Below are 115343 nucleotides of genomic sequence, written 5' to 3'. Positions count from 1 at the left end.
TTCTGAAGACGAAACTGTACGATTAAGAACTTCAAATGCTATGAAACGAATTTGTAAGGCTCAAAAAATGATTGTAGTCCCTTACATTGATTTATTTTTAAATAAAATATCATCTATCAATCAAGCCTCTACTCAATGGACTTTAGCACAACTTTTTAATTCATTAGAGAAAGAAATGAGTCCTATTCAAATTAAAAAAGCAAAGAAAATTTTAAAAAACAATCTTATTAACTCCAATGACTGGATTGTTCTGAGTCAAACAATAGAAACATTGACTAAATGGTCATCAACAGATTTAGAACTTCAAAGTTGGTTAAAACCTGAATTAGAAAGATTAACGTTAGATAAAAGAAAATCTGTTTCCAATAAAGCTCTTAAATCAATAAAAAAACTAAAGTTGTAAACTTTCAACATACCTCATCTTAAAGTTAGCTTTCCTATATTTTTATATTAATTTACTTTGACACACCACATGTTTTTGTTACTTTCGTAGCAGTAGTAGTTTGGTATTTTTAATACGAAATAACATTGTGTTAATATATATCATGTAAGCCTCCTTAAGAAGGAGGCTTTTTTTATGCTAAAACTCTTATAGTGTTGTAACAAACTATTAAAAAAACTACTTATTCTATGAGATGATCATTTTAAAAAGAGCTTAAAAATGAAAAAAATAGAATATTAATTATAGCTGTAGTAATAATCTTTTTTGGATATTTTGTTGTAGATAATTTACTTTTTAATGGTATTAAACCTCAACTTATCAATGTAAATAACTTTCAAGCCAATTACTTTTCTAAAAAAAATATTCAAAATAAAACTACTGTTATATTAATTGGTGTAGGACAATGGGGTGATTATTGGGGACAAAAATTTGCTAGCAAAAATATGGTCGGATTGTCAATTCCTTACACTGGCAAAATAGGACTTCCAAAACTTCCAGAAGAAATTGAGTTATCTTATTTTAAAAATGTTATTGATTGGCTACAACAACAACCCCAAGTAAATCCTAATAAAATAGTTGTAATGGGAGCATCAAGAAATGCAGAACTATCATTAATTCTTGCTTCTATCTTCCCAAATTCTATTAGTGGTGTTATAGCTTACGCACCAAGTTCTGTTTCTTGGTCAAATACTGTACTGCCTTACAATTCGGATACCATTAAGGCTAGTTGGACATATAATGGAAATGATATTCCATATATTCCTATGTCTAAGTTAGCTGCAGACGATTCAGAAACTATTGATATGTTAGCTTATTGGCAAAAAGGATTGGGCAAATCTAATGCTGTTAAAAAAGCTACTATAAAAGTAGAAAATATAAAAGGTTCAATTCTTCTTTTCTCTGGAATGAATGATAAAGTATGGCCTTCTTCTACAATGGCAGATATGATTGAAAAAAGGTTAAAACATAAAGACTTTGATTACACTTTTGAAAATATAAAATATCAAAACGCCGGACATTTAATTTCAACAAACCCCGATAGTAAAACTGGAATTAGAACAGGGAATATTCATATCAATGGTATAAATTATAAATATGATTTTGGTGGAAATGACGAAGGTGACTTTAAAGCTAAACAAGATGCAAACATTAAAGTTTTCGATTTTTTAAATAAACTTTAAACTAAAAAAACTCTTATTTACCTCATAATCAAACAAAAAAAAAGACATTTTATTAAACCTTTTCATAAAATGAAAGTCAAAATTATAATAATAACGTAAAACTTATTTTTATGAAAAACTTTCTTTTAGCAATGTTAATGGTTTTAGTATTCTTTTCTTGTAGTACTAAAAATGAAGATGAATATGTACCAGTTGATGAAAACCCATTATCTGAACTAAATTTACCCGAAACATATTTCAATTACACAGATTTAAATTTACCTACACATTATACAAACAATCAATTTCCTGATCAATTTCCATTTCAAAAAGCTGCTACAACCTTTGATAATACACCTGCAAACAATCCTGTTACAAATGAAGGTGCAACTTTAGGAAGAGTACTATTTTACGATAAAAAACTAAGTGCAAACGGTACAGTTGCCTGCGCTTCTTGCCATAAAGCTGAGCATGGTTTTTCTGATCCAGATGTTTTAAGTAAAGGGTTTAACGGAGGATTAACAAGAAGACACTCTATGGGAATAGTAAATGCAAGGTTTTATGCTAGTGGAAAATTCTTTTGGGATGAACGTGCAGCAACTTTAGAAGATCAGGTATTAATGCCTTTTCAAGATGAAGTAGAAATGGGATTAACTTTACAAGAATTAGAAGATATTATAAGCTCTCAAACCTACTACCCTACTTTGTTTGAAGATGCTTTTGGTGATGAAACTGTTACAAGTGACAGAATATCTAAAGCATTGGCACAATTTATAAGAAGTCTGGTTAGTACAACCTCTAAGTATGATTATGCTAGAAATGAAGTAAGCTCTCCAACTGAAGATTTCCCTAATTTTACTACTCAAGAAAATTTAGGAAAAGACTTATTTTATTTACCTAGAGTACTTACCAATGGTAATAATGCTAATTGTGCTGCTTGTCATGTTTCTGAAGCTTTTGTTGGTCCAATTCCTAATAGAGGAAATGGTGCTTCAAACGCTACAAATAATGGATTAGATGCCATGTCAACTACAGATTTTGGTGTTAATGAAACCACAGGTGTGCCTAATGATACTGGCAAGTTTAAAGTACCTTCTTTAAAAAACATTGCCATTAGACCTCCTTATATGCATGATGGAAGATTTGCTACTTTAGAAGAAGTGATAGAACATTACAGTTCAGGAATACAAAATCACCCTAATTTAGCTCCTCCTTTTGTAAATGATAATGGTATTGTGGGGCAATTTAACTTTACTCAAACCGAAAAAGATGCACTGATAGCCTTTTTAAAAACGCTCACTGATGAAGAAATGTTAAATGACGAAAAATTCAGCAACCCTTTTAACTAACTAAAAAAGAATAAAATAACACTTAAAAGACAAATATTTTAATTATCTTATGCTATAATTTTGGGAATATTAGTTGGTTTTTAACAAAAAAAACACAATTTTTACCTCGTCTAAATAAAAATAACAAACCCTTAAATTTTATGAAATACCCTTTACTATTTCAAGCTTTCAAAAAACATATAGACTTACCTATTGAAACTTATCTTGATTTAGAAAAAGAATTAGAAGTGAAAACGCTTAAAAAAAAAGAATTTGTAATACAAGAAGGAGAAGTTATCAAGTTTCTTCCGTTTATTAATAAAGGTTTAATGGTAAACTACCGCTTTGACAACAGTGGTAACAGACATGTTCTACAAATTAGATCAGAAGGATCATGGCTAGGTGACTTGTACAGTTTTTTTTCTGGTAATCCTACACAATTTAATATTCAAACATACAGTAAAACAGAGTTGTTATTGATATCTCATGAAACTTTTGATAGGCTAACAGAAAAGTATCCAATATTTGAACGCTTTTTCAGAATTAGTATTCAAAATGCTTATGTAAGCACTTTAAATCAAGTTTTTAACTTACATAGTCTAAGTGCTGAAGAAAGGTATCTTAAACTAATTAAGGATGTACCTAAATTAGTTCAAGATGTACCTGACTATTTAATTGCTTCTTACTTAAACATTACACCTCAATCTTTAAGCAGAATTCGTAAACACTTATAGTGTTACTCTAATACCGTAAATTCAATTTGCGAATCAGAAAAAACAGAATGCGTTTGCGTTTTAAAATCTTTTGCTTCTGCTTTATAAATATTATCAACATAAGTTTGTGGATTCAAGTCTATTAAAGGAAACCAAGTACTTTGGACTTGAATCTGTAATTTATGCCCCTTTTTAAAGGTATGAAACACATCTTGTAATTTAACATTTACAGCTGTCTTTTGATTTGGTTTAAAAGGCTCTGGATTTGAAAAACTATTTCTAAAACGTCCTCTCATTACCTCGCTACGTACCATCATATGATAATTACTCAATTTTAAATGCGTTTGCATTTCTTCATTATCATTTTCTAAATCTGCCGGATGCACATCAATAACCTTTACAATCCAATCGGCAGCTGTACCTGTAGTAGCTACTTTTAATTTTGCTAAAATATCACCAGCTAACGTAAAATCTTCAGTAAGTACATCAGTTTCAAACACTAAAACATCTGGTCTTCTAGCAGCAAAACGTTGATCATCGGTCATGTATTTTCTAGGAGTAAATACTGTTTTAATATCTTCTGAATAAGGAACAGGACGCTTAACATCACTTATATAATCAATCTTTACACGCTCACTTTTCTGTGTTGCTGTTAACTCTTGATTACTTGATAAATAAAATGATTGTTTTTTAATTCCTTTAGGAGGCCAAGCATCATATGATTTCCAACCTTTTTTTCCTGTATCATATACATACGCTTCTGGCAATCCTGATTTTTTACTTCCGTCTCCTTTTAAGAAATGATTGAAGAATTTAGTTTCAATTTCTTTCTGAAATTTTAATGAAATAGAATCTCCAAAATAATAGTTCCCTACTTTATTAGCTACTTTATCTCTTGACCATCCTCCGTGATCCCAAGGACCAAAAACCATTGTATTATAATTATTTGGTTGGTGCTTTTCTATTCCTTTATAAGTTTCTAAAGGACCGTATAAATCTTCTGCATCAAACCATCCACCCACAATCATTGTTGCTACTGTTGATGGTACTTTATTTAAATGTTGAATAATCCCTTTACTTTGCCAAGTACTATCGTAATTTGGATGCTCAACTATTTCCTTCCAAAAGAAATCATCAATTCTATTATTATCAACTACTTTGGTATCTAATTTTTCATATTGAAAGTATGAATTTAAGTTTTTAAGAGGTCCTTTATCTAAAAAGAATTGATACTGATCTTCTGTCTGCATATCTGGAAATGAATACCATGCTGAATCAGTTGGCTGATCTTTGTAAGTTCCAAATAATGAAACCGCTCTAAAATAACTTAATAAAAATGCTCCATTATGATGAAAATCATCAAAAAAGAAATCTCCAATACATGCTTGAGGTGACGCAGCTTTTAATGCAGGATGCGCATCTATTGTAGATACTGTAGTATAATGTCCTGGATAAGAAATTCCCCAAGTTCCTACTTTTCCATTCGAATGCTTTACATTTTTAACTAACCAATCTATAGTGTCATATGTATCAGTTGTTTCATCTGCTTCATTCTCTTTTTTATTCGGAATATAAGCTCTCATATTATCATATACACCTTCGCTCATCCATCTACCTCTAACATCTTCATACACGATGATGTTTCCTTCTTTCATTAAATGTATGTTCGGACCAATTTTTTCTTTAAACTCTCCTTCTCCATATGGTTTACAACTATAAGGTGTTCTTTGTAATAAAATAGGATAGGTTTTAGTAGTATCTTTTGGAGTGTATATAGTTGCGTGTAACTTTACTCCATCACGCATGGCTATTTTAACTTCTTTCTTTGTGTAGTTGTCTTTTACATACGTATTTGTAGCTACTGCTTCTTTTTCTATTTTTTTTTCTTTTTTACAACTTACTGAAACAATAAGAAAAACTAAGACATATAAATATAATTTCATTGGTTTATAACTTGGATTATTTGATTTCATTTAACAAAAAAGGTTGTATAAATAATAAATAGAAGAATCTAAATTAAAATACAACCTTAAAATTTAGTTGTTTGTTTATTTGCTTATACTACAATTACTAAACTTATACTATGTTAATTATAATTAAGCATGTAAATATCATTCACTTGAAATAAAAAACTTCTTAATAAAATGTTAAAGAACCATTTTATCTTCTGTATGTTGATAAAACTGATGACATTTGAACTTTTAAGTACTTTAATTATTCAAAATGAGATCTTTTTTATATTTATTTTTAGTTGCTATTGTAATTAGTTGTAACACTTCTAAAGTAGAAACAAAAACTGTAAAAGAAACTAAAAAAGAATTTCCTGAATTAGTTTCGGGAAGATATAATGTTGCCTTCTTGATAATGGATGGTACTTTTAATACTGAATTAACCGCTCCTTTTGATATTTTTCAGCATACTATTTTTAGAGAAGGAATCAAAGCCATGAATGTTTTTACTGTAGCAAACACTGATAAACCAGTAACCACATTTGAAGGAATGAAAATTATACCTGATTTTAACTATTTAAAAGATTCATTACCTAAAATAGATATTCTAGTAGTTCCTAGTGCTGAACATCATTTAGATACAGATTTAGAGGATACTAAAATGATTGATTTTGTAAAACAAGTTGATAAAGAAGCTTTATATGTTACTTCTCATTGCGATGGTGCTTTTGTATTAGCTAAAGCTGATTTATTAAACGGAAAGGTTTCTACTACCTTCCCTTCTGACATTGATAAAATGCGCACTATGTTTCCTGAATTAGATGTGCGTAAAGAAGTTTTATTTGTACATGATGGCAAGTACATAACTTCTGCAGGAGGAGCTAAATCATTTGAAGCTGCTCTATATTTATGTGAATTCTTGTATGGTAAAGAAATAGCGCAATCTTTAGCTGGAGGATTAGTGATTGATTGGGATTTAAATAAAGTTCCTCATACTATAATCAACAAATAATTTAAGTTTTTACTGACTTTCAAGTACTTTACAACTTAACTCAAAAGTTAATTTAATGTAAATTTACATCTCAAAAACTCACTACAAACGTTAAGTTAACGTAAGGAAAATCACTATTTCTTTTAACAATCCATTAAAAACAAATGATTTTCAATAACTTAAACTTTATTTTTATCTAAATTTATTCATTATTAACCACAAATTAAAAAATAATGAATCATTTAAAACTATTAATTAAAAGTTTAATCATCTCCCTAATTATTGTTGGTTGCGCTAACAATGAATCAATTATTGACAATGAAGCTATAGACAATTCATCTGACCTAAAACTGAGTAAAAAAGAAATTGCTTTTAATCTTATCGATTTAATGCAAGATAACAACTTTAAAAACACTCTTTTTACGCAACTAAAAAATCAAACACCTAGTATTGCATTGAGTACGGTTCTTAACCAAAATACGAATCAAACCAATACAAAAGCCTTCAAAAATTTAGAAAAGCAAGTAGCTTATTTAAATGAACTGAATAGTACAAAAAGTAAATCTGTTGAAGTTTTAGAGCTTTGGTTACAAAACGAAATTAATGAGAATGATTTTGAAAATGTATTGATTTCTTTTACTCCTGAAGGAAATGAAAATACTTGGACTAAAGTAGAGGCATATACTTTAACAAAAGAATTAGTATACTTAGATCCTAAAGAGGCTCCAAAACAACCTGTAATTGTAATAGAAAATAGTGGTTTTGAAGCTTTGAAACTTGAAGTGGAAAAAATGAATGAAATTTTAAGAAAAGAAGGTCTTCAAAATGAACGTTTTACTAAAACTAAATTAGATAAAGGATACACTCCAGCAAACAAAGCGAATTTAGAAACTACTAAACTTGAGCGTATTGTTTTAGATGACGATCAAGAGCCTTGGATTAGTGGTGCTGCTGAAATTTATGCTATTACTTCTGGAATTAAAGACAATAATAATACTCCTGAAATAAAAATTATTCCAATGTATTATTTAGATTATAAGGATGAAGTGTACTACCCTAATCAAATTTTATTATTCTGGGACGATTATCAATATCAAGCTGCAAACATTCAATTATTTGAAAAAGATAGCGGTGAAAACTATCAAGAATTAACACAAGCTATTGTATCTGGAGTATTCCAAATTATCGGAATCTTTACTGCTCAACCATGGGTAAATGTTTTAGGACAAGTGGCTGGTGCTATTATTCAAGCAATGCCTAGTGGTACTTTTACAAACGATGACGATTATGTAGACTCTTTTTATACTATTGAAAAGAATAAGACATATACAAACTACAAAGGAGCTGCAAGAAATGCTACAGTAACATTAAAACCTTTCACGGTTTTAGCGAATTAATATAATTTTAGCTTTTAATAACCCTTTTTCAAAAGTGATCAACTTTTGAAAAAGGGTTTTATTTTGTTTATGTCAATACTTTAGTGGCTATCATTACTATCGCAATTATAATACCTAACAACAACATGAATACGAGCATTGTTAGTAAAAACAATAGTAAAAAACGTAATAGTTTTAATATTGCTTTGCCAAAAGAATGTTTATATATTTTACTGAATACCAACAAGTAGTAAATCATAAAAATAAAAGTTGTAGAATAATAAATTTTAGGATGAATTAATACTGCTAAAATTAAAACTGTTATTGAAAAGTACATTGAAGTTCCATATAAGTACGCGTTCATAACAATATGCTCTCCATAATTATAGGGTTTCTTATAAGTTAATTTACTAATAAATGCAAAGAGTGGTATAAAAAGAAGTACAATTATATTAAAATATTTAAGCATAAAGTCATTGTACTTTAATACCATTACTGCTGTTTCTTTTCGTCTTGTTAAATCTTTAAATTCAGCATCAGAAATTGTCCCCTTTATTTTGGTTAAATCCTTTTTAGACAATTCTACTTGTTCTTTATTTATTGCGTATAAAATATTATCAAAATCTTTTTTAAAAATATTAATCACAGCTAAAAACAAAGCGGTTCCAATAAGTAAATGAGAAAAAGGATTGATGTATTTTTTTCTAGTACCACCAACATATTCAGTTAACACTTCTTGAGGTTTTGTAAACATTTTCTTCAATGTTCTCCAATATAAGCTATCCCACCCCAAGCTTGCTAAAAGTTCTCTTAATAAAAACTTAGTTGTAATTCTCTCTTTAATAACTTTAGCTCCACAATTTTCACAGAAAAGATCATCATCTTCTAATGCATGATCACAATTTTTACAATTCATTTTTAATATTTTATGTTAGTTTGATTGTGGTAAATATAAAAAAATGAATATTTCTATTAAATTTATAAACTAAAAAATCAAAAAAGCCTTGTAATTCATAATAAATCACAAGGCTTTTTACGATAAAGATAACTATATCTTAAATTTTTATTTTAATTATCTGAGACTTCTTTTTTCTTTTACCCAAAAGAGTTACTTCATTGTTATTAGCATCAACGTTTCCATTGTTAACCTTGTAATAAACTTCAGAGTCTTTTTTATCTATTAGTTTCTTGTAGTCAAACTTTCCATTTCCTGAAATAGAAACCACATAAAGGTTTGATTTTTTTGCAGATGTTTGCTTAAAAGAAATTCTATCATCTCTTAATTTCTTAATCTTATCAGAACAATTGATAAACAAATATGTAGTCTCTCCAACAGTTATTGGAGTAAACGAACTATTATCTACTCCTGTTTGTTTTTTCATAATGTTTCTAGCCCACTTTAAACTTCCTTCGCTATCAATTCTTAAAGATATCAAATCATCAAAATGATGAACTGTTGTTGTCACCATTCCTCCATTTCCACTCATATAAGTATGTGTAGAAATGTAATCTTCTTCAGCATTTATTACAATATCTCCATTTGCTAAAGCTTGCACACTTTTAAAAACAATATTTGTAATTCCTTTTTTGCTTTTTCTCTTTTTCTTTCTTTCATTACTTCCATATTTATCAAATAAAAACTCCTCAGAAAAAGGATTCAGTTTTTTATTGTTTATTTCTAAAGAACTTGGATTCAATTTGTAAACAATTACTCCATTGTATTTATGTTCTTTTTTATTTCCATAAAACCCAACGCATGACAACTGATCGTTAGTTCTTATTAACGATAATGAACCTATTGATTTTTCTGGTTCTTTAAAACTGAAACTTTTCTCTTCATTTTTATTAATTTTAGTCAATTCAAAATGGTAATTCGCTTTTCCTTTTTTACGCTCTTTTCTTGAACTATTTTCATATGACTTCCCTAAAAAATAAACAGATCCATCATTATCATCTACTTCAATTGTATGATAATCGAAATACTTATCTTTTATATCCTTTTTAATGAATTTATCGTACACAAGTTCAAAATCATCATTAAAAACAAAAACTTTATGAGTCTCTTGTTTTTTATCTTTAAAGTCAAAATTAATTGCAAAAAACTTTTGATTTCCAGACATTACAACTTCTCCTAAATGATTTCTATCCATTTGATTGAATCCATTATCAAAGTAAAGAGGAAAAATCATAAATCCGAAATAGTTTTTTACATTGTCTTCTGAAACTGACAACAACTCTTTAGATGTAAAGTTAAATTCATCTAATCCACTCTTTTTTACAGTATAGATTAAACTTTTTTCTTTAGATGATTGTTCAAATTCTATTAAATTTAACTGACCATCTTTTACAAAAGCCTCCTCTATTCTGTTCTTTTTAACTTCATAGTTAAACTCATTTTTCAGCTTTAAATCTTTATCGAAATGTTGAATGTAATATCCTTTTATCTTTTTAAAAGGAAAACCTCCTAAATACTTCCTAATTGTTATTACTCCTCCCGCTCCGTCATCTAAAGAATATGCTAAAAAACTATGCTTCTTTTTGTCTTTAAAAATCTCACTCTTAGTTATTTTAAATTCCTGGGCATAAATAAGTGAAGTTAACAATAGCAACAGCAATGTTATTTTTTTCATAATAATTGATTTTTTGTTTAGTAGCCGACAAAAATACGAAATTGAAAGAAAATAGCTTAACTTTGCAAAATATGAGATTAAGACGACTTTCTGATTGGTTACCAACAACTAAAAAAGAAGTAAAATTGAGAGGTTGGGATGAGCTAGATGTAATTTTATTTAGTGGTGATGCATATGTTGATCACCCTTCTTTTGGACCTGCGGTAATTGGTCGTATTTTAGAAAGTTACGGCTTAAAAGTAGCCATTGTACCGCAACCTAGTGTACATGATAATTTACAAGATTTTACAAAGTTAGGTACCCCTAGATTATTTTTTGCTGTAACTGGTGGATGTATGGATCCAATGGTGAGTAATTATACTGCTAGTAAAAAGAGACGTGATAAAGATGCTTATACTCCTAATGGTGATATTGGTTTCCGTCCAGATTATGCTACTTCAGTTTATTCAAAAATTTTAAAAGAAAAGTTTCCTGATGTTCCAGTACTTATCGGTGGTATTGAAGCTTCTTTAAGAAGAGTTACGCATTATGATTATTGGTCTGATAAACTAATGCCTTCTATTTTAGAGACTTCTAAAGCTGATATGTTAGTGTATGGAATGGGAGAACAGCCACTAAGAGAAATTGTTGAATTGTTACAAAAAGGAGTTCCTTTTGCGAGTTTACGTACTATTAAACAAACCGCTTTTTTAGTTCAACCTGATGAAAAGACTCCAAAAAACAAAAATTGGGAAGATGTTGAAATTGCTTCTCATCAAGCTTGTTTAAAAGACAAAAAAACATTTGCTTCTAATTTTAAAATTATTGAGCAAGAGTCTAATAAATTAATGGCTCGTAGAATATTTCAGAAAATTGATGATCAATTATTAGTCATCAATCCGCCTTTTCCAACCATGACAGAAAAGGAAATTGATGCTTCTTTTGATTTGCCATACACAAGATTACCACATCCAAAATACAACAAAAGAGGACCAATTCCTGCTTTTGAAATGATTAAGTTTTCTATAAACATTCATAGAGGTTGTTTTGGTGGATGTAGTTTTTGTACGATTTCTGCGCACCAAGGAAAATTTATTGCAAGTCGTAGCCAAGAATCTGTATTGAAAGAAGTAGATAAGGTTACCAAAATGGATGACTTCAAAGGTTATTTATCTGATATTGGAGGACCTTCTGCTAATATGTATAAAATGAAAGGAAAAATACAATCGATTTGTGACAAATGCGTTGCTCCTTCTTGTATTTCTCCTGTTATTTGTAGTAATTTAGATACTTCTCACAAACCTTTAACAGAGCTTTATAAGGCTGTTGATTCACATCCGAAAGTAAAAAAATCATTTATTGGTAGTGGTATTCGACACGATATGTTGGTTCCTGAATTTAATAAAAATGCTGATCCTAAAGAACTAGATGCATATACTGAAGAAGTAATGACGAATCATGTTTCTGGGCGATTAAAAGTAGCACCTGAACATACTTCTGATCCTGTTTTAAAATTAATGCGTAAACCTTCTTTTAAGTATTTTCATATGTTTAAAGATCGTTTTGATCGTATTAACATCAAGAAAAGACTGAACCTTCAGTTAATTCCTTATTTCATTTCTAGTCACCCAGCTTGTGAAGCTGAAGACATGGCTAATTTAGCAGCCGAAACAAAAGATATGGGATTTCAACTAGAACAAGTTCAAGGGTTCACTCCTACTCCTATGACAGTAGCCACAGTAATTTATTACAGTGGGTATCATCCATATACTTTAAAACCTACTAAAACTCCTAAAACCAAACAAGAAAAGTTAGATCAACATAAATTTTTCTTTTGGTACAAGAAAGAAAACAGAAAATGGATTAAAGATAAGTTGACTTCTGTAGGACGTACTGATTTACTTAAAAAATTATTGCCAGAAGATAAATCTTGGCGAAAAAATAAACCTGGAAAAACTCGAAATACTTTTGATGATGCTATTGCAAATCCGAAGAAAAAAGAATCCAGAAGAAAAAACAAAGGGTTTAAGGGAAAAAGAAGACGCTAAGAACCTCTTCAAAAAACCCATTATAAATATCTAATTCAAAAGATCGTATATACTTTTTTTAAGCATTATATATTCATTTCAGTGCAAATGATGAATATATAATGCTTTTTTAATTATCTCTCTATATTTTAGTAAAGTAAACAAAAAGCACAACATCTTTTTTAACTGATCTTAAAATAATCCCTTAAAATTAATATCTGCAAAACAAAAAGGTGTTGTCTTGTTTTTATATAGTTGAAGATCATGATGAAAAACCTATTCCTTTTATCATTAGTTTAAATGGCAGGTATTTCCAGCCCCAAAAAGAAATCAATTTGTCATTAGGAAAACATTCTTTTTACTATTCTTCTTTCTGAAATTAGTCATAACTGTAAAGGATTATCATTTGTTAAAATCAGTACCTAAAAACAAAGTAGGACTTTCAAAGTTTTCTCTATTTAAATCTGATTTACTTATTTTTATTGACTGAAAGTTTCTACTCTAAAATAAAAAACAGTAGGAAATCATAACGGAAATCACCAAAACTTTTAGTCATGCTGTGGCAAATCTTGAAAAGAAATAAGAAAGAAACAAAAGCTATAACTATAAAAAAAGAAAGAGGGAATAGCATTAAAAGTACTATCAAGCCTTTTTTAATCTTTTTCATTCTTTTTATGCTGTCTGTTCTAGCATTTTTAAGTATCAATCTTTTTCGCCATGAAGAAATAGCTATTTTTTTAAGAGGTTTTATGGTGTTTGTTATTTTTGGAATTTACAAGTTTATTTCTTCAGCAAGCTTTTTTGAAGTGAACGAGGAAGGCATAAAAAAGGGACGATTGTTTTATACTTACGATGAAATTTTACGTGTAGACTTGTATGCTATGATAAAAGGAAGATTCTTTTTGCTATCAATGCCCGAAGAAGGGATCATCATATATTTAAAGAATGGAAAAACAATTTCTTTTAAAGAAAATTATAATACCAATTTTTGGAAAATTCGTTGGTTTTTAGATCAAAAATTTCATCAAGGCAAAGATGTTTCAGATTTTTCGCTACAAACAGACTATCAACATATTGAAGCTACACATAAAAGTCTTCCAATACCTATTTCAGCTAAAATAATACGTGTTTTATTAATAATTTCAATAACTGTTTTTGTTATTTCTTTAATTGACCTAGCGTTTTTCGGCTTTTTAAAGGTACCAGAATTCATTTTACTATCTCTACTAAGTTCTTTTTTACTACTTATTACTTCATCAAATAGTGCTTATTTTGAAAGAACTGATGAACATTTAATTATCAAAAGTGTATATCTTCCTTTTAAAAAAGTTATCCCTATAAATCATATAAATAGTATCACTAAAAAGTACGAAAACAAAACTATTCTTTTTGAAATTCACACTATATATCACAAGAAAATTAAAGTTAGTATGATGAATTCTAAGATGAAAAGAGAAGAAGATTCTATTAATAAAATCAAAGAGTTAAATATTGCTTTTCATAATTTTACTTAAAAATTAGTGTAACAAAAAGCGACTTTAATTTTTAAAACTAAAGTCGCTTTTTGATAATTTATAAATTTGCTGATATAATTTATTATTTACTTTAACTGTAAATCAACTACTAAATCAAATTCATCATAAATAGCTTTGTCTTTTAATCCGTCAAAAAAACTAGCTGAACCATATTTGATATCATACTTAGTTCTATCTACCTTTAAATTTGCAGTTGCTTTACTTCCGTATACAGAAATAGTAAAAGCTACTTCATGAGTTTTTCCTTTAATTGTTAAATCTCCTTTAACCTTGTATGCATTTTTTCCTGTTGATTTTACTTTTGTAAATACAATCTTTGAGGTATTGTGTTTATCAACTCCAAAAAAATCACCCGACTTTAAATGTCCATCTAACTTATTTTTATATTCTCCAGATAAGTCTAAAGTTCCAATTGAAGTCATATCAATAGTTACAGAACCTCCTGTCAATTTATCTCCATCAAAAAGTAGATCTCCTGATTTAATTTTCACTTCTCCGAAATGAGAACCTGCAACTTTGTATGCTTTCCAAGTTACTTTGCTATTAGCAGCATCTATTTCTCTTTTAATTTCTTTAATAGAAGTAAAAGAAAATGCTGTAAATGCTACTAATAAAATACCTATACTATTTCTGATTATTTTTTTCATCTTGTTAAATTAAAAATTAGTGATACAAATTTCTATAACTTAACAATTGTAAAAAATGAACTAGTTTACAAAAGGAAGTTAAACTAGTTTAACTTTTCTTTTGTACTGATGAAACAATCAAAAACTACTCTTTAGCTATTTGCCTTTTTATCTTACTTAAAAATTCTTTAGTAATTCCTAAATATGAAGCAACCATATATTGTGGTACTCTTTTTTCTAATTCCGGATAACTTTGTTTAAAGATCAAATATCTTTCTTTTGCTGTTTTACTGAAACCTCTTACAATTCTTTTTCTTGAAGATACTAAAGCTCTCTGTGTAATGATTCTAAAAAAACGCTCTAACTTCGGAATTTCAGTATACAAATCTTCTATAATGGATTTTTCTATCTGAATTACATCTGTATTCTCTACACATTGCACACTATAATCAGCTGGTGTTTCTGTAATAAAACTTCCCATATCTGCGCTCCACCAATCTTCTATAGAGAATAAAATAATGTGCTCTTGCCCATCATTCGTTAAATGAAAAGTTTTTGTACATCCTTTTATGATAAAGTTTATATGCTTACACACATCTCCTTGCTGAACAATATATTGGTCTTTTAGATATTTTCTATATTTTGTTTTTTCTAAAAGTATTTCTTCCTCTTTTGAAGTTAATGATACAATATTATTTATGTGTGAAATAAACGGATGTATTTCCATGAAATTTGTTAGTTCTTGTTGGACACAATATATTTAAATTTCAATATACAATTTATCTATTTATATAAGTTTTTTTCACCAACTCACCCTCATAAAAAAAGAGCAAACATAAAGTTCACTCTTAATTATTTTTTCTAATATTTCAATCTAAATTATAACATCTTTAATAAATGTTCAGCTACAAGTTCAGATGAAGCCGGATTTTGCCCTGTAATTAAGTTTCCATCTTCTACAGCGTACGGATGCCAATCTTCCGACTTTGAATAAGTCCCTCCATTTTCTTGTAACATATTTTCAACTAAAAAAGGAACAATTTCTGTAAGCTGTACAGCATCTTCTTCTGTGTTACTAAACCCTGTTACATTTTTTCCTTTTACAATGTATTCTCCTTCAACCTTTGTGTTTTTCAGTACTGCTGGTGCATGACAAACTGCTGCTACTGGCTTATTGTTTGTATAAAAACGCTCTATTAAATTAATTGAATTTTTATCTTCAGCTAAATCCCATAAAGGACCATGTCCTCCTGGATAAAAAACAGCATCATAATCAGCTTCATTTACACTTTCTAATGTATGTGTATTGGCTAACTTCTCTTGAAGTGCTTTATCTTCATTAAATCTTTCTGTAGCTGGAGTTTGAAAATCTGGTAATTCACTACTAGGATCAATTGGAGGCTGACCTCCTTTTGGAGATGCTAATGTTACATCTACATTATTATCAGCTAAATAATAGTATGGAGAAGCAAATTCTTCAACCCAAAAACCTGTTTTCTTATCAGTGTTTCCTAATTTATCGTGACTTGTTAATACAAATAAAACTTTTTTCATAATTATTAAGGTATGTTATTATAATTCGAAATTACTTCGAGTTCTATTTATAAAAAATGATGTATGATAAGAAAATTAATTAACTGCTATTTCTTTACGTATTCTACTTAAACTCTCCGTAGTAATACCTAAATAAGAAGCTATATGATAGTTTTTTATATTCTTTTCTATAAGCGGGTAGGTTTCTAAAAAAAGTAAATAACGTTCTTTTGCTGTTTGCGTTAAATTTCCAAGGATTCTTAACTCTTGTCTCACAAATGCTTTTTCTATTTTTTTTCTGAAAAAACGCTCTATTTGCGGAACTTTATTGTAAATTTCTTCTAAGTCATCTTTCTTTATTCTAAGCAATAATGCTTCTTTTATACACTCTATATTAAAAACTGTTTTTCTATTTCCAAAATAAGCAATGTAGTCACTAATCCACCAATCTTCAATAGCAAACTGAATGGTGTGTTCTTTTCCTGATTCGTCAATAAAATAAGTTCTTAAACAACCTTTAACCACATAATACTGGTATTGAATTGTTTCGTTATGCCTTACTAGTAAATCATTTTTTTGAACTGTTATTTCTTGAAATTTTTGAAGAATCAATCCTTCTTCTACATTAGACAGCTCTACTCCATTAAATAAAGCTGTTATCTTATTAATATCGGTGATATTTGTTTTAATTATTTCTACTTTTTAATTACAGACCCTACAATCTTTTCGGTCTTTCAATTCACCTACTAATTTACCTTTTTTATTAAAAGTATACCCACAACAATCTATAAAACCTTGAGCAATCATTTTTCGTGCTCTTTGTATTTGTGATTTTACTGTTGACAATGGTAAATTTAACTGTTCTGCAATGTCTTGTTGTTTAACACCTCTTATATCTGACAAAAACAACGGAGTTCTATATTTTAATGGTAAGTTTTTTATAATTCCTCCCAAACAATCTTTTTCTGTGTGTACTGGAATTTCTTCTACTTCTCCTTCTGTTTTAAATTCTAAAATTTCAACAGTCTTTTTATTTTTTTTGAAAGAATCTATAATCTTATTTCTAGCAATAGCATACACCCAAGATTTTAACTTTGCAGTATCTTTTAAATCTTCAAGTTTTGTGTGTATTGTAATAAAAACATCCTGTAACAAGTCATCAGTAGTCATTTCGTCTTTAACTTTACTAAAAATGAATTGTTTTAAATCTTTATGATAAGTAACCCAAACTTCTTTTGTGGTCATAACTATTTATGTGAATCTATACTTTACAAATTAGTCAATCAAGACTTTTCAAACAGTATTTATTTCAAACTACCATTTGAAAAGCGCTTGTTGACCTTTTTCATTTTAAAAGTTACTGAAAATTATTCAGTTTAATAACCTATAAAATTGTTTTGTTAACAATTACAGTTGTTGCAAGTACAGTTTTCACAAGTGCAATTAGCACAACTTCCTGTTTTGCATCCTTCACATGTACATGTGCATTCTCCTTTATAGTTCATATTACTTTATTTTAATATTCTATAAGTAGACTTTAGAAGAATAAAAAAGATGCATTTTTATTTAAATTTATTTTTTAGAAGCTTTAGGTTGCAAAATATCTTCAAAATATTTTTTCCATTTTCCGTCTACAAGCTTCTCTCCATACTCATGAAACTCTCCTTTAGCTGTTCTTGTAAAAGTTAATCGTCCTGATGCGTTAAAATAAACTAAAAAACGATCTCCTTCTATCCTGCCCTCATATCCTTTTTTGTTTCCTTCTTTTGAAAACGGATAATAATAATACTTTTTATCCTTAGTACTGTAACTAATTATAGTATGCAAAGCAATCCAAGGAGATTTAACATCTAATGATATTAAATTTCCATCCATTATATACTGAACGTTTTCAACTACAGCAACTTCTTTAGTTTCATTGTTATCATTGTAAGAAATAGATTTACCTTCCCAATTTCCTATGATAAATGATAACTTTTTTAAAGCTTCTTTCTCGGTAGTTTGACTGTATAAATTTGTAAAAGCAAACAATAGAACAAGGTGTATTCTTAAAAATTTCATGAGCTTGGACTATTTATTTTACTTCTAGTAATTTAATATCAAAAACTAAAACAGCTCCTCCAGGTATAGAACCTCTTCCATTATTTCCGTATCCTAATCTCGATGGAACTAATAACACTCCGCTACCACCTTCTTTAAAGTAAGTGATTCCTTCTGTCCAACCCGCAATCACTTGCTGCAAATTAAACTCAATACCACTTGCACTTTCATCAAATACTTTTCCGTCTAAAAAATATCCTTTGTAAGCTACTTTTACATTTGAATTAACCGAAGGATTGGCACCTGTTCCTTCAGTATTTACTATATAGTATAAACCTGAACTACTCTTTTTTGCATTCAAGTTATTATCTGCTAAATATTTAACAATGTCTGCTTCATTTTGAGCATCAAAATTTACGTCATCTTCTGAACTACATGAAAAAAATAACGCTAGACAAAATAAATACACATACGTTTTCATTGAAATGATTTTAATTATTATTACTTGATTTAATTTACTTTTTCACCATTACTAAAAGTTTCTAATACTTTTGTTGATGGTACTTTATCAATATCAATTTGCATGATATCTTGATTCAAAATTACAAAATCTGCTGCTTTTCCAACTTCAATACTTCCTTTATCATTTTCTTCAAAATTTGCATAAGCATTCCAAATGGTCATTCCTTTAATTGTTTCTTCTCTAGTTAAAGCGTTTTCCATTTGATAACCTTCTTTCGGATAGTTATTTAAGTCTTTACGTGCAACAGCTGCATAAAATGTTAAAAAAGGATTTACTTTTTCTACTGGATAATCGGTACCCAAAGCTACTTTTCCGTACACGTTTAGTAGTTTTTTAAAAGCATATCCACCTTTTATTCTTTTTTCACCTACTCTATCTGTAGCCCAATACATATCTGAAGTAGCATGTGTTGGCTGAATAGATGGTACAATATTTTCGAACATATTAAAATCTTGTTCATCTACAATTTGTGCATGCTCTATTCTCCAACGTCTATCTTTTTGACCTTTTAAAACTTTATGATAGGTTTTTAACATTAAATAATTTGTAGAATCTCCAATTGCATGAGTATTCATTTGATACGTTGAACTTGCTATTTGCGCTGCAATTTCTTCATAACGTTTAGGAGGATAAATTAAGGCTCCAAAATGATTATGACGATCACTGTATGGTTCTTTAAGGGCTGCTCCTCTAGATCCTAAAGCACCATCTCCATAAACTTTGAAAGAGCGTACATGTAATCTATCTGTTTTAATAATTCCCTTTTTAATGTAATAATCTAAATTTTCTTGAGTTGCAGAAACCATTGCATAAATTTTCATTTTTAGCTCTCCTGTTTTTTGTAAACTATCTATCAACTCAATTACTGGTTTGTCTAATCCTGCATCAGAAACAGTTGTTAATCCATATGAGAAATTAATCTTTTCAGCATCTTTTAAAGCCTGTATTTGTTCTCTTTTGGTAGGCGCAGGAATTTTCACAAAATCCATGGCGTTATCAATTAATACACCCGTTAATTTTCCATCTTTTTTAATAAACTCTCCTCCTTCAGTTTCAGAAGCATCTGTAATTCCTGAAATATCCATTGCTTTTTGATTTACTAAAGCAGCGTGCCCATCTACTCTTGTTATTGACACTGGTGTATTCGGAAAAATACTATCTAATTTTTCTTTCGTAGGAAATTCTTTGACTTCCCAATCGTTTTGATCCCAACCTCTACCTGTAATAAAAGTGGTGCTTTTTTCTTTCTGAAAATCGATTAATTTTTGCAACACTTCTTCATAACTCTTTGTACCCATTAAGTCTACTTTTTGTTGCTGAATTCCTAAGTTAAAAAAATGACAATGTCCATCAATTAATCCCGGATATACCGATTGTCCTTTTACATCAATAATTTTTTCTGATGTATATTTCTCTAGAATTTCTTGATTATTTCCTATGGCAATAAACTTTCCGTCTTTTACAGCAAAACTCTCTGCCATATCAAAAGCATCATTTACTGTATATACTTTTCCGTTTATTACTAATGCATCTACTTTTTCTTTTGTTTGACAAGCATATGTCAAGAATCCTAATACAGATAATAGAATTATATTTTTCATTTAAGTTAATTTAGTTTTTTAAATAAGAAGTATCCCCATGCAATTAAAACAAACTGAATAACAAGCCTGATGTAGGCTCCTTTTGTTGTTTTCATTGCTGGTTTTTCTCTCGTAATATCCCAAATATGTAATGGTAAAAATGCAACCATAAGCAAAGCCATTCCTAAAGCTGCGTATTTCTGATAACTTGGAATACACAATCCTATTCCTATAATTATTTCTATTACCCCAGAAACATAAGTCACAAAAAGCTTTGGAAAAAAAGCTGGTATGATTGGATAATAAAATTTTGGCTTATAAAAATGATGAAATCCAATAGCTACAAACATAGCAGCCATAAGAAACCTTGAATACAAAAATATTGTTTCCATGTTATGGTTTTACCTCTTCGTTTGTATATAAGTAACGATCCATTAGATATACTAAACTTGCCATAGAAGCACTTCCTAACTCTAATTCTCTTTTATTTACTTTATCAAACGTATCTGTTGATGTGTGGTGATAATCAAAATAACGTTGACTATCTGGTCTGTATCCTACTAAAGTTACATGATCATCTTTTAAAGGTGAAATGTCTGCTCCACTTCCTCCTTTGATTAAATCATGTAATCCATAAGGCGCTAACAATTTCTTCCAACTTTTTACCAACTTGGTGTTTTTACCATTCGCATCAATAGAAAAACCTCTAGGTGTGTGTCCACCAGCATCGCTTTCTAAACCTGCAACATGAATTTCGTTATTTAATTTTGCTAACTCAGCATATTTTTTAGCTCCGCGAGTCCCATTTTCTTCATTCATAAAAAATACAATACGAATAGTATTTTTAGGTTTTATATTGTTCTTTTTGAATAAATATGCTACTTCTAAAGATTGTACCACACCTGTTCCATCGTCATGTGCTCCTTCCCCTAAATCCCAAGAATCTAAATGACCTCCAACTACGATAATCTTTTCTGGATTTTTAGTACCTTTTATCTCTCCTACTACATTGTGTGATGGTGCATCTGGTAATGTTTTGCAACTTTGCTTAAAGTAAAATTGTAAATTCGGATTTACTTTTAAATCGGCACTTAAATTTTCCGCAGCTTTACTACTTATTGCCGCTGCAGGTATGTATTGTTCTTTTGGAATATCTCCATATCCCATAGAACCTGTATGTGGATAATCATTAATTCCGTTGGTCATAGAACGAACAATTACTCCTTTTGCTCCAAACTGACCAGAAACTCTTGCTCCTGAAAAACGTTGTCCAACACAACCTCCGTAGGCTTGGAATGTATTGATTAATGTTTCATCAAAAGCCCCATTAAAAAACACTATTTTGTCTTTAAGTTTATCTCCTAAAGCTTCTGCTTCTTTTATACTTTTCACTTCTATTACTTCACCCGTAATTCCGTTTTCTGGCGTAGCTACAGAAAAACCTAAAGCACAAATTGCTACTTGCTTTTGTTCTCCATTAACTGTATAATACGCTTCTTCTTTTTCTCCACGTACCCAATGTGGAACCATTACAGGTTGCAGCCACACAGAATCTAGTCCTACATCTTTCATTAACTTTTCTCCCCAAATAACAGCTTTAGCCGCTTCTGGTGATCCAGATAAACGACCTCCAATATTTTGCGTTAAATCTCTTAACCATTCGTAAGATTTTCCTTCTGTTAAAGCAGCATTAAATAAATGTTTTATATTGGTACTGTCTTTCCTTTCTTCGGATGATAATCCGTTATTAATAGACTTTGGTTCTTTTTTATTTCCGCAAGAAAATAAAACTATAGAACAGCTTAAAAGTGCTAGTAGTTTATTCATTTTAAAGTTTAATGGTTTAATTGAGTTAAAATTACAATTTTTTATTTTGCTGTAATGAACTTTGAAATTTTCACACAGTTTTCTTTTTAATGTTTTATTTAAAATAACATTCTAACAAATTTAACTTTGGAACATTTAAAAAGGCATAGAGATTTGAAATCTCTATGCCTTTTTAATAATGACTATTTTTATATTTTAAGATATGCTACACATCAACTACAGATAAGTTTTGTGGCATCAGTTTTTCAAAATATTGTAAATACATTTCAGCTATTTCTGACATTGGTAAAGACGCTGCCGCTTTATAATTTGCTTTTGCCAATGATAATCGATACACATCATCTGTAATTATTTTCTCTATTGCTTTTGCTAATGAACTCACATCATCTGGCATAAAAAACTCACCTCTGTATCCTTCATCTTGAATTAAATCTGTTAAATCTCCTAAATTAGGCATCACTACCGCTTTACCATAACTCCCTGCCTGATGTAAAACTCCTGAACTTCCTGTTGTAGAAGTGTACGGAAAAACAACAACTGTACTTTCTCCGAAAATTACAGGTACATCCTCTTCTTCTACATACCCAGTAAAACGAAGACCTTTTACATGTTTGTACTTTTCTTTCATTTCATCTAAATAACCTGGAGTATTAGGACTATCAGTTCCTGCAATAACTATTGCTAAATCCTCTGAAGAAGTTTTTCTAATTTCTTCTACTGCTTCAATCATTACTTCTACTCTTTTGTAAGTACCAAACTTACCAAAAGCCATTATTTGTTTTGGTCCTGCTGGTAATGAAAAATCAGGCTCTGGTGGCATTTCGAAAGTTCCATGAGGAATTAAAACAACTTTATCTGTTTTATATTTTTCACGAAGTGTATTCACAAATTTCTGAATGGTAACAGCAACATAATCTGCTTTCAGTAAAAAACGAGTTAACACCGTCCCTATAAATCCGTAAGTTTTTTGTAGTAATTTATTTTTTGTAAATCCAGCACTATTTAAATCTACCTGCTCTAAAATATTATGCAATAAAACAATTGTAGGTATTTTTTTTAGTTTGCATAAATAAGGTAACATTAATCCTAAAGCAGCCGGAACTTTTTTATCTCCAAATTTTAAAAACTGTAAATTAAATAATACAGCATCTGGCTTCGTTGCATTTAAGGCTTTGTTTAAAGTAATTATATTTTTATAGCTGTTGAACTTCCAACAGTTTTTAACAGTAATCTTGCACCCATCCTCTTCAAAATGTACATCTTCTGCTGAAGTATTTTCATCTACTAATAGAATAATTTCTTCAACTGCTTGTTTCATTCTGAATTGTTTCACTAAATGATATCCATATTCATTTAATGTTACTTTACTTGGGGGAAATGCGGTAACAATTGCTAATTTCATAAGGTCTATTTTGTATTTAACCTTAAATATAAGCTTATTCAACTAAAAATCAAAAACTTAAACTACCATAAATCAAAAAACTAATGATAAAATACAAGTATCTGTAGATCACCCTCTTTTTTGTGTCGAGTAAAAGAAGAAAAATAATTGAACTATTAATAATATAGACATTGCTATTATTTGCATAATAACTATTTGTTGTAAACTATCATGAAAAAAAACAATTAATAACACCTGCGTTAGTCCTAATACACCTGTTATAACCACTGGTATGTATTCATCTATTGATAAATAATAGTATGCGAATACATTAGATATAGCAAAGATTGAGGTTGCTAAAGCATATTGCCATAAAAGCGGTGCAATTTCTAAATATGCTTCTCCAAATAAAATACGTACTACTAACTCTGGAAATAAATAACTTGTTAAAACAATAGTTACTGATAATAAACTAATATATCCAACATATTTAAGTAGGACGTTTCCATGAGGAAGTCCTTCTTTTTCTTTATTCACTACAGCCGGTAATAATAACATTACAAACATCCATGCTATGAAATACACAACTCTACCTATTAGTGCTAATGATGCATATAAACCTGCTTGATAATTATCAAAATAATGTTTTACTAAAAGAATATCACTGTTATTGATAATAATTTGGGTACACTCATAAAATGCAGTTAGCAAGAAAAACTTAAACAAAAGTCCTCTGTGATAATCATTTAATGGCTGAATAACGGACTCATTTTTTAAGTTAAAAGGATATAAACTACACAAAAGAGAAATAAAGATTCCTGTAGCTATCAGCACTGAAGATTCGATCTTCAAGAAATAAAGTAACAGTAAGGTTATAATTAACCTACTAATCATTTCTGCTTGATAGGTTATTGACAGCTTTACAAATTGTTTTTTTCCTTGAAATGCTCCTCTATTCACACTCATCAAAAAATAAATAGGAACTCCAATACCAAAAATCACAAACATACTGGAGGTACTGGTATTAAATACACTTTGGAAAAAACCTGCGGATATTATTATGATGATTCCTAATAATATTCCGAAAAACAGAGATCTTTTAACAATAAAATTTAAAAGTGACTGAATTACGGAATCTTCAAAAAACACTACATATTTAGCGGTAACAAGCTGAAATGTCATCGCTAAAAAAGACAATACCAATAAAAAGGTGATTAAAATTGCAGCATCTGCAAACTCTTTGGGACCTAACAACCTACCAACTATTAAATTGTATAGGTAGTTACCTGCATTTACTATAAGCGCGCTTAACATAAATACTTGTTCGGAGGATAATTTTTTTCGTTTAAATAAATTCAATTTATTTACTATTTATACATTTTTAAAAGTCTGTATTCTTCACTACGTAATTTACACATTTTTTAAAAGCATCTGAAAATATTTTTAAAATAACTTATTTTAATTCAGTTTATAAAGGTATATTTAGGGTAATTGTTCTTTTATTAAATTTCATTTTTATATGAATAACCTCCGATATCATCTTTTTGTTTTTTTCACCTTTCTTTTTTCAACTATTGCCATTGCTCAAATTAAAATGGATAAAGGTTTTAAATTATTAGAAAACGGAAACTTTAAAAGTGCTCGTTCTTTCTTTAAAGATGTGCTTTCTAAAGAACCAAACAATAAAACCGCTAAAATATGTTATGGAAGAGCATTGGGTTTAACTGATAGTACTAAAGAAGCTACCGCTCTTTTTATAGAGCTTTTATCTGAGTATCCAAATGATTTTGAAATAAAATTAAATTATGCTGAATCTTTACTTTGGGGAAAGAACTTTAAGATTGCTAAAGAATACTACCAAAAACTTCTTAAAGAGAATCCAACAAGTTTTAATGCTCTTTTAGGATATGCCAACACACTATCTAACTTAAAAGAATATAAAGATGCTTTAGTGTATGTTAATAAAGCTCTTGAAGTATCTCCTGGAAATGGTAGTGCTTTAATTTCTAGGAAATACATTAGACTTGGGTATGCTAATCAACTTTCTAAAGAAAAACAAATAGAAAAAGCGCTAGCGCTATTAGAAGACAATTTAAAAGACTTTCCTTTAGACAAAGAAACTTTGCAACTTAAAGCCAATATTTTCCTTGCTGAAAAGGAATATGAAAAAGTGAAAGAAGTATATTCAGAAATGAATAATGCAAAAGATTCAAAAATCTATTCTTTAATAGGACTTTCGTTGGTATCGCATTTACAGAAAAAAGATAAGGATGCATTAAAAATAGCTAATAAAGCTTTAATAGAAATTGACTCAACAGGCAATGCTCCTTTAAAAGTTTTAGCCACAGAAAGATACGTTCAAGCTTTAATTTGGAATAAGAAATATGCTAAAGCTGAAAAAATAATAAAACAATTACATAATGAATACGATAATGAAAACTGGGTTCATTCTTTAGAAGCTACATTGAATACTTATAAAGGGGGCTTTAAAAAAAGTACCGTTTCTTATAATAAAATACTCGACAATGATAAAAAGTCATTTGATGGAAACTTAGGTATTACCAATGCTTATTTTGCTAACAATGATTTTGATAAAGCTTTTGATGCTTTAGAAACAACCTTAAAAGTATTTCCTACGCAGCCTGATGTATTAGCTACTCGAAAAAAGTTTCAACGTTATTTTTTCCCTTTTTTAGAGGAAAAAGCTAGTTATAGTTTTGATAATGGAAATAACACTTCATTTACTAGTAATACAAGTGTTAAATATCCTTTAAATAAAAAACTTACTATAAAAGGTAATTTTACTTATAGAAAAACGGAAAATACAGCAGCAAACACAGAAGCTTCTTTAAAAGGTTTTCAATTTGGAATTAATTATCAATTAATTCCAAATCTTAATTTTGAATCTAATCTGGGCTTCAATGCTGTTTCATCTATTGATCGAGATTATAATCAGTTTTCAATTTTAGCAAAATTAATCACCAAACCTTTTAGACTTCAAAATTTAGAGTTTGGTTTTCAAAGAAAATTAGAAGATTTTAATGTTGACCTTTTAGATAGAAAGCTTGTGAATGATCATTATTTTGTGAATTACAACATTAGTACTACTTTTAATTTAGGATGGTATAATCAATACTTTTTAACCAATTTAAGTGATGGAAATCAAAGAAACTTATTTTTCTCTTCACTGTATTATAACTTCCTTTCGGAACCTACTTTAAAAGGAGGTATAAATTATCAATACATAACATTCTCTATTCAAAACCCAACTATTTACTTTAGTCCAAGTTCTTTCAATAATTTTGAAATATTTTTAGAATTATTAAAAAACGAACAAACTACCAAAGTCAAAAACTGGTTTTATAGTGCCAATGCAGCTACAGGTATTCAAAAAATTGAAACTAATGATGGTCAATTTACTTATAGGTTAAATGCTAAATTAGGCTATAAATTTTCGGAAGACTTTTTAATGAACATCTTCGGCAATCATACGAATATTGCTTCTGCAACTGTGGCAGGTTTTACATTTACAGAAATTGGTATTAGGCTTAAATGGTACTTTAGTAATAGGTGTATTAAATAATCAAATTTAAATTTAGCGCATAAAAAAACCTTTTACGAATTGGGGTTGTAAAAGGCTTTCCAACATTTACTTAGATAAATCTAAAAACTCAATTCTTAAAATTGGGGAATTAAGAATGAATATATTATTGCATGTGTACAATGTACTTTTATGTGCTTATTTAACTCGCTGTTAAGCGGGGTACAAATATAGAATCATTTCTCGATTTTCAATCATAAATTTAGATATTATTAAACAGGTCTATCGATTAACTGCATTTAACTGTAGACGAATGCTTTACATAAATAAAAAAACTTTTAATTCATATAAAATAAAAACCCTTTTGCAATTGGGGTACAAAAGGGTTCCATTAATCAACCAAATAAATCTAAAAAAATTTCCTTTGTAGAAGTGGAAATTTCAAAAAATGAAAATTATTCGAGAGTACAATTAAGTACTCTCTTTATTTATAAAAAACTATATACTTAATCTCGTCTACATTTTAAAATTACAACTTACTCCTCAAGTATTCCTTAGTAAATCGATATTCGTTATTGTTTATATCGATTAACGACCTCAAATGTTAGATTAATGATATGATTGGTATTTAACTTAAAAAACTGACGTAAAAAAGAGAACCCTTTTACGAGCGTAAAAGGGTCCTTAATCAACCAAATAAATTTAAAAAACCTTCAATTATAAATAATTTCGGATTTAATAATGAAAAAACAAAAATCTTATAAATTGAATTGAATCAATTTAAAATCATTATGTGGTGTAAAAGTACGTATATATATGACTGATACTATTCTTTTTTCGACGTGAAACTAGTAAGTATTAGATAGAATGAATGATTCCTTCGATAAAACAATAGCATATCGATTAGCAAAAACACTAAATAACAACCTATTAACTACCTCTACAGGGTAATTAAATTTAACTGCTACGAAAAAAGTTTTAACAAAAAATTGACAGAAGCAAGAGTAGATTTCATAGCATTTTATACAATAAACATAAAATGTCTTGTAAAAAATTGTTTCTTTTTTCTTTTAAATGCAAATAAACACGGTCTGTAGCTGTAATATCAACTACTTTTAAAGTCTTCTATAAAGCTTTGTACTTCTTGTATTCTATATACAGCAGGAAATAAATCTTTTATTACATAATGAGATTCATAATCAATTTGAAGTCCTTTGCTTAAGTGTTGAAACCCATAATCTCTTTTATTGTGCACTATAAAAATACCACACAAACGATACTCTATTTCAGCAAACTCTCTGTAAGTTCTTCTTGCTTTCAATAAAATCTCTAAAGATTCTTCATAATCACCTAAAAATAACAATACATCAACTAATCCTAAATATACTTCGAGTTCATTATCTCCAATATTAATACACGTTTTGAAAGCTTTTATAGCTTCATCGTAAAAATTTAGGTGTATATTAATTTCAGCGTATTTTCTCCAATACAAAGGATTTGTATCATCAATTTGTAGCGCTTTATTAATGTAATAAATTGCTTTATGATAATTTTCAGCTTCACAATACAAGTTTGTCAGTAACAACCACCCTCTGTCTAATAAAGGATCCTCATATACTGCTTTTTTATAATATTCAATAGCTGTTCCTCTAGATTCTAATTTTTCATAACACTCACCTACTCTTATATAAACATAAGCTGTAGGATCATCTAATTCTAAAGTTATAAGGTAATTCTTTATCGCTTCTTCATAAGACGACAATTTCTCTAAGGTTTTAGCCTTTTCTAAATATCCACCTATAAAAGTTTCATCAATTAGTACAGCATATTCAAAAGCTTTTAGAGCTTCCTCGTAATTTTCTAATTCAAAATGTTGTTTTCCTAATTGATGCCAAGCAACTTCACTGTATGGATTTCTATCAATGTACTTGTTTAAAAAACTTATTGAAGCCTCATAATCTTCTTGCATTTCAAAACAATAAATAACGTTGTATAATGAAGAGTAATCTTCACAATCAACATCAATACATTTTGCAAAATTAAGTCTAGCGTTGTCGTAATCATTTAAGTATAAATACTCCATACCAATCATAGCCCATACATCCACAGGGTCTTCAACAAATTCTAACGATTTCGTTAAGATACCTATAGCTTCTGTATGCTTCTTATGTTTTGATAAAATAGTAGCCTTTTGTATAAAAACCTCGTCATTATTTGGTTCTATAGCCTCAATTTTATTTATCAAACTTATTGCCGACTCATACTTACCTTCAAAAATATATATTTCAACCCTAAGCAAGGTTAAAGCAATATTATTTGGGTGTTGTTCTAAGCCTAATTGAATAGCTTTTTTTGCCAAAGAATGCTTCCCTATATTTAAATAATGCTGTATAATACTTTCAAATTCAGTAGCATCAAAAAAATAAACATTATTTGTTTTTAACATTGACTCAAATTTTCCTAAAGACATATACTTGAAATTTGAATTACCATATAAATCTACTACATCAACGTTGTTATTACGCAGATTTATTTTTTATTTTTCAACAAAATAATTAACAAAAGTATTCCTAGTAAGACTGATTCTTTTTATTAATCTGATTTACATAATTATTTTTTATATTTGATGAAACGTCATTTAAGACACAAGTTAACTAATATTAAAAAATTATGAGCAAATTCGACGAAAAAGTAGAACTGTACAAAAACTTTATGAATAATAAAGGTATAAGTTTTGATGCAGATTTATTGACAGCCGTTACTAAAGGATTAGGTCCTTCTATTTACAAAAGAGACGCTGAAACTGTTTCAGGAACTGATGCAAAGGAACTTGAAACTGTTAAGAAGAACTTTTTAATTAAAAAATTAGGATTAGAGGATGGTCCTAAATTAGATGAGGCTATCTCTGAAGTTTTAGAGCAAATTGGTACTTCTGAAAGAAGTAAGTATCGTGCGGCAGTTTACTATCTTTTAACTAAAAAGTTTGGTAAAGAATCTGTTTACGGACTATAATTCGTAGTATATAAGAAAAAAGAAACCTCTTTTCATTGTGAAAAGAGGTTTTATATTTTTAAGAATCAATTTACTTTTTTATTTAAAAAAAGAATCTACAAATTCGTATTTATTAAATACCTGAAGATCATCTATTCCTTCTCCTACTCCAATATACTTTACAGGAATTTTAAATTGATCAGAAATACCAATTACCACTCCTCCTTTTGCTGTTCCGTCTAATTTAGTTACTGCTAATGAGGTTACTTCAGTAGCTTTTGTAAACTGTTTTGCTTGCTCAAAAGCATTTTGACCTGTTGAACCATCTAAAACTAATAATACGTCATGAGGAGCATCCCCTACAACTTTTTGCATCACTCTTTTTATTTTAGTTAACTCATTCATTAAGTTAACTTTGTTATGCAAACGTCCAGCAGTATCAACAATAATTACATCAGCTCCCTGATTTACACCAGACTGTAATGTATCAAAAGCAACAGAAGCAGGATCAGATCCCATTTCCTGTCTTACTATTGGCACATCAACTCTATCAGCCCAAACTTGTAATTGATCAATTGCAGCCGCTCTAAATGTGTCTGCTGCACCTAATACAACCTTCAATCCTTTCTTTTTAAACTGAGAAGCTAATTTACCTATTGTAGTTGTTTTTCCTACTCCATTCACTCCTACAACCATTAAAACATAAGGTTTTTTATTCTCAGGTATTACAAAATCTGTTTCGTTACCAACATTGGTTTCCGATAAAAGATTCGCAATCTCTTCTCTAAGTATAGCGTTTAACTCTTCAGTACCTAAATATTTATCTCTAGCAACTCTTTCTTCAATCCTATCAATAATTTTTAAAGTAGTATCAACTCCAACATCAGATGACACTAACACCTCTTCTAAATTATCTAAAACATCATCATCTACCTTTGATTTACCTGCAACAGCTTTTGAAAGCTTAGAAAAAAAGCTTTGCTTAGATTTCTCTAATCCTTTATCTAAGGTTTCTTTTTTCTCTTTTGAAAATATGTTTTTGAAAAAACTCATAGTTATTATTATGTTCGATTAGTTGAGTGTTAAAAATTATACCAGTTTTAAAATACGGTCAAATTGTCACTAAAACACCAATTTCAAATATATTTTCTGGTAATTTTTACTCAAAAATGGAGTTTTTTGAAAAAATTACATGAAATAAAAACACATTTAAAAACAGGTTTAACCCAATTTAAAATATATAACACTCAAAAATACAGTTTTAAATATAAAAAAAGCTACTTTCAAAAAAATGAAAGTAGCTTTCTTTTAAACTGTATACAAGAATTACTTTTTAGCTAAAAAGTCTTTTACTTGTGTAGGATCCATAATAGACTCAACAAATGTATAAGCACCACTCTTAGGAGACTTTACCATTTTGATAGCCTTAGTTAATCTTTTTGAACCTGTTTGTAACGTTGCTACTGATTTCTTTGCCATGACCTACTTATTTTATTTCTTTATGAACTGTCATCTTCTTTAAGATTGGATTAAATTTCTTTAATTCCATTCTATCAGGAGTATTCTTTTTATTCTTTGTTGTGATGTAACGAGAAGTTCCAGGCTGCCCAGAAGCTTTATGCTCAGTACACTCTAATATAACTTGAACTCTGTTCCCTTTTTTTGCCATCTCTAAAAATTTTTATGCGGTAAAATTACTTTGTTAAGAAACCTTTTTCTCTAGCCTCTTTGATAACGGCAGTAATTCCTTTTTTATTAATATTTTTTAATGCAGAAGCAGATACTTTTAACTTTACCCATTTATCTTCTTCTGGAATATAGAAACGCTTAGTCATTAAATTAGCGTTGAATTTTCTTTTAGTCCTGTTTAAAGCGTGAGATACATTGTTACCTACCATCGCTTTTTTTCCTGTTAATTCACAAACTCTAGACATCTTCTTGACAGTTTTAAGTGTTATTTCTAAACGAGGTGCAAATATACGCATTTTTAAAGATATAAAACAAAATATATTAGCTTTTATTTTATGTATTATTTTTCAACAATAGAGATAATGCTTTATTTACGGTCTTATTTATCACTTTTTCTCTAGGGCTTCCAAAATTAAACTCATGTACCTCAACCCCAGTGTTTGTAGCTATTCCAATGTAAACTAAGCCTACTTCTTTATCATTATTATCTTTAGTTGGACCTGCATTTCCAGTTACAGATACAGCAAAATCAGTTTGCATTTTTTTTCTGGCATTTATAGCCATCAATTCAGCAACTTCTTTACTTACTACAGATTTTTCTTCAATTAGCTCTTTAGGAATATCTAATAATGATTGTTTTAAAAGTGCCGAATACACAACCATTCCTCCTTTAAAATAACCCGATGCTCCAGGAACACTAACTAATGCTGAAGCTATTTTACCTCCAGTTAAGCTTTCTGCTGTTGCTAATGTTTTATTTTCTGATTTAAATTTCTCTCCAACTTGCTTTTCTAGAGTATCTGCATCGAATCCTACTATAATATCTGGTAATAATTCTTTTAGTTTTTCTAACTCCAATGCTAAGGTTTCTTCCAACAACACCTTATCAATTCCTTTTGCAGATAATCTCAAACGTACTCTTCCAAAAGAAGGAAGATAAGCCAGTTTTATAAAAGAAGGTAAATTATTCTCAAAATCTACTATCCTATTTGCTATTGCTGTTTCTCCTTGTCCTACTGTGTGTATTGTTTTATGATATATAAAAGGTAATTCAAATGTTGTTTGCAATTTTGGTAAAACTTCATTTGTCATCAGCCCTTTCATTTCATAAGGAACCCCTGGTAATGAAACAAACACAGTATTATTCTCATAAAACCACATTCCTGCTGCAGTACCTAATCTATTTTTTAATAATGTTGCTTTAGACGGCAATAATGCTTGTCCTTTTTGAGATTCATGAACATAAGGCACGTCAAATCTTTTAAATAATTCTTTGATATGCTGAGTAATCTCAGGGTAATTTACAAGTTCAGTATCATTAAAATATTCTGCTATTGTTATTTTAGTGATATCGTCGTTTGTAGGACCTAAACCTCCAGTTATTATCACTATATCTACTCTATTTTCTGCTTCTTTTAAAGCATTCAATATATGTTGCTTTTCATCTTGAATAGATGATATTTGGTAGACAGAAACTCCTATTTTATTTAATTCTTGACCTATCCACTGTGAATTCGTATCTACTATTTGTCCTATGAGAATTTCATCTCCAATAGTTATTATTTCTGCATTCATAATAATGACAGTATCTATTTATTTTTATTATTTGTGATAGAAAATCGTTTTAAAAGAAAGAAAAATAAAGCTGAAAAAAGTAATCCTAATAATACAGAATACAACTCGTGTATATATCTATTAATTCTAAATAGATAATCAGTAAAACAAATATAAATTAACACATACGTTAAAACTCCAACTATTGGCATTATACCCCCAGTAATTGTGTATATAATTTTATTCTTTCCATATTTTTTTGCTAACCTATAAAACAGGTAACCTGTAAATACAATCTGAATAAGGAGAAAAATTGTGATTATCATTATATCAATACTATTACAAATTCATTTCGTCTTTCTTTCCAATATCTTCTACTGAAACTATATTTTGATTGTTTTTGAAATTGCTTTCCATCAACTTATATGCTATACCAGAAATCATTACTGAAACAGGAATTGTAAAACAAGCCGTAATGGTTTCATTAAAAGCATGTACTCTAATCCATACATTTGTAAGAGTAACAATGATAAAGCTGGATAAAAAATAAGTGATTAAGAAAATAAAAACACCTAACAACGTATTCAAAAAAACACTTCTCTCATACTTGCGAGATAACCTGTAGAAGAAAAAACTGATAAATATTAGTCCTAAAAAAAGAAAAAACACCATGTTAATTATTTAAAAATTAACTTCATCATCTTTTCTACCAATTTCATCTATTAAATTACCACCCAATGCTGGTTGTTCTTTTTTCCATTTCTTTTCTAGTATAACATATAATATGTAGCAACTTAATAAACCTATCGGTATTGAAATAATCGATAATAAAAGTTCATTACCAGTATCTAAAAAATCTGATTCTAAAACGACCATAAAAAGTCCTAAAAGCACTCCAAATGAAAGTATACCTGCATAATAAATAGCCACACCCAATATGGCATATCCCCACATACTTTTATCATAATCTTCAGCTAAAGTATAAAACTTTTTTCCTATGAAGTAAATTAATAGTAATCCTAACATATCTTTTTCTTATTTTATTTTTATTTCAAACGCTTGTTTTCCTTGAATAATGCCTGTTAACACATCATTTTCTTGAACCTTACCAACTCCAGCAGGTGTACCTGTAAAAATAATATCTCCTTTTTTTAAAGTAAAATATTGAGATACATAACTTACTAGTTCATCTATTTTCCAAAGCATTGTTTTAGTGTTTCCATCTTGAACAACCTCTCCATTCTTTTTTAACTGAAAAGATATATTTTCCATATCGAACTCTTCTTTCGGATAAAACTCTCCTACCACTGCACTTCCGTCAAAAGCTTTAGCTTTTTCCCAAGGCAATCCTTTCTCTTTACATTTTGCCTGTACATCTCTTGCAGTTAAATCAATACCTAAACCAACAGTATCATAATATTTATGAGCAAACTTAGTCGCAATATGTTTTCCAACCTTATTTATTTTAACCAATACTTCTACTTCGTAATGAACATTATCTGAAAAAGTAGGAATAAAAAAAGGCATCTTTTTAGGTAATATTGCCGAATCTGGTTTTAAAAACACTACGGGATGTTCTGGCTTTTCATTAGCTAACTCTTCTATGTGTTTTGCATAATTACGACCGATGCATATTATTTTCATACTTTTTATTTTCTATGTTAATCTATTTTATTTTTTTATCATTTGATTATTCTCCTGATTCAGGAAATACAATAGCTCTGTTATCTGAAACTATCACTCTATGCTCTAAATGACACTTTACAGCTCTTGCTAGCACCAATCTTTCTATGTCTGCTCCTATTTGTTTTAATGTTTTTGGAGTACTTTCATGAGTAATCCTTTCTACATCTTGCTCTATAATTGGACCTTCATCCAAATCTACTGTTGCATAATGGGCTGTAGCTCCAATAAGTTTCACTCCTCTTTCATAAGCCCTTCTGTATGGATTTGCTCCTTGAAAAGCAGGTAAAAACGAATGATGAATATTAATTATTTTTTCTGCATACTGATTTATAAAACCTTCTGATAAAATTTGCATGTAACGAGCCATGACTACTAAATCTATATTATGTTCTTCTAATAAACCTATAACTTGAGCTTCTTGCTGTTGTTTAGTTTCTTTGGTAATTGGTAAATGAAAATAAGGAATACCAAACATTTCTGCTATATACCTTAATTTATCGTGATTACTTATAATTAAACCAATATTACAATCTAATACACCTTCTCTATGTCGTTCTAACAAGTCATATAAACAATGCGTGGTGTGAGAAACCATTATTGCTACGTTTTGCTGTTCACTTTCATAATGAACCGACCATTTACACTGTAAAGGCACCGCCAACTCGTCAAACTTCTTCTCTAATTCTTCTTTTAAAATAGTAGTTCCTTCTGCATCTACTCTAATACGCATATAATATCTATCTGCTTCAGCATTTACATACTGCTGGCAACTAACAATATTGAATCTTTCAGAATAAAAAAGATTGGTAACTTTTGCTAAAATTCCTTTTTGGTCAGGGCATTTGATAAGAAATGTTACAATTTGAGATTTCATAGGTTAATTAGAAATTAGTGATTACAATTTATTATTTTGATTCAGTTGAATATTTTAAACTTGAACCAAAAATACAAATTGGCAGTTAATCTTCGAAAAACTGCCAACTTTATATACATTTTAATTATTGATCTCTATGGAATCCATTTTTTATCAAAATTAGGCTTACGTTTTTCTAAAAACGCATCTCTACCTTCTTTAGCTTCATCTGTCATATAAGCTAAACGAGTTGCTTCTCCTGCAAATACTTGCTGACCAACCATTCCATCGTCAGTTAAATTCATTGCAAACTTTAACATTTTGATAGATGTTGGTGATTTTGCTAAAATTTCTTGTGCCCACTCATAAGCTGTTGTTTCTAACTCATCATGAGGAATTACAGCATTTACCATTCCCATTTCATAAGCTTCTTGAGCCGAATAGTTTCTACCTAAGAAAAAGATTTCACGGGCTTTTTTCTGACCTACCATTTTTGCTAAATATGCAGAACCATATCCTCCATCAAAAGAAGTTACATCAGCATCAGTTTGCTTAAAAATAGCGTGTTCTTTACTAGCTAATGTTAAATCGCAAGTAACATGTAAACTATGACCACCACCAACTGCCCAACCTGGAACTACCGCAATTACTGCTTTAGGCATAAAACGAATTAAACGCTGAACTTCTAAAATATTTAAACGATGGTAGCCATCTTGTCCAACATATCCTTGATGACCTCTAGCTTTTTGATCTCCTCCAGAACAAAAACTCCATATACCATCTTTAGTTGAAGGACCTTCCGCAGATAATAACACAACTCCTATTGAAGTATCTTCATGTGCATCGTGAAAAGCATCTAATAATTCAGCCGTCGTATGCGGACGAAAAGCATTTCTTACATTAGGTCTGTTAAAAGCAATTCTAGCTACACCATTACACTTTTTGTAGGTAATATCTGAATACTCTTTAACAGTTTTCCAGTCTATCTGTATCATAATTTGAAAAAAAAATCGTTATTTAGAAAAACAAAAATACTATAATATAGTTTAGTATCTTTATTCTTAATAAGAAACACATACAGTACATGAAAAATTTTGTTTTAATAAGCTTTATTTGTTTGAGTTATTCCCTATTTGCTCAAAAAATTATTACTAAAAAAATAGTCTCACAAGAATTTAATAGAGATCGTATTGCTAAAATTTATGTTCCTGAAGAACATGAGACTGATACCATTCGTAAATATCCTGTGGCTATTGTGTTGGATGATGACTATTTATTTGATATTTATGTGGGGAATTCTAAAATTTATGCAAACGCTGATTTAACTCCAAAACAAATTGTAGTTGGATTAGATGTGGATTCTAGATTTAATCAAGATGTTTCTATTGTTAAAAAGAGTGGAAACTTAACTACCGTTTCTAAAAAGTTTTACAATTACATAAAAAAAGAACTAATTCCATACTTAGAAGCAAACTATAAAACTTCTCCATATTTTACAATCGTTGGAGATAGAGATGCTGGTAACTTTTTACTTCACTTTTTAAAAGAACAAAATCCTATTTTTAATTCGTACGTTTCTATTTCGCCTAAATTATCGCCTCAAACACTGCGTTTGGTCAGTAATTTTGATTTAAAAAGACTGGATGAGATAGACAACCAATTTTATTTATATGTAAGTTCTAATCCTTATGAAAAACAGGAAAGAAAGGAATTACATCAACAGTTAAAAAAAGGATTAGAAGAACTTGGTACCGAAAAACTTCATATTGCTTTTAATGATTTTAAAGGAGAAGCTAACAAACCAACAGCCTTAGTAAAAGCATTACCAGATGCCTTTACCAATATTTTTGAATTATATCCTAGAATTTCTAAGGAAGAATATGATGAAAAAATCAAAGATTTAGATCCGTTAGAAGCTATCAAATATTTAGAATCTAAATACTTAGAAATTGAATATTTATATGGAACTAATTTAAATGTTCGTTTTCAAGATATTTATGCAATTGAAGGAATTGTTATTGACAAGTTAGATGGAGATTATTTAAGAGTTTTAGGTGATTTTGTAATGATTAAACACCCTAAATCTCATCTTGGAGAATATTACGTAGGTAAATACCATGAGCTTGGTAAAGATTATGAAAAAGCTTTATTCTATTACAAAGAAGCTTATGGAAAAATGGAGTTATCTGATAAAAACACCGAGGCTTTTTATGAAAACATTATTAGAGTTGAGGAAGCTTTAAAAAGCATGCCTAAAGAACAACCTTTAGATGAACTTCCATTAGAAGATGAAGAGGAAAACAATGATGAGGAAGAGGAAGAAAACTCTGATGATAATGAAGATGATGACAAATAATCAATTAGGAATTTTGATATAAAACTAAAAAGAGCAATGATTTTTAAAAATCATTGCTCTTTTTAATTATTGAAGATTTATTTATTATTAGTTAATCCTCCAAGATATTCCAGTACTTAAAGTAAGATACTCATTAGTATTAACTCCGTGTCCTGCTAGAAAATCTAACTGAAAATCTTTATTAACTAAGTACGAAAAACCTGCATTCATACTCACCGCTATTTTTGGAAACACATATCTATTAAAACCTCCGTAAGCTTCTAAAAATGTAGACCATTTATCATTAATAGCATATGATAAATTGAAAGTGTATATACCTTCAAAATAGGTAATCTCACTCTCTTCTTCGTTACCTTCAGAATCTGTTTCGGTTATAATGCTTTTTTCTAAATCGACATTAACACCAAAATTTAAAGTATAACTTAACCTTTCATTTAATGAATAATTCAATATAAATAAGAATGTAGAAAAAGCCTTATCGGTTTCAAACTTATCACTTGGTACAGTTACACTAGCCAAAAAAGCTGTAGAAGGCATCATATTATCTCCTTCAAAAATATTAAACTTGGCTCCTAAGTTAAAACTTGTTACACCTGGAGTATAAAGATCTGTTTCGTTAAACAAGTATGATCCTCCTCCATTTATTTCTATTCTTTCCGTAATTCCAAAACGTAAAAAAGTACTAGAGGTATAACTCTGATCGTTATTTGAAAAACTTAAACCTGTTTCTATTTGCCCTATATTTTTACCCACAGTAAATACACTAATTGCATTACCTGGTCTTCCTGAATCTATATTTTCTTGATATTGAGCATAGGAGTTTAGGCATAGAGCCATTAAGACAATAAGAAAAAAACTTTTCTTTTTCATTTGAGGTATTTATTTTTTGATTAATTCTATTCTATCGTCAAAAATCTGAATCTTTCTTTGCTTATACAAATTTCCGACAGCTCTTTTAAAAGCTTTTTTACTCATTTGTAAATGAAATTTTATAGACTCTGGTGAACTCTTATCTGTTAACAATAAAACGCCCTTATCTTCTAACTTTTTCAATAACGTATCTACATCGTTGTCAATTACGTTTCTAAATCCTTGTGGAGTTAATGAAACATCAATTTTTTCATCTTCTCTGATCTTTTTTATGTAACCAACGGTTTTCATTCCTTCCTCCAAATCAGAAAAAACTTCATTCTCATAAATCAAACCTTCATAAGATTCATTAATTAAAACACTATATCCTAAGGCCGATCTCACTCCTATTATTAAGTCTACCTTATCTCCTTCTTGTAATTCCATTATAAACTTTTAAAATATTGTTGCAAAGCTACATCGTTTTTATCTGATGGAGTAAAGATTTCTAAAATCTTTGGCTTTGCTGATGTTTTATAAAAATGATTTAAATTATCTTTTAATTCACTTAAACTTTCGGTTGCACAATAATCAAACCCATACATTTCTGCTAAATGTACTGCTGTTAAATTATGTGGAGTTTCAAAATACGATAACGCATTTGTCTTTTTAGGACCTGGTATAATTTTAAAAATTCCTCCGCCTGAATTATTAATCAGAATAATTCTAAAATCAGCAGGAATATTTGCATTCCACAATGCATTACTATCATAAAAGAAACTTAAATCACCTGTAATTAACGTTGTTCTTAATTTGCTTGCAAATGCAGCTCCTATTGCTGTTGAAGTACTTCCATCAATTCCACTTGTTCCTCTATTACAAAAAACCTCAATAGTTGGATTCACCTTAAACAATTGCATGTACCTTATAATAGAACTATTACTTACCTGCACTTGTGAATTATCTGGAATTGAAAGTAACACACTTTCAAACACTTTTAAATCACAATACTCTGCATTCTTTAAAAACTCTGTGTGATGCTGAACTCTTAAAGCTTTTTCTTTCAACCAAACTGACTGATAATCGCTTGATATTTTTCTAATATGCGTTGATAAGTTATTTAAAAACACAGATCCTTTCTCTTGAATGAATGATGTCAAACAGAAATAAGTATCCATTTTAGTTAACTCATCAATATGCCAATGTTTCTTAGGTTGATACTTTCTTAAAAACTGTTTTATTCGTTTAGAAACCACCATTCCGCCCAACGTAATTAATAAATCAGGTTGTAAGTTTTTAAATTCTTCTTCATCTAACTTTGAAATTAGATTATCTATTGAATTGATAAACTTATCATCTTTTACATTTGAGGTAGTCTCTGTCAATATTAAAACAGATGGATCTTCTTTATAAAAATCCAGTACTTGCTGTAATTTTTTAGAAGGATAATGAACTCCTATTAAAATTAATTTTCTTTCAGAGTTATTCCAAACATCAGAAAAGTGCTTATAATCGATATCATTATCTACAGTTAAAACTTGTTCATTAAAAACAAATTCTTTTAGATTATCAACAGTCTCATATATTGGCTCATTAAAAGGCACATTGATATGTACTGGTCCTTTTTTAAGTATTGAAGTATGAATAGCTTGAGTTACTAATTCAGAATTCTCTTGCAACAACTCTTCGTTTTCAATTAAATTGGCTGTGTATAAAATATGATTTTCAAACACATTCTCCTGACGAATTGTTTGTCCATCTCCAATATCTATTAAATGTTTTGGTCTATCCGCAGAAATAACTATCAAAGGAATTTTACTGTAAAAAGCCTCTGCAATAGCTGGATAATAATTTAATAACGCAGAACCAGAAGTACAAACTATTGCTACTGGTTGCTGTTTTTGTTGTGCAATTCCCATGGCAAAAAAAGCGGCACAGCGTTCGTCAACTACACTCAACGTTTCTATACCTTCAACATTAGAGAAACCAATTGTCAAAGGAGCATTTCTAGACCCTGGTGAAATTACTACAGTATCAATATTAAAATTTTGACACGCAGAAATCACCAATTGTGCTAATTGTTTTTTTGGATACATTTAAGATAATTACTTAATAGCAAATTTACGAAGTAGTATGTTCTTTTCAATAGCAAAGTATAAAGTTACTCTTTTTTATAATGATTAAAAAAAAGCCAGAAAGAAAGTTAACTTCGTAGTAACTTTTAACTTTCTGACTCTAAAACTCTATTACTTAGTTTTTATTAGTTTCCTTTTTTGTAATCTGCTAAAAACTTTTCTAAACCAATATCAGTTAAAGGGTGCTTTAACAATCCTTCAATAGCTTTTAACGGACCAGTCATTACATCTGCACCAATCTTAGCACAATCTATAACGTGCATTGTATGGCGAACAGACGCAGCTAAAATTTCTGTTTCAAACATATAGTTATCATATATCTGACGAATTTCTTGGATTAAATTTAATCCGTCAGTAGAAATATCATCTAAACGACCAATAAATGGAGAAACATAAGTTGCTCCTGCTTTAGCAGCTAATAAAGCTTGTCCTGCAGAAAAAACTAAAGTTACATTAGTTTTTATTCCTTTATCAGAAAAATACTTACATGCTTTTACTCCATCAGCAATCATTGGTAACTTAACTACAATTTGAGGATCTAATGCAGCTAACGCTTCTCCTTCTTTTACCATTCCTTCAAAATCTGTAGAAATTACTTCAGCAGAAACATCTCCATCAACTATATCACAAATTGCCTTGTAATGGTTTATAATATTCTCTTCTCCTGTAATCCCTTCCTTAGCCATTAACGAAGGATTTGTAGTTACTCCATCTAAAATACCTAAAGCTTGTGCTTCACGAATTTGATCTAAGTTTGCTGTATCTATAAAAAATTTCATCTAATTGTATAATTAATGAGTTGTGTTATTTTGGGCAAAATTACAATTTTAAAAGTTTCTTTTTGATGTTAAACTAATTAGATTTTAAAATGACTTTTTAACAATACCAATTGCGTTATAAATTGCTGTTTTTTATCAATTAATTAATACACAATTCATCTTCAATTGAATTTTAATCGAGTATTTTTGAATTCAAAATCAAAACGCTTAGCAATGAATTTATCTGATGTAAAACTTGTGGTTACTGATATGGACGGAACTTTACTAAACTCTAAACACGAGGTTAGTAATGATTTTTTTGAATTATTTAAAAAACTAACCGATCATGAAATTTTATTTGTTGCAGCAAGCGGAAGACCTTTATATGGTATTACTGATAAATTAAACAGTATTAAGGATGATATTGTTATAGTTGCAGAAAATGGAGGTTTAGTAATGAAAGAAGACAAACTTTTACTTTCAAATCCACTAGAAAAAGAGAATCTTCAGCTCATAACTAATATTATCAACTCTATTGAGGGTGCAAATACCGTTTTTTGTACTAAAGACAAGGCTTACACCAATAGTTCCTCTAAAAAACTACTTGATTTACTAGCTGAATATTACGCTAATTTTGAAATTATTGATAGCATTAATCAAATCAAAGAACCTGTATACAAAACAGCTATATACCATGAAGTAAGTGCTGAAAAATATTTGTATCCACACTTTAAACATTTGGAAGACAATTTTAAAGTTAAAGTTTCTGCTAATCATTGGGTAGACATTTCAGAAAACAATGCAAATAAAGGACATGCAATTCAATTAATACAAAAACTCCACGATATTACACCTGAGCAAACTGTTGTTTTTGGCGATTACTTTAATGACATAGAAATGCTTAAAAGTGCTCATTTTAGTTATGCCATGGAAAATGCACATCCAACGGTAAAAGAAACAGCAAATTACGCCACAAAAACCAATGACGAAAATGGTGTAGAGTTTATTTTAAATCAAATAATTACAGAAAAAGAAAAATTATAGTTTATAGTGATTCATAATTAGTTTTTCATACACTCTGTCTGGTAAAATCCTTTTTAAAACAATAGAAAAACGTTCCATAAAAGCTGCTATCTTATAGTGAATTTTAGGATTTTTTGATTCTATTATTTTGTGAATAGAGGTTGCCATTACTTGAGGATCCAAACCTTTGTCAACATATTCATCCGCAACTTTTAAACTCAAACTATACGTTTCTTTGTAAGCTGAATCGTCTTTAACAGGAGTATAATATCTTCCTGAAGCAATATTAGTTGCAAAACTTCCTGGGGCTACATTAATAACGTTTATCCCAAACTTCTTCACCTCCATACTTATAGATTCTGTTAAAATCTCTAAAGCACATTTACTAGAAGAGTAGATACCTCTAAAAGGCAAACCTGAATAACCTGCTATGGAAGTAATATTTATTATCAAGCCTGATTTTTGCTTTCGCATCACTGGTAATACTTTTTTTATTACTGAAATTACACCAAAAAAATTAGTATCAAAAGCCTTTTTAATCTCTTCCATAGGAGTATCTTCTAATGCTCCCATAATACCTTTTCCAGCATTATTAATAAGCACATCCAATTTTCCCTCTTTTTTTACAACAGTATCAATTGCTTTTTCTATGGAAACATCATCTAAAACATCTAATTGAACCATTTCAAAAGAAACACCAGTTACTTTATCAGGATTTCTACTAGTACCATATACTTTGTAATTCTTTTCTTGAAGATAATTAGCTACTGATTTTCCTAATCCAGAAGAAGCTCCTGTTATTAAAACAACTTTAGACATTTTTACATTTTTTGGTTACACAAATTTATAAAACCAAGTATATATATTTATTACTTTTTTAAAACTATTTTACACCAAAAAACAAGCATCATAATAACACAGTATTAAACATTGAAACAAACTACTGCAAACAAAACAATTTGCGTTTTACACACAATCTTTTAATTTTTATCCTTTTAAATGACAAAAAAAGTATAATTCTTACCCTTTTTTGTGTTTTTTTCATCAAAAGATTTTGAGGTTTTTTAAAAAAAAGTTACTTTCGGATTTGAAAACATAATTTATACATTCCCATAAAACATTTGAATCATGAATAAATTGTTTGTGCTAGCTTTATCTTTTACGTTCTTAGTATCTTGTGGAGATAAAGAAGAACCCAAAGACGAGTATTTAGTTCTTTCTGGTAAAGTAGAGAACTTTAGAAAGCGAAAAATAGAAATTACGAACGACTATAACGGTTTTAAAAAAGATATTAGTTTCGACAGAAAGAGTAAAACTTTCTCTGACACATTAAGAAATTTTGAAGCTGGACATTACAGTATTAAAGTAGGTAGAAGAAATGTAAATTTATATTTAAGTACTGCTAAAGACTTACAAGAAAGTCTTGAAATAATTGTTGATGCAAAAAAACGTACAGAAGACCCTGTGTTTAAAGGTAAAAATGCTGCAATCAATGCTTATTTAGCTGAACGTGAAAAGAAAGCTGCTTTATTATTAGGTAACATCCGTAAACTTTATGCTTTAAATGAAGATGAGTTTTTATCTAAAATGGATGAATTTAAATCTAATTTAGAAGATTTAGCTGCTTCATCTAATTTACCTGCTGATTATTTAGCAAATGAGAAAAACAATATTCATTACCAATTTGCATTAGGTATCAAAAACTACCAAAACTTCCATAGAATTGTTTATGGTGATGATGATTTTGTAGTTTCTGATAACTTCCCAAATGACATTCCTAACAAAGTTAGTTTTGACTCTAATTCAGACTATGCTTTTTCTAATTGGTACAGAGATTTAATCAAAAGACGTTTAGACGATAAAACGAATGCAAAAAAGAAAGAAAATGAAGATTTTGATTTCGATTTAGCATATTTAGAAACTGTTCAAACTGAGGTAAATGATACTTTGGTAAAAAATCATTTAATTCATAGTGCTGCTACAGAGAGTATCACTTATACTTCAAACTTAAATGAGTATTTCAAAAAGTACATGAATTACTCTACAAATAAGGAGAATAAAAAAGAAATCCAAGATCTTTACAACAAGTTAAAATTAACTGCAAAAGGTCAACCGTCTCCTAAATTTGAGAAACTAGATAATTACAAAGGAGGAAAAACTTCTTTAGATGATTTAACTGGTAAAGGTAAATACATATACATTGATGTTTGGGCTACTTGGTGTGGTTTCTGTAAAAAAGAAATCCCATTATTAAAGAGATTCGAACAACAATTCCATGATAAAAACATTGAATTTGTGAGTTTAAGTGTAGACAAGCCTGTTAATAAAGAAAAATGGAAAAAAACTATCGTTGACAGAGAGATGGGTGGTGTTCAACTTTTTGCGGGTAAAACTGAAAAAGATTTCCAGTTTACAAAAGACTACTTAATTAAAGGTTTACCTAGATTCATTTTAATTGATCCTGATGGCAACATTGTTTCTGCAAATGCTCCAAGACCTAGTGATGGTGACAAATTAGTAACTCTGCTAGAAGAGCTTTTAGAAGAAGGAGAGCATAGTATGTAATAAGATACACAAACAAAAAATATATAAAGCGACAAAGTTTTACTTTGTCGCTTTTTTTTGTAAAAAAGATAAATTTTCTACACATCATTTAACATAAAAATTTTCGCTAAAAAGAAAAAAAATCAGTAATTGGCCCCTCAATCAATAAATCCTAAAAACAAGTTCATGAAAAAACTATTCCCCATTGTTTTACTATTATTATTAATCACTTCTTGTGGTGGTAAAAAACAAATTAAAGAAGATCGATTTTTAATTCTTTCTGGTAAAATCACAAACTTTAGAAAAAGCAAAATCAAAATCACCAATGACTATGGCTTTGAAAAAGAAATTCGCTTTAATAGAAAAAAGAAAACATTTAAAGACACTTTACGCAAGTTAGACCCTGGACATTACACCATCGAAATTGGCAAAAGAAAAGTTAAAATATATTTAGATTCTTTAAAAAACTTAAACGAGAATATAAATATAGTTGTCAATGCCAAAAGAAAAACTGTTGATCCTGTTTTTACAGGTAGCAATGCTAATATTAACAACTTCTTAATTGAGCGAGAAAAAAAATCGAAACTTTTATTAGGTGATGTAAGAAAGTTATTTAAGCTTAAAGAAGATCAATTCTTATCTAAAATGGATAAATTCAAATCTGAATTAATCGATTTAGCTGAAACCTCTAATTTACCAACAGATTACTTAACTAAGGAAAAAAACAACATTCATTATGAATTCGCTCTAGGTATTAAAAACTATCAACCTGCTCATAGAATTTTATTTGGAGATGACAACTTTGTTGTTTCTGATAATTTTCCAAAAGACGTGTATGAAAGCATCGATTTAAATGCTAGTCAAGATTATTTATTTTCTAAATCTTACAGAGATATTATCAAAAAACACATTGACGATACCATTAACGCAAACAGACCTAATGATGCTCCTTTTGACTTTGAGTTAGCTTATTTAAAAACGGTTAATTCAGAATTTAATAATCCAATTATTAAAAACCATTTATTATTTGATTTCTCGTATAGATACATAAGTATTGTAGACGATTTAAATGAATTTTATAATAGTTATAAAAGTTTCTCTACAAACGAAGCTAATAACAAAAAAATAGATCTCTTATACGATAAATTAAAACTAACTGCGAAAGGACAACCTTCCCCTATTTTTGAAAATATTGAAAATTATGATGGTAGTAAAACTTCTTTAACAGACATAACTGGAAAAGGAAAGTACGTATACATTGATATTTGGGCTACTTGGTGTAGTTTTTGTAAAAGAGAGATTCCTTTATTAAAAAGATTCGAACAACAATTTCACGACAAAAACATAGAATTTGTTAGTATTAGTGTTGACAAAGCTTCTGACAAAAATAAATGGAAGAAAACAATTGTAGACAGAGAAATGGGAGGTATTCAGCTTTTCTCTGGAAAAACTCAAGACGAATTTCAATTCACTAAAGATTATTTGGTAAAAGCATTACCTAGATTTATTTTAATAGATCCTGATGGTAATATTGTTAGTCCAAATGCTCCTAGACCTAGTGATGGCGATAAATTAATTACGTTAATTGAAGATTTAATTGACGATACTGAAAACAGTATTTAACAAAATAAAAAAAGCTAGAATTTGTAAAATTCTAGCTTTTTTTATTTTGTTATCTATCTTAAAAACTATTATCTCCATCTAACAAATCTCCAATACCACCTAAAATACTACCTTCACCTCTACTTCCTCCGCTTCTTGGAGCCATTGACAGTACTCTACCTGCCAACCTGCTAAATGGTAATGATTGAATAAAAACAGTTCCCGGTCCTCTTAAAGAAGCAAAAAATAATCCTTCTCCTCCAAAAATTGTATTCTTAATCCCGCCAACAAATTCAATATCATAATCTACATCTTTTGTAAAACCAACAATACAACCAGTATCTACTCGTAAAACCTCACCTGGTTGCAATACTTTTTTAGCCATTGTTCCACCTGCATGAATAAAACCTAAACCGTCACCTTCCATCTTTTGCATAATAAAACCTTCTCCTCCAAAAATACCTCTACCTAATTTCCTCGAAAACTCAATACCAATAGACACACCTTTAGCTGCGCATAAAAAAGCATCTTTCTGACAAATAAACTTACCTCCAAACTCTGTTAAATCAATTGGTATAATTTTACCTGGATACGGAGATGCAAAAGAAACTTGCTTTTTACCATGACCAATATTTGTAAAAACTGTCATAAATAAATTCTCTCCAGTTAGAATTCGCTTTCCTGCAGAAAAAATCTTTCCAAGGATACCTTTTTCTTGGTTTGATCCATCTCCTAAAATTGTATTCATTTGAATATCTGAATCCATCATCATAAAACTACCACTCTCCGCTACTACTCCTTCCTCTGGATCTAATTCGATTTCTACATATTGCATTTCTTCACCGTAAATACGGTAATCTATTTCGTGTGCTTCTTTTTGGTAAAACATAAATTGTATTTTTTTTGATTAGACTAAGTTTTAATGATTTCGTTACGATTTAACTTTTACGCTCCATTCAAAATTAAACTTTGAAACAGAAATTCCTTCCTCATTAAATCCTTCTGAAGTTAATACAACCGTTTGCCCTTCTTTAGTATCAATAGCTTTTTGAATTGTTTCTCTTATCAAACCGGCTTGATTACACTCAAAGCGTATTATACCTGTTGCTTTTTTAGTAAAAGTAGCATCCATATTTGTAACCAACATAGAAATTTTCTTTCCTGAATTTTGTATTTCTCTTACCATTAAAATTCCTGTAGCAAACTCTGCCGCCATACCTTGCACTGCCCAAAACATCGATTTAAAAGGATTTTGATTCATCCATCTATGTTTTACTTTTATCACTGACTTCTCCTCATCTAACAACACTACCCTTACACCAGTAATAAAAGCAGATGGTAGTTTAAACAATAAGAACAAATTGACTTTTGAGGGTGTAAACTTCATATACATTAATTATTTAACTGCAATGTAAAGCTTTTTTGAACACAATTTTCTATGTAATAAGCTTTTAAAAATGTTAAAATTTGTTAAATTTTAGTACTATGCATTGCATAATACCTTTTTTTAACCATATATTTGCAATGTACAGTATTATATACATTATAATTATGAAAGAAAATAAAGAAAACACAAATGCTTTTTTAATGCACATATCCTCTTTTGCAGGTTATTTATTTCCTTTTGGAAGTATTATTACACCTCTAATATTATGGCAAACACAAAAAGATAAAAGCACATTTTTAGACCAACATGGTAAAGAAGCTGTAAATTTTAATATTAGTTTTTCTCTATACATTTTTATTTTAAGTGCTTCTTTCTTTACTTTTTTTCTAAGAAATTTTTTCAATTTTTTAGATAGAATAGATCCTTACAACTATGATCACCATTTTACTTTTAATGGCATAGGTTTTGACTTTTTTGGCATTTTTTCAATAGTTGGTATTATATCAATTATTAAAATAGCCTTAATAATTATAGCAGCAATGAAAGCTAATAATGGAGAATATTACAAATATCCTTTCATTATAAAATTTATAAAATAACACCACTTTTTAATGAAGATAGAAAACACAAAAGCACAAATGCGAAAAGGAGTTTTAGAGTATTGCATCCTTTCTATTTTACAAAAAGGAGATGCATATACTTCTGAAATTTTAAAAGCATTGAAAAGTGCAGAAATGATTGTGGTTGAAGGTACAATTTACCCATTGTTAACACGACTTAAAAACGCAGGTTTATTATCGTACAGATGGGAAGAATCAACTTCTGGACCACCAAGAAAGTATTACGTTTTAACAGAAAACGGAAACATGTTTTTAAAAGAATTAGATAAAACATGGAATAATTTAGTAAACGCAGTAAATCAAGTAACAAGTACAAAATCAACGTCAGATGAATAAGACTATCAACATAAATTTAGGGGGATTCTTCTTTCATATAGATGAAAACGCCTATCAAAAATTAAAACGCTATTTAGATGCCATTTCGCGTTCTTTAAGCGATGATCCTCAAGGTAAAAATGAAATTATTTCAGATATAGAAGCTAGAATTAGCGAGTTGCTATCTGAAAGAATTACAGATGCTAGACAAGTTGTTAATGAAGGTGATATTGATGAAATTATTGCTATCATGGGACAGCCAGAAGATTATTCTGAAGCTGAAGAGAGCTATAGTGATGACTATACTTACAAAAGAAGAAAAACTGCAAGTAAAAAACTTTTCAGAGATACAAACGATAAGTTTTTAGGAGGTGTTGCTTCTGGTTTAGCCTATTACTCTAATATAGATACAATTTGGGTACGTTTAGCTTTTATTGTTTTAGTTGCAAGTGGTTTCTCTCCTTTAGTATACATTTTATTATGGGTTTTACTACCTGAAGCCAAAACAACCTCTGAAAAATTACAGATGCAAGGTGAACCTGTTAACATTGACAGCATAGAAAAAAAAATTCGTGACGAGATTGAATTCGTCTCAACGAAGCTAAAAAATGGAGCAAATGAGCTAACAGACAAGATTTCTAGTGCTGATTATGATAAATTAAAGAATCAGACAAAATCTGGATTACAAGATTTTTTAGATACTTTAGGCAAAATACTAGCCACTTTATTTAAAGTTTTTGGTAAATTCATAGGAGCACTACTGATCTTTGTTGCAGGAATTGTACTTATATCTTTTGTAATAGCCCTATTTTCTATGGGAAGTATAGAAATATTAGGGTTTGATGAAGGCTTTATTGAGTATCCTCCATTTTTTTACGACTCATTATTACCTAATTGGTTACTATCTCTTTTTGTGTTTTTAGCTATTGGGATTCCTTTTTTAGCTTTATTAATTTTAGGATTACGAATTTTATCTCCTAACATTAAAAAATTAAGTACAGCTACCTCACTATCATTGTTTGGTGTATGGTTAGTATCTATCTTCTTTATCTCTTTTGCGGGTATTGAATTTGCAACCTCAAAAGCACTTAATGGAGTTAATGTAAGCAAAGAAAACATTTCTATAAATAAAGGAACTCCTTTAAAGATAGCTGTTCAAAATAATGATAACATCTTTTATTTACATAATTTAGAAAGAAGAGATAACGCTGAAGAAGTGTATGTAGACGATAGCGAAGCTAAATATTCAAACAATGTAAAAATTAGTATTAAAAAAAGCGATTCTGATGAAGCTTATATAGAAATAAGAAAAGAATCTGAAGGGAGAAAAAGAAACATTGCTAACAAAAATGCTGAGAAAATAAGATACAACTTCAAGCAAGTTGAAAACAAACTTGTCTTTGATGCTTATTTTTTAAGTAATGTTAAAAACATATGGAAAGATGAAGAAGTTTACATTACAATTAACATTCCAGAAGGAACACCTGTATTTTTTGAAAACTCTTCTAAATACTTTTTATATCGTATAAATAATATTGACGATATATATGAATCAAAAATGGCAAATCATAATTTTGAAATGACATCAAAAGGATTTAAATGCATCGACTGTAAAAACAATAACGATTCAGATAATTCCAATAATGAAAGTTCTTACGATGATAACGAAACAGATAACGACAAGGACATTACATTTTTATTCGATAGTACTATTAACGATTTTAAAGCTGAATTTCACATCGACAAAAACACTACAAAAAACGAACTAGAAAAATTAATTCGTTGGTTTAAAAATAAACAAAACATAGATATCGAAATTGTTAGCTCTAAATTCAATAAAAATAAAAGCATTAATAAAATTCATTTAAATATAGATTGTAACGACGGGTACAACGGTGAAATTAAAATTACAAACGGCACTTTAGATGGAATTCCTGTTGGATTTAGAAGACTTTATAACACAGAAGATGAAAATTTAGCCTTTAAAATTTGGGGGAGTAAATAAAACTGCAAAAATAATCAACTATGAAACAACTATTCGACTTCTTTTTTAAAGGTAACTTTTTTGTAAAACTAGCACTTTTACTATGGTCTTTATTTACCTCTCTTTTTTCTTCAGCACAAGTAGCAAAAAACTCTGAGTTATATAAAACACTAAAAGCAAAAGATAGTATTCTATTTGAACGTACTTTCAATTTATGCGAGTTAGAAAAACTTCCACCATTAATTAATGACGATTTTGAATTTTATCATGATGTAGCCGGTGAAGAAGGAAGGGAAGCTTTTTTAAACTCAGTTAAAAATAATATATGCAGTAATAAAGAAGAAAAAATTATTCGCAAGCTAGATGAAAAAAGCCTAACTGTTTTTCCTTTAAAAAAGAACAACAAACTATACGGAGCTATTCAATCTGGAAAACATTACTTTTTAATCAGAAAAGACAACAATGAAACTCCAACAGGTAGTGCTTTATTCACTCATCTATGGATTTTAAAAGATAATAAATGGAAGTTGAAACGTGTACTGAGTTTCAATCATATTCCTGTACAAAATTAGTTTTTTAGTGAGCTAACTCTTAAACTAATACTTGGTTTACTTGGCCAAAGCTGCTAACAGCTTTGGCTTTTTTTATTTGTACCTAACTTAATTTCACTGAATTCAGGGGGGGGACAAATATTTTTTTTTATAGAATATTGTCAATCAAACATAAAACACAAATAAAATGTCTTTTAAACACATAGTCAAAAATACGTTAATAGCTCTTTTTTACTTCATCAATTTACATTTATCCGCAAGTACTTATTACTTAGATGCTGTTAATGGTAATGACAGTTCTGGAGACGGATCTGAAAATTCACCGTACAAAACACTTTCATTTATATCAGATAAAATTGTAGGAGGAGACGTAGTAATACTCGCAGAAGGAGAATACGAAGGTTGGGATGATTTAAACAAAGTAAAACCTTATTCTGACTGGATCACTATTAAAGGTGCTAACAATAAGGCATCAATTATAAATTTTTTAAAATTTGGACATTGGGATTTAACAAAAAAACATTCAAAATTCTTACGCTTTGAAAACATTACTATTAAAAATACTGTTATTTTACTCCATGCAAATCACACTATCTTTTCCAATGTTCATTTCAAAGATGGTGTAAATATCAATGCTTGCAATAATATAACAATTAGTAATTCAATAATTGAAAGAATTGGACCTTGGATTGGTAACGAGGAAAACATCAGTAAAGACGCTTGTAAAATTGAAAGAGGAAAATTTATTACTCTTGAAAATAATGAAATTACAAGAACTGCTAATGCTATTTCAATTACAGCTGAAAACTCAATTATAAAAAACAATCATATTCATGATATTACACACGATGGTATCAGAATTATAAGTTGTCGAAAAACTCTTGTAGAAGGAAATCTTATACATGGTTTAGATGATGGAGTAACCGATCAAGAAGCTTCTTGGAGTAAACATTGTGATGCAATTCATATATTTATAAAAGGTGGTCCATGTGAAAATATAATTCCTAACTACGATATAACATTTAGAGGAAATGTTGTTTATGATGTAGAGTCTCAATTAGTTCAATTTAACAACATACTTTCTTGTGTAAATGAAGGGATATTTAACGAAAAATTTCTTTTTGAAAATAACATTTTTGGTCCGACTAAAAAAAACATTAATGTTTTTAATTCTGCAGACAAAACAAATGATATTATTTTTAGGAATAACGCTATGATGTACTTTCCTGAAGGTAGAATATACAAATCTCCATATAGAGAATTTTTTCTTGACAGTTATGTATTCAGGCTTTCAGAACAATGTGAAGATGTTTATGTTTATAATAATATTTTTCATGATGTTGGTAAGTCTAATGGCTTTAAATATTATGATCATAATTTATTCTTAACTAACACTCAAAATAGACCTTTAAAAAGGTTTTCCATTCTAGATGAAAATTTTAAATTTATAAGTCCTGAAAAGTTTGATGGTATACCTGTTTCAAATAATTCTATTCTTAACAAAGGATCAGCCGTCATTAACAATACCAAAACAGAGTATGATTTATATAATATAATTAGAGATATTAGACCAGATATAGGTGTAATAGAGCTCCCTAACCAAACACCTGATCCTGAAACAAACCATCCTGAAAAAGGAGATGAAGCTAAACTTATATTTATTGATGATTTTACCGATGGTGATTTAGATTTGGATCCTTGGCTATATGATTATGAAACTCAAGGAATTTCGTGGTCTAAACTAATCGGAAATAAATACACTGTATCATTTTACAAAGATCTAAAAACAAACACCTTAACACCTCCAATAAATAACAGTCAATACATAACTGTAACAGATCAAGGTAAAAATTGGAAAAACTATAAATTAAATTTCGACGCTTTCAATAAATTTCAAAAAAACGGTGGCGGTCCCGTAATGTTATTTATTGATCTCGAAAACTATTATTTTCTTGATATTGGAAGTGAAAAAGGGGAATTATGGAGAATCATGAATGGTAAAGAAGACCTCATTTTTAAAAATGAAGCAATCAGTCTACCTCATAAAGGAGTAAATGATTATACTATAAAAATCACTCAATCTGAAACTGGTATCAATTTTACAATTAACACAAATTACAAATACACTGACTCTAACCCTAATGCTATAAAAAAATTTAAAGCAGGAAAAATTGGCATTAAAAAAAATTATAATACTAAACATCATAACATATTGTACGACAATTTCCGAATTGAAGTTCAAGATATTGATCAAACACTTAGCTCTGAAGATATTTTCAAAAAAAGTAATCTTTTTTACCCTAATCCAACGAAAGAAATTTTGAATTTACCATGGCATACTAATTGGAGACTTTACAGCTTATCAGGAAAGTTTTTAAAACAAGGAAACAGTAAAGAAATTAACATGCTTAACCTGTCAAAAGGAATATATATTCTTAAAACAGAAAAGAAGAATGTAAAGATTATTAAGATGTAATTATTCTTATAAAAAATATCTAAAAATCAAATTTTCAATCACATTCCTGTACAACATTAGTTTTTTAGTGAGCTAACTCTTAAACTAATACTTGGTTTACTTGGCCAAAGCTGCTAACAGCTTTGGCTTTTTATTTTGATTTTTTTTGAATATCATATTCATTTCCTCTAATTTAGTAAACGATGAATACAAATTTAAACATAGCCGTTTTAATAGACGCCGATAATATTCCTTCTGCAAATATTAAAGAAATGATGGAAGAAATTGCCAAATATGGAAATCCGACCATTAAAAGAATTTACGGTGACTGGACCAAGCCTGATTTAGCAAAATGGAAAAAGCTTTTATTAGAAAACGCCATCACTCCTATTCAACAATATGCATATACTTCGGGTAAAAATGCAACAGATTCTGCCATGATTATTGATGCCATGGACATTCTTTACAGTGGAAAAGTAGATGGATTTTGTCTTGTTTCTAGTGATAGTGATTTCACCAAACTAGCTACAAGACTTAGAGAAGCTGGAAAATTAGTCATTGGTATTGGAGAAAAGAAAACTCCAAATCCTTTTATTGTTGCTTGTGATAAGTTTGTTTACATTGAAATTTTAAAAAATTCTTCAGAAGAAAAAACAGAAAATAAAGACGCTAATGAAACTGTTGATAAAATCACTAAAAAAGAAATAAAGTTAATTTCTACCACTATCAATGACCTTTCTGATGAAGATGGTTGGGCATATCTTGGTGATGTTGGAAGTTTATTACAAAAGAAACAACCAAATTTCGATTCCAGAAACTATGGTTTTGGCAAACTAACATTATTAATAAAATCTACTGGATATTTCGATATTGAACAAAGAGAAAACAATAAAAACAGACATAAATTAATATTTGTAAAAAATAAAGAAAAACGTACAACAAGAAAAAGAAAGAGGTAATACGATAAAGTTGTAAAAACACTATCTATAAATAAACTATTTGCTATTTTTACCTACATGAAATGGATACTTACAATTTCTTGTATTTTTAGTTTTTTACTTATTAGTAGCCAAGAATTACCTGAAGGGTTTTCTTATGTAAAAGACATAGCACCAACAATTCAAAAAGAATTACGCTATTGTTACACTAATAATTTTACAGGAGTATCTGTAGATGGTTACGAAAGCCCTGTCTTAATAACCTCTACAAGAACAGCTAAAGCCTTAAAAAAAGTTCAAGATGAACTATTAAAAAAAGATCTTAGTTTAAAAGTATTTGATGCATACAGACCTCAACGTGCCGTAAATCATTTTGTAAGATGGGCTAGAGTTCCAAATGATACACTCACAAAACAACAATTTTATCCAGAACTTAATAAACGTAATCTTTTTAAACTAGGTTTTATAGCTACCAAATCTGGGCACTCAAGAGGTAGCTCTGTAGACCTTACTATTATTGATAAAAAAACTGGTAAAGAACTAGACATGGGAGGTCCTTATGATTTCTTCGGAAATATTTCTCATACCAATTCTCCAAAAATCACCAAAAAGCAAAGGCAAAACCGAATGCTGTTAAAAAATATAATGATTGCAAACGGATTCAAACCCTATTCATATGAATGGTGGCACTTTACATTACGCAACGAACCGTTTCCTAAAACATACTTTAACTTTCCTGTAAAGTAAGAATTAACATTTCTTATAGACTAAAAGTGAGAAACGGCACTATCTTTGTGATAATTACGAGTATGATGAAACACCTTTTACAACTTTTTTCTTTTCTATTTTTCTTGAATTCTTTCAATGCAATAGCTCAATTTGATGGAGCTAATGGCGGAAAAACTAAAGGATCTTCAATTGGAACCATTGAAGCACCAGCTAGAGAAGTTTCAAAACCTAAATCTTTAGATTTTGGTAATGATAACGGATTTAAAACTGCCAATAAAGAATTACAAAAGAAAAGAAGAAAAAAACAAGAAGAGGAAAACTTAAAAAACAAAGGTATTTTAACGCAAGCAAAAATAGCTGAAGAACGTTACTTAAAAAACTTCAAACGAATTAATGGTATGTACAGCTTACCTGTTATTGATCAGGATTTAGGTAGTATTCGTACAGAATCTAAAAGTGTTAATATTGTTTGTAGAGATTATCAATATCCTGATGGAGATCGTGTTAGTATATATGTAAATGACATTCCAGTAGTACATAATCTTACTCTTAAACAAAATTATCAATCTTTTAACATTCCTCTTGAAGTAGGCATTAATAAAATAAAAATCGTTGCTCTAAATCAAGGAAGTTCAGGACCTAACACTGCTGCTTTTAAAGTATATAACGATGCTGGAATGTTAATTTCTTCTAATGAATGGAATTTAGCAACTGGAGCAAAAGCTACTCTTATTGTAGCTAAGAACAAGTAATCTCCGAAAACGTTTAAGCTAAATCATTAAAAACGCATTTTTTATTCTACAAAAAACCGTTATTTTTGTTCTTGCATTTTATATAAGCAACTAGAAACAAACAACAATTTAAAATGAAAAAAATAACGAAGGAAACCTACATCAATTGGTATAAGGATATGCTTTTTTGGAGAAAGTTTGAAGACAAACTTGCTGCGGTTTATATACAACAAAAAGTTAGAGGTTTTTTGCATTTATATAACGGTCAAGAAGCTGTTTTGGCTGGTTCTTTACATGCTATGGATTTAACTAAAGATAAGATGATTACAGCTTATCGTAACCACGTACAACCTATAGGTATGGGAGTTGATCCAAAGAGAGTAATGGCTGAGTTATATGGTAAAGCAACCGGAACTTCGCAAGGTTTAGGAGGGTCAATGCATATTTTTTCAAAAGAATTCCGTTTTTACGGAGGTCATGGTATCGTTGGTGGTCAAATTCCTTTAGGTGCTGGTCTTGCTTTTGGTGATAAATACCATGATAGAGATGGTGTAACATTATGTTACTTTGGAGATGGTGCTGCAAGACAAGGTTCACTTCATGAAACTTTTAACATGGCAATGAACTGGAAATTACCTGTTGTTTTTATTTGTGAAGATAACGGTTATGCAATGGGAACTTCAGTTGAAAGAACAGCTAATCATAATGATATTTGGAAATTAGGTTTAGGATATGAGATGCCTTGTGGACCAGTAAATGGAATGGATCCTGTAAAGGTAGCTGAAGCTATAGATGAAGCAATTCAAAGAGCTCGTAAAGGTGATGGACCTACCTTTTTACAAATAAAAACATACCGTTATAGAGGTCACTCTATGTCTGATGCTCAACACTATCGTACAAAAGACGAAGTAGAAGAGTATCGTAAATTAGATCCTATTACACAAGTTCTTGATATCATCAAAGAAAAAGAATATGCTACTGATGATGAAATCGATGCTATCAACAAAGAAGTGAAAGCAATGGTTAAAGAATGTGAGAAGTTTGCAGAAGAATCTCCATTCCCAGATACTAGTATTTTACACGATGTTGTTTACGAACAAGAAGATTACCCTTTTATAAAATAATTTAATCACAAACTTAAATTAAGTAACAATGGCAACAGTAATTAATATGCCTCGCTTAAGCGATACAATGGAAGAAGGAGTTGTGGCTTCTTGGTTAAAAAAAGTAGGTGATAAAATTGAAGAGGGAGATATTTTAGCCGAGATAGAAACAGATAAGGCTACTATGGAGTTTGAATCTTTCCATGAAGGAACATTATTACATATTGGTGTTCAAGAAGGTGAAGGAGCTCCTGTAGACACATTATTAGCTATTATTGGAGATGAAGGAGAAGATTTTTCTGCTCTTTTAAACAGTAATGCTAAAGAAGAAAAAGCAACTGAAACCAAAAAAGAAGAGCCTGCTAAAGTAGAAACTACTAGCGAGACTTCTATACCTGAAGGAGTTCAGGTAGTTACCATGCCTCGTTTAAGTGACACTATGGTAGAAGGTACCGTAGCATCTTGGCTTAAAAATGTTGGAGACAAGGTTGAAGAAGGAGATATTTTAGCTGAGATAGAAACAGATAAAGCTACTATGGAGTTTGAGTCTTTCTATGAAGGTACTTTACTACATATTGGTATAGAAGAAGGTAACAGTGCGCCTGTTGATAGTTTATTAGCTATTATTGGTAATGAAGGAACTGATGTTTCGGCTGTTATTAACGCACATAAAAATGGTGGGAGCACTACTGCTGTACCCAGCGAACCAAAAAAAGAAGAGAAAAACACTGATTCAAAAAATACGTCAGCTGTTTTAAATGTAACTGAAACTACTTCTAATTCTGCTAATGGGGCTAGAATTTTTGCTTCTCCTTTAGCTAAGAAAATAGCTAAAGACAAAGGTTATAACCTAGCAGATATTAAAGGATCTGGTGAAAACGGAAGAATTGTAAAGAAAGATGTAGAAAATTATGTTCCTTCAGCTAAAACTGAAGTTCAAACAACAGCATCTACAACTTCTACTCCATCTGCTATTACTAGTTTTGCTATAGCTGGTGAAGAAAAAACTGAAGAAGTTAAAAATTCACAAATGCGTAAAGCAATAGCTAAAAGTTTAGGTAACTCTAAATTTTCAGCTCCTCATTTCTACTTAAATATAGAAGTGGATATGGATAATGCTATTGCCTCTAGAAAAACTATTAATGCAATACCAGACGTAAAAGTTTCTTTCAACGATATGGTTGTGAAAGCTTGTGCTATGGCATTACAAAAACATCCACAAGTAAATACTACTTGGTCAGATGATACTACAAAATATCACAGTCATATTCATGTAGGTGTTGCTGTAGCTGTAGATGAAGGTTTAGTAGTACCTGTCGTTAAACACACAAACGCTTTAAGCTTAACACAAATAGGTGCTTCTGTTAGAGATTTAGCAGGAAAAGCAAGAAGTAAGAAAATTAAAATTGACGAAATGCAAGGTAGTACTTTTACTGTATCTAATTTAGGTATGTTTGGTATAGAAAGCTTTACATCAATTATAAACCAACCTAACTCTGCTATTTTATCTGTTGGAGCTATTGTTGAAAAACCAGTAGTTAAAAACGGACAAATAGTTGTTGGTAATACCATGAAATTAACCTTAGCTTGCGATCACAGAACTGTTGATGGCGCTGTAGGTGCTCAGTTTTTACAAACTTTAAAAACTTTTATTGAAAATCCTGTTACTATGCTTGCGTAACTTGTATTAAAACAATATTTAATAAAAAAATAAAAGCTCTGATTGATAATCAGAGCTTTTTTTATTTAACTTTGCAAACTGTAATTGAAAAATTAAATTAAAAAAAGTCTATGAATAGAAAACTACTTTTTCTAGCCATTTCGTGCATCTTTATTTTTAAATCGTATGCTCAACAAATTTGGCAAACAGCAACTAATATTTCTTTATCTGAAAAATCAAGTTACATTTCAGATAATTATAATTATTTAAGATTAAACACAGCACATTTTTCATCTATTATTAAAAATGTGCCTAAAAGAAATCAGTTTAAAAACTCTTCACGCGAAATCACACTACCTGTTAGTAATAATAAGTTTGAAGTTTTTCAAATTTTCGAAGCATCCAACTTTAGCCCCAAACTGAGTGCTAAATTCCCTTCAATAAAGTCTTTTATTGCTAAAAGTATAACTTCTAATAAAACTGCACGATTTAGTTATTCTAACTCTGAAAGTTTACATGCGTACGTTTCAACTAATAAAGGTACTATAATTATAAACCCTATCGCAAAAAAGTCTAACAATTACGTTTATTATAACAAAAGGCAAGTTGACTTTTCCTCTGATTTTGAATGTTCAACTATTGATAAAGTTAAAAAGGCTTTTAGCAATAACAAAAGTCAATTAAACTTGTCAAATGATAATTATTTAAGAAAATATAGAGTAGCAATAGCTGCAACTGGTGAATATTCTAATTTTTTCTTAACAGGTTCTGAAACTACTGACCAGGAAAAAAAAGCAGTAGTTCTAGCTGCCATGAATAATTCTTTAACTAGAATTAATGGGATTTTTGAAAGAGACTTTGGAGTAACCATGGAGTTAATTGACAATAATGATGAATTAATATTTTTTGACGAAACTACTGACCCTTTTTCTGCAGATAATTATAACGAACAATTACAAGCCACATTAGACAATAACATAGGTAGTGATAATTATGATGTTGGGCATTTATATGTTCACTCAACAAGAATATATGGTAATGCTGGATGTATCGCTTGTGTATGTACTGATGGTTCAAAAGGTAGTGCTTTTACTGCTCACACAGATCCTAGTTCTGATCATTTTGACATGATTGCCTCTCATGAATTTGGGCATCAATTCGGTGGTTACCATGTTCAAAGTAGCCCAAATTGTCGTAGTGGTAATAATAGTGAGGTAGAACCTGGTAGTGGTAGCTCTATTATGGGCTATGCTGGAATATGTGCTCCGAACGTACAAGAAAACCCTGACGATTATTTTAATTATGTAGATATCAGAGATATTTTAGAATGGACTCGTAATGGTAGTGCTTGTGCAGAATTAATTCCTACAAATAATAATACTCCAACTGTAAATGCCGGTGAAGATTATATAATTCCTATTTCTACAGCTTTTATATTAACTGGAAGTGCTGATGATGTAGATGATAATACATCTCTTACCTATTGTTGGGAACAAAACAATCCTGAAAACCCATTTTCAACTAATACACCACAATCAAACTGGGCTTTAGGACCTTTATATAGATCAAAACTACCTGTAAACTCTCCGGTAAGATACATGCCTCAAATTGAAGATGTTGTCAACGGTAATTTAACACCTACTTGGGAAGTAACACCTTCTATTGCTAGAACATTAGATTTTGTTTTAACAGTTAGAGACAATGCTACCGCAGGACCAAAAACTGCTTCTGACTCAATGACTATCTCAGTTATTGATAATGGAGGAGCTTTCAAAGTAACATCACAAAGAAATAATATTAATTGGAATGCAGGTCAAATCAAAACAATCACTTGGGATGTAGCTGGAACAAACCAAGCTCCTATTAATGCTGAAAATGTTGACATTTTACTATCTACAGATGGTGGTTATACATACACTCATACGCTAGCTTCAAACAAACCTAATAATGGTTTAGCAAATATTATTGTTCCTTCAATACCTGAAGGAACTGATAAGGCTAGAATTATGGTAAAACCTACAAATAATATTTTCTATGCTATAAACTCTTCAAATATTTCTATCCAAATATCTGAATTTGTGATGAACTTTTCAGAAACAGAATTAGAAGTATGTAAACCTAATAACATTGAATACAACTTTAATTATAAAACGTTTTTAGGTTTTAATGAAAACACTTTTTTTAGCGTTGATAATTTACCTGATGGATTAAATGCTACTTTTGAACCTTCAAATGCCAGCGAAAATGACACACCAATAAAGTTAACTATTTCTGGAACAAACAACAATGTTAATAGTGAAATAACATTTAATGTTATTGGATCTTCCGACTCTACTGAGAGAAGCATACCGCTATCATTCAACATTTTTGAGTCAGAAATAGCATCTCCTATACTTTCTTTACCTGAAAACAATAGTACTGAAATTAATAATTTAGCTACGAAATTAGAATGGAATCAAGACGATAACATTGATAATTATTCTGTAGAGATTGCTTTAGACACGGAATTCAACAATATTATTGAATCTACTTCAACAGAAGAAAACTCTTACGTTATAAATACAAATTTAAACTTTAATACTAGGTACTATTGGAGAATAAAAGGAGAAAATTTATGCAGTGAAAGTGAGTTTTCTAATACTTTTTCTTTTGAAACAATATGTAGCAATGCTAGTAACATTTTAGCTAACAATATATCAATTAATTCTGCTGATATTACATGGACAGATACAGCCAGTTCTAATTGGGAAATAGAAGTAATTAATACTGGTGAAACTCCTCAAGGAATTGGAGTATTAACATCAACACAATCTTATTCGTTAACAAACTTAAACTCTTCAACGAGTTATGATGTATATGTTAGAGCTCAATGCTCTTCCTCAAATTACAGCGAATGGGTTGGTCCATACAGATTTAGTACTTTAGGAGATTTCTGTAATGGTGATAAATTTTATGACACTGGAGGTGAAAGTGGTAATTATAAAAATCTTGAGAACATAGAAACTTTAATACTACCAACTAGCGGTAACGTTGTTGAAATTGATTTTGAAGTATTTCAGTTAGAAAACGGTTATGATTATTTAACTATTTATGATGGAAATGACACAAATGCTCCTTTAATAGGTTCGTTTACAGGTTTAAATTCTCCTGGCACAATACGTTCAAAACCAAATCAAGGTATTACTTTTGTTTTTACTTCTGACAATATTATCAATGATATTGGATGGGAAGCTTCTGTTAATTGTATTACAGTTTCATGTCTTTCTCCTGAGGATTTTACCTATAATAATCTTTTAGGAAATTCTGTAGATTTATCATGGTCTTCAAACGGTTCTGAAAATCAATGGGAAATTGAATACGGTCCTTCAAGCTTCAATATAGGAGAAGGAACTAAAGTAATTACGACAACTAATCCTATTACAATAAACTCATTAAATACTTCTACCACATATGATTTCTATATCAAAGCTATTTGTGGTAATACTTCTGGTGAAGATGATAGTTTTGCTGTAGGACCACTTACCATTTCTACACCAGAATGTGGTATTTATACAGCCCCGTATGCATTTAACGTAGAAGATCAAAACACTAATACGACTATAGAAAATTGTTGGAATGGAGAACCTACAACATACAACAGTGGGTACTTTTGGGAAGCTCAATCTTCTAGACTTAATACATCTAATAGTTCTGGTCCATATAAAGCTAATACTGGTAATAACTATTTTACTACTAGAGACCGATACAGTTCTATTAATGATGTGGCCTCTTTAATGACTCCATTAATTGATATTACATCTTTAACCTCTCCTACTCTTAATTTTCATTCTTTTATGTATGGTGAGTTTATAGGTAGTTTACATGTTGACATTTTAAATAATGGTACTTGGAATGAAGACATTATGGTTATAAACGGTCAGCAACAAGAATCTATTCACGATATTTGGGAAGAACATTTCATCGATTTATCTACATATACAGGTGTAATACAAGTACGATTTAGAGCTATTACTAATGGTAACTATAATAATGATATTGCTATTGATGATGTAAACATTTACAATTTACCTAACTGTATTAAGCCTTCAAATATTGAAGTTTCTAATATAACTGGTACTACAGCCGATTTATCTTGGATCACTAATGGTAATGAAAATTCTTGGGCTATTGAATTTGGCACTCCTAATTTTGTGTTAGGTACAGGAACATCAGTAACAGCAAACTCAAATAATTTTACATTAGAAGGATTACCTTCTGAAACTGAAGTTGAAATTTACATAAAATCTATCTGTGGAAATAATCCTGATGAAGATGATAGCACTTATGCTGGTCCTATTAAAATCACTACACCATGTGCAGCATTTGTTGCTCCTTATAACTTTGATGTAGAAATTCAAAACACCAACTCTGTAATAGAAAACTGTTGGAGTGGACAACCTGAACTTTATCAAGCTGATTATTCTTGGGCAACAAGAAACTCACGTTTTTACAACAGTTCTACTGGTCCATACAAAGCTAACGGTGGAGATAAATACTTTACTACTAGCAACTACTATAGCGGCTCTAACAATAATAATGAAGCTTCTTTAATAACTCCATTAATTGATATTTCTTCTTTAACCACTCCTACTCTAAACTTTCACTCATTTATGTATGGTGAAAACATAGGTAGCTTACATGTAGATATTTATAATAATGGAACTTGGAATAATGATGTTTTTATTATGAATGGTCAACAACAAGAATCTAGTAACGATTTTTGGAAAGAACATTTTATAGATTTATCTACATATACTAATGAAATTCAAGTACGATTTAGAGCAATTACTAATGGTAATAACAATAATGAAATTGCTATTGATGATGTTAACATCTACAATATGCCAAACTGTATCACTCCTTCAGATGTAGTTTTTACTAATATTACTGCAAATTCGGTTGATTTATCTTGGACAGCTAATGGTAATGGAACTTCTTGGATAATAGAATATGGTAGTTCAGATTATACTGTAGGAGAAGGAACTTCAATTACTGTAAACACTAATAATTACACATTAGAAAATTTACCCACTAACTCTGAAATAGACATTTATATTAAATCTACCTGTGGAAACAATCCTGGTGAAGATGATAGTGATAATATTGGACCTATAAAAATTAAAACACTATGTGGGGTTTTCAACGCTCCCTATAACTTTAATGTAGAGAACCAAAATGTCAACCCTATAACAGATAATTGTTGGAGTGCTCAACCAGAACTTTATCAAGGTAGTTATTTTTGGGAAGCCAAAAACTCAAACTTTTATGAAGGAGATACTGGTCCTTATCAGGCTAACACAGGAAACAAATACTTTAGCACAAGAGATTATGGTAGTTCAACCAATGACGAAGCCATATTATTATCTCCTGTTATAAACACTTCTTCATTAACGACCCCTACTCTAAATTTCCACTCTTTTATGTATGGTGAAAATATTGGCAGTTTACATGTTGATATTTTAGATAATGGAACATGGAATGAAGATGTTGTTCTTATAAATGGTCAACAACAAGAATATAGTAGAGATTTATGGGAGGAACATTTTATCGATCTATCTGCGTATTCAAATGAAATTCAAGTACGTTTTAGAGCTATCAGTAATGGTAGCAGCAATAATGAAATTGCTATTGATGATATTAATATATACAACCTACCTAGCTGTATTAAACCATCAGAGTTAACTTTCAGTAATATTACTGCCACTTCTGTTGATTTATCTTGGACAGCCAATGGTAGTGGAACTTCTTGGATTGTAGAGTATGGAACTTCATATTTTACACCAGGCACTGGTACTACAGTAACGGCAAATAGTAATAACTTTACTTTAGAAAATTTACCTTCTAATTCTGAAATAGACATTTATATTAAATCTACTTGTGGTAATAATCCAGGAGAAAATGATAGTGATAGTATTGGTCCTTTAAAAATCAATACCCCTTGTAATGTATTTGTTGCTCCATTTAATACTGACATTGAAGATCAAAATACAGGTTCAGTAACAGGAAATTGTTGGTCTACTAACCCAGATTTTTTTACAGGGAATTATTATTGGCAAATTGCTTATTCTAATTTTAATCAAAATAGAACTACTGGTCCCTATAAAGCTAACTCTGGGAATAAGTATTTTTATACTAGAAATTCTAGCGCTTCAGTTGGAGATGAAGCTAATTTGCTTTCTCCAATAATTGATATTTCTCCTTTAACTACCCCTACACTTAACTTTCATTCATTTATGTATGGTGAAAATATTGGTAGCTTACGTATAGACATTTTTAGTAATGGAACATGGAATGAGGATATTTTTGTTATCGAAGGTCAACAACAAGAATCTAGTATCGACTTTTGGGAAGAACATTTTGTTGATTTATCAGACTATACTGGTCAAATTCAAATTCGTTTTAGAACTATTTCTAATGGTAACAATAATAATGAAATAGCTATCGATGACATTAATGTTTATAACTTACCTAACTGCATTAAACCATCGAATTTAACCTATACTAATGTTACTGATACTTCTGTTGATTTATCTTGGACAGCCAATGGTAATGGTACTTCTTGGATTGTTGAATACGGTGCTACTGGTTTTACTGTTGGTTCTGGTACTACCTTTATTACTAATTCAAATAATTATACTTTAGAAAATTTACCTTCTAACTCTGAGATAGATATCTATATCAAATCTACTTGTGGTAATAATCCAGGAGAGGATGATAGTGATTTTATCGGTCCTATAAAAATTAAAACACCTTGTAGTACTTTTTCTGCTCCATGGTATTATGATGTAGAAAATCAAAACACTAATTCGGTAATTGCTGATTGTTGGAGCGGTAATCCTCAAATCCTTCAAGATAATTATTATTGGGCCACTCAAAATTCTAGACAAAGTAACACTACAGGACCTAATCAAACTAGTTCTAGAAATAAATATTTCAGTGCTGAATCAAATAACAGTATTGTTTCTAATGAAGCTAATTTATTATCACCTATAATAGATATATCCTCTTTAAACACGCCTTCTTTAAACTTTTTTACTTTTATGTATGGAGAAAATATTGGTAGTTTAAAAGTAGATATTTTTAATAATGGAACTTGGAATGAAGGTATATTTGTTCTGACTGGACAACAACAAGAGTCTAACAATGATTCATGGACAGAACATTTTATAGATTTATCTGCTTATATAGGTCAAATACAAATACGATTTAGAGCATCTTCAAATGGTAATTTTAACGATCATATTGCCATTGATGATATTAGTGTAATTGAAAAACCTGATTGTATTAAACCTACAAATATTATTTTTGATAGAATAACAGAAAGTTCAGTTGATGTAAACTGGGAAAATTACAATACTAATATTTCACAATACACAATAGAATATGGAGCTCAAGGTTTCTCATTAGGGTCAGGTACACAAAATAACATTAGTAATAATACACATACTATTACTGACTTAAATTCTGATACTGTTTATGATTTTTACATTAGATCTGAATGTTCTAATGATAGCAATTCAGAATGGGTAGGTCCTTTTACTAAAAAAACAACACCTAACTATTGTAATGGAGATCATTTTTATGACAGTGGAGGTCCTAACAACCCTTATTCTAATTCCGAAAATTATATCGAGACTATTTTCCCTAGTACGGCAAATGGTGTAGTTACTGTTGAGTTCAATAGTTTCCAATTGGAAGGTTGTTGTGATTATTTATCAATATATGATGGATCAGATATTAATGCTCCATTAATTGGTCGCTATAACGGAAATGACAATCCAGGTATTATTACTTCTTCTGATTCCTCAGGGGCATTAACCTTTAAGTTTACCTCAGATCATTCTGTTACTTATTCTGGATGGGACGCTACAGTTATTTGTAATAGTAACACCTGTCCAAACCCTACAAACATTAGTGTAGAAGAAACTTTTGTCGATGGTGCTTCAATAAATTGGGAAACTAGTGGTGCAGAAACAAATTGGATTATTGAATATGGTGAAAGTGGATTTACTCTTGGAACAGGAACTATTATTGAAACTACACAACAACCTACAATAGTATCTAACTTAAACTCACAAACTACATATGATGTATATGTTAAAGCAAGTTGTAATAATGAGAGCAGTAACAATATAAAAACTAGTTTTACCACTAGGTCAAATTATTGTAATGGAGATCACTTTTATGATACCGGAGGAGAATTTAATAACTATAATAATAATGAAAACTACACAGAAACTATTACTCCAATAACAGGAGCAGATAGAGTTAGTGTAATTTTTAATACGTTTGATTTGGAAAGTTGTTGTGATTCTCTATCTATTTATGATGGTTCAGATATCAACGCTCCTTTAATTGGAACTTACACAGGTACAAATAGCCCTGAAGAAATAGTTGCTACAAACTCTGAAGGTTCTTTAACTTTCCAATTCATTTCAAATGATAATGGAAACTCTATAGGTTGGGATGCTACAGTAATTTGTGAATATGACTGCCCTATTCCTTTAAACCCTACTGCTACTAATATCACAACTAATGAAGCAACTATAACATGGGATGCGGGAGGTGATGAACAATCTTGGGATATCATATTAGGAAGTGACGATATTATCATAGATTATTACACTGTTGACAATACCAGTTTTACTTTCACTGATTTAGAACCTAATAAAATATACCAATATGGAATTAAATCTAATTGTAATGAAAATTCAGATAGAGGAAGTAGTGACTGGATAGGTACTTTTAAATTTAGAACTACTTGTCAAGCTAACTTTGCTCCCTTTCACGAAAAATTCCTTTCTTCTACTACTCCATCATGTTGGATAGAAAATGGAGATAAAAAATGGAATTTTAACACAAATGCTGTGTACGATTCTAATAATGTTGCAGACAATAGCGAAGGTAATGACTCAAATTATGCATGGATAAATAGTACTAACTCAACAAATTCAAGTGCAACAAATAGTCTAAAAACAAATTTCATTAATATTTCTAATTTAGATTCTCCTACTTTACAATTTGCTGTATTTAGTAGAAACTCTATCAACAACGAATACAATAAATTAGAGGTTAAACTAAATGATAGTTCTAACAATTCTTATATTGTTTTAGAATTACAAGAAGAAACCGAAGACGGGTGGAAATTGTATACTTTTAATCTTAATGATTTTATTAGTGATGAAGAAAATATTCAAATAGAATTTATAGTTTCTGAAAACGAAACTAACACTTCTTCTGATAACAATATTTTAATTGACGACATAAAAATAGATAATCTTAGTACACTAGGAACTAATAATTACAACTTAGATATAAGTAAGTTAAAATATTATCCAAATCCTGTAAAAAGTATTTTAACAATTCAAAATAATGATACTGAACTCACTAAAATTGAAGTATATAATTTAATTGGTCAAAAGCTAATTACTGAAAAAATCAATGATATTTCAACAGATATAGATTTCTCTAGATTAGAATCTGGAACTTATTTAATTAAAGCTTTTTCTAACAAGAAGAGTGGTGTTTTTAAAGTTGTTAAAATAAAATAATAGATTTTATATTCATTTTAAAAAAGCTGTCTGAATTAATTTTTAGACAGCTTTTTGCTTTTTTAAGTAGATTATTTGTAAAGGTTTTATTTTTTTATCGACAGAAAGTTCATCAAAACCCAAAATGATGAAACAATTAAAAATCTTTATGCTTCCTTTAGTATTATTCTTTTTACAGAGTTGTATTCAAGATGATGTTATTAATGATAGGCAAGATGAAAACTTCAGTATTACAAATCCTATAGAAGAATTAACCGTTAGTGAAACTTACCAATACACTACAAAATACACCGATAACGTCGGGAAATTAGTTGACCTTCCTATAACATGGACTAGTTCTGATAATAATATTGCTACTGTTTCAGCATCTGGATTAGTTTCTGGTATTGCAGAAGGGCAAGTAACCATTACTGCATCTGTAGACACTGAGGAAGGAAAAACAATTACAGAAACTAATGATATAACAATAACAACTGCGCAAGTTGATAACAGTGGTAGTATTGAGGAAAAGTCAGGAACAATTGCAACGACTAGTAGTTATGTTTTAACTGGTACTTTTACTATTAAAGAGATTGAAGGAACTAACGATTTAGAACTGCGTATAAATGATGACTATAGAGCCTCAACTGCTTTGCCTGGGCTATACCTTTATTTAACAAACAATAAAAATACTGTAAACAATGCTAAAGAAATAGAAGCAGTATCGGTATTTAATGGAGCACATACCTATATTATAAGAGACACAGGAATTAATGACTTTTCACATCTTTTGTATTGGTGTAAACCTTTTGGTGTAAAAGTAGGTGACGCAGAAATTCAATAACAAAAACTAACAAAAATGAAAAAAGTTATTATAACGATCATATTTACCATTCTTTTAACGACAAATTCTTTTGCCCAATGGACAAAAGGTAAAGGAAATGGATACTATAAATTATCCGCATGGTATTTAAATTACGATCAACATTTTACAGATACAGGTGCTAAAGATCCTAATACTACCAGAACACAATTCAATACTAATATTTACGCTGAATACGGTATTATAGACAAACTTGATGTTATTGCCTATGTTCCATTTTTTTCATCTGTAAGTGAAAATAACGTAGTTTCTGGAACTACAGGTGATATTATTGAAAATGGAGAATCTTTAAGCTCTTTTGGAGACATTGATTTCGGGGTTAGATATGCTCTTTATAAAAAAGGAAAATGGGCTGCTGACATAAAACTTTTATTAGGTTTACCTACCGGAAACGAAACTGGTGGTACTGATGGAAGTTTTCAGACAGGAGATGGAGAATTTAATCAGTTTTTATCTTCGTCTTTAGGATACGCTACTTCTATTAATAATTTACCTTTTTACGCTAAATCTTATTTAGGATATAATAATCGTTCAGAAGGTTTTTCTGATGAATTTAGAACAGGTTTAGAAGCGGGTATTAACTTATTTGACACTAAATTTTGGTTAATTACACGTATAAATGTGGTTAAATCACTTAAAAATGGAACTTTAAATGCTATTAGTGGTAATGGTAGCATTTTTGCAAACAATATTGAATATAGTAGTTTTGGTTTTGAAGGAGCCTACTATATAACTAAAAAGCTAGGTGTTTCATTAAGTTTCGACTCCGCTTTCTCAGGAAGAATTATTGCAGCTAGTCCTTCTTTTTCAGGAGGTATATTCCTTGATATTAAGTAACAAATATCATTTCTTTTAAACAAGTAAATCACAATATGTAAACTTTTATTAATAAAGAACATATTGTGATTTTATGTTTTTAAAACACTTATTGCTAAATTTTATATTTTTCTCATTTTATCCATCAGCCAAAAATCAGCTAACACAAAAGCTGTTAAAGCTTCTACAACAGGAACAGCTCTTGGAACAACACAAGGATCATGACGTCCTTTACCATGAATTTCCGTAACTTCTCCCTCAGAATTTATCGTTGTTTGATTTTGCATAATAGTAGCCACTGGCTTAAATGCTACTCTAAAATACACATCCATTCCATTAGAAATACCTCCTTGAACTCCTCCTGATAAATTTGATTGAGTACTTCCATCAGCATTAAAAATGTCATTATGCTCAGATCCTTTCATTTTTGCACCACAGAAACCACTACCAAACTCAAATCCTTTTACTGCATTTATAGAAAGCATTGCTTTACCTAATTCTGCATGTAATTTATGAAAAATAGGCTCACCCAATCCTAAAGGTACATTTTGGGCCACACATGTAATGGTTCCACCAATCGTATCTCCTTGCTTTCTTATTTCTTGAATGCGAGCTATCATTTTATCCGCAGATGTTTCATCTGGACACCTCACAACATTACTCTCTATTTTTGAAAAATCTAAATCTTGATATGGTTTATCAATAAAAATATCACCAACAGATGAAGTAAACGCATTAATATTTATATGCTTAATTAACTGTTTAGCTAAAGCTCCTGCCACTACCCAATTTGCAGTTTCTCTCGCAGAAGTTCTTCCTCCTCCTCTATGATCTCTTATACCATATTTTTTATCATACGTATAATCTGCGTGTGAAGGACGATAGACATTCGTGTTATGATTATAGTCTTTACTTTTCTGATTTGTGTTTTTAATAACAAAACCAATTGACGTTCCTGTAGATTTACCTTCAAATATTCCTGATAAGAATTCAACTGTATCTTGCTCTTTTCTTTGTGTTACAATTTTAGATTGTCCAGGCTTACGTCTATCTAATTCTTTTTGAACCTCATCAAAATCAATCGAAACCCCTGCAGGAAAGCCATCAATTACTCCTCCAATAGTTACACCGTGAGATTCTCCAAAAGTTGTTAACCTTAAAATATTTCCTAAAGAATTAAACATATACTATAATTTTAAAACGAAGTTACATATTTACTAGAAAAACCGTCGTTGAAATGGAATAAAAATTAGCTTTATTTTTAAAAATCCCTTTATTAAATAAATTCCTTCATTAAATCGATATTTTTCTAAAACCACTAAAACACTAATAACAAAACACTTACTTTAACCCCAGAAAAAACTTTCAAAAAAAACACAAAAAAAACCTCTTTTTATTTTTCTAAATTAAAAAAGGTTTATATATTTGCAACCGCTAACGGGAAAACGATAGCACGACTGGTGAAATGGCAGAGTGGTCGAATGCGGTGGTCTTGAAAACCATTGACTGTAACAGGTCCGGGGGTTCGAATCCCTCTTTCACCGCAAAACCCTTGAAAATCGAAAGATTATCAAGGGTTTTCTTTTTGTATAAACGTAATTGATTCAGTAAATACAAAAAACTTAAACAACTTTAAACTAAATTTTAAAAGAGGTTTTTCCTGTAGACAAGATTAAAAAATAGCGTAAATTTAGAACAATAAGTAACTGAATATCTGACAAACTAATAACAATTAGACTACTAAAAAACCTAGTACTGAATATAATTATTTCCAACCTACAGTATTCTTGACTTATTAATTCTAAAAGTTTAATGAAAATTTTTAGAAAACAATTATTGGTAGCATTACTACAATGCTATTAGAGATTCCCCAATTTAATTACGGAAAACCTTCTTTACGAAGGTTTTCTTTTAAACAAAAAAATTAAAACATAAATATCATACTTAAAATGTGTTTAACTATATTTTGTATATTTAGCTCACCTTTTTAGCTACCAACAAAATTCATTATGAATTGGGGAATCTCTAGTAGCGAATAATTAGGTACAAGCCTTTCTTCGGAAAGGCTTATTTATTTAAAAATTTAACAATCGACAAAAAATCAAAAACAATCAATTCGTTTAACTTAAAAAAGATCTCATAGATTAAAACCATGAGATCTGATTAATTTTGAAACATTCATAAATCTAAGCCTATATATTAAGTGGGAGAGTTTCTAAAATTAATTTATTTGATAAACCATTAATTTCTTTTTTTCGTAACTTAGAATACTTTTCTAAAATAACTTTAAAAATATTAAACAAAAGATATAACAACACACTCGTTAGCCGATTAAAACACCTTTAACACCACTTTAAACACCTAAACAATTTACAATCTCAAATTATAAATATTTAAACAAAAAAAACCGAGCAATGCTCGGTTTTTTAATGATTTTTTGTTAGAAATTTGTCAGATAGATACTACTATTTTTGATCGATTACTCTAAATGTAGTTCTTCTGTTAGCTGCATGCTCACGCTCAGTACAAGAAACACCATCTGCACATCTGTTTGTTAATCTTGCTTCTCCGTAACCATTAGCAGTTAATTTACTTGGATTTATTCCTTTAGATACTAAATAGTTTACTACCGCTTGCGCTCTTCTTTCAGATAAAGATTGGTTACTAGTTTTAGAACCTCTTGCATCTGTATGAGATTCAATAGCTACCGCTACTCCGTCTTGTAAAATTGGTAATAAACGAGCATCAATAATTCTTTTTGCTCCTGAAGTTAATGTTGCACTACCTAAATTCCAGTTAATTGGTAAAGGTGTATTTTGAACTAATTTACACTCTACTTCTTTCCATGTTGTTAATCCTCCTTTAGAAACTAACACTTCTTTAGTTACAGTTTTAAACTTTGCATCTACAGTTACCTCTTCAGAACGTGCGTCACTATCTAAAACAGTCTTCTTAATTGTTCCGTATTTAGGATCTATTTTAACAGTTCTAGTAGTAGGTTCTGAAGCTACTACTGTTTTCTTTAACGTAGCTGTTACTTCTGGAATATCTATTTTTCTAGTAGACTCTGGTGCTGGAATTGTTTTCTTAAACACTTTAGTTACTTCTGGCACATCAAACTCTTGAGTAGTTGGTGGAGTTACCATTACTCTCTTTTTTACAACTTTTGTAATCGCAGGCACCTCTACCTCTCTTGTTGTAGGTGGTGTTACCATTACTGTTTTCTTGATAACTTTTGTTACTGCTGGTATTTCGATAATTCTTGTAGTTGCAGGCACATCTACTATTGTTCTCTTTACAGGTTCTTTAACCTCTGGAATTTCAATGGTTCTTGTAGTAGGAGGCGTAACCATTACTCTTTTCTTTACTACTTTAGTTACTGCTGGAATATCAAATGTTTTAGTTGATGGAGGAGTAACCATAACTCGTTTCTTAACAACTTTTGTTACCGCCGGGATATCAATTGTTTTAGTTGATGGTGGAGTTTTCATTACTCTTTTTACATAAGTAGCGTTTCCACAATCTTCTGAATTAGGCTCATTACATTCAGATGTTTTAATAAGAGAAGCATCGCTAGTTAAAACAGTTTTATCTAATGTGGTAAATTGCGCTGGCACCTCTCTATAACACCAATAACGACAATCATTAGGATCTGAAGACGTACAATCAGGAGCTCTTTCACTCATTTGCCATTTTGCAGATTTAGCTCTTACTTCAATTACTTCGTTATCTTTTGAAAAAGATGCTGGCACAACCTTAAGTCTGTTACCATATTCTCTCTTTTTATAAGACACTACTTCTGTACCATAAGTAGCAGGTACTACCTCTAAACGCTTGCTTGCCTCTTTTACCGTTACAACAACATCACGCATTTCGTACTTTGCAGGTACTACCTCAACACGCTTACTTGCTTCTTTAACAGTAATTACTACATCACGCATTTCATATTTAGCAGGTACAACTTCTAAACGTTTACTAGCCTCTTTAACAATTACCTCTTCAGTTATTGTTTTCATTTTAGCAGGCACTACTTCTAAACGCTTACTTGCTTCTTTTACTGTTACAACAACATCTTGTTGCTCGTATTTAGCAGGAACTGATATTAATTTTTTGAAACCTTCTTTTACTACTACTTCAACATTACGCATTTCATATTTTGGAGGAACTGCTTTTAAACGCTTAGAAGATTCTTCTATTACTACTGTTAAATTCTCAAAAGAAGGTTTTCCAATAGTTTTCTCTAAACGCTCACTTGCTTCTTTGGTAACAACAGTAAAGTTTTCTGTTGTGAATTTAGTAGGCACCACTACTAGCTTCTCTCCACCTTCATCTACTAATACTCGTTCTGTTACTGTTTTGTACTTTGCAGGATATGCTACTATTCTTTTATATGCTGGTGCAACTTCAATAGTTACATCCTCATTTTTCCAAACTTCAGGGGTTTTACAACGAACATAACATTTTCCTGGTTCTGCATTGGTTGGTAAATCTTGAGCATTTACCACAACTCCGATAGCTAGAAAAGCACCAGATAGTATGAGTTTCTTCATAATGAATTAAATTTGTTTATTTTTATTACTTAGCTCTTATTTGTGACACTTACTAGAGGGAATAAGTCACTTCCTAACAAATATAACGAAAAAAAACAAATGTTAAAACCCTGTTAAAGAATTTTATAATTTATTAAAGTAAAGGCTTTTAACTATACCATCAGACAATCCAATTTTAGGCACAAAAATTCTTCTGGCACCACTCCATTTCATGGCTGATAAGTAAATTTTTGTTGCAGGTACAATTACATCTGCCCTATCCGGATTCAATCCTAAGTCAGAAATTCTTTCTTGATAAGACATTTTTTTCAGGTACTCTAATTGTGCATTTAAATACACATAAGAAATAGGTCTGCCTGCATCTAAACCAGACATTTTAAAAATCTTGTTTATGTTTCCACCAGATCCTATTAAAGATATTCTTTTGTAGTCTTTAGTGTTTTCTATTATCCACTTTTCAACTTTAGCAAATATTTTTTTATTCTTCTCTTTGGTATTATTAATTAACCTAACAGTACCTATTTTAAAAGATTTTGAGTTAATTATCTGTCCTCTTGAAAAAACAGTTAACTCAGTACTTCCTCCTCCAACATCTACATATAAATAAGTTTCATCTGAATTTATTAAGTATTTTAAATCTGTAGATGAAATAATTGCAGCTTCTTTAGCTCCGTTGATAATATCAATTTCAATACCAGCTTTTTCTAGAACTTTTTTCACCACCTTATCTCCGTTAGATGCTTCTCGCATAGCAGATGTAGCACAAGCCTTATAACGTTCAACACCATGCACTTTCATTAATAACTTAAAAGCTTTCATGGCATCAACCATTCTTTCAATATTAAACTTAGAAATTTCTCCTGTAACAAAAGCATCTCCTCCTAAACGAATAGGCACCCTAACTAAAGCTGATTTTTTAAACTTCGGTTCCTTTCCTTTTTCTTCAATTACATTCGCTACTAATAATCTTACTGCATTTGAACCTATATCTATGGCTCCGTATTTCTTAATTTTCAAAAGAGAGTTTTTTTACTTGTGATACTTTGGAAATTCTACTAAAATCGTATTTCCTTTCTTAATATCTTTCCAATATTTTTCTTTAAATTCTATTCCTACAACACCACATGTAGAAACATGTGCAATGGGCTTACTTCCGAATTTATTTACAAATGTGTTAATTCCATGATCATGACTAAATATAATAGCACTGTCAAAACTATCGTCTAAGGCTTTTACCGTTTTAACTAAATACCCATCACTAAAACTATATAATTGCTTACTTATTTTAAGATTCGCCATTGGATAGCTAAAATTTTCGCAGAAAATGATACCAGTATGCAATGCTCTGTTTGCACTACTTGATATAAAAACATCTGGACGAGAAATGGTTTTTGCTAAAAATTTTGAAAGTAAATGCGCATCGTTAATACCTCTTTCTTTTAAAGGTCTATCGTGATCTTTTACGCTATCGTATTTCCACGACGATTTAGCATGACGAACTATGTATATTGTTTTCATTGATTTAAACAAAGAGTTTTCAAATATAGCATTACGGAGCTAAACGTTCAAGTTTCCAAGAAAAATCTTTTTCTAGTTGATACCTAACTCTATCATGCATTCTATTAGGTCTACCTTGCCAAAACTCAATAGAAACTGGCTTTGCAATATATCCACCCCAATGTTTTGGTCTTACAACTTCTTTCTCCTCATACTCTTCCTCTTTTGCTTTTAAAGCATCTTCTAAAATGACTCTACTTGCTACTACTTCACTTTGATTAGAAGCCCAAGCTCCTAATCTACTTCCTTTAGGTCTTGAGTTAAAATAAGTATCAGAAACCTCTTCTGTAACTTTTGCTACTTGTCCTTTTATAATTATTTGGCGCTCTAAACTTGGCCAGAAAAAAGACAAACAAACATTTGGGTTGTTTGCTATTGCTTTTCCTTTTTCTGAATTATAATTGGTATAAAAAATAAAACCTTCATTACTGAACTGCTTTAATAACACTACTCTATTTTTTGGGAAACCATCCAAACCAATTGTAGAAATATTCATTGCATTGGCTTCTTCAACTGTTTCTGAAGCATCAGCAAATGCAAACCAGTTTTCAAACAATGTTATTGGATTATCTGGACATTTATCTTCTACTAATTCAAACTTCTCGTAAGACTTTCTGTAATCACTTAAATCTTGATTCATTATCGCTCATAATTTAACTCTGTAAAAATAAGACTTATCTTCGCAATAATGAAACCTAAAACACCTTCAAATATTACAATTGCTAAAATTGTTAAGGCTATTCAATTTATAGAAGATAACCTTAATCAAAAATTGATTTTAGAAGAAATTGCTAAACGTGCGAACTTTTCTAATTTTCATTTTCATCGTTTATTCTCAATTGTAACCAAAGAAACTGTAAACGGTTTTATTACTAGAAAAAGATTAGAAAGAGCTGCTGGTTTCTTAATTAGAAACAATGATATATCGATTACTGAAATTGCTGAAATGGTAGGATACACAAATCTATCATCTTTCTCTAGAGGCTTTAAAAAATTTTACGGTATGAGTCCTTTACAATTCAGAGAACTCAGTCCTCAAAAATTTAGCAAGATTTGTAAAACAGAAAGCAAGAATGGTCAAATAAAGGTAAATTTTGAAGAATACATTTGTAACCTACAAGAATCAATAAACTGGATACAAATGAATGCTTTAAATATTACTGTAAAAAAACTACCTGAATTTTCATTAGGATATGTACATCACAAAGGAAAAATAGATGACATAGGTATTGCTTATCATCAATTAATTAAATGGGCTACTCCATTAGGTTTGCTAAACACACCTAATTTACAAATGATGACTATTTACCATGATAGTCCAAAAATATCAGATCCTAATAATATTGGTATGAGTGCTTGCATCGTTTTAAAGGAACTAATAAAATCTAACGGTATTGTTAACTCTAAAACTTTTATACCTGGTAAATGTATTGTAAGCCGATTTGAAATAAAACCATCAGAATTTCAACAGGCTTGGGAATCTAATTTTGTTTGGATGTCAGAAAATGGGTATCAGAAAAGTGAAATAGATCCTTTTGAAATTTTTCACAACAATGCAGAAAACCATCCTGAAGGTAAATTTATTGTCGATTTATGTATCCCTGTTGCATAAATTACAGACTTACTTTTTAGTATTTAGTTACTTTTTTAAAGTCGCTTAGAATAAAAAATCAATTCAACTTACTTTTTTAACAACTCAGTAATTCTTTTTATTAAAAAAGAGAGAACTGTTTCATTTTTGAAGTGTTAAATCAAATCAATATGAAACCGAAACTTATTTTACTTACACTTTTATACACTGTATTAACTTTTAGTCAAACAACTGTTTCTGGAAAAGTTACTGATGCAAAAGGACAACCTTTAGAAGGTGTAAATATTTATTTAGACGGAACCTATGACGGTACCTCTAGTAATGCTAATGGAGAATTTAATTTTTCTACATCTGAAAAAGGATCTCAAACACTTATAGCTTCTTTCATTTCTTTTGAAAGCTTTATAAAAACAGACGATGTAACTAAATTTAAAAACTTAACAATAAAACTACATGAAGATGTAAACACATTAGATGCAGTAGTTATTAATGCTGGAAGTTTTGATGCTGGCGAAAAAGCAAGAGCTGTAGCTTTAAAACCTTTAGATATTGTAACAACAGCCAGCGCTTTAGGTGATGTTGCTGGAGCTTTGCAAACCTTACCAGGAACCTCTGCTAACGAAGAAGATGGTCGGTTATTTGTAAGAGGTGGTGATGCTGAAGAAACTCAAATTTTCATTGATGGAATACGTGTGTTTTCTCCTTTTTTACCAACAACAAATAACTTACCTACACGTGGAAGGTTTTCTCCTTTCTTATTTAAAGGCATGACATTTTCAATTGGTGGTTACTCTGCTGAATACGGACAAGCATTATCTGGTGTTTTAGCTTTAAATACTGTTGATGAGCCTACCGAAGAAAAAACAGAATTACAATTTATGACTGTTGGTTTAGGAGCTGGAAATACGCAAATATGGGGAAAAAACTCATTTAGCATCAACACTTCTTATGTTAATCTTGCACCTTACTTATGGGCTTTCCCTGATAAAAATGAATGGTTATCTCCTTATGAAACCGCTAGCGGTGAAATGGTATACAGATATAGAACAAACAATGACGGATTACTAAAACTATACGGTGCTTACAGCTATTCTAACTTCGATCTTATTCAAGATGATATTAATTTTGATGATGGTTTTCGCTTTGCTCTAAAAAACACCAATCTTTATTTTAATGGTTCGTACAAACAACGAATTGGTAATGGATGGTCTGTTTCTGGTGGATTAGGATATACTCATGATAATTCTAAAACTAATATTGAACAGGATAATGTAAATGGTACAGAAAACTCGGCTCATTTTAAAGTAAAACTTAAAAAGCGTTTTTCTAGTCGATTAAAATTAAGTTTTGGAGGAGAATATTTCTTAACTGATTTCAACGAAACATTTAATCAGTTTCCTTCCAATTCTTTTTCTTATGGTTTCAATAATAATATTGCTGCTGCTTTTACTGAAGCTGATATCTTCTTCTCAAAAAAATTAGGAGCAAAAGCTGGTGTTAGACTTGAAAAAAGTGAGTTTACCGATGAATTAACTGTATCTCCTAGAATATCTTTAGCGTATAAAAGTGGTAAAAATTCACAGTTTTCTTTTGCATATGGACAGTTTTATCAAAACCCTAAAAACGAGTATTTAAAATTTGCTGATAATTTAACTTCTGAAAACACCTCTCATTATATTTTAAATTATCAATATGTAAACAACAAACAAATATTCAGAACAGAAGCTTTTTACAAGCCTTATAACAATTTAGTAAAATATAACGATCAATTCCCGACGCCTTCAACTAATTTTTCTAACACAGGTAAAGGTTTTGCTAAAGGTATTGAAGGTTTTTGGAGAGATGGTAAAACTTTTAAAAATTTAGAATATTGGGTTTCTTATTCTTTTTTGGATACAGAAAGAGATTATAAAAATTATCCTACAAAGGCTCGTCCTAATTTTGCTTCTAAACATAATTTATCTGTGGTTGGTAAATACTGGATGGACTCTTGGAAAACTCAACTAGGACTTTCTTATAGCTTTGCTTCTGGAAGAACATATACCAATCCTAATCTTAGTGGATTTTTAAATCAAGAAACTAAAAACTACAATACCGTTAGTTTTAACGCTGCTTATTTAATTTCTCAACAAAAGATTTTATACTTTTCGATTAATAATGTGTTAGGAACAGAAAATGTTTTTGGATATAATTACAAAAATACTCCAAACACCAACGGATTTTACGAAAGACAAGCTATTACACCAAATGCAAATCGTTTCTTTTTTATTGGTTTCTTTTGGACTATTAGCGATAATAAAAACGATAATCAACTGGATAACTTATAGTTTCCCTACTTTAAGTTTCCTTAAAAACTAAAAATGAAAAGCATAAATAATTACCAAAATGCATTTCAGTAACAAAAAACAACAATTCGGTAAGAATTTTGATAATAAACACACAAAACATTCGATATTTGAATAACTAAAAACAAAAAACTATGGTACGAATTTTTCAAATCTTGGCAATATTAATTTTAACTACAATATCATCGTTTGCACAAAACAATCATACACTAACAATAGAGTTTTCTGGAATGGATACTGACACTGGTAATGTATTTGTAGGTATACATAATAAAGAAGCAGATTTTCTAAAAAAGCGTTTTAAAGAAGCTGTTGTTGTAGTTAAAAACAACAAAGCGACAGCTGTTTTTGAAAATCTTCCAGAAGGAGAATACGCTGTATCTGCTTTTCATGATGAAAATGACAACAAGAAAATGGATACTAAGATTTTTGGGATTCCAAAAGAACCAATCGGTGTTTCAAACAACGCAAAAGGTTTTATGGGACCTCCTAAATATAAAGATGCAAAATTTACGCTTGATAAAGATCTTACTTTAAAAATTGAAATGGATTAATACTTTCAACATTCAAATAAATACATTCTATTATTTCTGAAAAGAATTTGAATATACTTTTCTAAAAACACTTACTCACTTCTTAATTATATACTCATGAAAAATGTTATTACTTTTTTGATGCTTCTTGTTATGCTTACAAGTTTCGCTCAATCTAAATACGATAAAGGAATGCAAAAAGCCTTTGATCTTTGGAAAAACAACAAAACTACTGAAGCTTCTCAGCTATTTGAACGAATTTCTAATGTTGAAAAAGAGAACTGGCTACCTCCATATTATGTAGCTACCATAGAAATATTAACCAGCTTTGGATTAAAAGACGCTGCAACTTTAAATGCTAAATTGAAAAAAGCACAAGAATTTTTAGATATGGCTGCTACCAATTCAGAAAATAACCCTGAAATTATGATTACTCAAGCTTTATTAAATACAGCTTATATTTCTTTTGATGGTCAAAAATACGGAATGACACTATCGGGTAAAAATAATGCGCTATACCAACAAGCTTTAAAAACAGCACCTAAAAATCCAAGAGTTATTTTAAGTAAAGCGGAATGGGATATGGGAACTGCTAAATTCTTTGGACAATCTATAGAACCTTACTGTAAAGACGTTGAAAAAACAATTCCTTTATTTGAAAAAGAAACATTACCTAAATACTATCCAAGAGGTGGAGTTGATAGAGCTAAAGAAATTTTGAAAAAGTGTAACCTTAAATAATAAAAAAACTAGTCTAAAACCTCAATAAAACCACCTTTTTCACCAGGGTGGTTTTTTGATATATACTGAAGAATAACACTTCTAAAAAAAAGAGATAGTCCCTTTTTGTTTTACCGTAAATTACCTAAGTCTCTTTCTTCTCGTTCTGAATAATTTTACTACTATTAATTAAAAAACCAAACAAAATGGATACTATCAAAAAATTTGACAAAGTTTCAGAAACAATTCCTAACATTATGGATCTTAGACCTGTATTTATTGAATATGAAAACAGGAAATCTCATCAGAAAAGGGTAGAATTAATTGATTTCAAAAGAAATAAAGAATTAGATTTTAAACTATTTGAACCAGGAACTATTACAGCTCTTGTATTCAGAAAAAACAAAGAAACCAAAGAAAGGATAAAGGAATTATTAAAGGAAAATAAAATTGAACATTTAATTGAATTTCTTTTTAAAAGTTATGAAAAAAGAGAAATAAGACCACTTAAAGATGGTGTAAAAGCTTTAGTTAAAAGTGATGTTTTTGGAGAGTTATCGTACAATTCGAAAATTTTAGCAAGCAATATTTTTATTCCAGATGATATGGAAGTCGCTATTGTTCCTTTTCCATACAATGGAGGTAATATTAACGAGAAAGAATTTCAACTAGCAGAATTTTACAAAGACAAAAAAACGGAACTGGATGCTATTATTATAAAATCTACTCCTAAGTTAAGTAAACATGAAAAAGAAGCCTTGAAACTGATTCCTTCAGATATGACCGATATTAATATTGGAAAAGCAGCTCTATGTTATGCCATTACAGCAGTTGGTGTGGTTTGGACAGTTTTGGCTGCTACTAGTTTTTGCCCAGGAATGCAGAATGACTTTAATGTTTCTCTTTCTGAAAAAATGATAGATAAACTTGGTCCAATTGCAAGCGCAAAAGAATTATTAAGATTAAGAAGAGAATACATTGAAGCTGCAATCAATTAAAAATCAAGTTATATGATGTTATTTGAATTTTTAATTATTGCTTTTTTTAGTAGTTGGCTAATCGCATCTATTCTAGTTCAGTTTATGCCTAGCAAAGAAAATTCTTTAAGGAAATACGATCCCTTAAACCTACTTCCTAAATGGAGTTTCTTTGCACCTTTTCCAGCAACTTCCAATCTTGTTTTGTTATACAGAACCTCTAAATCAGATAACCAATTTTCTGTATGGTGTGAAACAAAACTACCACAACAAAGAAAGTGGTATAACTTTATTTGGAATCCGTTAAAAAGAAATAGAAAAGCTTTATTTGATATTGCTGCAATACTTGCCAACTCTAAAAAGAAAGATCATAATTCTATAATGATCAGCACTCCTTACCTATTATTATTGGAGTTTTTAACATCAGAATCTTTACGTTTCCATCCAGAAGCGTCTCAAATTCAGTTCATGATAACTTCTAGTTATCATGAACATTTGAAAAAAGATCCTAGGCTCATATTTCTATCTAATATTCACAGAATTTAAATCAATGTTACCTCAAGATACACTCATTCAAATAATGGATACTATTATTTTAGTAACCGTGTTATTAATAAATATTGAGTTTTTTACTCAAAAAAAACTTTATTCTAGTGAAGGTCTATTAAACTGGCAAATATTAAAATACCATCGAAATAGCTATCACAATTCCTTTACAAGAAGTATTACATCATTTATACTTAAGAAAAAAATAGCCTATTTTAATTTTCTTAGTATTTGTGTATGTACGTTATTACTTTCCGGATTCATTAACTCTTCCTTGGTAATAAGCTTGTTAAAAGCTAGTCTTTTAATCATACTCTTTTTAATTTACTTCCGATCTCCTTATGGTCAAGATGGAGCAGACCAAGCAATTATGATACTTTTGATTGCTAGTATTTTTATTTCTGCTTTTAACAAACCTCACATAACCAAACTTATTCTATGGTTTCTTACCATGCAGATTTGTTTGTCTTACTTTACAGCTGGATATTTCAAATTAATTTCAAAAGATTGGAGAAATGGAGAACATCTAAAAGGAATACTTTTTACTGAAATATATGGTAATGTTCATATGGCTTTAAACTTTAATAAAACTACTTTTAAAATACTATCGATAGTTGTTATTGGCTTCGAAGTATTATTTCCTTTGATATTAATTATGCCTAATAGTTATGTCATTATCTTTTTAGCAATTGGTTTTACCTTTCATTTAGCAAATGCTTTTATCATGGGACTAAACACTTTTTTATTATCCTTTTCAGCTTTTTATCCAGCAGTCTTATATTGTTTATATTAAAAAAGACTCGTTTAAAACGAGTCTTTTTAATTTATTTTTTGATAATTAATGTATCTAGTTTCATTTCTTTTTGAAGCCACTTTTTTATTTCTACCTCTTTCTTGGCAATGTAATCTTTCTTCAACTTATTACTCCAAACAATACTTGCCTCAGGAAACGTATCTATTTTAATAAAATCTTTTGTAGATAGTACTTTAGAAAAACGAATCTCTTTAATTTCACTAAAACGTATTTTAGCATCTTTTGCTATAGAACTAAATGGTATACTTCTACTATCTGCATGTTCAATCTCTGAATTTAAATTGGAGATCGTCGTTTTTAATTCCTCAATATCTTTTTGTAATCCTTCAATTACATAATCTTTCTGATCTAAATTAGCATAGGCTCTTTCTAAAGACCTTGAAATATCATCTACACTTCTCGATTTATTTCCAACTACATCAACTTTAAAGTCTCCTATTTTCTGATAATCTTTTACTCTATTCTTTAAATTGGTTACAATTGCCTCTGGAATTTCTCCGTTAAAACGTAAAGTAATTACCTTATGCTCATCATCTCTTTTATGTCTTAACAACCATAAATCTTTGTTACTTTCTACTTCATTGTCTAAAAACTTCTTATAATTAGCTTCAATAACGGTTTCATTATATACATTTATAAAAGTTTTTACTGCAGGAACCATTACCAATAAAGCTACTACAGACGCTATACGAGCAATTCGCTTTCTTTTAGCAGAATTCACATAACGCATCATTGTAAAACCTAATAACTTTAAAACTATAAAAGTTGCCAAGGCTATGAAAATTGCATTAATGGTAAACAAATACATTGCTCCGAAAAAATAATCGAAATTACCTATTGCTAATCCATAACCAGCAGTACAAAGTGGCGGCATTAATGCTGTTGCAATTGCCACACCAAATATTACCGAAGCAATGGTTCCTTTTTTAGTTCTGGCAATAATTAATGCTAAACCACCAAAGAAAGCAATCAATACATCTCGAATATCTGGTTTAACACGCCCCATTAATTCTGAGGTTTCTTCTCTTAATGGAAATAGAAAGAAAAATAAGAATGCTGTTAACAAACTCAACACAATCATTGTTGCCAAGTTTATCATCGATTTTTTTAAGGTATCAATATCATTAATAGCCAAAGACATTCCAATACCTAAAATAGGTCCCATTAAGGGAGATATTAACATGGCTCCGATTACAACTGCAGTAGAATTTGCATTTAATCCAATAGATGCTACAAATATTGAACAGATTAAAATCCAAGCTGTAGCTCCTTTAAATGGCACATCGCTTTTTATGGCCTCAATAGTTGCCTCTTGATCCGTATCGTGCCTAAAATCTAAAAGTTCAGTTAAAAAAATTTTAATACTCTGAAACAAACCTTTAGCATCTTGTTTTAATGCTTCTTTAGATTTGTCTATTGTTTCTTCTTGCTTATTTTCATCCATAAATTAATCAGTTATTTTTTGCCGAAAGATACGAAAAGATCAGATAATCTTTGAAAGAACTACCAATCTACTCTAATACACCTATTTATATAATTTCATTTATCGACGAAAAATATTCATCTACACTAATTTACCGTTAATCTAAACTAAACCACTTTTAAATCTATTAAAAACTTACTCAATCTACATTTTTTATACTTTTATAATGAAATTAAACTTATTACATTAAATATGAAAAAATTAAACATCCTATTTGTAGATGATGACGAGGTAGAAAGAATGAAATTTTCTCGTGTTTGTAAGAAAAGTGATCATCATCTGAGCGTTACAGAGGCTAAAAACGGAGAAGAAGCTCTTAATAAATTAAAAAACACTTCTTTATCTCAATTGATTTTCTTAGATTTAAACATGCCAAAAATGAACGGAATTGAATTTTTGGAAATTTTAAAGTCTGATGAGCAATTGAAATATATACCAATTATAATATTAACAAGCTCTGACAATAATAAAGACTTAAAAAAGTGTTACGAGTTAGGTATTGCTGGTTATATTGTAAAACCTGTTCGTTACGAAGAATATATTAATCACATTTCAAAAACACTAGACTATTGGACTAGTAACGAATTAGTTAGCCAAATCATATGAAAGGAATCGTTTTTACAGAATTTTTAGACTTAGTAGAACAGAAGTTTGGTTTAGAAACTGTACAACAAATTATAGATCAATCTGATCTCGAATCTAATGGTGTTTACACCTCTGTAGGAACATATAAGTTTACCGAAATGGTATCATTATTAACCAATTTAAGTGACATTACTAAAATTGCACCTAATGATCTATTAAAGGTTTATGGTACACATTTTTTTAAAGCACTAGCCGATAATTATGGATCGATTTTAAATACTTATAAATCTCCTTTAGAATTATTAGCTTCTGTTGATGAGCATATACATGTTGAAGTAAGAAAATTGTATCCAGATGCAGAATTACCCCGTTTTGAAATTACTGAACAAAAAGATAATAAACTGACAATGATCTATTACTCGTCAAGAGCTTTATATGCTTTTGCACACGGATTAATGGAAAAAAGTTTCGAACACTACAATCAAGATTCTGAAATTAGCTATAAGCTTTTAGAAGAAGATGGAACAGTTGTGCAATTCGAAATTACTAAAAAATGAGTCAGTCCAAAATAGAACTTTTAGAAAAAGCTTTAAAACGAGAACGATTTGCCAGAAAAGAGGCTGAGAAAATTTTAGAAGAAAAATCGTTAGAAATTTATCAGATAAACCAGAACCTTGTTTCTGTTTTAAATGAAAAAGAAATTCAGCTAGAAAGTTTATTCAAAACCATTGTTGATCCATACATATTAATGGATTTGTACGGTAACGTCGTTAAAATGAACGATGCTGCCGTTAGTTTTTTTGGTTATAATGTAGAAAAAGAATCCTTCAATGTTACTACTACACTATACAAAGATGACTATGAGTATGCTATGGAATCTTATAGCAAACTTTTAGAAAAAGGTGTTTTCAGAAATTTTAGAGCCAGAGTTTATAATAAAAAAAGAGAACTTAGATGGATCGAAATTAACTCTAGTTTAGTTTTTGATAACAACAACGAAGCAAGATTTGCGCATGGTATTGTTAGAGATATTACCGAAAAGTTAAAAGCTGAACAAGAAAGAGAAGAACTTCTAAAACATCTTACCATTAGCAATAAAGAGCTGAATGATTTTGCACATGTCGTATCTCACGATTTAAAAGCTCCTTTGAGAAGTATGAATGCCCTTTTAACATGGCTACAAGAAGATATTGCTGAATTAGGCGAACATGAAGATATTCAACAAAACCTACACATGCTTATTGTAAAAATTGATAAAATGGATCACTTAATTAGTGGTATTTTAAAATATGCGAGTGTAGATAAAGTGGAAAGACCTAATGCAGAAGTCGATTTAGATAATGTTATTCATGGAATTACTCAAACAATTCATGTACCTAAACATGTAACTGTTGAAATACCTCAAAAACTTCCGATAGTTAGAGGTGATAAATTTAGACTTCATCAATTATTTCAAAATTTAATCAGCAATGCTATTAAATATGCAAACCCAACAGAAGGAAAGGTTACCATCTCTTGTATAGACAAAAATGAAAATTGGGAATTTGGTGTACACGACAACGGCATTGGTATAGAAGAAAAATACCACAAAAAAATATTTGAGGTTTTTCAAACTCTCGATGATGAAAACAGCTCCACTGGAGTTGGATTATCTATTGTAAAAAAGATTATTTCTTTATATGGTGGTGATGTTTGGGTTACTTCTACTATTGGAGAAGGAACAACCTTCCATGTATCACTTCCAAAGTAATTTCAATTATCAGTTACCATTTTTTTGGTAGCACAAGAATTATTAAGTAGTTGTTACTTTATATCATCTTAGTTTATATAAGTTAAATTTTTAGTTCTTTATACTCATACCTTCAAACCTGCTATCTAAATAAAATTCAATACCTCAACTAAAAATCGACAATAACACCTATTCTAGGCAAAGCTCTCCCCTGACCTGTATTGTCTATTTCTTCTAAAATATAGCGAGTTGGATCTGTAGGATCAATTCCATTTGGAAGTAATAAAGGCGCTCTTGCATTACTAGTTGCATACACATTCTGAACATCTAAATACAAGTTAATTGAAAATCGTTTTAAAAACCATGTTTTATCTACTCTAAAATCTAACTGTGTATACAAATCTAAACGTTCACTATTCAATCTAGTATAATCCGGAATTCCTCCATTTACCACATCATAACGTTCTATAATTGCTGAAGCTTCATAATCGTTTGGAGTAAAAGGTCTACCCCCTACTAATCGAAACTTTGTTCCAATCTCCCAATTCTTCCTTAGCTTTTTTCCTCCTGTAAAAGTCAATAAATGACGATTATCCCAAGTTGAAGGTATAAATTGATTATTCACATCTTTGAATTCACTTCTAACAAATGTGTATGCTAAAATTCCATAAATACCATCATATGATTTTTTCTGAGCTAAAAACTCAAATCCATAAGCCCTTCCTTCATTATTTGAAACCACTGCTTCACTTCCAACTACTCCAAAATCTGCTCCTAAATTTGCCAAACTTATTTGATCTCTTAAAGAAAAAGGATAATTTCCATACTGTTTGTAAAATCCTTCCAGAGTAATTTTACTCGTTTTTTCAGGTCTAAACTCTAAACCACCAACAGTATGTAGCGCAGAAATATATTTTAAATTTGGTTGATTCACCAATGCATTGTTATTATCTCTAAACCCTAACATTGTATACGCAGGTAATTGATAATATTTAGCTACAGATGAATTTGCATACCATTTATCTGCTAATTTTAAAGAAGCTGCAATACGAGGAGAAAACTGATTTAGTGGATTCTCCATGTGCTCATTATAGGTATTTCCATCAGTTCTTAAACCTAATGACAACTGTAACCTATTAGAGAAAAACTTTTTAGAAGCTTGTGCAAACATTCCATAACTATAGATTGAAAATTCAGAACTAAAATTAACTATTTGATTACCGTTTAAATTAGCAATTCTTTCAAAAGTACTATTCTGATACGTTGACTGCTGTAAGGCTATCCCTAGATTTAATTTTATTCCGTTTTCAAAACGAGTATCATTTTCAAATCGAAACTTATTTTCTATTTCTTTAGATTGATAATTGTTTAAAAGGTCAGCTGGTAGATTTGTATTGTCTTTATACTTTACAATATCATTTTTCCACTCATTTCTACTTAACACATAAGTTTGTTTACTATTTCCTTCATAATGCTTGTAAGAAGCTCCTACAGTATAATTCCATTGTGTTTGTATTGGAATTACATTTAAGAAATATGTATTTCTTTTAATGGTTTCCTCATCTGTTTCCCCATCATTCACATTTAAATTAATTTCAAAATCATCAATTGCAGCCAAACCAAAAATAGACAACTCATCACGATCAGATAATTTAGACTTAAAATTCAACTGAAAATCATTGTATGTTGGTAAAAAAGTTAGTTTTAATAATTTGAATAAAGGTTTTAAATAGGACTGGCGTGCTGATACAATTACCGAAGTATTTTTAGACAAGGGTCCTTGTAAAGTAATTCCAGCGTCAGAAGTACCTAAACTTGCTCTCCCTTCAAACTTCTCTTGATTTCCTACCTTTTGTGTAAACTCAATCACAGAACTTAAAGAGTTCCCTCTATTGGCAGGAAAAGCACTTGAATAAAAGTCTACGTTACGAATCAAATCTGTATTAATCATCCCCACAGGACCTCCAGAAGCCCCTTGTGTTTGAAAATGATTGATAACTGGTACTTCAATACCATCTACATAAAATTTGTTTTCTGAAGTCGCTCCTCCTCGAATAATGATATCATTTCTAAAACCTGGATTTGAAGCCACACCTGGAAAAGATTGTATTACTTTTAAAATATCTCTATTACCTCCTGGGTTTTTCTCTATTTCTTCTACTCCTAAACTTTGTAATGAAACTGGACTTTCTGCTCTTCTTTTAAACAATGATGATGACACTACTATTTCATCTAAAGAAGACGATACTTCAGAAAGCTCAATAGTAATATAAGGTGATTTTTCTTTAGTTACTAAATATGTAGATGTAGTTACTGTTTCATACCCTACAAAAGATGCGCTTACTTTCACATAACCCAACGACACATTTTTAATTTCAAACTCTCCATTATCATTAGTTGTAGCTCCTTTCTTAGTACCTTCAATAACGACATTCACAAAAGGTAATTTTTCTCTTGATTGCTTATCTATCACTTTTCCTTTTACTATCCCTATTTCTTGAGAAAAGGAACTGCACACTGAAAATAAAATTAAAACTAAAGAAATTACTTTTTTCATCGATATCACTGTTTTACACAAAGATACATTTTGTTTAACAAAAATAAAATATCGATAAACGAATAAAAAAACACTTAATATATGTAGTAATTAGTTATACACTTTGATAAAATATAATTTTTAATACCAAAAATAAATGTATGAAGAGTGGGGAGAGCAGGATTCGAACCTGCGAAGTCGAAAGACAACGGAGTTACAGTCCGTCCCATTTGGCCGCTCTGGAATCTCCCCTTAGTTAGTTATTTTAAATAAAAAAGCTTCCCTATTGAGAAGCTTAAAATTGTGACCGGGCTGGGGCTCGAACCCAGGACCCTCTCCTTAAAAGGGAGATGCTCTACCAACTGAGCTACCCGGTCATTTTTCATTAGCGGTTGCAAATGTATAAATATTTTTTGATTCACACAAAAAAATATTTTGTTCAATTAAAACACAATATTATTCAACAAAAAAAACCAGACAAAGAAAAAACGCTTAACATCTGTAGTAGTTAGTTAAACGTTTTAATAATATACAATTTATAATCCCCAAAATAAATGTATAAAGAGTGGGGAGAGCAGGATTCGAACCTGCGAAGTCGAAAGACAACGGAGTTACAGTCCGTCCCATTTGGCCGCTCTGGAATCTCCCCTTAGTTAGTTATTTCAAAAAAAAGCCTCCCTGTTGAGAAGCTTAAAAATTGTGACCGGGCTGGGGCTCGAACCCAGGACCCTCTCCTTAAAAGGGAGATGCTCTACCAACTGAGCTACCCGGTCATTTTTCCTTAGCGGTTGCAAATATATAAAGGTTTTCTGTTTCCACAAAACTTTTTCTAAGTTATTTTTCAAATAAAAAACCAAACATTTATTTATCAGTATTTTAAATTTGAAATATTTTTTAGCTTTTCTAGAGTTTCTATCAAAAACTGGAAAATTTAAGGAACCTTGACAAAATTACTCAAAAATAAAATCTTCATTTTTTTAAATATTTTTATCGTGATGAGAAAAAATTTGATCTTATTGATCTTTTAAATAAGCTTCTCTTACTTTTTTGAATAGGTTTGAAGAGTACACAAAATCTACTACAGCTTTATTATCTGTTTTAAAAATTTCTTTACTACTCCCCTCCCATGCTTTCACTCCGTTTTTAAGAAATACAATTTTATCTCCTATTTCCATCACAGAATTCATGTCGTGGGTATTAATTACCGTAGTTATTTGATATTCTTCTGTAATCTCTTTAATCAGATTATCAATCAAAATAGAAGTGCTTGGGTCTAATCCTGAATTAGGTTCATCACAAAATAAGTATTTTGGATTCATTACAATAGCTCTTGCAATTGCTACCCGCTTTTGCATTCCTCCTGAAAGTTCAGAGGGTAGTTTCTTATTTGAATTTTCAAGGTTAACACGTTTTAAAACAAAATTAGCTCTGTCTAACATTTCAGAGTTCACTTGTTTGGTAAACATTTTTAACGGAAAAATCACATTCTCTTCAACATTTAAAGAGTCAAATAAGGCACTTCCTTGAAAAACCATTCCCAATTCCTGTCTAAAGTTTCTTTTATCCTCAATAGACATTTCTGTATTTACTTGTCCATTATAAACAATAGTGCCTTCTTCAGGAATATGAAGTCCTAATAAACTTTTTAAAAAAACAGTTTTACCAGCTCCACTCTGCCCTATAATTAAGTTTGTTTTACCAGCTTCAAAAGAAGTAGATATTCCTTTTAAAACTGTTGTTTCACCAAAACTTTTATGTATGTCTCTAACCTCAATCATTCTACGTCAATAACATTTGTGTTAAAAAGTAATTGGCAATTACAATCACAACAATAGTCCAAACTACCGATTGTGTACTTGCTTTACCAACTCCTAAAGATCCTCCTTTAACATAATACCCGTGGTATGATGGAACTGTTGCTATTATAAATGCAAAAATTACTGTTTTTACCAGTGCATAAACTATTAAGAAAGGAGAAAAGTCGTATTGTATACCAGAAATATAATCTGCTTCGTAAAACATATTTGATAAGATTCCTGCTGACCATCCACCAAAAATTGCTAGAAACATTCCTAATATTATTAAAAAAGGATAGAAAAATACAGTTGCTATGATTTTTGGTAACACTAAATAGTTTAAAGAATTTACGCCCATAATTTCTAGCGCATCTATTTGTTCTGTTACTCGCATACTACCAATACTAGAGGTAATGTATGATCCAACTTTACCTGCCAAAATAATAGAACAAAATGTAGGTGCAAACTCTAAAATTACAGATCGTTTTGTAGCAAATCCTATTAACATTTTAGGAATCAACGGATCACTAATATTTAATGCTGTTTGTAATGCTATTACACCTCCAATAAAAAAAGATATAAAACTGATAATACCTATAGATTTTATACCTAATTGCTCTATCTCTCTAAATAAAGCCTCCCAAAATACTCTGAATTTTTGAGGGGATTTAAATACTTGACCAAGCATCATAAAATACTTACCAACATGCTCGATATAATTCATCTAATTCTTTTTATTCTGCTAATGTAATAAAGAATATTTATTTCAGACTACTATTTCAAGTAGATTAAAAAATCATTAACATCTACAAAAAGAATTAAGCCAGCATTTTGTTTTTAATTACTTTTGGCATCTAAAACAACTTACATGAAAATATATATTAAATCGTGTGTGTTTATTTTTGCCATTTTATGCTCCTTCGGTAAAAATTTAAACGCTCAAAGAAACACGACAAAGCCAAAACTAGTAGTTGGTATTATCATTGACCAAATGCGCTATGATTACTTAACTCGATTTGAAAGCAAATACGGTGATGGTGGATTTAAAAGGTTAATAAATGGTGGTTTTTCTTTAGAAAATGCTCATTTCAACTACATACCTACTTATACTGCAGTGGGACATACTTCTGTTTACACAGGAACTACTCCTGATAACCATGGAATTATAGGTAACAACTGGTATGATAAGTATGAAAAAAAATCTATTTATTGTGTTGATGATGCTAATTATAAAACAGTAGGTAATAATGGAGATGGTGGTAAAAAATCTCCATACAGAATGCTTACTACAACCATGACTGACCAATTGAAATTAGCCCAAAATATGAATGGTAAAACGATTGGTATTGGTATCAAAGATCGTTCTGCTATTTTACCTGCTGGACATACAGCTAATGCTGCTTATTGGTTTGATGGTGGAAGTGTTGGACATTGGATTTCTTCTTCTTATTATTTAAAAAAACTTCCTAGTTGGGCTATTCGCTTTAATACTTCAGGAAAAGCAGATGAGTATCTTAAAAAACCTTGGAATACGTTATACGATATTAGTACTTACAACGAAAGTATTGCTGATGATAATAATTTTGAAGAGCCTTTTAAAGGGGAAGACAAGCCTATTTTTCCACATAATATTCCTAGCTTAAGAAGTAAAAACAATAACTACAGTATTATTAAAGCTATACCTGCTGGTAATTCTTTAACTGTTGATTTTGCCAAAGCTGCTATAGATGGAGAAAATTTAGGTCAATCTGATTTTACTGACTTTTTAGCGGTTAGTTTTTCTTCTACTGATTATGTTGGTCATCAATTTGGTGTAGATTCTAAAGAAATTCAGGATACTTATTTAAGAATGGATAAAGATTTAGAAAGACTTTTAAATCATTTAGATAAAAAAGTAGGACAAGGTAATTATACTGTTTTTTTAACTGCTGATCATGCAGCTGTTCAAGTGCCTTCATATTTAAAATCTATTAAAATACCTGCTAATTACTTTAGCTACAAAAAGTTTGAAGATTACTTAAAATCTGTAACTAAAAAATATTTTGGTGCTGAAGATTTTATAGAAAATATTTCTAACTTTCAGGTATTTTTAAATAAAGAAAATATTGAGAAAAAGAATTTTACAGTAACTAATGTTGCTGATGTAATTGCTGAAAATGCTATTTTATTTAAAGGTATTTATAAATCTGTTACTGCAAAATCAATGCAAAGCGGCACTTTTAGTAAAGGTATTTTAAATTATTTACAGAACGGATATAATCAAAAATTCTCTGGAGATGTATTATTAGTTCCTAGTCCGTCTACAATTAGTTATCCTAAAAAAGGATCTACTCATGGATCTGGTTATTCTTATGATACTCATGTTCCTATTTTATTTTATGGAAAAGGAATCACTGTGGGTTCTTCAAACAAAAAATTTGAAATTATTGATATCGCTCCTACTATTTCTAATTTACTCGGAATTGAGTTTCCAAATGGTAACACTGGAAAAATAATTCGTGAAGCCTTAATCAAGTAATAAAAAAAACAGCCTAAAGTTTATCTTTTTAGGCTGTTTTTAAAAAAAGTTTCTTCACTTTTTTTCACAAGGAGTTTCTGCTTGTTTGTAGCATTTTCCTCCTACATTTCTTCTTTTACTTCTAAATCTGAGTTTTTTTCTTTGTTTTGTTAAACTGTTAACCTTTAATAAAGCTCTGTCAGCTTTAACAGTTTTGTTTTTTTTGCGTTTAACAGTTATGGTAACAGAATTAGGCGGAGCTTTAATAGAATTTAAACTTTCTACTTCTTCACCTTCTTTAAGATATTCTACACCATTTTTTACAACAACATTTTGTGAATACGACTTACTGAAAACAGTTATCAATAGAAGTATTAATACCAGGGGTTTAGTATAAATAATCATTTTGGTTGGGGGTTTGGGAATTACTTAATTACCTCTAATATAGAACTTAATCTCGTAAATACCAAAAAGTGTCGACGAAATGCAGTTTTGAATCGACAAGCTGAAATAAGCTTTAAAACACAAAAATTCCCTCAAAAAAAGGCATAAAAAAAACTGCTTAAAAATTTCTCTTTAAACAGTCTAGTTTCTACTTGCTAGTATTACAATCATCTGAACTACTGTAACACTTATCTTTATGATTTCTCTTGTTTCTATATCTTAATCCTTTTTTACGATCAACTATTCTTTGTAAGTCTTTCATAGTAACAATTTTTGTTTTCTTTGTTACTTTTCTCAATAACTTTTTCTCTTTCACATTTTGTATAGAGTTTAAATTATTCTCTTCTAATTTTTCGTTAAACTCTACATTATTTTTTACTACATTCTTATTTTGAGATACTGCTTGCTGTAAACCTAAAACTAACAAAATTGTTAGTGAAGCAAATATTTTTATAATTCTAGACTTCATAATATATGGTTTTAATAGTTTGATTATTAACTTAAATCAGCATGCTTGATATTATAGTCTAACAAATTTCAAAAAGTTTACAAATTGCCTTAAAAAAAATTATACATTAACACGATTTTAACTTTAATGCAAATAAAAAAGCTGCTTTAAATTAAAACAGCTTTTTAGTATTATTTCCCTTTCTTTCCTTTGTTATTGCAATCGTTTATTGCTTCTTGGTAACACTTATTTGTGCGTTTTCTTTTCTTTCTAAATCGTAATCTCTTTTTCTTTTTTACAAAAGCTTTTAAATCTTTATTAGAAACTTCAATTGCTTTATTTTTTGAGTTGTTATCATTTAATGCAACTGTTGTTTCTTTTAATGAGTTTAAATCATTTTCAACATCATTCTCTTCAAGATATTCAACCCCATTTCTAACCACTACATTTTGTGCTTGAATGGTAAATGTTCCAAACATTGTTAATAGTAAAAAGGAAAAAAGTTTTATCTTATTGTTCATGTCATCTATAATTTAATGATTACACTTATAAGACACTATTTTTTTCAATAAGTCACAAAATTTAACAAGAAAGAGAGACTCTTTGGAACTAAAAAGGTAATTATAAATAAGAAATCCGCTCTGTTGAGCGGATTTAAATTAGTTTCTTGGTAAAAAAACCTCTGCCATCATGCATCGGGCACTTCCACCTCCGCATGCTTCAATTATATCTAAAGAACTTGATATAATTTTACAGTGCTTTTCAATACTGTTTATTTGACCTTGATTTAAACTATCATATGCAGCTTGACTCATTACTAAAAACCTTTCATCATTAGCTCCTTGCACTTGTAACATGTTTCCTGCAAAATTGTTTACTTGGTCTTCTGATATGCTTATCACTTCTTTGCCATTCTCTTTTAATTGTTTAACAACATTCTTACGCTCTTTTTTGTCATCAATACAATCTAGACAAATTACAGCAAAAGTTTCTGCTAAACACATCATTACATTGGTATGGTAAATAGCTTTACGCTCTCCATTTACAGTTTGATTTGCTGTAAAAACAACTGGTGTATACTCAAAATCTTCACAAAATTCTATAAACAAATCTTCATCTGCTCTTGGAGATAAAGCACAGTATGCTTTTTTATGTACTCTATCTAATAACAAACTTCCCGTTCCTTCTAAGAAAACTTGTTCTTCTTCAGCAGAAGTATAATCAACAACGTTTTCAATAACAAAGCCTTTTTCTTCTAAAGTTTCTAATACATCTTCTCTTCTTTCTAATCTTCTGTTTTCAGCAAACATTGGATACAATGCTACGGTTCCATCTTGATGAAAAGAAATCCAGTTATTAGGAAAAATAGAATCAGGAGTATCTGAATCATCTGTATCAGAAATCACAACTACATTTACTCCATGACTTTTTAATTTTTCTACATAATTATCAAATTCTTCTTGTGCTTTTGCATTTACCGTTGCTGGTAAAACGCTATCTAACACCTTCTGATAATAATTATTCACGGCAGTTTGCTCATTCATCCTAAAATTGATAGGACGAATCATTAATATTGTATTGGTCGTCTGTTTCATAAAAGCAAATGTAAATATATTTGTTTTGATTTTTGCCAAAAAAAAGTCGCTTAAAACTATTTAAACGACTCTTGTATAATTGTGTGTGCTTTTTATCTTCTTGGAAAACTATCTCTGTTCACTTTATCACAGTAAACTTTCTGTAATACAGTATCTTTTCTTTCATATTCTAAATTTGCAATATTCTCTTTAATATTTAAAATTCTTTCTTTTTGATCGGCTAACATTCTAAATATTTTAGAAGGTCTCTTCTCGTATTTCATAGAAGTTATTTCCATTTTTCTACTGTTAAGCTTCTTTTTTAATTTAATATTTAAAACATAATCAGGTCTAATTGGCTTTATATCTTCATTTTTATCATCTTCATTTACGTCTTTCCCTGTTGTTTGTCCTAAAGTTATTCCCGTTCCTGCAAATAAAAAAATTGCTGTTATAATTAATTTAATCCCCATAATGTTTGTTTTAAATATTATCTGAGGCTAAGTTACTGTTTATATTCGTTTTAACTTTTATTTTAAGATGAAAGCTATTTTTACATAGTTCAATTGAAAAAAAATATAGATAGATTTAAAAATTACCATTCGTCTTTAATTATTTAACTTTTACCTAAGTTATATTTGCTGATTCATTATTTACATGATTTTATGACAACAACAGATTTAGTAGGTAGTTATTCAATTATTGGTTCTAATCAAAATGAAAGTGATCAGGAATATAAAGGCACACTGACTCTTAGTTTAGATACTTACGATAATAGAATGATTGCAAAATGGTTAATCAATGGACACCAAGAACAAAATGGTTTTGGTTTCTTTAAAGACAATATTCTTGTGATTAACTTTTATTATTTAGGTGATGATAATGAAACTTATAAAGGTGTTGTTGTATATAGATGTTTAACCAAAAATATTCTAGATGGTTTTTGGTCTGAAAAATATGGTGATTTGAACTATTTAGGTTCTGAACGTTGTTTTAGAATTGAAGATGATAATTGATTTTTTCATCAATTATCATAACCAGAAAATCTTATCGATTTTTCATTCTTTATACAAGCAACTTCATATGATTTTATAAATGCAGATATGCTACTGTTTTCATTTAACTCTATATACTCGATTTCATTAAAGCTTGTAAACTTATCATCATAACTCATTAGTATTGAAGTCTCTTTTAGCTCTCTGATAAAACTAGTATACATAGGTTCATCATCTATCAATAATTTTATTTTAAATACAGCATTAGTACTTTTTATAATTTCAAAAATGGCATGCCATTTTTGATTGTCTATAATTCTGACTAAATTATTATCTGTAATTATTTTTTGAATCTTTTTTGATTTAGATAACTTTTTAGCTTCTTCTGATTTATTTATTTTTTTCTGTCTTTTACCTTTCATATAAAATTAACTAGTTAAGTATTTCTATTATTTTATTTCATTTCCAGTCTCATCCCATTTCTTTATTACATCTCCAATTCTTTGCTTTTGTAATTGTCCATTTTCATACCAATATTTAAAATCTGTGTCTCCTATTTTTTCATAAGCTATTTGCCCGTTAGAAAACCACTTTTTAATCAACTCTTTATGAAAATAGCCATCTACAAATAGTAATTCTTTTTTTAAACCATTTTTGTAATATGAAATATAGTCACCTAAAATTTGTCCATTTACTATTGTATATTCATAACTTAACACTCCGTTATCTAAATATCTCTTTTTTTTTCCTGTAAAATTAGCTTCTATTATATTCCCTTTTTCATCTCTACAATAATCCTCTGGATTTTCGACTATTAAATTTGCTAAATTATTTGTTGTTGAGTAATGATACGTGTATTCTTTTTCTAAAATTTGAACTTCGTCCCACCAATCATCATTCCCCTCGTTCTCTTCTAACTCTTTAATTTTCTGTTCATATTTTATATAAAAATCTACTGTTTTTCTCAAATTAGCTATCTCTGAATCAAGACCAAACATTTGCAAAAGTTTTATAAATCTATTGTAATAATTTTCAACATATTTTCTCTCAGAAAATTCTATTAAGAATTGAATTTTACCATTTCTTGAAGTCCACTCATCTTCAAACACAATTTCACATAATTCATTTCTCTTTTGATATAATTCTTTCTCTTCTTCTGAAAGTAAACTATCATCTGTAAAATCTTCCGCATGAGCTATCAATTGAATTAAGTTCAAAGGATTACTTCCATTTCTAAAATCACTATATAAATAGAAATCATATGTGTCAATTTTTGCTATCATATTTTTTTGTTTATCCTGAAATCAACGACCAAATTACATCTACTACTACTTTATATAAAATAACACCTATAATTGTTCCTATGAATATGTCTTTTTTACTTCTTTTTGGTTGTTCTTGTTCGTTCATTTGATCTTATTTTTCTCATTAAACATAAATTAGATGCTGTTAAAAATATAAAAACAAAATTTTATAATACAACTACATCATTCTATTATAACTAAAACAGCACTAATTTTACAATTAGTGCTGTTTTAAAATCAGTTATTTATAATAACCTTTATCTATATTTATTTTTGAGCCAATAAGAACTCATCAAACTGTTTTTTATAACTTCTAAACTTTAATACTTCTCTAAGGGTATAAAAAGAATTTACATTGTCTACAGACTTATAACCTAGTTTTAAAATCTCTAACTTGTCTCTATCAAAAGAAAACTGATCAACAATCGTTTTTATCTGTGCTACACTAAAACAATTTTTAGATAATTGCTGTTTCGTAATTTCTTTTTTGTCTTTTGAAAAAGTTTGATCTTTTATCGTTTGTAGCACATAGTTAAACTCATCTGCTGATAAATAACGACAATCATTATAAACAACATCTCCTGGGTGATCATCAAAACCACCTTCATCAATTATTAATTGTCTAGATCCTTGTGTATTGTGATATAATTTCATGGCATTTCCAAATGAAGAAAATAAATTATACATATCAAAGAAATTCCTTTTATCTATAATATTAGGATACGCACTTACACTTAATCTATAAGTAGCTCTTTCTCTTTGAAAGTAATTACATATATCAATTAATTCAGAAACATACAATCTATTGTTTGATACAAAAGATACAGCTCTTTTAAGTTTATAGTCTCTTGTATGCTTTTGAAATTTTATTTCATTTTTAAATTTCTGGTACGCGGTTGTCTTTTGTGAATAACTAAAAAATATACAACCTAATAAGAATAATAAAGTAGCTTTAAGTTTCATATAATAATTGTTTAAAGGTTAGATCAACTCTTTTTCAAAGAATATGCCAAAAAGTTTTTCGCTTGCTAAAATAAGCAACAGAATACATTTTACATGATTATATTTTAACATCCTTAACTAGACTATTAGCTTTAATCAAATTACTTATTAATAAGGATATTAAGGCTTTTGACAGAAAGATACATTTGTACTAAACCTATAAAACCGAAATCATGAAAAAAATACTATTTACTTTTATCTTTATTTCTCTTATCAGTTGCGGTGATTCTTCTGACGATAGTACAAATCCTATTGACAATGATATTTTGACCTCTATTGATATCAATTTTTATACTCCAAACAGTTCCATTCTATCTGAAACTCCTCAAATAACTCTAAGAGATAATACTTTTCAGGTTACTGCATTAGGTCAAAATTCTAATGGCTTAATTGGAAATATTGACAAACTGTATATTTCTGACGTAGATACCAAAACTGAGTGGATTGTTTTATTAAACAATAACAGTGAACCTGAATTTATGTACGGAATTAACACTGCTACCAATCAAAGATTACCTTTTTTATATGCAGTAGAAACAACTGGTAATAATACATTTTTAATGCGTTATTATGAATATGATTGGAACAATCGACTTGGGACATTATTATACGAGACTAAAGTTTCTAACAATGATATTGAAGTTATTTTTAACAATGAAACTACGAGTAATAGAGTTTCTAAAAATGTAAAAACTACAAATCGTTCTTTTCCTACTCCTATTAAAAATTTTGAAAAATATTTATATAAAAAATCTCTTCCTACAACTTCTAAAGTTTCCTCTTCGGATGATTTAGATGAGTTTTTCGATTTAAAATTAGATGAATTTATTGATATTCTTAAAGACACTAAAACAAAACTAATTAACGCACCTTGTAGAGTTAGTAAAATTTTAAATAAATCTGATAAAAATTTTGTTTGTAAAATGTCTGATAACCTAAATAAAATTACAGATGAAAAGATATTTGGTGATTTAGACGATCTATCTGATGAAGAACAAAATAACGATGACGATTTTGAAGGTAATTCTTCTAATATCGACTTAAGCTTTTTTGATGATTTTGACTTAGGCAACATTACAGACCATATTAACAATATTAGAGATAATATTGATACGTTAGGAACTTCTTTTAATGATTGGATTGATAATTTAAATGAAACTGTAATTATAGAAGATGAAGACTTAGATGATTTAACTGATAGTAATGGTGTAATTCATATTGGCTTAAGCTGGAATACCACAACTGACATCGATTTACATGTAACAGATCCTTTTGGAGAAACGATTTTTTTTGACAATCCAACCTCTAGTTCAGGCGGTTATTTAGATAGAGATAATACAGAAGGTTTTGGTCCTGAAAATATTTATTGGACTTCAAATATTCCTTCAGGAAATTATTCTGTTGATCTTGTTTATTATGGACCTGATAATGGTCCTCTTACAGATTGTACTGTTAAAATTATTAATGGGTTAGGAGTTTCTAAATCATTTCCTGTTACTCTTGGTTATTTCGATAAAAATAAAGTGAATGTAACTAGTTTTAGAGTGAATGCTAACACAGGTGACATTAGTTTTTAATCTAAAGTAAGAATAGAAAAGTCGCTACTAAAAGTAGCGACTTTGGTTTTTATCATCGATTAATACAAATATTAACCTTTTATGCCTCCGGATAAATTAATTAGAGATACTTCAGTTAAATGATCTTCTAAAAACTCAATAGCGCGTTTACTTCTAATACCAGATTTACAATAAACTACCAAAGGCTTATCTGTAAGGACCTCAGCAAATCGATTTGGTAATTCTCCAAGAGGAATGTGTTGACCTCCTATATGTTTCTGCTCTCTTTCCCAATATTCACGTACGTCTAATAAATGATATGTTTCAATATTGTTTTGTAAGTCTTCCAAAGTAATTTCATTTTCTGTAGGAATTATTCCACAGAAAAAATCATAATTATCTTCTAAATTAGTAACTTCAGATGCTTCTGTTTTTTGATAATTTAATACTAATTGACGCATACTTAAAGCATCAAAAACTAATAATTTGTTCACTAAAACCTCACCTATTCCACAAACCATTTTTATTACTTCATTTGCCTGTAAAGTTCCAATGATTCCTGGTAAAACTCCCAAAACTCCTATTTCTGAACAATTTGGAACTTCATTTGGTCCTGGCGGAGTTGGATACAAACATCTGTAAGTAGCACTATTGTTAAAATTGAACACAGTAACTTGCCCTTCGAATTTAAAAATAGCTCCATACACTAATGATTTGTTAGCTAAAACAGCTGCATCGTTACATAAATATCTCGTCTGAAAATTATCGCTCCCATCTACAACAATATCAAACTGTTTAAAAATAGAAACAGCATTTTCTCTAGTTAATTTTTCATTAAAGACTTTAAAATCAATAAACGGATTCAAACCAGATAATCGTTTTGCTGCCGTTTCTGCTTTAGAGATTCCGATATCACTCATTGAATACAGAATCTGGCGTTGTAAATTACTTTGATCGACTACATCATCATCAACAATACCAATGGTACCTACTCCAGCTGCTGTTAAATATTGTAAAATAGGACAGCCTAATCCACCTGCACCAATTACCAAAACTTTGGCTTGCTTTAATTTTAATTGCCCCGCCTCTCCTATTTCTTCTAAAATAAGATGACGGTTATATTGTTTTTGCTCTTCTTTATTTAACATTGTTTTGGCTTTTGGCTTTTGGCTTAAAGTTTATTTTTTATCAAACTAATATTTTAAATGCTTTTCAAACAAAAATTATCAAAAATACTGTCCACTACAAACTAATAACCTGTAAACTTAACTAAAGTGTTCCCAATCTTTCCAAACCACTTCTAAACCTTGATTTTTTAACATAGAAACAATTTCTTCTGTACTACGTTCATCTGAAATTTCAAATTGTTCTAAAGATTGTGGTTCCACTGCATATCCTCCAGGATTTGTTTTAGATTCTGCACTCATTGATGTTGCACCAATATGTACAATATTATTTCTAAAAACTTCGCTTTCTCTAGTAGACATTGATAATTCTACATCCTCATCTAACAAACGAAATGCACAAATTGCTTGCACCAAATCTGAATCTGTCATTTCAACTTTCGGTTCTAAACCTCCCGAATGTGGACGCAACCTAGGAAATGAAATTGAATACTTCGTTTTCCAGTATGTTTTCTGTAAATATCGTAAATGAAGTGCAGTAAAAAAACTATCTGCACGCCAATCTTCCAATCCAAATAAAGCTCCTAAACCTATTTTATGAATTCCTGCTTTACCTAATCTATCGGGTGTATCTAATCTATATTCAAAATTTGATTTTCTTCCCTTCGGATGGTGTTTTTTGTATTCATCTTTATGATAGGTTTCTTGATACACCAATACAGCATACAATCCACTATCAATCAATAACTCATATTCTTCTTGATCTAATGGTTGAACTTCAATGGTAATATTTGAAAACTGAGAACGAATCAATTCAATGGCGTTTTTTATATAATCTACCCCAACCGTTCTATTAGCTTCTCCTGTTACTAATAAAATATGATCATATCCTTTATCTTTTAAAAAAGCTACTTCCTTCAGTATTTCTACGTCTGTTAATGTTCTTCTCGGAATTTTATTCGTTAAACTAAATCCACAGTAAGTACATATATTCTGACATTCGTTACTTAAATACATCGGAGCATACATTTGTATTGTATTTCCGAATCGCTTTTTTGTAAGCATCCTACTTTTTTGTGCCATTTGTTCTAAAAAGGGCTTAGCCGCAGGAGATATTAATGCTTTAAAATCTTCTAAATCTCGTTTATTTTTTGATAAGGCTCGCTCAACATCTAAAGATGTTTTTGAGTTGATACCTGTTAATACTTCATCCCAATTATATTTTTCAAATGCTTTTAAAAAGCTTTTAGCTCTTGGCTCTTGGCTCTTGGCTTTCTCTTTATTTGTTAACATAATCAGTTTTTTAATTTTTTGTATAATACATTTAGCATCTTTCTAATAGCTAACACTTCTTTATGCAGCATTATATGCTGCTCTTCAGATAAGTATTTAAGTGACTTTGAAAACTCTAATAAATATTCTACTTCTGCTGAAGATCCTGATGCAATATTGATAAAATAAGCAAACTCTTTTTCTGAATTCCTACTCGTACCTTCTACAATATTAGTTGGAATCGAAAGCGATGCTCTTCTTAATTGTGAAGTAATAGCATACATTTCTTCTTTAGGAAAACTTTTTGTTTGATTATAAACTTCTAAAGCCAACTTATGAGACTTTTTCCAAACTTCATATTTCTTGTAATCTCTCATTACTTTATTATATTCTATTTTAAATATGCCAACTGCTAAAAGCCAAAAGCCAAAGGCTAACTAAGGAATGATGTCAACGGACTACTAGCCTCTGCTTTATTTTTCACAGGTGCTAACTTTGCTTCATATGCCATTCTACCAGCTTCTACTGACATTTTAAATGCTTTAGCCATAGAAATTGGATTCTGAGAAACTGCAATAGCTGTATTTACCAACACTGCATCTGCACCTAACTCCATAGCATGAGCAGCGTGAGATGGTGCGCCTATACCAGCATCAACAATAACTGGTACATTTGACTGCTCTACAATAATCTCTAAAAACTCTAAAGTTTTTAATCCTTTATTACTTCCAATTGGTGCTCCTAAAGGCATCACACATTGAGTTCCTACCTCTTCTAATCGCTTACATAATACAGGATCTGCATGAATATAAGGCATAACTACAAAGCCTAACTTTACAAGTTCTTCAGCTGCTTTTAAAGTTTCAATAGGATCTGGTAACAAATATCTTGGATCTGGATGAATCTCTAGCTTTACCCAATTCGTTTCTAAAGCTTCTCTTGATAATTCTGCTGCAAAAACAGCTTCTTTAGCTGTTCTTACTCCAGAAGTATTAGGTAATAAATTTATTCTTGAATGATTTAGGTGTGTTAAAATATCATCCTCTTCGTTTTGTACATCTACACGTTTCAATGCAACGGTTACCAACTCACTCTCAGAAGCTAATAATGCTTCCTTCATTAATTGAGATGAACTGAACTTTCCCGTTCCTGTAAATAATCGAGAGGTAAATGTTTTATCTGCTATGGTTAGTGTGTTGTTCATTTTATTGTTTATTGTTGTCCTAATTTGAATACTTGTTCATTCGTACTAGGTGTTTTTAATATTTTATGAAATTCAAGTATTGAATTAAAGTTTCTAGTAATCTCTCCTGAAACCGCTATTCCGTAAACGCCTGTTTGTAAAATATCTGTTGTGTCTTCTAACTTTATGCCTCCTATGGCTATTATTGGAATTTCAGTTTGTAATTCTTCTATAATTACTTTATATCCTGAAATTCCTAATACAGGACTCAAATTCTTTTTGGTTTCTGTAAATCGATAGGGACCTAAACCTATATAATCTACTTTTTTATGTATCAACTGCTGACAATCATCTAAAGTATTAGCTGTTCCTCCAATCGTTTGCCATGAGTATAAATAATCTCGAGCAACAGTAGGACATGTATCTTGCTTACCAAGATGTACACCATCTGCCTTTACTTCTTTTGCTATTTTATAATGATCATTAATAATTAAACGTGTTTGGTAATGCTCGGTAATTTCTCTAGCTTTTTGAGCTGTTTGTAAAACAATTTCTTTATCCAAACCTTTCAGTCGAAGCTGTACCCATTCAGATCCAGATGCACATGCGTTTTGAATATTTTCTAAATGCTCTTCTGGACTCTCACCTTGTGTTATATATTGTAATTTACTTATCATTTCTTCTTATGAAGGAGTTAAGAATTGTAGAATTTATAGTAGTTAAAGAGTTTTATCACCTACTTTTTGTTGCTATGCTTCTACAATATGCGTTTAACATTTTACTTATTTCTTTTATTAACTCTGTTTGTTTTGAATTATCATTTGTATATCCTAAATCTTTTGATAAAATCAAAAAATACCGACATTCCTCTAACGATGCTTGTGCTATATTATAAAATCGTAATTTTTCCTGATTACTTAATCTTTTATACCCTTCTGCAATGTTAGCTGTAATTGAAACAGCCGCTCTTCTGAACTGAGAGATTAAACCGTATATTTCTTCTTTGGGAAACGATTTACTCATTTTATAAACTTCTAACACAAACTCATGTCCTTTTTTCCAAACAATTAAATCTTCAAAACTTTTTGTCTTAATCATATCAATTTTTATTTATATTTAAATGTAATTCTTATATACTTAACTCCTACACTTCTGAAATCCTTAACTACTCAAAAAAGAAAATGCTCACCTAGCAAAGATTCATTAGAATTTAAAAAAGACTCTGTATATTTTTTTGTGTTGAAACAAGCGTCTTCTAAAGAAAAATCTAGTGCTAAATTAGATGCTAAAGCCGAAGACAAAACACAACCACTACCGTGTTTGTCAAAAACCTTATCTGCTACTGGAGGAATATTTAATTGTACAATCTTACTATGATACACCTCATCCCATCCTTTTTTATCTTCTCTATGTCCTCCTTTCAAATAGACATTTGTTTTCTGAGCAATAAATTCGATTGTCTCTTCTATGTTTTTCTCAGGAAATAAATTTTGAATCTCAATATAATTCGGAGTAATAAAATCGCATTGATTTAGCACTTCTTCAAAAACTTCTAGATTTTCTTCTGAATGAAATGAATACCCCGCAGTTGCCTTTAACACAGGATCAATTACTATTTTAATTTCAGAATTCAGTTTTTTTAATGTTGTTACTACTGATAATAGTACATTCCAAGATTCGATAATTCCTATTTTTACCACTGGAATATCAAATCTTTCAAAAAGTACCTTAATTTGATTTAGAATTATCTGTTTATCAATCCAAACACACTCTTTAAAATCGATATCGTTTTGAACTGTTACTGCGGTACAAACTGACACCCCATATAAACCATGAGCTTCAAACGTTTTGATATCTGAAGTCAATCCTGCTCCGCTTGAAGGATCTAAACCTGCTATTGTAAGTATATATTTTTTATTTTTCATGATGTTCTAATTAGTGATAACGACTTTTAATCTCTTTAAAACTTTCTACAGGATTATCGGTATTCCATACACCGCCTAAAACCCCAATTCCTTTAAATCCTAATTCTAAAACTTTTGGAATTGTTTCTGAAATCACTCCTCCCATTCCTACAATAGTTTTATCTATATGATTTACATCAAAACCTCTACCTTCATAGCCTTGCTTAGAAATAGACGAAAAAACAGGACTTAGTAAATGATAATCAAATTCTATATCACATGCTTCTAAATCTTCTGGTTCATGAAAAGAACTACTCATTGTTTTTCCCATCATATTTAAACCAATAAAGTATTCACTTCCATTTTCTAATGCATCTCTCCTTTTTTGTTCTTGAAAATGAATTCCTTTTAAATTGAATTCATTTATCAATTCATGAAAATAGTGTACTATAATCTTAGAATGATACTTTTTATCAATAGACTTTAAATAAGCTACATGTGCTTCATAATCTTTTGAAGGTTTTCTTAAATGATAATATTCTAATCCGTTTTCAAATAATTGATGAAGAATAGAAATTTCATTTTTAACATCTGTTTCTGGAGCTATTAAAACAATCATTTCTTTTTAAATCTGAAATAAAAATTTGAAATTACGAATTAGTTTACCTTTACTAGATCGAGTATCATAAATACTTTTTATAAAAGTCTTAATTATTTTTCTCGATCTAAGTAACTCTCAATTCGTAATTTCAAACTCATAATTAATTATAGGTAAACCTCAGAACCTTTATCTTTAAATTCTTTCGATTTTTCTTCCATTCCTTTGGCAAAAACTTCGTCTCCTTCTACATTATTTGTTGCAGCAAAATCACGTACTTCTTGTGAAATTTTCATTGAACAGAATTTTGGACCACACATTGAACAAAAATGTGCAATTTTAGCTCCTTCTGCTGGTAACGTTTCATCATGATACTCACGAGCTAACTCTGGATCTAAACCTAAGTTGAATTGATCTTCCCAACGGAACTCAAAACGTGCTTTACTTAATGCATCATCTCTATGTTGTGCTCCTGGATGTCCTTTTGCTAAATCTGCTGCATGTGCTGCTAATTTATATGTCACTACTCCAGTACGTACATCCTCTTTGTTAGGTAAACCTAGATGTTCTTTTGGCGTTACATAACATAACATTGCACAACCAAACCATCCAATCATAGCTGCTCCGATTCCTGAAGTAATGTGATCGTATCCTGGTGCAATATCAGTAGTTAAAGGTCCTAATGTATAAAAAGGTGCTTCATCACAAGCTTCTAATTGCTTATCCATATTAGCTTTAATCATATGCATTGGTACGTGACCAGGCCCTTCTATAAAACATTGTACTTCGTGCTTACGAGCTATTTGCGTTAATTCACCTAAAGTTTCTAATTCAGCAAACTGTGCTTCATCATTTGCATCAGCAATACAACCTGGACGTAATCCATCTCCTAAAGAAAAAGCTACGTCATATGCTTTCATAATTTCACAAATTTCTTCAAAATGCGTATATAAGAAACTCTCTTTGTGATGTGCTAAACACCATTTTGCCATGATAGACCCTCCACGAGATACAATTCCTGTAATACGCTTCGCTGTCATTGGTACATAACGTAAACGAACTCCGGCATGAATTGTAAAATAATCTACTCCTTGCTCAGCTTGCTCTATTAAAGTATCTCTAAAAATCTCCCAAGTTAAATCCTCTGCTACTCCTTTTACCTTTTCTAATGCTTGATAAATCGGTACTGTTCCAACTGGTACTGGAGAGTTACGGATAATCCATTCACGTGTTTCATGAATATTTTTACCTGTTGATAAATCCATGATGTTATCTGCTCCCCAACGACAAGCCCAAACTGCTTTTTCTACTTCTTCTTCTATAGATGATGTAGTAGCTGAATTACCTATATTCGCATTAATTTTCACCAAGAAATTACGTCCTAAAATCATTGGTTCTGCTTCTGGGTGATTGATATTTGATGGGATAACAGCTCTACCTCTAGCAACTTCTTCTCTTACAAATTCTGGAGTAATTTTAGCAGGAATACTAGCTCCAAAATCTTGTCCAGGATGTTGTTTTGATAAACGTGTCATTTCATCAATACGTTGATTCTCACGAATCGCAATGTATTCCATCTCTGGAGTAATAATTCCTTTTTTAGCGTAATGTAACTGAGTTACGTTTTGCCCTTTCTTTGCTCTTTTTGGTTTATTTTTTAAGTTAAATCTTAAATGATCTAAACTCTCATCATTCAATCTTTCATTACAATATTCAGATGTAAATTCATCTAGTTCTTCTACATCTCCTCTATCTAAAATCCATTGCTCTCTAATTCGCTCTAATCCATTGTGAATATTAATCTCTTTACTCGGATCTGTATATGGACCTGAAGTATCATAAACCGTTACAGGCTCATTTGGAGTTCTCTTTTTTGTCATTGAGTCAACAGTGTCACTCAACTCGATTTCTCGCATAGCTACTTTGATTTGCGGATGTATTTTTCCTGAAACATAAACTTTCTTTGAATTAGGAAAAGGTTGTCTTGTTATTCCGCTTTCGCTTGGTGCTGTATCTTTTTTCTTCATGGTATTTGGATTTTATAGCTTTCAGCTACTAAAGATTATTTTTAATTGTTAGTTTTATTTAAGGTATGAAACAGTTCTAAATGAATATTGACTATCCTCCTTGGGTAGATTTTATAATCAACACATTATCATTCTCTAATAACGTTTGATGATTCCAATCTGTTTTTTTAATAATGTTGTTATTCACAGCAATGGCAATACCTTTATTTTTCACTTCTAATTGATCTAATAATTGCTGTAATGTTGAATTTATAGACACCTGTTTAGGTGTATCGTTTACTTTTATACTAATCATTTATACCTATAATTAAAGTAAACTCTAGAAGAATACGACATTGTATAATAACAAATATTACTATACACGCATTTGAAGTAACTTTTTCCTACGTTGGTGTTAACCAAATCAGGTTCTAAGGATATTTCTCAAACTAGTTAAACTAGCTACTCCTAAAGTTTTACATTACAAATATAAGTCTTTAATTACATTTTTTAGTTTAGATTGTTTCTTGATTAAAGTTTTTGATGTTAATATTTAAAAATTACTCTTCTCTTTCTACTACTGTTCTATTCCTTTTTGTAAGTCACTTATACCCAAAAAAAGATCGTTCATAGTATTTAACAATACACCAAATACTTCTTGTTATAATTTTAAAGTGTAATAATTAACCATCTATAATAATTCCTTTTAATCAATCCATAATGAAAACTAAACTACTACATAAATTTAAATAGTTTCCCTTATCTCTTTTACTACAACAATTATACTACTGTATTCAACTATAACACTCTAGTATGACTAAAACATCTCCAATTTTAAATTAAAAAATGATGAAAAAATTAGATAACCTAATTGTTAATAATAACAATTCAACTGTAAATACCTCGACTTTATTCTCTGAAAAAATTCAAAAAATAATAACGAAAAAAAAACAAACCCAATTTTTGATGTTTCTAAACTAGCTCAATTATTACAAATAAGTAAATCTCAACTCAATCGAAAAACTATAGCTGAAACTGGTTTAACTCCAAGTAAATTAATATTAAACTCAAGAATGAAACTGGCTAAAAAATTATTAAGTACAAGTTCTTTATCTATAGAAGAAATAGCCTTTAAAAGTGGATTTAACACTTTAAGCGGATTTAGCAGAAAATTCAAACAAGAATTTGGCTACCCTCCTACTATTTACAGAAAAAGTATTACTATGTCAGAAAACCTTTCTATAGAATGGGAACTACCTTTAACTGAAGTTCATTTAACCCATTTAAATAATCTTAAAAAAAAAATATCTGGTTAGGTAAATTATTTTTCTTAGTAATAGAAAACCTCGATAATGAATTATTTTCTATCGAAACATTAGCTAAAGAATTGTTCATGTCACCATCAAACCTAAATCGTAAAATACAACATTTACTTGGTTTATCTACATCTAAATTAGTTAGAAACTTACGTTTACAACATGCTGCAGAACTTTTAAATTTTTATAATTTATCTGTTACAGAAACAACAATACTTACTGGTTTTTTTGATCCTGCTCATCTTTCACGACATTTTAAATCCACATTTGGTTACTCGCCTAATCTATACAGAGGAATTACTCCCTTTTTTTTATTCATCAAAAAAATCAAACATAATGAATGAGTAAAATTGACAATTAAACACCCGTTAAATACAAAAACAATAAATATTGATCTCTTAGTTTTGAGTTTCTAACCAAGAGCTAAGAATAAGTTCTAAAGCTATATATCAATTAATATTAAAATGAAAACATTCAATGAAATTTCTGAAGAAAATTTAATAGGTGGTGGAATAACCATTTCAACAAACACCTCTAAGTCAATTATATTAAAAGCTCTAAATAGAAATATAACTATTTTCATATTCAATATTCCTGAAATAGATTTCAATAATAATATTAAACTTATTGATAAAAAAACAATTGTCCAATTACAAAAATTACTCCATCTTATTCATAGACAAAATAGATATGCTTTAATTTCCTTTAATAGAATTTGCAATAATTCTAATTCAGATAAACAAATACATAAACTTGTTGTTAACACTATTAAGTTTTGTAAAAACTATAATTTTGACGGTATAGATATAAACATTCTTCCTTCTAACACTTCCAATTCTTTAACAAGAAAAACTTATCGTCTTATAAGATCTTTAGATGATTCTCTTATAATTTCGTCTAATTTACCTTTAGATGAATTATAATATCTTTTTCTAAATCTATGCTTATTTCTTTTAATCATTCTTACTTATTATTATAAAAAAGTCAACTAATTGTTGGCTTTTTTATTTAGTGAAAAATAAGCCCCCCTATACCAATGCTTCAAATTGTTAAATACTTGCTTTTTCAGTACAAAACAACTCTCTAAATCATCTCTAAATTTGAAATATCAGAATTCAATACATGTATAATTTGAATTTTCTATATCATTTTATAAAGCTGCAGATTTAAAGAATGATAAAAGGAATTTTAAAAGAAAAAAATCCAACATAAGTATATGGTATACAATATATCAACACGATGCAGAAACATCTATCAATAAATACTTCATCGTTGTGTTTTTTAAACTTAAAATAACAACCAATATTATTTCACTTGATAAAAAAGTGAAGGAGAAATCTGAAAATCCTTAAGAGTAAGAATAAATTTAAAAACAAAAAATTATGCCAAATATAACAGTAAATATTGTTGGTGGTACGCAACAAGAAAACACTAGTGCAGTAACTATAGGAAATGTAAGATGGGGATTAAATGGTACTGCTAATTTCGGACAACCACAAAATGTTCCTAATGGAAATCAAAAACTTACAGTGTATAAAACAACTGAGCCTAGGGAAATAATAGGATACGTTGAAGTCAGAGGGGTTGATACAACTCTAAATATAACAGTTAACAATGATTCTATTATTGTGGAAGAAGCTTAAACTTATTATAATAATATAGTATAAAATATACTATACCCGTTGTGCATTTGAAACAAAATTCTGTCAATTTGAGCGATTTTATAGAATGAAATAAAAAAAATTGAGCTGAATCAAATTCAGCAGAGCTATCGAGAATAAGAATTTTAATTTAGATATAATTCTCGATATCCTTTCAGTTTCTCAAAAGCACTCAAACTGACAATTTAGGATTGTTTAATTTTCTAAATATACAACGAGTTTAAACATCAACACCGAATAAAAACTCTATTCATAATAAACTAAAAAAATGAAACACAAACAACAGAAAGGAGGTTATTATGTACACAAGTGATGTAAAAATAACCTACGTTAATAACTCCATGAATGAAGATATGCCTAATATTTTTGTCTTTACTCGAAATGAACTTCCTTCATTTGATGCCATCAGAAATGGGGTTGCTTGGAAAGTAATTAAAAATATTGGTAGAGGCTCTAAGTCTAATTTTATTTATCCTTATCAAACCAGTATTAGAGCTACTTGGGAAAACGGCACTAATGAAACTAATGAATTAATATGTAAAATAGGTAAACGATATACCGTAGAACAAAATGCTACAGGAATTATTTTAAAACAAGACGGTAACGCCACAGCTGCAAATGATATTGAGTTAATGAATAATATTCAAGTTAAAAAAGGTGTTAGTGCAGAATTACTTAAAGGAGATAATGTTATCGTTAAAAAAAACATTGTAGCCTATGAACAAAAAGCTTCTTTTCAAATAGCTCCAAAAATTTATTGGGGTATCGCTTCTGAAATTGAAATTTCTCAATCAATATCATCAGCTGTATTAGATAGTAATGTCTTTTTTGAACAAGATTTAACAAATGTAAGCGCAGCTACTGTTTCTTTAAATGGTAATGCTGAAATAGGTTATAATTTTAAAATAGAACACCAAGAATGATGGATACTTTAAACCAAAAAACCAAGATATGTTACATTAATAAGTCTGCCAATAAAGATCTACCAGAGGTATTCATTTTTGCTAAAAACTCTATTCCTAATTTTGATTTATTTAAAGATGGTATTGCTTGGAAAGTATTAAAAAATATAGGAAGAGGGTCTCGATCTACTTTTTATTATGACACTTCCCAATATGCAGTTCAAGCTTCTTGGGAAAACACAGTAAATAGTACTGCTCAAGTTCCTGCTAAATTAGGCTGTAATTATCAAGTTGCACTAGATACCACCGGAATTGTTCTAAAGTCAAATGGAGAAGCATCTGATACAAACACCATAGAAATCACTAATAACATAGAAGTTACTAACGGTATTTCTGCCCAATTCTGTAACAATGGTAAAGTATTATTACAAAAAGATGAAATAGGATATGATCAGGTTGCAATTTTTAAACCCTCTCAAACAATTTACTTTGGACTTGCTTCTGAAATCATAGAAGGAAATGGTTTAGATTCAGGCATAATTAATAGTACTAACTTCTTTGAACTAAACCTTACAGGACTTACAAATGTTGTTATATCTCTTAATGGTAAACCTAAAACTGGGTATTACTTTCAATTAGAACAAGGTTATTAACTCTGAAAAAATGAGTGTTTTCGAATATGAAATATCTAAAATTTCAAATATCAATAGCATTCTACCTCAAAACGGTAACTGGTATTATAGCTATTTAAAAAATGGAAATATACGAATCCATGGAACCTCAACTTCTTTCTCTTCAAAGAAGTTTGCTCAAAAAATAACTTCCTATGGAGG

107 protein-coding genes, 5 tRNA genes and 1 riboswitch (2 of these 113 running past the window's edge) are annotated in these 115343 nt (G+C 29.8%); of the genes, 48 read left to right on the top strand and 64 right to left on the bottom strand.

Annotation, left to right across the window (positions count from 1 at the left end):
- From EYW44_RS07285 to EYW44_RS07270, 4 genes are all read left to right on the top strand, one after another.
- Positions 1-403, top strand: the 3' portion of a protein-coding gene (locus tag EYW44_RS07285) for a hypothetical protein (RefSeq protein ID WP_132723009.1). Its footprint begins 122 nt before the window's first position; the window shows 403 of its 525 coding nt (coding positions 123-525); its start codon lies beyond the left edge, outside the window; its stop codon occupies positions 401-403.
- Positions 404-894: 491 nt separating this feature from the next.
- Complete coding sequence (locus tag EYW44_RS07280; protein ID WP_243643616.1) at positions 895-1623, top strand: acyl-CoA thioester hydrolase/BAAT C-terminal domain-containing protein; 729 nt, start codon at positions 895-897, stop codon at positions 1621-1623.
- A gap of 110 nt (positions 1624-1733) precedes the next feature.
- Complete coding sequence (locus tag EYW44_RS07275) at positions 1734-2951, top strand: cytochrome-c peroxidase (RefSeq protein ID WP_132723007.1); 1218 nt, start codon at positions 1734-1736, stop codon at positions 2949-2951.
- A gap of 140 nt (positions 2952-3091) precedes the next feature.
- The gene (locus tag EYW44_RS07270; protein ID WP_132723006.1) at positions 3092-3664 is read left to right on the top strand and encodes a Crp/Fnr family transcriptional regulator; all 573 of its coding nucleotides are present in this window, start codon (positions 3092-3094) and stop codon (positions 3662-3664) included.
- A 2-nt stretch (positions 3665-3666) separates the two neighbouring features.
- Here the strand turns inward: EYW44_RS07270 and EYW44_RS07265 are convergent, their stop codons facing one another.
- Complete coding sequence (locus tag EYW44_RS07265) at positions 3667-5586, bottom strand: CocE/NonD family hydrolase (protein ID WP_132723005.1); 1920 nt, start codon at positions 5584-5586, stop codon at positions 3667-3669.
- A gap of 280 nt (positions 5587-5866) precedes the next feature.
- Between EYW44_RS07265 and EYW44_RS07260 the strand changes: the two genes are divergently transcribed.
- Both EYW44_RS07260 and EYW44_RS07255 read left to right on the top strand, forming a co-directional pair.
- Positions 5867-6604, top strand: coding sequence for a DJ-1/PfpI family protein (locus EYW44_RS07260; RefSeq protein WP_132723004.1), 738 nt, complete (start codon positions 5867-5869; stop codon positions 6602-6604).
- 212 nt (positions 6605-6816) lie between these two features.
- A complete protein-coding gene (locus tag EYW44_RS07255) occupies positions 6817-7980 on the top strand; it encodes a DUF3103 family protein (RefSeq protein WP_132723003.1) in 1164 nt (387 codons plus the stop codon).
- A 67-nt stretch (positions 7981-8047) separates the two neighbouring features.
- On the opposite strand, the gene EYW44_RS07250 is transcribed toward EYW44_RS07255, so the two are convergent.
- The gene (locus tag EYW44_RS07250; protein ID WP_132723002.1) at positions 8048-8875 is read right to left on the bottom strand and encodes a DUF3667 domain-containing protein; all 828 of its coding nucleotides are present in this window, start codon (positions 8873-8875) and stop codon (positions 8048-8050) included.
- Positions 8876-9014: 139 nt separating this feature from the next.
- Entirely contained in the window at positions 9015-10589 is a 1575-nt protein-coding gene (locus tag EYW44_RS07245) for a hypothetical protein (RefSeq protein WP_132723001.1), read from the bottom strand.
- Between the two features lie 71 nt (positions 10590-10660).
- Between EYW44_RS07245 and EYW44_RS07240 the strand changes: the two genes are divergently transcribed.
- Both EYW44_RS07240 and EYW44_RS07235 read left to right on the top strand, forming a co-directional pair.
- Positions 10661-12616 carry a YgiQ family radical SAM protein gene (locus tag EYW44_RS07240; protein WP_132723000.1) on the top strand — a complete coding sequence of 652 codons (1956 nt, stop codon included), beginning with the start codon at positions 10661-10663 and terminating at the stop codon, positions 12614-12616.
- Positions 12617-13149: 533 nt separating this feature from the next.
- Positions 13150-14109 (top strand): hypothetical protein, encoded by a 960-nt coding sequence (locus EYW44_RS07235; RefSeq protein ID WP_132722999.1) that lies wholly within the window; start codon positions 13150-13152, stop codon positions 14107-14109.
- An 86-nt stretch (positions 14110-14195) separates the two neighbouring features.
- On the opposite strand, the gene EYW44_RS07230 is transcribed toward EYW44_RS07235, so the two are convergent.
- The 12 genes from EYW44_RS07230 to EYW44_RS07175 form a co-directional block, all read right to left on the bottom strand.
- Positions 14196-14777: a YceI family protein gene (locus EYW44_RS07230; protein WP_132722998.1), complete on the bottom strand. Its 582-nt coding sequence runs from the start codon at positions 14775-14777 to the stop codon at positions 14196-14198.
- A gap of 124 nt (positions 14778-14901) precedes the next feature.
- Complete coding sequence (locus tag EYW44_RS07225) at positions 14902-15483, bottom strand: Crp/Fnr family transcriptional regulator (protein ID WP_132722997.1); 582 nt, start codon at positions 15481-15483, stop codon at positions 14902-14904.
- 152 nt (positions 15484-15635) lie between these two features.
- Positions 15636-16310 (bottom strand): type 1 glutamine amidotransferase domain-containing protein, encoded by a 675-nt coding sequence (locus EYW44_RS07220; RefSeq protein ID WP_132722996.1) that lies wholly within the window; start codon positions 16308-16310, stop codon positions 15636-15638.
- A 75-nt stretch (positions 16311-16385) separates the two neighbouring features.
- Positions 16386-16901, bottom strand: a complete 516-nt coding sequence (locus EYW44_RS07215) for a Crp/Fnr family transcriptional regulator (protein ID WP_243643615.1) — start codon at positions 16899-16901, stop codon at positions 16386-16388.
- A gap of 90 nt (positions 16902-16991) precedes the next feature.
- The gene (locus EYW44_RS07210) at positions 16992-17534 is read right to left on the bottom strand and encodes a sigma-70 family RNA polymerase sigma factor (RefSeq protein WP_132722994.1); all 543 of its coding nucleotides are present in this window, start codon (positions 17532-17534) and stop codon (positions 16992-16994) included.
- Positions 17535-17861: 327 nt separating this feature from the next.
- On the bottom strand, positions 17862-18350 hold the full coding sequence (locus EYW44_RS07205) for a hypothetical protein (RefSeq protein WP_132722993.1): 489 nt from the start codon (positions 18348-18350) through the stop codon (positions 17862-17864).
- Positions 18351-18363: 13 nt separating this feature from the next.
- Complete coding sequence (locus EYW44_RS07200) at positions 18364-18810, bottom strand: FKBP-type peptidyl-prolyl cis-trans isomerase (RefSeq protein ID WP_132722992.1); 447 nt, start codon at positions 18808-18810, stop codon at positions 18364-18366.
- Positions 18811-18839: 29 nt separating this feature from the next.
- Entirely contained in the window at positions 18840-20453 is a 1614-nt protein-coding gene (locus EYW44_RS07195; RefSeq protein WP_132722991.1) for an amidohydrolase, read from the bottom strand.
- 5 nt (positions 20454-20458) lie between these two features.
- A complete protein-coding gene (locus tag EYW44_RS07190; RefSeq protein ID WP_132722990.1) occupies positions 20459-20824 on the bottom strand; it encodes a DoxX family protein in 366 nt (121 codons plus the stop codon).
- A gap of 1 nt (position 20825) precedes the next feature.
- Positions 20826-22259 (bottom strand): M20/M25/M40 family metallo-hydrolase, encoded by a 1434-nt coding sequence (locus EYW44_RS07185; protein WP_132722989.1) that lies wholly within the window; start codon positions 22257-22259, stop codon positions 20826-20828.
- A 205-nt stretch (positions 22260-22464) separates the two neighbouring features.
- Complete coding sequence (locus EYW44_RS07180) at positions 22465-23661, bottom strand: glycosyltransferase (RefSeq protein ID WP_132722988.1); 1197 nt, start codon at positions 23659-23661, stop codon at positions 22465-22467.
- A gap of 108 nt (positions 23662-23769) precedes the next feature.
- Positions 23770-24954 (bottom strand): oligosaccharide flippase family protein, encoded by a 1185-nt coding sequence (locus tag EYW44_RS07175; protein ID WP_132722987.1) that lies wholly within the window; start codon positions 24952-24954, stop codon positions 23770-23772.
- A 205-nt stretch (positions 24955-25159) separates the two neighbouring features.
- Here EYW44_RS07175 and EYW44_RS07170 point away from each other — a divergent pair, with 205 nt between their 5' ends.
- Complete coding sequence (locus EYW44_RS07170; RefSeq protein ID WP_132722986.1) at positions 25160-27223, top strand: tetratricopeptide repeat protein; 2064 nt, start codon at positions 25160-25162, stop codon at positions 27221-27223.
- A gap of 1063 nt (positions 27224-28286) precedes the next feature.
- Here EYW44_RS07170 and EYW44_RS07165 read toward each other — a convergent pair.
- Complete coding sequence (locus EYW44_RS07165; RefSeq protein ID WP_132722985.1) at positions 28287-29651, bottom strand: tetratricopeptide repeat protein; 1365 nt, start codon at positions 29649-29651, stop codon at positions 28287-28289.
- 200 nt (positions 29652-29851) lie between these two features.
- On the opposite strand from EYW44_RS07165, the gene EYW44_RS07160 reads away from it, so the two are divergent.
- A complete protein-coding gene (locus EYW44_RS07160) occupies positions 29852-30193 on the top strand; it encodes a DUF2853 family protein (RefSeq protein ID WP_132722984.1) in 342 nt (113 codons plus the stop codon).
- Positions 30194-30271: 78 nt separating this feature from the next.
- Here the strand turns inward: EYW44_RS07160 and ftsY are convergent, their stop codons facing one another.
- The 10 genes from ftsY to EYW44_RS07110 form a co-directional block, all read right to left on the bottom strand.
- Positions 30272-31225 (bottom strand): signal recognition particle-docking protein FtsY, encoded by a 954-nt coding sequence (gene ftsY, locus EYW44_RS07155; RefSeq protein ID WP_132722983.1) that lies wholly within the window; start codon positions 31223-31225, stop codon positions 30272-30274.
- A gap of 273 nt (positions 31226-31498) precedes the next feature.
- Positions 31499-31651: a DUF4295 domain-containing protein gene (locus EYW44_RS07150; RefSeq protein ID WP_132722982.1), complete on the bottom strand. Its 153-nt coding sequence runs from the start codon at positions 31649-31651 to the stop codon at positions 31499-31501.
- Between the two features lie 7 nt (positions 31652-31658).
- Positions 31659-31841 (bottom strand): 50S ribosomal protein L33, encoded by a 183-nt coding sequence (gene rpmG, locus EYW44_RS07145; RefSeq protein WP_013070733.1) that lies wholly within the window; start codon positions 31839-31841, stop codon positions 31659-31661.
- Between the two features lie 25 nt (positions 31842-31866).
- On the bottom strand, positions 31867-32106 hold the full coding sequence (gene rpmB, locus EYW44_RS07140; RefSeq protein WP_132723116.1) for a 50S ribosomal protein L28: 240 nt from the start codon (positions 32104-32106) through the stop codon (positions 31867-31869).
- Between the two features lie 88 nt (positions 32107-32194).
- On the bottom strand, positions 32195-33436 hold the full coding sequence (locus EYW44_RS07135) for a competence/damage-inducible protein A (RefSeq protein ID WP_132722981.1): 1242 nt from the start codon (positions 33434-33436) through the stop codon (positions 32195-32197).
- Between the two features lie 318 nt (positions 33437-33754).
- Positions 33755-34087: a hypothetical protein gene (locus tag EYW44_RS07130; protein ID WP_165872178.1), complete on the bottom strand. Its 333-nt coding sequence runs from the start codon at positions 34085-34087 to the stop codon at positions 33755-33757.
- 9 nt (positions 34088-34096) lie between these two features.
- Entirely contained in the window at positions 34097-34441 is a 345-nt protein-coding gene (locus tag EYW44_RS07125) for a hypothetical protein (RefSeq protein ID WP_132722979.1), read from the bottom strand.
- Between the two features lie 9 nt (positions 34442-34450).
- A complete protein-coding gene (locus EYW44_RS07120) occupies positions 34451-35059 on the bottom strand; it encodes a fumarylacetoacetate hydrolase family protein (protein WP_132722978.1) in 609 nt (202 codons plus the stop codon).
- A 46-nt stretch (positions 35060-35105) separates the two neighbouring features.
- Positions 35106-35975 (bottom strand): formyltetrahydrofolate deformylase, encoded by an 870-nt coding sequence (gene purU, locus EYW44_RS07115; RefSeq protein WP_132722977.1) that lies wholly within the window; start codon positions 35973-35975, stop codon positions 35106-35108.
- Between the two features lie 134 nt (positions 35976-36109).
- Positions 36110-36949: a 1,4-dihydroxy-2-naphthoyl-CoA synthase gene (locus EYW44_RS07110; RefSeq protein ID WP_132722976.1), complete on the bottom strand. Its 840-nt coding sequence runs from the start codon at positions 36947-36949 to the stop codon at positions 36110-36112.
- A gap of 89 nt (positions 36950-37038) precedes the next feature.
- Here EYW44_RS07110 and EYW44_RS07105 point away from each other — a divergent pair, with 89 nt between their 5' ends.
- Positions 37039-38310 (top strand): alpha/beta hydrolase-fold protein, encoded by a 1272-nt coding sequence (locus EYW44_RS07105; RefSeq protein WP_132722975.1) that lies wholly within the window; start codon positions 37039-37041, stop codon positions 38308-38310.
- An 87-nt stretch (positions 38311-38397) separates the two neighbouring features.
- On the opposite strand, the gene EYW44_RS07100 is transcribed toward EYW44_RS07105, so the two are convergent.
- The 4 genes from EYW44_RS07100 to fsa form a co-directional block, all read right to left on the bottom strand.
- Positions 38398-39180: a transporter gene (locus EYW44_RS07100; RefSeq protein WP_132722974.1), complete on the bottom strand. Its 783-nt coding sequence runs from the start codon at positions 39178-39180 to the stop codon at positions 38398-38400.
- 9 nt (positions 39181-39189) lie between these two features.
- Positions 39190-39606 (bottom strand): DNA-binding protein, encoded by a 417-nt coding sequence (locus EYW44_RS07095; protein ID WP_132722973.1) that lies wholly within the window; start codon positions 39604-39606, stop codon positions 39190-39192.
- Complete coding sequence (gene menD / locus EYW44_RS07090) at positions 39606-41255, bottom strand: 2-succinyl-5-enolpyruvyl-6-hydroxy-3-cyclohexene-1-carboxylic-acid synthase (RefSeq protein ID WP_132722972.1); 1650 nt, start codon at positions 41253-41255, stop codon at positions 39606-39608. Before menD ends, EYW44_RS07095 begins: the two co-directional genes overlap by 1 nt.
- Before the next feature lie 164 nt (positions 41256-41419).
- Positions 41420-42073 carry a fructose-6-phosphate aldolase gene (gene fsa / locus EYW44_RS07085; RefSeq protein WP_132722971.1) on the bottom strand — a complete coding sequence of 218 codons (654 nt, stop codon included), beginning with the start codon at positions 42071-42073 and terminating at the stop codon, positions 41420-41422.
- 213 nt (positions 42074-42286) lie between these two features.
- On the opposite strand from fsa, the gene EYW44_RS07080 reads away from it, so the two are divergent.
- On the top strand, positions 42287-43096 hold the full coding sequence (locus EYW44_RS07080) for an HAD family hydrolase (protein WP_132722970.1): 810 nt from the start codon (positions 42287-42289) through the stop codon (positions 43094-43096).
- Here the strand turns inward: EYW44_RS07080 and EYW44_RS07075 are convergent.
- Positions 43091-43894, bottom strand: a complete 804-nt coding sequence (locus tag EYW44_RS07075) for an SDR family oxidoreductase (RefSeq protein WP_132722969.1) — start codon at positions 43892-43894, stop codon at positions 43091-43093. The two genes, EYW44_RS07080 and EYW44_RS07075, sit on opposite strands and share 6 nt — an antisense overlap.
- A gap of 309 nt (positions 43895-44203) precedes the next feature.
- On the opposite strand from EYW44_RS07075, the gene EYW44_RS07070 reads away from it, so the two are divergent.
- Positions 44204-45640 carry a TlpA family protein disulfide reductase gene (locus EYW44_RS07070; RefSeq protein ID WP_132722968.1) on the top strand — a complete coding sequence of 479 codons (1437 nt, stop codon included), beginning with the start codon at positions 44204-44206 and terminating at the stop codon, positions 45638-45640.
- A gap of 165 nt (positions 45641-45805) precedes the next feature.
- Positions 45806-47242 (top strand): TlpA family protein disulfide reductase, encoded by a 1437-nt coding sequence (locus EYW44_RS07065; protein ID WP_132722967.1) that lies wholly within the window; start codon positions 45806-45808, stop codon positions 47240-47242.
- 58 nt (positions 47243-47300) lie between these two features.
- Here EYW44_RS07065 and EYW44_RS07060 read toward each other — a convergent pair whose 3' ends face one another.
- On the bottom strand, positions 47301-48110 hold the full coding sequence (locus tag EYW44_RS07060) for a TIGR00266 family protein (protein WP_132722966.1): 810 nt from the start codon (positions 48108-48110) through the stop codon (positions 47301-47303).
- Between the two features lie 42 nt (positions 48111-48152).
- Positions 48153-48608 carry a DUF4442 domain-containing protein gene (locus EYW44_RS07055; RefSeq protein WP_132722965.1) on the bottom strand — a complete coding sequence of 152 codons (456 nt, stop codon included), beginning with the start codon at positions 48606-48608 and terminating at the stop codon, positions 48153-48155.
- A gap of 164 nt (positions 48609-48772) precedes the next feature.
- On the opposite strand from EYW44_RS07055, the gene EYW44_RS07050 reads away from it, so the two are divergent.
- The 13 genes from EYW44_RS07050 (at position 48773) to EYW44_RS06990 (ending at position 70983) form a co-directional block, all read left to right on the top strand.
- Positions 48773-49207: a DUF4870 domain-containing protein gene (locus EYW44_RS07050; protein WP_132722964.1), complete on the top strand. Its 435-nt coding sequence runs from the start codon at positions 48773-48775 to the stop codon at positions 49205-49207.
- Positions 49208-49219: 12 nt separating this feature from the next.
- Entirely contained in the window at positions 49220-49564 is a 345-nt protein-coding gene (locus tag EYW44_RS07045; RefSeq protein WP_132722963.1) for a PadR family transcriptional regulator, read from the top strand.
- Entirely contained in the window at positions 49557-51548 is a 1992-nt protein-coding gene (locus EYW44_RS07040) for a PspC domain-containing protein (RefSeq protein WP_132722962.1), read from the top strand. Before EYW44_RS07045 ends, EYW44_RS07040 begins: the two co-directional genes overlap by 8 nt.
- 20 nt (positions 51549-51568) lie before the next feature.
- The gene (locus EYW44_RS07035; RefSeq protein WP_132722961.1) at positions 51569-52099 is read left to right on the top strand and encodes a nuclear transport factor 2 family protein; all 531 of its coding nucleotides are present in this window, start codon (positions 51569-51571) and stop codon (positions 52097-52099) included.
- Between the two features lie 166 nt (positions 52100-52265).
- Positions 52266-54554, top strand: a complete 2289-nt coding sequence (locus EYW44_RS07030) for a T9SS type A sorting domain-containing protein (protein ID WP_132722960.1) — start codon at positions 52266-52268, stop codon at positions 54552-54554.
- Positions 54555-54736: 182 nt separating this feature from the next.
- Entirely contained in the window at positions 54737-55492 is a 756-nt protein-coding gene (locus EYW44_RS07025; RefSeq protein WP_132722959.1) for an NYN domain-containing protein, read from the top strand.
- Between the two features lie 57 nt (positions 55493-55549).
- Positions 55550-56218 (top strand): M15 family metallopeptidase, encoded by a 669-nt coding sequence (locus EYW44_RS07020; RefSeq protein WP_132722958.1) that lies wholly within the window; start codon positions 55550-55552, stop codon positions 56216-56218.
- A gap of 65 nt (positions 56219-56283) precedes the next feature.
- Positions 56284-56952, top strand: a complete 669-nt coding sequence (locus tag EYW44_RS07015; RefSeq protein WP_132722957.1) for a hypothetical protein — start codon at positions 56284-56286, stop codon at positions 56950-56952.
- A 113-nt stretch (positions 56953-57065) separates the two neighbouring features.
- The gene (gene pdhA / locus EYW44_RS07010) at positions 57066-58055 is read left to right on the top strand and encodes a pyruvate dehydrogenase (acetyl-transferring) E1 component subunit alpha (RefSeq protein ID WP_132722956.1); all 990 of its coding nucleotides are present in this window, start codon (positions 57066-57068) and stop codon (positions 58053-58055) included.
- A gap of 28 nt (positions 58056-58083) precedes the next feature.
- Entirely contained in the window at positions 58084-59715 is a 1632-nt protein-coding gene (locus tag EYW44_RS07005) for a pyruvate dehydrogenase complex dihydrolipoamide acetyltransferase (protein ID WP_132722955.1), read from the top strand.
- Between the two features lie 110 nt (positions 59716-59825).
- Positions 59826-69284 (top strand): fibronectin type III domain-containing protein, encoded by a 9459-nt coding sequence (locus tag EYW44_RS07000; protein ID WP_132722954.1) that lies wholly within the window; start codon positions 59826-59828, stop codon positions 69282-69284.
- Between the two features lie 127 nt (positions 69285-69411).
- Positions 69412-70107: an Ig-like domain-containing protein gene (locus tag EYW44_RS06995; RefSeq protein WP_165872177.1), complete on the top strand. Its 696-nt coding sequence runs from the start codon at positions 69412-69414 to the stop codon at positions 70105-70107.
- A gap of 15 nt (positions 70108-70122) precedes the next feature.
- A complete protein-coding gene (locus EYW44_RS06990; RefSeq protein WP_132722952.1) occupies positions 70123-70983 on the top strand; it encodes a hypothetical protein in 861 nt (286 codons plus the stop codon).
- Between the two features lie 101 nt (positions 70984-71084).
- Here the strand turns inward: EYW44_RS06990 and aroC are convergent, their stop codons facing one another.
- The gene (gene aroC / locus EYW44_RS06985; RefSeq protein ID WP_132722951.1) at positions 71085-72146 is read right to left on the bottom strand and encodes a chorismate synthase; all 1062 of its coding nucleotides are present in this window, start codon (positions 72144-72146) and stop codon (positions 71085-71087) included.
- A gap of 275 nt (positions 72147-72421) precedes the next feature.
- Between aroC and EYW44_RS06980 the strand changes: the two genes are divergently transcribed.
- Positions 72422-72506 (top strand) — tRNA-Ser (locus tag EYW44_RS06980).
- A 921-nt stretch (positions 72507-73427) separates the two neighbouring features.
- On the opposite strand, the gene EYW44_RS06975 is transcribed toward EYW44_RS06980, so the two are convergent.
- The 4 genes from EYW44_RS06975 to pdxH all read right to left on the bottom strand — a co-directional run bounded on the left by EYW44_RS06975 (position 73428) and on the right by pdxH (position 77709).
- Positions 73428-75512, bottom strand: coding sequence for an OmpA family protein (locus EYW44_RS06975; protein ID WP_132722950.1), 2085 nt, complete (start codon positions 75510-75512; stop codon positions 73428-73430).
- Between the two features lie 123 nt (positions 75513-75635).
- A complete protein-coding gene (locus tag EYW44_RS06970; RefSeq protein WP_132722949.1) occupies positions 75636-76529 on the bottom strand; it encodes a Ppx/GppA phosphatase family protein in 894 nt (297 codons plus the stop codon).
- Positions 76530-76541: 12 nt separating this feature from the next.
- Entirely contained in the window at positions 76542-77030 is a 489-nt protein-coding gene (locus tag EYW44_RS06965) for a SixA phosphatase family protein (RefSeq protein WP_132722948.1), read from the bottom strand.
- A 31-nt stretch (positions 77031-77061) separates the two neighbouring features.
- Complete coding sequence (gene pdxH, locus EYW44_RS06960; RefSeq protein WP_132722947.1) at positions 77062-77709, bottom strand: pyridoxamine 5'-phosphate oxidase; 648 nt, start codon at positions 77707-77709, stop codon at positions 77062-77064.
- A 48-nt stretch (positions 77710-77757) separates the two neighbouring features.
- On the opposite strand from pdxH, the gene EYW44_RS06955 reads away from it, so the two are divergent.
- From EYW44_RS06955 to EYW44_RS06925, 7 genes are all read left to right on the top strand, one after another.
- Positions 77758-78681: an AraC family transcriptional regulator gene (locus tag EYW44_RS06955; protein ID WP_132722946.1), complete on the top strand. Its 924-nt coding sequence runs from the start codon at positions 77758-77760 to the stop codon at positions 78679-78681.
- 149 nt (positions 78682-78830) lie between these two features.
- The gene (locus tag EYW44_RS06950) at positions 78831-80987 is read left to right on the top strand and encodes a TonB-dependent receptor (protein WP_132722945.1); all 2157 of its coding nucleotides are present in this window, start codon (positions 78831-78833) and stop codon (positions 80985-80987) included.
- 152 nt (positions 80988-81139) lie between these two features.
- Positions 81140-81559 carry a DUF2141 domain-containing protein gene (locus EYW44_RS06945; RefSeq protein ID WP_132722944.1) on the top strand — a complete coding sequence of 140 codons (420 nt, stop codon included), beginning with the start codon at positions 81140-81142 and terminating at the stop codon, positions 81557-81559.
- 96 nt (positions 81560-81655) lie between these two features.
- Positions 81656-82279, top strand: coding sequence for a hypothetical protein (locus EYW44_RS06940; RefSeq protein WP_132722943.1), 624 nt, complete (start codon positions 81656-81658; stop codon positions 82277-82279).
- Positions 82280-82464: 185 nt separating this feature from the next.
- Positions 82465-83256 carry a hypothetical protein gene (locus EYW44_RS06935; RefSeq protein WP_132722942.1) on the top strand — a complete coding sequence of 264 codons (792 nt, stop codon included), beginning with the start codon at positions 82465-82467 and terminating at the stop codon, positions 83254-83256.
- 12 nt (positions 83257-83268) lie between these two features.
- Positions 83269-83781: a hypothetical protein gene (locus EYW44_RS06930; RefSeq protein WP_132722941.1), complete on the top strand. Its 513-nt coding sequence runs from the start codon at positions 83269-83271 to the stop codon at positions 83779-83781.
- Positions 83782-83815: 34 nt separating this feature from the next.
- On the top strand, positions 83816-84574 hold the full coding sequence (locus tag EYW44_RS06925) for a hypothetical protein (RefSeq protein WP_132722940.1): 759 nt from the start codon (positions 83816-83818) through the stop codon (positions 84572-84574).
- Between the two features lie 31 nt (positions 84575-84605).
- On the opposite strand, the gene EYW44_RS06920 is transcribed toward EYW44_RS06925, so the two are convergent.
- Positions 84606-86039, bottom strand: coding sequence for a DUF389 domain-containing protein (locus EYW44_RS06920; protein ID WP_132722939.1), 1434 nt, complete (start codon positions 86037-86039; stop codon positions 84606-84608).
- A gap of 231 nt (positions 86040-86270) precedes the next feature.
- Between EYW44_RS06920 and EYW44_RS06915 the strand changes: the two genes are divergently transcribed.
- The 3 genes from EYW44_RS06915 to EYW44_RS06905 are packed head-to-tail and all read left to right on the top strand — an operon-like array spanning position 86271 to position 88413.
- The gene (locus EYW44_RS06915; protein WP_132722938.1) at positions 86271-86684 is read left to right on the top strand and encodes a response regulator; all 414 of its coding nucleotides are present in this window, start codon (positions 86271-86273) and stop codon (positions 86682-86684) included.
- The gene (locus EYW44_RS06910) at positions 86681-87220 is read left to right on the top strand and encodes a heme NO-binding domain-containing protein (protein WP_132722937.1); all 540 of its coding nucleotides are present in this window, start codon (positions 86681-86683) and stop codon (positions 87218-87220) included. The genes EYW44_RS06915 and EYW44_RS06910 overlap by 4 nt, the downstream gene beginning before the upstream one ends.
- A complete protein-coding gene (locus tag EYW44_RS06905; RefSeq protein WP_132722936.1) occupies positions 87217-88413 on the top strand; it encodes a sensor histidine kinase in 1197 nt (398 codons plus the stop codon). The genes EYW44_RS06910 and EYW44_RS06905 overlap by 4 nt, the downstream gene beginning before the upstream one ends.
- Before the next feature lie 148 nt (positions 88414-88561).
- Here EYW44_RS06905 and EYW44_RS06900 read toward each other — a convergent pair whose 3' ends face one another.
- The 7 genes from EYW44_RS06900 to EYW44_RS06870 all read right to left on the bottom strand — a co-directional run bounded on the left by EYW44_RS06900 (position 88562) and on the right by EYW44_RS06870 (position 93448).
- Complete coding sequence (locus EYW44_RS06900; protein WP_132722935.1) at positions 88562-90949, bottom strand: TonB-dependent receptor; 2388 nt, start codon at positions 90947-90949, stop codon at positions 88562-88564.
- Between the two features lie 148 nt (positions 90950-91097).
- A tRNA-Tyr gene (locus EYW44_RS06895) sits at positions 91098-91180 on the bottom strand.
- Between the two features lie 52 nt (positions 91181-91232).
- Positions 91233-91305, bottom strand: a tRNA-Lys gene (locus EYW44_RS06890).
- A 189-nt stretch (positions 91306-91494) separates the two neighbouring features.
- A tRNA-Tyr gene (locus tag EYW44_RS06885) sits at positions 91495-91577 on the bottom strand.
- 51 nt (positions 91578-91628) lie between these two features.
- Positions 91629-91701, bottom strand: a tRNA-Lys gene (locus EYW44_RS06880).
- Positions 91702-91941: 240 nt separating this feature from the next.
- Complete coding sequence (locus tag EYW44_RS06875; protein WP_132722934.1) at positions 91942-92706, bottom strand: ABC transporter ATP-binding protein; 765 nt, start codon at positions 92704-92706, stop codon at positions 91942-91944.
- A gap of 1 nt (position 92707) precedes the next feature.
- Positions 92708-93448 carry an MlaE family ABC transporter permease gene (locus tag EYW44_RS06870; RefSeq protein ID WP_132722933.1) on the bottom strand — a complete coding sequence of 247 codons (741 nt, stop codon included), beginning with the start codon at positions 93446-93448 and terminating at the stop codon, positions 92708-92710.
- A 144-nt stretch (positions 93449-93592) separates the two neighbouring features.
- Between EYW44_RS06870 and pafA the strand changes: the two genes are divergently transcribed.
- Positions 93593-95242 (top strand): alkaline phosphatase PafA, encoded by a 1650-nt coding sequence (gene pafA, locus EYW44_RS06865; RefSeq protein ID WP_132722932.1) that lies wholly within the window; start codon positions 93593-93595, stop codon positions 95240-95242.
- A gap of 54 nt (positions 95243-95296) precedes the next feature.
- Here pafA and EYW44_RS06860 read toward each other — a convergent pair whose 3' ends face one another.
- The 5 genes from EYW44_RS06860 to EYW44_RS06840 form a co-directional block, all read right to left on the bottom strand.
- Complete coding sequence (locus EYW44_RS06860; protein WP_132722931.1) at positions 95297-95626, bottom strand: hypothetical protein; 330 nt, start codon at positions 95624-95626, stop codon at positions 95297-95299.
- A 187-nt stretch (positions 95627-95813) separates the two neighbouring features.
- Positions 95814-96134 carry a hypothetical protein gene (locus EYW44_RS06855; protein WP_132722930.1) on the bottom strand — a complete coding sequence of 107 codons (321 nt, stop codon included), beginning with the start codon at positions 96132-96134 and terminating at the stop codon, positions 95814-95816.
- A 170-nt stretch (positions 96135-96304) separates the two neighbouring features.
- Positions 96305-96634: a hypothetical protein gene (locus EYW44_RS06850; RefSeq protein WP_132722929.1), complete on the bottom strand. Its 330-nt coding sequence runs from the start codon at positions 96632-96634 to the stop codon at positions 96305-96307.
- Between the two features lie 138 nt (positions 96635-96772).
- Positions 96773-97708, bottom strand: coding sequence for a citrulline utilization hydrolase CtlX (gene ctlX, locus EYW44_RS06845; RefSeq protein WP_132722928.1), 936 nt, complete (start codon positions 97706-97708; stop codon positions 96773-96775).
- A gap of 92 nt (positions 97709-97800) precedes the next feature.
- A complete protein-coding gene (locus EYW44_RS06840; protein WP_132722927.1) occupies positions 97801-98160 on the bottom strand; it encodes a hypothetical protein in 360 nt (119 codons plus the stop codon).
- A gap of 192 nt (positions 98161-98352) precedes the next feature.
- On the opposite strand from EYW44_RS06840, the gene EYW44_RS06835 reads away from it, so the two are divergent.
- Complete coding sequence (locus tag EYW44_RS06835; protein WP_132722926.1) at positions 98353-98703, top strand: hypothetical protein; 351 nt, start codon at positions 98353-98355, stop codon at positions 98701-98703.
- 8 nt (positions 98704-98711) lie between these two features.
- Here EYW44_RS06835 and EYW44_RS06830 read toward each other — a convergent pair whose 3' ends face one another.
- The 3 genes from EYW44_RS06830 to EYW44_RS06820 form a co-directional block, all read right to left on the bottom strand.
- Positions 98712-99104, bottom strand: a complete 393-nt coding sequence (locus EYW44_RS06830; protein WP_132722925.1) for a hypothetical protein — start codon at positions 99102-99104, stop codon at positions 98712-98714.
- Between the two features lie 27 nt (positions 99105-99131).
- On the bottom strand, positions 99132-99965 hold the full coding sequence (locus EYW44_RS06825) for a hypothetical protein (RefSeq protein WP_132722924.1): 834 nt from the start codon (positions 99963-99965) through the stop codon (positions 99132-99134).
- Between the two features lie 288 nt (positions 99966-100253).
- Positions 100254-100949: a DUF4476 domain-containing protein gene (locus EYW44_RS06820; RefSeq protein WP_132722923.1), complete on the bottom strand. Its 696-nt coding sequence runs from the start codon at positions 100947-100949 to the stop codon at positions 100254-100256.
- 212 nt (positions 100950-101161) lie between these two features.
- On the opposite strand from EYW44_RS06820, the gene EYW44_RS06815 reads away from it, so the two are divergent.
- Positions 101162-102565: a YfaP family protein gene (locus EYW44_RS06815; protein WP_132722922.1), complete on the top strand. Its 1404-nt coding sequence runs from the start codon at positions 101162-101164 to the stop codon at positions 102563-102565.
- A gap of 71 nt (positions 102566-102636) precedes the next feature.
- On the opposite strand, the gene moeB is transcribed toward EYW44_RS06815, so the two are convergent.
- From moeB to thiS, 10 genes are all read right to left on the bottom strand, one after another.
- Positions 102637-103692 carry a molybdopterin-synthase adenylyltransferase MoeB gene (gene moeB, locus EYW44_RS06810; RefSeq protein ID WP_132722921.1) on the bottom strand — a complete coding sequence of 352 codons (1056 nt, stop codon included), beginning with the start codon at positions 103690-103692 and terminating at the stop codon, positions 102637-102639.
- Between the two features lie 117 nt (positions 103693-103809).
- The gene (gene thiH / locus EYW44_RS06805; RefSeq protein WP_132722920.1) at positions 103810-104961 is read right to left on the bottom strand and encodes a 2-iminoacetate synthase ThiH; all 1152 of its coding nucleotides are present in this window, start codon (positions 104959-104961) and stop codon (positions 103810-103812) included.
- A gap of 2 nt (positions 104962-104963) precedes the next feature.
- Entirely contained in the window at positions 104964-105317 is a 354-nt protein-coding gene (locus tag EYW44_RS06800; protein ID WP_132722919.1) for a four helix bundle protein, read from the bottom strand.
- Between the two features lie 56 nt (positions 105318-105373).
- On the bottom strand, positions 105374-106144 hold the full coding sequence (locus tag EYW44_RS06795; protein WP_132722918.1) for a thiazole synthase: 771 nt from the start codon (positions 106142-106144) through the stop codon (positions 105374-105376).
- 8 nt (positions 106145-106152) lie between these two features.
- Positions 106153-106800, bottom strand: coding sequence for a thiamine phosphate synthase (thiE, locus tag EYW44_RS06790; protein ID WP_132722917.1), 648 nt, complete (start codon positions 106798-106800; stop codon positions 106153-106155).
- Between the two features lie 55 nt (positions 106801-106855).
- Entirely contained in the window at positions 106856-107221 is a 366-nt protein-coding gene (locus EYW44_RS06785; RefSeq protein WP_132722916.1) for a four helix bundle protein, read from the bottom strand.
- Positions 107222-107292: 71 nt separating this feature from the next.
- Entirely contained in the window at positions 107293-108048 is a 756-nt protein-coding gene (locus EYW44_RS06780) for a hydroxymethylpyrimidine/phosphomethylpyrimidine kinase (protein WP_132722915.1), read from the bottom strand.
- A 10-nt stretch (positions 108049-108058) separates the two neighbouring features.
- The gene (locus EYW44_RS06775) at positions 108059-108646 is read right to left on the bottom strand and encodes a thiamine phosphate synthase (RefSeq protein WP_132722914.1); all 588 of its coding nucleotides are present in this window, start codon (positions 108644-108646) and stop codon (positions 108059-108061) included.
- Between the two features lie 146 nt (positions 108647-108792).
- A complete protein-coding gene (gene thiC, locus EYW44_RS06770) occupies positions 108793-110652 on the bottom strand; it encodes a phosphomethylpyrimidine synthase ThiC (protein ID WP_132722913.1) in 1860 nt (619 codons plus the stop codon).
- 91 nt (positions 110653-110743) lie between these two features.
- Positions 110744-110947, bottom strand: coding sequence for a sulfur carrier protein ThiS (thiS, locus tag EYW44_RS06765; RefSeq protein ID WP_132722912.1), 204 nt, complete (start codon positions 110945-110947; stop codon positions 110744-110746).
- A gap of 68 nt (positions 110948-111015) precedes the next feature.
- Positions 111016-111111, bottom strand: a riboswitch (TPP riboswitch).
- A gap of 479 nt (positions 111112-111590) precedes the next feature.
- Between thiS and EYW44_RS06760 the strand changes: the two genes are divergently transcribed.
- The 7 genes from EYW44_RS06760 to EYW44_RS06730 form a co-directional block, all read left to right on the top strand.
- A complete protein-coding gene (locus tag EYW44_RS06760) occupies positions 111591-111947 on the top strand; it encodes a helix-turn-helix domain-containing protein (protein WP_132722911.1) in 357 nt (118 codons plus the stop codon).
- A 77-nt stretch (positions 111948-112024) separates the two neighbouring features.
- On the top strand, positions 112025-112291 hold the full coding sequence (locus EYW44_RS22865; protein ID WP_132722910.1) for a helix-turn-helix transcriptional regulator: 267 nt from the start codon (positions 112025-112027) through the stop codon (positions 112289-112291).
- Between the two features lie 120 nt (positions 112292-112411).
- A complete protein-coding gene (locus EYW44_RS06750; RefSeq protein ID WP_132722909.1) occupies positions 112412-112870 on the top strand; it encodes a hypothetical protein in 459 nt (152 codons plus the stop codon).
- 459 nt (positions 112871-113329) lie between these two features.
- Complete coding sequence (locus EYW44_RS06745) at positions 113330-113590, top strand: hypothetical protein (protein WP_207893758.1); 261 nt, start codon at positions 113330-113332, stop codon at positions 113588-113590.
- Positions 113591-113907: 317 nt separating this feature from the next.
- Positions 113908-114531: a hypothetical protein gene (locus tag EYW44_RS06740; RefSeq protein ID WP_132722907.1), complete on the top strand. Its 624-nt coding sequence runs from the start codon at positions 113908-113910 to the stop codon at positions 114529-114531.
- A complete protein-coding gene (locus tag EYW44_RS06735) occupies positions 114531-115163 on the top strand; it encodes a hypothetical protein (protein ID WP_243643614.1) in 633 nt (210 codons plus the stop codon). Before EYW44_RS06740 ends, EYW44_RS06735 begins: the two co-directional genes overlap by 1 nt.
- Positions 115164-115173: 10 nt before the next feature.
- On the top strand, positions 115174-115343 hold the 5' end (the start) of the coding sequence (locus EYW44_RS06730; RefSeq protein ID WP_132722905.1) for a hypothetical protein. Its footprint extends 646 nt past the window's final position; only the first 170 of its 816 coding nucleotides appear in the window; it begins with the start codon at positions 115174-115176; its stop codon lies off the right edge, out of view.

The organism is Tenacibaculum sp. M341, assembly GCF_004337695.1.
GTDB lineage: Bacteria > Bacteroidota > Bacteroidia > Flavobacteriales > Flavobacteriaceae > Polaribacter.
Note: the sequence above shows the minus strand (reverse complement) of the source record. Positions and strands in the feature narration are given on the sequence as shown.

Coding starts and splice junctions, on each gene's coding strand:
- EYW44_RS07275 (WP_132723007.1), top strand. CDS start 1,734: ATGAAAAACTTTCTTTTAGCAATGTTAATGGTTTTAGTATTCTTTTCT.
- EYW44_RS07270 (WP_132723006.1), top strand. CDS start 3,092: ATGAAATACCCTTTACTATTTCAAGCTTTCAAAAAACATATAGACTTA.
- EYW44_RS07265 (WP_132723005.1), bottom strand. CDS start 5,586: ATGAAATTATATTTATATGTCTTAGTTTTTCTTATTGTTTCAGTAAGT.
- EYW44_RS07260 (WP_132723004.1), top strand. CDS start 5,867: ATGAGATCTTTTTTATATTTATTTTTAGTTGCTATTGTAATTAGTTGT.
- EYW44_RS07255 (WP_132723003.1), top strand. CDS start 6,817: ATGAATCATTTAAAACTATTAATTAAAAGTTTAATCATCTCCCTAATT.
- EYW44_RS07250 (WP_132723002.1), bottom strand. CDS start 8,875: ATGAATTGTAAAAATTGTGATCATGCATTAGAAGATGATGATCTTTTC.
- EYW44_RS07245 (WP_132723001.1), bottom strand. CDS start 10,589: ATGAAAAAAATAACATTGCTGTTGCTATTGTTAACTTCACTTATTTAT.
- EYW44_RS07240 (WP_132723000.1), top strand. CDS start 10,661: ATGAGATTAAGACGACTTTCTGATTGGTTACCAACAACTAAAAAAGAA.
- EYW44_RS07235 (WP_132722999.1), top strand. CDS start 13,150: ATGCTGTGGCAAATCTTGAAAAGAAATAAGAAAGAAACAAAAGCTATA.
- EYW44_RS07230 (WP_132722998.1), bottom strand. CDS start 14,777: ATGAAAAAAATAATCAGAAATAGTATAGGTATTTTATTAGTAGCATTT.
- EYW44_RS07225 (WP_132722997.1), bottom strand. CDS start 15,483: ATGGAAATACATCCGTTTATTTCACACATAAATAATATTGTATCATTA.
- EYW44_RS07220 (WP_132722996.1), bottom strand. CDS start 16,310: ATGAAAAAAGTTTTATTTGTATTAACAAGTCACGATAAATTAGGAAAC.
- EYW44_RS07210 (WP_132722994.1), bottom strand. CDS start 17,534: ATGACCACAAAAGAAGTTTGGGTTACTTATCATAAAGATTTAAAACAA.
- EYW44_RS07205 (WP_132722993.1), bottom strand. CDS start 18,350: ATGAAATTTTTAAGAATACACCTTGTTCTATTGTTTGCTTTTACAAAT.
- EYW44_RS07200 (WP_132722992.1), bottom strand. CDS start 18,810: ATGAAAACGTATGTGTATTTATTTTGTCTAGCGTTATTTTTTTCATGT.
- EYW44_RS07195 (WP_132722991.1), bottom strand. CDS start 20,453: ATGAAAAATATAATTCTATTATCTGTATTAGGATTCTTGACATATGCT.
- EYW44_RS07190 (WP_132722990.1), bottom strand. CDS start 20,824: ATGGAAACAATATTTTTGTATTCAAGGTTTCTTATGGCTGCTATGTTT.
- EYW44_RS07185 (WP_132722989.1), bottom strand. CDS start 22,259: ATGAATAAACTACTAGCACTTTTAAGCTGTTCTATAGTTTTATTTTCT.
- EYW44_RS07180 (WP_132722988.1), bottom strand. CDS start 23,661: ATGAAATTAGCAATTGTTACCGCATTTCCCCCAAGTAAAGTAACATTA.
- EYW44_RS07175 (WP_132722987.1), bottom strand. CDS start 24,954: ATGTTAAGCGCGCTTATAGTAAATGCAGGTAACTACCTATACAATTTA.
- EYW44_RS07170 (WP_132722986.1), top strand. CDS start 25,160: ATGAATAACCTCCGATATCATCTTTTTGTTTTTTTCACCTTTCTTTTT.
- EYW44_RS07165 (WP_132722985.1), bottom strand. CDS start 29,651: ATGTCTTTAGGAAAATTTGAGTCAATGTTAAAAACAAATAATGTTTAT.
- EYW44_RS07160 (WP_132722984.1), top strand. CDS start 29,852: ATGAGCAAATTCGACGAAAAAGTAGAACTGTACAAAAACTTTATGAAT.
- ftsY (WP_132722983.1), bottom strand. CDS start 31,225: ATGAGTTTTTTCAAAAACATATTTTCAAAAGAGAAAAAAGAAACCTTA.
- EYW44_RS07150 (WP_132722982.1), bottom strand. CDS start 31,651: ATGGCAAAGAAATCAGTAGCAACGTTACAAACAGGTTCAAAAAGATTA.
- rpmG (WP_013070733.1), bottom strand. CDS start 31,841: ATGGCAAAAAAAGGGAACAGAGTTCAAGTTATATTAGAGTGTACTGAG.
- rpmB (WP_132723116.1), bottom strand. CDS start 32,106: ATGTCTAGAGTTTGTGAATTAACAGGAAAAAAAGCGATGGTAGGTAAC.
- EYW44_RS07135 (WP_132722981.1), bottom strand. CDS start 33,436: ATGAATGCAGAAATAATAACTATTGGAGATGAAATTCTCATAGGACAA.
- EYW44_RS07130 (WP_165872178.1), bottom strand. CDS start 34,087: ATGGTGTTTTTTCTTTTTTTAGGACTAATATTTATCAGTTTTTTCTTC.
- EYW44_RS07125 (WP_132722979.1), bottom strand. CDS start 34,441: ATGTTAGGATTACTATTAATTTACTTCATAGGAAAAAAGTTTTATACT.
- EYW44_RS07120 (WP_132722978.1), bottom strand. CDS start 35,059: ATGAAAATAATATGCATCGGTCGTAATTATGCAAAACACATAGAAGAG.
- purU (WP_132722977.1), bottom strand. CDS start 35,975: ATGAAATCTCAAATTGTAACATTTCTTATCAAATGCCCTGACCAAAAA.
- EYW44_RS07110 (WP_132722976.1), bottom strand. CDS start 36,949: ATGATACAGATAGACTGGAAAACTGTTAAAGAGTATTCAGATATTACC.
- EYW44_RS07105 (WP_132722975.1), top strand. CDS start 37,039: ATGAAAAATTTTGTTTTAATAAGCTTTATTTGTTTGAGTTATTCCCTA.
- EYW44_RS07100 (WP_132722974.1), bottom strand. CDS start 39,180: ATGAAAAAGAAAAGTTTTTTTCTTATTGTCTTAATGGCTCTATGCCTA.
- EYW44_RS07095 (WP_132722973.1), bottom strand. CDS start 39,606: ATGGAATTACAAGAAGGAGATAAGGTAGACTTAATAATAGGAGTGAGA.
- menD (WP_132722972.1), bottom strand. CDS start 41,255: ATGTATCCAAAAAAACAATTAGCACAATTGGTGATTTCTGCGTGTCAA.
- fsa (WP_132722971.1), bottom strand. CDS start 42,073: ATGAAATTTTTTATAGATACAGCAAACTTAGATCAAATTCGTGAAGCA.
- EYW44_RS07080 (WP_132722970.1), top strand. CDS start 42,287: ATGAATTTATCTGATGTAAAACTTGTGGTTACTGATATGGACGGAACT.
- EYW44_RS07075 (WP_132722969.1), bottom strand. CDS start 43,894: ATGTCTAAAGTTGTTTTAATAACAGGAGCTTCTTCTGGATTAGGAAAA.
- EYW44_RS07070 (WP_132722968.1), top strand. CDS start 44,204: ATGAATAAATTGTTTGTGCTAGCTTTATCTTTTACGTTCTTAGTATCT.
- EYW44_RS07065 (WP_132722967.1), top strand. CDS start 45,806: ATGAAAAAACTATTCCCCATTGTTTTACTATTATTATTAATCACTTCT.
- EYW44_RS07060 (WP_132722966.1), bottom strand. CDS start 48,110: ATGTTTTACCAAAAAGAAGCACACGAAATAGATTACCGTATTTACGGT.
- EYW44_RS07055 (WP_132722965.1), bottom strand. CDS start 48,608: ATGAAGTTTACACCCTCAAAAGTCAATTTGTTCTTATTGTTTAAACTA.
- EYW44_RS07050 (WP_132722964.1), top strand. CDS start 48,773: ATGAAAGAAAATAAAGAAAACACAAATGCTTTTTTAATGCACATATCC.
- EYW44_RS07045 (WP_132722963.1), top strand. CDS start 49,220: ATGAAGATAGAAAACACAAAAGCACAAATGCGAAAAGGAGTTTTAGAG.
- EYW44_RS07040 (WP_132722962.1), top strand. CDS start 49,557: ATGAATAAGACTATCAACATAAATTTAGGGGGATTCTTCTTTCATATA.
- EYW44_RS07035 (WP_132722961.1), top strand. CDS start 51,569: ATGAAACAACTATTCGACTTCTTTTTTAAAGGTAACTTTTTTGTAAAA.
- EYW44_RS07030 (WP_132722960.1), top strand. CDS start 52,266: ATGTCTTTTAAACACATAGTCAAAAATACGTTAATAGCTCTTTTTTAC.
- EYW44_RS07025 (WP_132722959.1), top strand. CDS start 54,737: ATGAATACAAATTTAAACATAGCCGTTTTAATAGACGCCGATAATATT.
- EYW44_RS07020 (WP_132722958.1), top strand. CDS start 55,550: ATGAAATGGATACTTACAATTTCTTGTATTTTTAGTTTTTTACTTATT.
- EYW44_RS07015 (WP_132722957.1), top strand. CDS start 56,284: ATGAAACACCTTTTACAACTTTTTTCTTTTCTATTTTTCTTGAATTCT.
- pdhA (WP_132722956.1), top strand. CDS start 57,066: ATGAAAAAAATAACGAAGGAAACCTACATCAATTGGTATAAGGATATG.
- EYW44_RS07005 (WP_132722955.1), top strand. CDS start 58,084: ATGGCAACAGTAATTAATATGCCTCGCTTAAGCGATACAATGGAAGAA.
- EYW44_RS07000 (WP_132722954.1), top strand. CDS start 59,826: ATGAATAGAAAACTACTTTTTCTAGCCATTTCGTGCATCTTTATTTTT.
- EYW44_RS06995 (WP_165872177.1), top strand. CDS start 69,412: ATGAAACAATTAAAAATCTTTATGCTTCCTTTAGTATTATTCTTTTTA.
- EYW44_RS06990 (WP_132722952.1), top strand. CDS start 70,123: ATGAAAAAAGTTATTATAACGATCATATTTACCATTCTTTTAACGACA.
- aroC (WP_132722951.1), bottom strand. CDS start 72,146: ATGTTTAATTCTTTAGGAAATATTTTAAGGTTAACAACTTTTGGAGAA.
- EYW44_RS06975 (WP_132722950.1), bottom strand. CDS start 75,512: ATGAAGAAACTCATACTATCTGGTGCTTTTCTAGCTATCGGAGTTGTG.
- EYW44_RS06965 (WP_132722948.1), bottom strand. CDS start 77,030: ATGAAAACAATATACATAGTTCGTCATGCTAAATCGTCGTGGAAATAC.
- pdxH (WP_132722947.1), bottom strand. CDS start 77,709: ATGAATCAAGATTTAAGTGATTACAGAAAGTCTTACGAGAAGTTTGAA.
- EYW44_RS06955 (WP_132722946.1), top strand. CDS start 77,758: ATGAAACCTAAAACACCTTCAAATATTACAATTGCTAAAATTGTTAAG.
- EYW44_RS06950 (WP_132722945.1), top strand. CDS start 78,831: ATGAAACCGAAACTTATTTTACTTACACTTTTATACACTGTATTAACT.
- EYW44_RS06945 (WP_132722944.1), top strand. CDS start 81,140: ATGGTACGAATTTTTCAAATCTTGGCAATATTAATTTTAACTACAATA.
- EYW44_RS06940 (WP_132722943.1), top strand. CDS start 81,656: ATGAAAAATGTTATTACTTTTTTGATGCTTCTTGTTATGCTTACAAGT.
- EYW44_RS06935 (WP_132722942.1), top strand. CDS start 82,465: ATGGATACTATCAAAAAATTTGACAAAGTTTCAGAAACAATTCCTAAC.
- EYW44_RS06930 (WP_132722941.1), top strand. CDS start 83,269: ATGATGTTATTTGAATTTTTAATTATTGCTTTTTTTAGTAGTTGGCTA.
- EYW44_RS06925 (WP_132722940.1), top strand. CDS start 83,816: ATGGATACTATTATTTTAGTAACCGTGTTATTAATAAATATTGAGTTT.
- EYW44_RS06920 (WP_132722939.1), bottom strand. CDS start 86,039: ATGGATGAAAATAAGCAAGAAGAAACAATAGACAAATCTAAAGAAGCA.
- EYW44_RS06915 (WP_132722938.1), top strand. CDS start 86,271: ATGAAAAAATTAAACATCCTATTTGTAGATGATGACGAGGTAGAAAGA.
- EYW44_RS06910 (WP_132722937.1), top strand. CDS start 86,681: ATGAAAGGAATCGTTTTTACAGAATTTTTAGACTTAGTAGAACAGAAG.
- EYW44_RS06905 (WP_132722936.1), top strand. CDS start 87,217: ATGAGTCAGTCCAAAATAGAACTTTTAGAAAAAGCTTTAAAACGAGAA.
- EYW44_RS06900 (WP_132722935.1), bottom strand. CDS start 90,949: ATGAAAAAAGTAATTTCTTTAGTTTTAATTTTATTTTCAGTGTGCAGT.
- EYW44_RS06875 (WP_132722934.1), bottom strand. CDS start 92,706: ATGATTGAGGTTAGAGACATACATAAAAGTTTTGGTGAAACAACAGTT.
- EYW44_RS06870 (WP_132722933.1), bottom strand. CDS start 93,448: ATGAATTATATCGAGCATGTTGGTAAGTATTTTATGATGCTTGGTCAA.
- pafA (WP_132722932.1), top strand. CDS start 93,593: ATGAAAATATATATTAAATCGTGTGTGTTTATTTTTGCCATTTTATGC.
- EYW44_RS06860 (WP_132722931.1), bottom strand. CDS start 95,626: ATGATTATTTATACTAAACCCCTGGTATTAATACTTCTATTGATAACT.
- EYW44_RS06855 (WP_132722930.1), bottom strand. CDS start 96,134: ATGAAGTCTAGAATTATAAAAATATTTGCTTCACTAACAATTTTGTTA.
- EYW44_RS06850 (WP_132722929.1), bottom strand. CDS start 96,634: ATGAACAATAAGATAAAACTTTTTTCCTTTTTACTATTAACAATGTTT.
- ctlX (WP_132722928.1), bottom strand. CDS start 97,708: ATGAAACAGACGACCAATACAATATTAATGATTCGTCCTATCAATTTT.
- EYW44_RS06840 (WP_132722927.1), bottom strand. CDS start 98,160: ATGGGGATTAAATTAATTATAACAGCAATTTTTTTATTTGCAGGAACG.
- EYW44_RS06835 (WP_132722926.1), top strand. CDS start 98,353: ATGACAACAACAGATTTAGTAGGTAGTTATTCAATTATTGGTTCTAAT.
- EYW44_RS06830 (WP_132722925.1), bottom strand. CDS start 99,104: ATGAAAGGTAAAAGACAGAAAAAAATAAATAAATCAGAAGAAGCTAAA.
- EYW44_RS06825 (WP_132722924.1), bottom strand. CDS start 99,965: ATGATAGCAAAAATTGACACATATGATTTCTATTTATATAGTGATTTT.
- EYW44_RS06820 (WP_132722923.1), bottom strand. CDS start 100,949: ATGAAACTTAAAGCTACTTTATTATTCTTATTAGGTTGTATATTTTTT.
- EYW44_RS06815 (WP_132722922.1), top strand. CDS start 101,162: ATGAAAAAAATACTATTTACTTTTATCTTTATTTCTCTTATCAGTTGC.
- moeB (WP_132722921.1), bottom strand. CDS start 103,692: ATGTTAAATAAAGAAGAGCAAAAACAATATAACCGTCATCTTATTTTA.
- thiH (WP_132722920.1), bottom strand. CDS start 104,961: ATGTTAACAAATAAAGAGAAAGCCAAGAGCCAAGAGCCAAGAGCTAAA.
- EYW44_RS06800 (WP_132722919.1), bottom strand. CDS start 105,317: ATGAGAGATTACAAGAAATATGAAGTTTGGAAAAAGTCTCATAAGTTG.
- EYW44_RS06795 (WP_132722918.1), bottom strand. CDS start 106,144: ATGAACAACACACTAACCATAGCAGATAAAACATTTACCTCTCGATTA.
- thiE (WP_132722917.1), bottom strand. CDS start 106,800: ATGATAAGTAAATTACAATATATAACACAAGGTGAGAGTCCAGAAGAG.
- EYW44_RS06785 (WP_132722916.1), bottom strand. CDS start 107,221: ATGATTAAGACAAAAAGTTTTGAAGATTTAATTGTTTGGAAAAAAGGA.
- EYW44_RS06780 (WP_132722915.1), bottom strand. CDS start 108,048: ATGAAAAATAAAAAATATATACTTACAATAGCAGGTTTAGATCCTTCA.
- EYW44_RS06775 (WP_132722914.1), bottom strand. CDS start 108,646: ATGATTGTTTTAATAGCTCCAGAAACAGATGTTAAAAATGAAATTTCT.
- thiC (WP_132722913.1), bottom strand. CDS start 110,652: ATGAAGAAAAAAGATACAGCACCAAGCGAAAGCGGAATAACAAGACAA.
- thiS (WP_132722912.1), bottom strand. CDS start 110,947: ATGATTAGTATAAAAGTAAACGATACACCTAAACAGGTGTCTATAAAT.
- EYW44_RS22865 (WP_132722910.1), top strand. CDS start 112,025: ATGTCACCATCAAACCTAAATCGTAAAATACAACATTTACTTGGTTTA.
- EYW44_RS06750 (WP_132722909.1), top strand. CDS start 112,412: ATGAAAACATTCAATGAAATTTCTGAAGAAAATTTAATAGGTGGTGGA.
- EYW44_RS06745 (WP_207893758.1), top strand. CDS start 113,330: ATGCCAAATATAACAGTAAATATTGTTGGTGGTACGCAACAAGAAAAC.
- EYW44_RS06740 (WP_132722907.1), top strand. CDS start 113,908: ATGTACACAAGTGATGTAAAAATAACCTACGTTAATAACTCCATGAAT.
- EYW44_RS06735 (WP_243643614.1), top strand. CDS start 114,531: ATGGATACTTTAAACCAAAAAACCAAGATATGTTACATTAATAAGTCT.